We start from the raw sequence: 112687 nt of genomic DNA on the forward strand, positions 1-112687 counted from the left end.
GGCGGGACCGGGCTGGGCAGCCTGACCGCGATCGTGCTGGACAACCGCTCGGCCACGTACGGCTGGCCGGGCGGCGCGGCGAGCCGGTTCACGGTGAACGGGTGGAGCGCCGTCACCGTCGACGGGCGCGACCACGACGCCCTGCACGCCGCCCTCACCGGGCACGACGATCACCGGCCGCACGTCGTCGTCGCGGTCGTCACGGACGGGGAGTGAGCATGAGCAGCACCATGCGGGACGCGTTCGTCACCAGCACCGAGGAGGTGCTCGCCGATCCGCGTACGACAGTCGTGCTCGCCGACATCTCCGCCGACGCGTTCGAGCCGGCCGCCGCCCGGTACCCGGACCGGGTCGTCAACGTCGGCATCCGGGAGCAGTTGATGGTCGGGGTCGCCGGCGGTCTGGCGCTGACCGGGCAGCGTCCGATCGTGCACAGCTACGCCCCGTTCCTGGTCGAGCGGGCGTACGAGCAGATCAAGCTCGACCTCGACCACCAGGGCGTCGGGGCGGTGCTCGTCGGCATCGGCGGCTCGTACGACCGGGCGGCGGCGGGGCGCACCCACCTCGGTCCGGCCGACGTGGCGCTGATCGACACGCTGCACGGCTGGACCGTGCACGTGCCGGGGCACCCGGACGAGGTCCGGCCGCTGCTGCGCGACGTCGTGTGCGGGCAGGACTCGGCGTACCTGCGGTTGTCCATCCGGACCAACTCGCAGGCGTACCCGGAGGCGGGTGACCTGCGGGTGGTGCGCGACGCCGGGCCGGGCGCGCCGCTGCTGGTGGCGGTCGGGCCGGTGCTGGACGCGGCGCTGGCCGCTACTGCTGACCGGGCGGTGACCGTGGCCTACACCCACCGGCCGCGCCCGTTCGACACGGCCGGGCTGCGGGCGCTGGCCGGGACCGAGGTGATCCTGGTCGAGCCGTACCTGGCGGGCACCTCGACGCGGGTGGTGTCCGAGGCGCTGGCCGACCGGCCGCACCGGCTGCTCGCGCTCGGGGTGGGCCGCGAGGACCTGCGCCGCTACGGCAGCGCCGAGGACCACGAACGCTGGCACGGCCTGGACGTCGCCGGGCTGCGCCGCTCGGTGGACACGTTCCTCACCTGAGCGTCCCGGACACGACGGAACCCCGCGACCTCGGCTCGTGCCAGGGTCGCGGGGTTCCGGTTCGGGCTCAGTGCGCGGCGGCGGGAGTGGCCGGGCGGCGGCGGGCGCGCTCGCGGGCCAGGATCCAGATCGCCTCGACGCCGTCCTTCCAGGTGATCTTCTTGCCCTCCTCGCGGCCCCGCGCGCGGTAGCTGATCGGCACCTCGTAGGGGCGGATGCGCTGGCGGAGCAGCTTGCCGGTGACCTCGGCCTCCATGCCGAAGCCCCGGGAGCGGACCTGGAGCGAGCGGTACAGCTCCAGCGGCATCAGCTTGAAGCAGGTCTCCAGGTCGCCGATGTAGGAGTTGTAGAGCACGTTCGCGGCGAGCGTGACGCCCTTGTTGCCCATCACGTACCAGAAGCTGTACGAGCTGTGGCTGCCGAAGGTCCGATTGCCGTAGACGACTGTCGCCCGCCCGTCGAGCACCGGCTCCAGCAGACGCGGGATGTCCTGCGGGTCGTACTCGAGGTCGGCGTCGAGGATGACCATGTACTCGCCCTCGGCGCTGTCGACGGCGGTCTTGATGGCCGCGCCCTTGCCGGCGTTGCGCTGGTGGGTGATCACCCGGAGGCGTGCGTCGTCGACCCGGCCGAGAATCTCACCGGTGCCGTCCCGGCTGCCGTCGTCCACGACGACGAGCTCGATCTCGCACGGGTAGTCCACCGCCAATGCCTGCTTGAGGGCATCCGCGATACGTTCTTCCTCGTTGTAGACCGGCATGAGGATCGAGAGCTTCACGGATTCTCCACTGAGGCGATGGCGGGTCGGGGCATAGCGTAGCCTGGCACATTGCTTCCGTCACGACAGCCCAGGCACCTATTCCTGGCGAATCGGAACCACCACCAGCCGGGCCACGTTCCCGCCGCCGTCCTTCGCCCCGGCCACCGCGATCGTCGTACCGATCTTGATGTCGTTCGATCGGATCGCGGTCCGGCGCTCGACCACCCGCAGTTTCTCGCCGAACGTCCAGGTCACTGTGAAACCGTCGGTGGACTTCACGGTCATCGAACTGTCGTCGATCGCCGTCACCTCGCCGCGCTGGACCGCCACGGTCTTCGTGCCGCCGTCCCTGGTCCGCACCACCGCCTCGCCGTGCAGCGTGTTACGCCGCAGCAGCACCCGGGCCCGGTGACGCTTGTTCCCCTCCTTCGCCCGTTCGCCCTTGCCGTCCGGCCCGGCCTGCGGCGTGCCGGCGGGCCCCGGCGCGGCGACCGGGTCCACGTCCAGGTCGCCGGCGTCGAGGCCGAGCGCGGCGAGCGCCTGGCCCTCCGCGCCCAGGGCGGCGCTCACCTCGACCGCCCGGTCGGGTTCCGCGCCGGGCCGGCTCGCGCCGCACCCGGCGAGTCCGAGCGCCGCGGCGGCGAGCAGCGCGGTGGCGCCGGTGACGATTCGCTGACGTGCCATCTGTGGTCCTTCCCTCGCGGTGACGACCCGAGCGTTCCGCACCGACACGAGGGGACGGTCAAGCCGATGTTCGAGACCGGTAAGGATCCGGGGGCACCACGACGGTGAAGGCGGCCCCGCCCTCCGGGGCGTGCCCGGCGGTGATGTCGCCGCCGAGCCGGCGGATCAGCCCGGCGGCCAGCGCCAGGCCCAGCCCGCTGCCCACCTTGCGCACCCCCCGGTACCGCTGGTGCAGCGCGCCCCGCTCGAACGCCACGTGCAGGTCGTCGTCGGTGAGGCCGGGCCCGCCGTCCCGGACCTCCAGCGTCCCGCCGCCCGCCGGGCCGGCGGCCCGGACCGCGAGCACCACCGGCGCCCCCGGGGGTACGACCCGCAGCGCGTTCTCCAGCAGCCCGTCCACCACCTGCCGGATCCGGCCCGGATCGGTGTACGCCGGCACCGGCGCGTCCGGCGTCTCCAGCCGGAACGGCACCCCGAGCGCCGCGCACCGGCCGGACCAGGCGCGCTCCGCGTCGGCGGCGAGCCGGGTCAGGTCGACCGGCACCGGTTCCAGCGGGAAGTCGACCGCCTCCAGCCGGGCCAGCGCCAGCAGGTCGCGGACCAGCCGGTCCAGGTGTTCGGCCTCGGCGAGCACGGTCCGGCCGGTCGCCGGCACCGCGTCGGCCTCGATCACGCCGTCGGACAGCGCCTCGGCGTAGCCGCGGATCGCGGTCAACGGGGTCCGCAACTCGTGCGAGACGGACAGCAGGAACTCACGCTGCCTTCCCTCGCTCGTGGCCAGCGCGGCGGCCAGGCCGTTCAGCGCGTGCGCCAGGTCGGCCACCTCGTCGGGCGGCTCGACCGGCACCCGGACCGCCCGGTCCCCGGCGCGCAGCCGCGCGGCGGCGGTGGCGGCGGTCCGGATCGGCCGGGCCAGCCGGCGGGCGAGCAGCACTGCGGCGGCCGCCCCGGCGGAGAGCCCGGCGAGCAGCGGCAGCCAGAGTCCGCGCAGCACCTGCCGCCACGGCGCGGCGCTCCGGGCACGGGTCAGCACCACCCCGTCCCCGCCGGGCAGCGCCCGCGCCTCGACCAGCCGGCGTTCCCCGTCGACCAGCCGCCGGCCGGAGACGTTGCCGCCGCCGGCCACCCGTGTCACGAGCGGTCTGGGCAGGCCCGGCCGGTCGGCCTGCCCGCCCCGGATCAGGTACACCTCGATCTGCTGCTGACCCAGTTGGCGGATGAGCCGATCCCCGGCGCCGTCGCGCTGGCGTACCGCCCGCACCCGGAGCACATCGGCGGCGAGCCGGGCCTCGGCGGCGAGCGCCTCCTGGTCCCGGCGCTCCGCGCCGCGTACCGCCAGGGGCACCGCCACCAGCGCGGTCACGAACACCGACACCAGCGCCACCGCGCAGGTGGCCAGGACCGCCCGGGCGGTGAGCGTCCGCCCGGGGCGGCGCGGTATCGGTCCGGTCGGCTGCTCAGGCATCGGCGGCGTACCCGACGCCCCGGTGGGTGCGGATCACGCTGTCCGGGCCGAGCTTCGCCCGGACCTGCGCCACGTGCACGTCGACGGTCCGGGTGCCGGCGTGCGCCGCGTACCCCCACACCCCGGCCAGCAACTCCTCCCGGGTGAACACCCGGCCCGGGCGGGCCATGAGGTGGGCGAGCAGGTCGAACTCGGTGGAGGTGAGCTGCACCGGCGTACCGGCGGCGGTCACCGTGCGGCGGGCCGGGTCGAGTGTGACGGCGCCGAGCGTGCGGGGCTGTTCGGCGGGCACGCCGGACGTGCGGCGCAGCACCGCCCGCAGCCGGGCGAGCAGTTCACGGGGACTGAACGGCTTGGTGACGTAGTCGTCGGCGCCCAGCTCCAGCCCGACGACGCGGTCCACCTCGTCGTCCCGGGCGGTAAGGAAGATGACAGGTGTCCAGTCGCCGGCCGCGCGCAGCCGACGGCAGATCTCGGTGCCGGCCAGGCCGGGCAGCGCGATGTCGAGCACGCAGGCCACCGGGCGCAGGCGCCGCGCGGCGGCCAGCCCGGCATCGCCGTCACGTTCCAGGTGTACGCCGAACCCGTCGCGGGTCAGGTAGAGCCGGACCAGGTCGGCGATGGCCGGCTCGTCCTCCACCACGAGGACGAGCCCGGGCGGGGCGGCGGCGGTCACCGGCCCATGATGACCGACCGGCGACCGCCCGGCCGGTCAGGAAATGTTCGGATCCGGTAAGGAGAGCGTCAGCGGGCCGGCGCCGGCCGGAGCACAGTGGGCCGGGCGCCCGCCGGCGGCTCGCCGATCGTGGCGACCACCCGCTCGGCCGGAGTCCGCAGGCGGGTACGGAAGGCGTGGTTGAGCAGCGTGTCGAGCTGCCACACCTGCTTCGGGTGATGGGTACGGATGACGAAACGCTCCCGCGCCCCGTCGATGGCTGTCGCCGCCAGCTCCACACTGTGCGCCCGGGGATCGGGGCTCCACGTCACGTTGCTCAGCTCGCGCAGCTCCGTGTTGAGGTGCAGGCGCAGCCGGTGCAGCACCCGGGTCTGCCGGGTGACCACCAGGCGGCGGTGGGTGAGCAGCATCAGGTAGTCGCCGCCGACCGGGTCGTCCGGGCGGCTGCACCGGGTGACCAGGATGGTGGCGTCGCCGGAACCGACGCAGCGGCGGAACACCGGCATGTGCCGGGTGACGGTCTGGGTCGCCAGGCCGGTCTCGGCGGCGGCCGGAAGGAACGTTCGCGAGAACACGTCCATGCCCGGTCCAACGACGCGATGACCAGGGGTGATATGGGTCACGCCCGATTTCTGGAACTTCCACACGTGCAAGTCGCACCTGCGGTGCGACACCGGCGGCCGGTCGGCTCAGAGCAGCTCGACGATCGTGGCGTTGGCCATCCCGCCGCCCTCGCACATGGTCTGCAGGCCGTAGCGGATGCCGTTGTCCCGCATGTGCTGGAGCATCGTGGTCATGATCCGCGCGCCGGACCCGCCGAGCGGGTGACCGAGCGCAATCGCCCCACCCCGAGGGTTGAGCCGCTCCGGGTCCGCCTCGGTCTCGGCCAGCCAGGCCAGCGGCACCGGGGCGAACGCCTCGTTCACCTCGTACACGCCGATCTCCTCGATGCCCAGCCCCGCGCGGCGCAGCGCCTTCGCGGTGGCCGGGATGGGCGCGGTCAGCATGGTGACCGGGTCGTCGGCGGCGACCACGGCGGTGTGCACCCGGGCCAGCGGGCGCAGGCCGTGCCGGCTGGCCCACTCGGCGGTGGTGACCGCGAGCGCGGCGGCGCCGTCGGAGATCTGCGACGCGGACCCGGCGGTGACCACGCCGTCGGCGCGGAACGGGGTGGCCAGCTCGCCCAGCTTGGCCAGCGAGGTGTCGCGGCGGATGCCCTCGTCGGCGGAGAACTTGCCGCCGTCGGCGAGCGCCACCGGCGCCAGCTCGGCCTCGAACGCGCCGGCGTCCTGCGCGGCGGCCGCCTTCTCGTGGCTGGCCAGCGCGAACTCGTCCAGCTGGGTACGCGAGAAGCGCCACCGCTGGGCGATCAGCTCGGCCCCGACGCCCTGGTTGAACGGCAGCGGCGAGTCCGCCGCGACGCCCTCGACGCCGCGGTAGCGCTCCAGGATCGCCGCGCTGAACGGCATCCCGCCGCCGACGCTGGACCCCATCGGCACCCGGGTCATCGACTCGACGCCACCGGCCACCACCAGGTCGGCCTGGCCGGAGAGAACAGTCGCGGCGGCGAAGTGCAGCGCCTGCTGGCTCGACCCGCACTGGCGGTCGAGCGTGGTGCCCGGGACCGACTCCGGCCAGCCGGCGGCCAGCACCGCGTTGCGGGCCACGTTCCAGGACTGCTCGCCGACCTGCGAAACGCAGCCCCAGATCACGTCGTCGACCAGGCCCGGGTCGATGCCGGTGCGCTCGGCGAGCGCGCGCAGCACGTGCGCCGAAAGGTCGACCGGGTGCACTCCGGCGAGGCTGCCCTTGCGCCGCCCGACCGGGGTTCGTACCGCGCCGACGATGACCGCGTCACTCATGTCTACTCCCGGGTAACCTCGCTTGCCCCGATAGTACGTGCTGACCGACCGGCCGTCCTCCTCCGGCGAGCGGACGGTGCGGCTGGCATGCTGGGCGGATGGATCCACAGTCGCCACCGGTCCGGCAGTGGCGGGTACCGCGCGAGGTGCCGGTGCTCAAGGCGCTCGGCGCGCTCGCGCTGCTGGCCCTGGGGCTGCTCTTCGCCGGCGGTGACCCGGTCCGCCCGGGGCTGGCCGGGCTGGCCGCCGCCGGTCTGCTCGCCTGGGCGCTGCGCGACGTGGTCGCACCGGTCCGCCTCGCCGCCGACCCGGACGGGTTGACCGTGCTGCGGGGGTTCGCCGGGCGACGCCGGCTGCCGTGGGACGCGGTGGAGGCGATCCGCCTGGACCGGCGCGCCCGGCGCGGGATCACCGCCGAGACGCTGGAGATCGACGCCGGGGATTCGCTGCACCTGTTCGGCCGCCGTGACCTGGACGCGCCGCTGGACGAGGTGGCGGCGGCGCTGGACGAGGCCCGCCCCACCGCTGGCTGAGGCTCAGCCCAGCAGAGCGGCGGTACGGACCAGGGTCAGGCCGATCAGCGCGACCAGCACGATCGCGCAGCCCGCCACCTGGAACGCGGTCCGCCGTGACCGCGGGGCGTACGCCAGGATCAGCGACACCACAGCGCCGGCCACCAGACCGCCGAGGTGCCCGGCCACCGAGATGCTCGGCACGGTGAACGTGAAGATCAGGTTGATCACCAGGATCGGGACGATCGCCGACGTGTCCCGGCCCAGCCGCCGCATGATCACGAAGATGGCGGCGAACAGGCCGAAGACCGCCGTCGAGGCGCCGGCCGTGAACCGGTTCGGCTCGGTGAAGACGTACGCCGCGACGTTGCCGCCCAGCCCGGCGAGCAGGTAGAGCGCCAGGAAGCGCAGCGGCCCGAGCACCGCCTCCAGCGTCCGGCCGAGCACCCAGAGCGCCCACATGTTCAGCAGCAGGTGCAGCACGCCGTAGTGCAGGAACATGGCGGTGACCAGCCGGTACCACTCGCCGTCGGCCACCCCGCCGATGTGCCCGTCGGGGAAGCGCGCCAGGCCGAGCACCGAACCCCACTCGGTGAGCGGGGTCCCGCTGCCCATCAGGCCGCCGAGGCCACCGCCGGCCACCGCGTTGCCGCTGCGGGCCGAGGCGATGGAGAGCAGCATCATCAGCACGTTCAGCGCGATCAGCGCCTTCGTGACGTTGCCCTGACGGCCGGCGGCACCGCCACCGAAGGCGGTACGCGCCGGCCGCACGCTGCGGCGTCCCTCGGCGACACACTCCGGGCACTGGTGCCCGACGGAGGCGTCCCGCATGCACTCGGTGCAGATCGGCCGGTCGCATCGAGAGCAGCGGATGTACGTCTCCCGGCCGGGGTGCCGGTAGCAGACCGGAGTGGTCGGCACCGGGTCCCCGGTGGTGTCGCCTGGCTGGCCGGAGCGCTCAGTCATGCGAGCAAAGGTACCCGCGTGTCGCTCAGGCCTGCTGACGCTCGATCTCGACCCGCTCGATCACCACGTCCTGCAGCGGCCGGTCGCTCGGGCCGGTCGGGGTGTTGGCGATCGAGTCGACCACCTTCGCGGACTGCTCGTCGGCGACCTGGCCGAAGATGGTGTGCCGGTTGTTCAGGTGTGGCGTGGGCGACACCGTGATGAAGAACTGCGAGCCGTTGGTGCCCGGCCCGGCGTTCGCCATGGCCAGCAGGTACGGCCGGTCGAAGCGCAGCTCGGGGTGGAACTCGTCGCCGAACTTGTAGCCCGGGCCACCGCGTCCGGTGCCGGTCGGGTCGCCCATCTGAACCATGAAACCGCTGATCACGCGGTGCGAGACGGTGCCGTCGTAGTACGGCCCGCTGCCCGGCTGACCGGTACGCGGGTCGATGTACTCCCGGGTGCCCTCGGCCAGCTCCACGAAGTTGCGGACGGTCTTCGGCGCGTGGTTCGGGAAGAGCTCCAGCCGGATCGGGCCGGCGTTGGTGTGCAAGGTGGCGTAGACAGCCTCGGCCACGGGTACTCCTCACTCGTTGGTCAGTTCCTTGCGGATCCTCCCATGTGCCCGATCTGGCCATGCGGAGGCATCCGAAGGTGGAGGATGACGAAGGAACAACTCCCAGGAGGTGGGACCGTGTTTGGAATCGGGCGGCGAAAGACCCAGGGCCAGCTCGCCAAGGTGGAGCTGAACCAGGGCATCGGTCACCTGAGGCAAGCCGCGACGTACGCGGCGAAGGGTGCCGGCGCCACTGTCGGCCCGCGGGTCCAGGCAGCCCGGGGTGCCGTCGCGCCGACCGCGGTCATTGTCCGGGACCGGGCGTCCAGCGGGTTCGCGTCGACCGCCGCGGCGCTCGCGCCGGTGCTGCTGGCCGTGCGCAACGCCCGGGTCGAGGCCGCCGGTAAGGCGTCGGGCGGCCGCAAGGCGATGGCCGCGAAGCAGTCCGCGATGACGAAGAAGGCGAAGAGCATGAAGGCCGGAAAGAAGAAGCAGCGCAGGTCGCGGGGCATGACCGCGGGCCTGCTGGTGGCCGGGACCGTCGCCGGCCTGGCCGGGGCGATGGCCATGCGGCGGCGCCGCGAGCAGCAGGAGTGGGCCGAGTACGACCCGACCGGCACGCTCGGCGCGACCGGTCGCGACAAGCTGGAGCCGATGCGGGAGGACGTGGACACGATCGTGGTGGAGACCCCGGACGCGAGCGCGAAGGTGACGCAGGCCGGCCCGACCGGCGCCGGCTCCTCGGCGGTGGCGAAGGGCAGCAGCGCGTCGACCGCCACCTCCGGCAGCCAGCCGGTGATCCACCCGAACGACCAGGTCCCCTCCGTCGCCGAGGGCGCCCGGGACGTCTCGGGTCGCCCGGCCGACGACATCACCAAGGCCGTGCAGGCCGGCAAGAACGCCGCGAAGGCCGCCGGTCGTCGCTGACCCCGTACCGTCGGATCGGCGCCGGCACGCGGGACACCCCGCGTGGCCGGCGCCTCCGCGTATGAGGCGTCCGGTTCGGCGCGGCGCGAAGGCTTACAGCCAGCCGTTGCGGCGGAACAGGCGGTAGAGCGTGAAGGACGCGGCGAGCATCAGCGCCCACACGCCCGGATAGCCGTACGTCCACCTCAGCTCGGGCATGTTGTCGAAGTTCATGCCGTAGATGCCGGCGATCGCCGTCCACACCGCACCGATCGCGGCCCAGGCGGCGATCTTGCGCATGTCGTTGTTCTGGTCGACGGTGACCTGGGCCAGCCGGGCCTGGAGGATCGAGTTGAGCAGGTCGTCGTAGGAGTTCACCTGCTCGACGGTGCGGCTGAGGTGGTCCTGCACGTCGCGGAAGTAACGCCGGACCTCCTGCGGCACCCACCGGTTGACCTCGGAGGTGAGCGTCATCAGCGGCCGCTGCAGCGGCACCACCGCCCGCTTGAACTCGACCAGCTCCCGCTTCATCTGGTAGATCCGCTGGATCCGGCCGCTGCTCTGCCGGTCGAAGACGTCCGCCTCCAGCACGTCGAGGTCGTCCTCCAGCCGGTCGGCGACCTCCAGGTAGAGGTCGACCACGCGGTCGGTGATCGCGTACGCGACGGCCCACGGGCCGTGCCGCAGCAGTTCCCGCTTCGCCTCCAGGTCAGCGCGGACCGGTGCCAGCCGGCAGGCGTCACCGTGCCGCACGCTGATCACGAACTGCGGCCCGATGAAGAGCATCACCTGGCCGGTCTCCACCACCTCGGAGTTCTCGGTCAGCTCCGCGTGTTCGCAGTAGCGGGCGGTCCGCAGCACCAGGAAGACGATCTCGCCGAAGTGCTCCAGCTTCGGGCGCTGCTGGGCCTTGACCGCGTCCTCCACTGCGAGCTCGTGCAGGCCGAAGGTGGCGGCGATCTCGGTCATCTCGGCCAGGTCCGGCTCGTGCAGGCCGAGCCAGACGAAGCCGTCCTGCTCCTGCCGGGCGGCGGCCAGGGCCTCGGCGTACTGGGGACGGCCGGGGCGGCGCTCGCCGTCGACGTAGAGACCGCAGTCGACGATCCCGCTGCGCTCCGGGCCGGCCGGCTGGGCGGTACGGGGGGAGCCGTCGGCGTTGAGGATGCGGGACATGGCGCGTACCGGGGCCGCCCAGGCCCGGGGTCGTAGTGCCCGGCCGCCGTCGGGTCCGGCGGTTCGGTCGCGTGCCACCCGGTCCGTCATCTCTCGCCTCCTCTCCCTGGAGCTGCGGCTTGCAGGTTACGCCGACCGGCGGGAGGCGCAGCGCGGGAGCGGGACGGGCGGTGCGACGGAGGTCACGCGCCGGCGCCGGGCGGGCCGGGCCGCGTCAGGGGGGTGAGGGGCGACACGGCCCACCCGGCACCCCTTGGGGGGCGGGAGTGATGCTGGGCGTGCCGTCGGCCCTGGCCGGAGCGGCCGGGTCACCAAAAGGTGAACGACACTCGCAGCATTGTGGGCTGCTGGCCGGTCCAGCGGGAGTGCCGAACCGGCCAGCGGGGCCTTTTTGTCAGAAACCCGACAGATAATCAGCCGCGAACGGCGGCCATCGCCTCCGCGAGCCGCCGGACACCCTCGTCGATCCGGTCCGCGGTGACAGCCGAGTACGCCAGCCGCAGCGCGTGCCGGCCGCCGTCGACCATGAAGTCGCTGCCCTTCACCACCGCCACGCCGCGCTCCGCGGCGGCCGGCGCGAGCCGGTCCACCTCGACGTCCTCCGGCAGCTCGACCCAGAGGAAGTAGCCGCCGTCCGGCTCCACGAACCGGGCCTCCGGGATGTGCCGGCGCAGCGACTCCGCCAGCACCGCCGACCGCTCGCCGAGCGCCGTACGGACCGTCCGGATCGACTCCTCGATCGCGCCGGAGACGCAGAACTGGTGCACGATCGCCTGGGCCACCATGCCGGGCGAGATGTAGAGGTTGGTGGCGCGCTTCGCGATCGTCGCGATCAGCTCGGCCGGGCCGACCAGGTAGCCGACGCGCACGCCCGGGCAGACCGTCTTGGTGAAGCTGGACGCGTGCACCACCACGCCCCGGGTGTCCATCGACAGCATCGACGGCAGCGGCTCGCCCCGGAACCGGATGTCCGCGTACGGGTCGTCCTCGAAGATCGTGAACCCGTACTCGGCGGCCAGGTCGAGCAGCTCACGGCGCTTCTCCAGGGAGAGGGTCACGCCGGCCGGATTCTGGTAGTTGGGGATCACGTGCGCCAGGCGCGGCCGCACCCCGGACTCCAGCAGCTTGCGCAGCTCGGCGGTGTCCAGGCCGTCCGGCTGGATCGTCACGCCGTGCACCTCGCCGCCCATCTGCTGGAGGTTCAGCAGCGTGCGGTCGTACGTCGGGCGCTCGACCACCACCGCGTCACCCCGGCGGACCAGGTGGTCGAAGAGGAACGCGTCGGCCTGCAGCGAGCCGTTGGTGATCAGCACCTGATCGGCCTCGACCCCGTGCTTCTCGGCGATCCACTTCCGCAGGGGCGGGTAGCCGACGGAGGTGCCGTACGCGGTGACCCCGGCGGGGTCGGCGTCGAAGGCGCGGACAGCGGCGGCCTTGAGCCCTTCGACATCGACGATGTCCAGCGAAGGCGCGCCACGGGCGAACGAGATCAGCTGCTCGGCGGTCATGCGCAGAGCCTAGGGCCTGGCCCGGCGGGTCCGACCGCGATACACGCGAAGTTCAACATGCGGGCGGCCGGTGGCGGCGACCTGGGCCGACGGGGGATCCGACAACCGCCCGCGACTGTCTACGATCCGACGGACGCTGGCACCGGTCGCACCGGACGCCGAAGGATGACGGGTCGCGGCAGACCCGGGAGAACAAGGGATGAGGCTCGTGACCGAGGACGAGGCGGGACGGCTCGACGACCAGCGGTTCGCGCAGTGGCTGGCGACCGAGGCCGGCAAGGCGCTCACCGCGCTGCGCGACCGGCAGGGCTTCGCCGACCCGAAGGGGCTCAAGGACGCCGGCGACCGCGCGTCGCACGAGCTGATGACGGCGGCGCTGGCCCGGCTGCGGCCGGCCGACGCGGTGCTCTCCGAGGAGGAGGCCGACGCCCGCCGCGCGTGGGCGGACGGCGAGCGCGCGCCCCGGCACGAGGCGGACCGGGTCTGGATCATCGACCCGCTGGACGGCACCCGCGAGTTCTCCGAGGAGGGCCGGGACGACTGGGCGGTGCACGTGGCGCTCTGGCAGCGTTCCGCCGCGCCCGACGGCGCCCTGGTCGCCGGGGCGGTCGGCATGCCGGCGCGGACCACCGTGGACGGTACGCCGCTCGTGCTCGGCACCACCTGCCCGCCGCCGAAGGCGTCCGACGGGCCGATCCGGATCGCGGTGAGCCGCAGCCGTCCGCCCGCGTTCGTGGGCGAGCTGGTCGAGATGCTCGGCGCGACCGCCGTACCGATGGGCTCGGCCGGTGTGAAGGTCTGCGCGGTGGTGACCGGCGAGGTCGACGCGTACGTCCACGCGGGCGGCCAGTACGAATGGGACAGTGCCGCCCCGGTCGCCGTGGCGCTCGGCGCGGGCATGCACGCGTCCCGGATCGACGGTTCGCCGCTGCGCTACAACCGCGCCGACCCGCGCCTGCCCGATCTGCTGGTCTGCCGGCCGGAACTGGCCGACCAGTTGCTCGACGCGATCGCGCGGACCGGGGTCGAGATGCCCGCTTCGACCGTCACCGACAACCACGGTCAGGCGTTCGGTTGAGTGTCACGGTACATACGGCCAGGTGAATGAGGGTTATCGTCGGGCAGGTATGCGTGGCGATCTGAGCCCGGACACGGGCCGCCGACAGCCAGGGAGGGTCATGCCGGCCGATCGAGAGCCGCACAACGCCTTCGGGCAGCCGACCGGCCTGTGGCCGGGTCAGGACATTCCACGCCAGGCAGGCGGCCCGTCGCTGCCCTGGCCGGAGACCGAGGCCACCTCGTCTCCGCCACCACCGGCCCGGACCGGCGGTGACCTGCCCTGGCCGGAGCACGAGGTGCCCCACACCGGCCACCAGGACGCCGCCTGGACGCAGGACGAACCGACGGTCCACGGTGGCACCGACTGGGCGCCGCAGACCGGACCGGCGGGAGACGGTCACGCCGGCTGGGCGCCGCACGACGAGCCCGGCCGGTCCGGACCCGGCACGGCTGCGGGCGGCCCGGCGGGATGGCGCGCGGGCACGGCGGCGACCGCCACCCTGACCGGACCGCCCCCGGTGCACGCCCCGCACGGGCCGGCCTCCGGTGGGCCCGGCCGGCCACCCGCTCCGCCGCTCGCCCCGGGGACGCCTCCGTCGCCCGGCGGCGCCCGGCGACGCTGGCGCGTGGCGGTCGCGGCGGCGCTGGCGCTGGCAGTGGCCGGCGGCGGGGTGGCGGTGGCCGCGCTGCGGCCCGACTCCGCGAACCCGCAGGCCGGTGAGGCGCCCGGAGCGCTCGGCCCGGCCACGTCGACGGGACCGGGCGCGCCCGGGACACCCGGCGCGTCCCCGAGCGCCGACCAGGGCCTCGGCGGCAAGCCCTCGGCCCGCCCGTCGGCCTCCGAGAACGCGGGACCGGCCTTCGGCGGTACGCGGCTGACGCTGCCCGGCGCCTCGATCGGCGTGCAGAACGGGGAGACGTTCGGTCAGGCGCTGGCCCGCTCCGACCGGACGTTCGGCAAGCTGCGGATGGCCCGGATCTTCTTCCCCGGCCTGCCGCCGGCCTGGTCCGGCAGCCGGGCGGACGTGGTGGACCGGACCGTTGTGGTGTCGTTCAAGGCGGCGCCGCAGGAGATCAACACCGGCAAGTTCGACTCCCGCCTGACCTCCTGGTTCGCCTCGATCCCGCGCGAGCACAACGTCTACTGGTCGTACTTCCACGAGCCGGAGGACGACGTCGAGCGCGGCGCCTTCACCACCGAGGCGTACCGGACCGCGTGGAAGCGGGTGGCCGGCCTGGCCGCCCGGGCGAACAACCCCAAGCTGATCAACACGCTGATCCTGATGTGCTGGACGCTCGACCCGAAGTCCGGGCGCAGCTTCGACGCGTTCTACCCGGGCGGCGACGTGATCGAGACGCTCGGCTGGGACTGCTACAACTGGGGCAAGAAGTGGAAGCGGTACGCCCCACCGCAGGAGATCTACGGCCCGATGATCAGCAAGTCGAAGGCGCTGGGCAAGCCGTGGGGCGTCGCGGAGACCGGCAGTGACCTGGTTCCCGGTGACCCGGGCGCCGGCCGGGCGGCCTGGATCCGGTCGATGACGAGCTTCCTCAACGGCCAGCGGCCGGAGTTCGTGGCGTACTACAACCAGACCGTCAGCCAGGGCGACTTCCGGCTGCTCGACCAGCCGAGCATCCAGGCGTGGAAGTCCTTCTGCACGGCCTGATCGCAGCGGAACGACGACGGGCGGGCGACCTCGGTCGCCCGCCCGTTTCGCGTACGCGTCAGATGCCCCGGCCGCGCTTGTGCAGCGTGCGCAGCACCCGGTCGGCCTGCACCGCCCGGCTCGCCACCGCCAGCGCCAGGTAGGCGCGCGGCTCCTTCGGGTTGCGGGCCAGCGTGCGCCGCGCCCAGCGGACCGCGTCCCGCCGGTTGCCCATGGCGGCCTGCGCGAACGCGATCTGACCGGCCACCCGCGCCTCGCCGTGCGGCACGGTGGCGAACTCCGGGTAGCGGCGCAGCAGCCACTGCAACGCGGTCGAGATGGTCTCCCAGCGCTGCGCGAAGTAGGACCGCTTGTGCCAGCGGACCAGCACGTACGGGCTCTCCACGTTCACCAGCGGGGCGTACCGGGCGGCGCGGAGCAGGAACTCGTAGTCCTCCGCGTAGCTGCCCGGGATCTGCTCGTCGACCAGGCCGATCGCGTCGAGCAGCGCGGCCCGGCGGATCAGGAACGTGGACGGGTGCAGCTCGGTGAGCCGGTCGCGCAGCAGCGCCTCCAGCGAGATCCGGGCCCGGTCCAGCGAGCGGTCCACCGTACGGTCGTCGTAGCTGACCCGGATGCCGCAGCTCACCAGCGCGCCGTCCGGGTGCGCGTCGAGCGCCCCGAACTGGGCGGCGAGCTTGCCGGGCAGCCACTCGTCGTCGTCGTCGCAGAACGCCACCCAGTCGCCGGTGGCCGCCTCGATGCCGGTGTTGCGCGCGCCGGCCAGCCCGGCGGTACGGGTATTGGTGATCACCCGGATCCGGCGGTCACCCCGGTCGGTCTCCAGCGACCGGTCCGGCTCGGACTGGTCGTACACCACAATCGCCTCGATCAGGCCCGGGTGCGCCTGGCTGAGGATCGCGTCGAGCGCCGCACGCAGCAGCTCCGGACGGTCTCGCGTCGGTACGACGACCGAGATGCTCGGCCCACTCATGCTCTCTCCACGGACTCGTCGGATCCCCGCTGGCCCAGATAGCCGTAACGGACCCGCAGGGGAAGCGTGGCCAGGCTGACCACGGCACGACTGCGTCGCGGCAGGCGGTCGCGCCATGCCTCGTCGCGGCGCACTGTCAACGGCCCGCCGCTGAACCGCAACGGGTTGCCGGCGACGCTGTGCGCGCGGAACGGCGCGGCCGGCTCGCTCGCCACGTCGGGCGCGTCCGCCGAGAGGATCCGCAGCGCGGCCGGGTCGTCCGGCAGGCCGGCGAAGTCCCGCACCCGGCGTACGGTGCCGGCCGGGTCGGCGGTGAAGTCCTCGTACCGCAGCCGCAGCACCTTCGCCCGGGAGGCGAGCAGGTGGAACGCCGCGTTCTGCGCGGTCCACAGCTTGCTCACCTCGAACGGCGAGAAGGTCGGCATGAAGTCCTCGCCGTCGACCACCTCGGGACGGCGCACCTGCTTGCCCCACGAGTACGCCACCGCCCGGCTGTCCCGGACAAGGTGCAGCACCCGCAGGTCGAGCCCTTCGGCCCAGCGCAGCGCGAACGCGAGCGAGGCGTGCTTGCTGGAGTCGACCACCACCCGGGCGCCGGTCACCGCGAGCGCGGCACGGTAGATCCGGGTGTACAGGTCCGCGTAGCGGCGCACGTCGGCGAGCTGCTCCGGCGGGAGCGCCTCCTTGGCGAGCCGGGGGATGTGCCGGGTCCGGTCGACCCGGTCCTTGAGCGCCAGCACGTCGTCCCGGTCGACCGCGGACCAGCCGCCGAACGCCAGGTCGCCGACCTGCCGCCAGAACGGGCAGGCGGTGAACCGCTCACCGCAGCCGCACCGCTCGTCGGCCCCGAGCGCCCGCTCCCACAGGTGCACGACCTCACCGACGGCGCACACGTCGGCACTCTGCGCAAGAAGCAGCTCCAGCAGCGTGGAGCCGCTGCGGCCGAGGCCGCCGACGAAGAGGACCCGCGGCGGCGCCTGGTCCGGGCCGCTCATCCGCGCCGCCCGACGGCCCGCTGCCGTACCCGGCTGGCCACCAGGCCGTCGATCACCGCGCCGACCCGGGCGACCGCCTCGGCGCGCGGGTCGGGGCGGCCCGGGTCGGCGGCCAGGACGAACCGGCTCGGGTCGGCCAGGCCCTCGTCCAGCGCGGCGACCAACTCGGCCTCGGACTCGCACAGCCGCACCATGCCGGCCGCGCCCAGGCGGCGGGAGAACAACTGCTGGTGGTTGTCGACGTGCTCGTCGTGCGCCGGGTCGCGGGGCACCACGATCGGCAGGTGGCCGGTGCGCCGGGCCTCGGTGATGGTGGCCGGGCCGCCGTGGCTGACCACGAGCGTGGACTCCGCCATCGCCCGCTGGAGTTCCTCGTGGCCGAGGAACGGGGTGGCCTCGGGCAGGGCCGGGGTGCGGCTGTGGCCGTACTGGAGGACCAGCCGGACCTCGGGCCGGGCGGCGTGCCAGCGTTCCAGCCAGCCGACCAGCCGGTCGAAGCGGTGCACGTCGGTGCCGACCACGACCAGCACGAACGGCCTCGACCGCCGGTCCCGCTGCTGGGGAATGTGCGCCATCAGAGGAGGTTCCCCACGACAGTCGCCTCCGGGTACATCCGGCGCTGCTCCTCCCACTGCACGAGCATCGCGGAGAGGAAGGGCCGGCAGAGCCGGGCGGTGAGCGTCGCGCTGTCGATCCGGTCGTACACCTCGATGTAGACCGTCGGGATCTTGCGCATGCGGGCCGCCACCACGAACGGCAGGGCGACCCCGGCGCCGGTGGTGACGACCGCGTCGACCTGGCGCCGGCGGATGACCTTCAGCGCGAGGAACGCGTTGCGTACCAGGTTCTTGACGTTGCGTGTGGTGGGGTGGTGCGCCCACACCACGTCCTCGCCGGCGAGCAGCGAGCGCGCGTCCGGGGTGTCGAAGGTTACCCATGCGCGGCGCCGATCCCGGTACCACGGTTCCAGGGCCAGGAGCTGGGCCAGGTGCCCGCCACTGGACCCCACCAGCAGTACCTGCCCCGAGTCCTCGGTTGACCCGCTCACCACAAACGTCCTCCCGTACGCGGATGACGCGTCCGGATTTTGTGAATGCTCCTCGGACGCGTCCTGACAACCTACTGGCGCGCCCGTGGGCAACTGAAGGGGCCATTGGACGGATCCTGGCTCGCCGGTCGGCTCACCTCGCGATTCCCGTCAACGGGATGCGCGTCGACCGGCCATCGGGCAGGTCAGCCCGGCCGCACCCGGACGACGGGCCGGGACACCCGGACGAAGTGAGATGTGTCAGGATTCCGTCACCGCTCCGCACGAGAGCCGGCGACGACGTCGGCTTACCTGGGGCAAGTCGGGCCCGGCACCGGGAAACCCGCCGAATGGTCAGCGCCGATCGGCCATTTCTACGCGGGCTGCCCACACCCGGGCAGGCTTACCGGAACGTGAGCAGACTTTCCCTCGTCGTTCGGATCGGGGACACTCAAGGCCACGGTCAGGTCCAGCTGTGCCGTGGACTGCCCGGCTCGGTCGAAAGGGAGCGACAGACTCTGATGCCCTCACCCCATTTGGCCGAGAGCGACGCCGACGGTCTTGCCCTGATGGCCTACCTGGGCTGGCTGCGCCGCCGTTGGTGGATCCTGCTGCTCGCCGCGGTCCTCGGCCTGGGCGGAGGGCTGGCGCTGAGCCAGATCCAGGAGGCGCGCTACACCTCGACCACCTCGCTGCTGGTGCGCCCGCTCGGCTCGGGCGCGGAGAACAACCCCAACGCCAAGGTCAACCTCGACACCGAGGCGCAGGTGGTCCGCTCGCTCGTCGTGGCCGAGCGGGCCAAGGCGCTGATGAAGGTCGACACCGGGGCCGACCAGCTCGTCAAGTCGGTGACCGTCAAGGTCCCGCCGAACAGCCAGATCCTCCAGGTGGCGTACGAGGCGAACAGCCCCGAGGGCGCCCAGTCGGGCTCGCACGCGTTCGCCCAGGCATACCTGGACCTGCGCAAGGCCACCGCGCAGAAGACGCTGGAAAACGAGACCAACGCGCTCAAGCAGCAGATCGCCGACCTGCAGAAGCAGTTGAGCGCGGTCGCCGGGCGGATCTCGGCCGCGCCGTCCAACTCGCCCGAGCGGGAGCGGGCCGAGGCCGAGCGCAACGTCATCACCAACCAGATCACCGGCCTGTACAACCGGCTCAACCCGCTGGCCTCGGCCGGCTCCGACCCCGGCGAGATCATCTCCGACGCCCGGCTGCCGGAGCGGCCCAGCTCGCCGAACCGCACGCTCAACCTGGCCAGCGGCATGGGCGCGGGCCTGCTGCTCGGCATCGTGCTGGCGCTGGTGCTGGACCGGCTCGACACCCGGATCCGGCGCGGACGCGACATCTCCGACCGGGTCGGCCTGCCGCTGCTCGTGGAACTGCCGTCGCGCGCGCCGTCGCTCGCAGTCCTGCCGGCCACCCACCGGGCCTCCCGCGAGCTGGGCCGGCTGCGCAACGTGCTGCTCTCCGCCGTGCCCGAAGCGGCGCAGGGCGGGCGCGGGCGTCAACTGCTGCTCTGTGACGCCTCGGCCGGCACCGCCGCCGGGTTCATCGCCGCCAACCTCGCCGCCTCGTACGCCCGTACCGGCCAGCAGGTCGCGCTGATCACCACGAAGCCCGACTCGGCGGTGGGCGCCATCACCGGCGTCGCCGAGGGGCGGCACAGCCTCGCCTCGGTGCTGCGCCGCGACGTGCCCCCGCTCAAGGCGCTCGCGCCGGTGCCAGGGCTGGGCCAGCTCCGGGTGCTGGTGCCGGGCGACCTGGACGCCGAGGTCGAACTGCCGGTCGCCGGGCTGCTGGAGATCCTGCACGAGCTGTCCGCGCGCTTCGACCACGTGCTGATCGAGACCGCGCAGCCCACGTTCGCCGTGGAGGCCCAGGCCCTGGGCCGGTACGTCGACGCGGTGATCATGGTGGCCGAGGCGGGCAAGACCCGCAGCGGTGAGATCACCGCCGCCCTCCAGCAGTTCGAGCAGGTGAACGCGCCGGTGATCGGCGCCGTGCTGGCTCCGCGCCTGCCGGACCCGCCCGCCGGCGCCACCCGCCCGGCGACGTCCGGCGGGTCGAACGCGTCGAGCGCGCCGGCTGCCCCGGCCAACCGGCCCAAGCCCCGGCCCAGCCCGGGCCCGTCCGCCGAGTCGACCATGGTGCTGCCGCGCATGCAGTCGTCCCGCCCCGCCCCGGCGAAGCCGGCCGCTCCGGCGCCGCAGATGCCCGGCAAGGCCACCCCGCCCGGCGTCCCGGGCAAGCCGGTGCCGCTCAACGGCACGGGCGGCACCTACCGCTCCCGGGGTGACGGCGACGGCCGCAGCTACGCCCTCGACTCCGGCGAGGACCTGGGGTGAACCGTCGGCAGATGCTCCGCGCCGCCATCGCCCCCGCCGTCGTCCTCGGCGTCGGGACCGGGTGCAGCGAGCCCGAGCCCAAGCCGGGCAAGGTCCAGGTGGTGGACCCGGGCGACGTCACCGCCTCGCCGTCCGCGGCCAGCGCCTCGCCGACCCTGCCCAAGGGCCCGCTGACCGGCGCTCCGGTGAGCACCCCGGCCGCGGCGACCCGCCAGGCGGTCGCGGTGCCGCTGCGGGTGAGCCCCGCGACCACACCGGCCGGCCTGGACGCCGCCGACCTGGTCTACGCCGAGTTCGCCGAGGCGGACACGCTGCACCTGACCGCGGTGTTCCACTCCAAGGACGCCACGAAGATCGGCCCGGTCACCGAGATCCGGCCGGTCGACATCCGGTCGCTCACGGTGCTGCGCCCGTTCGTCGGCTACAACGGCGGCCCCACCGGCTTCCTCACCCAGTTCGAGAACTCCGACCTCGACGGCGTCACTCCCGACGACGACAGCAAGGTGTTCTCCGGCGGCTACACGTCGACCGCAGCGCTGCTCAAGGCCGCCCCGAAGGGGGGCCAGCCGCCCACCCCGCCGCTCGACCACGCCACCGACGGCGAGGCGCTCGCCACCCGCGACCTCGCACCCGCCACCGAACTCACCGTCACCGTCTCCGGCGGTCCGCCGATGGTCTGGCGGTACGACCAGGCGAAGTCCGTCTGGGCCGGCAAGATCGGCAAGGTCACCGTGACCGCCGCCTCCGTCATCGTGCTGACGATGGAGTACCGCACGCTCGACGTACGCAACCCGTCCCCGCGCTCGCTGCCCTCGGCGAACGTCTTCGGTGAGGGCGCGGTGGTCGCCGTGTCCGGGCCGAACAGCGCCAAGGGCCGGTGGCGCAAGCCCGGCCTGCCCCTGGTCTGCACGCTCGCCGACACCGGCGGCGACCTCCTGCACCCGCAGCCCGGCAACGCCTGGGTGATCTACGCGCCGACCACCGCCAAGGTCTCCGTGAAATGAGCACCGCCACCCCGCCCCGTACCGCGCGCGGGTCGGTTCCGCTCGCCGCGGTGTCGCCGCCCGGTGGGAACCGCCTCCGCCCGGTGCGGGTACGGCCGGAGGGCTGGTCGTGGCGGCTGCCGACGGCATGGCCGCTGATCGCGGTCTTCCTGCTGTACCCGCTGTGGTGGGTGCTCGGGGTGTCGAGCTTCGTGTTCGTCATCTTCGCGGTGCCGATGGTCGCGCAGATGCGCAAGCGCGGCCCGGTCCGGGTGCCGCCGGGCTTCGGGATCTGGATGGTCCTGCTGCTCTGGGTGTTCCTGTCCGTGCTCACCCTCGACCTCACCGCGCCGAACACGCTGCCGCCCGGCGGCAGCGGCAAGTACATCGGCTGGGGCATCCGGCTCGCCAACTACGTCGCGATGACCGTGACCATGCTCTACGTCTACAACCTGCGCGACCGGGAGCTGTCCCAGCGCCGGATGGTGCGGCTGTTCGGGTTCATGGGCGTGGTCGTGGTGCTCGGCGGCTGGATCGGCTCGCTCTTCCCGAACCTCAAGTTCGTCGCGCCGCTGCGGTTCGTCCTGCCGCAGTCGATCGCCGGCCACCCGTACGTCACCTCGCTCATGGAGATCAAGTTCGCCCAGGTGCAGCAGGTGATCGAGGGGGAGGCCAGCTCGCCCCGCCCGTCCGCGCCGTTCACCTACACGAACTCGTGGGGCCAGAACACCGCGATCCTGCTGGTCTGGCTGATCGTCGGCTGGGTGGTGCTGGGCAGGCCGCTGCGCCGTACCGCCGGCGTGGCCATCGCGCTGGCGGCGATCTTCCCGATCGTCTACTCCCTCAACCGTGGCCTCTGGATCGGCCTCGGCATCGCCGCCGCGTACGTGGCGCTGCGGCTCGCGCTGCGCGGCCGGATGGTGGTGCTCGGCGGGCTCGCCCTGGCGGTCGGACTGATCGGCGTGCTGATCGTCGCGACCCCGCTCGGCCGCACCTTCGACGAACGCCTGCAGAACGGGCACAGTGACGACATCCGCACCACCCTGTCGCAGGGCGCGGTCCGGGCGGCCAACCAGTCGCCGATCCTCGGCTACGGCGGCAACCGGGCGCTGATCGGCAGCAACCGGTCGATCGCCATCGGCAAGTCCGAGGACTGCAAGCAGTGCGGCAACCGGGAGCTGGGCAGCAACGGCCAGGTCTGGGCGCTGCTCGTCGGGCAGGGCTGGATCGGCGCGATCTGCTACAACGCCTTCTTCCTCTACTGCATCTGGCGCTACCGGCGCGACCACAGCGCCATCGGGATCGCCGGCACGCTCGTACTCATCCTCATGCTCTTCTTCCAGTTCACCTACGGTGCGATGGAAGCAACACTCGCCTACGCCCTGATCACTGTCGCCCTGCTGGCCCGCAACGACCGGATCCGCCGGTCGCTCGCGCCCGCGCCACCGCAGGGCACGATCGCCGGGCTCCGGGCCCGACTGGAAACGACCGGTGACCGCTGATGGTGTTCCGCGTACCCCCGGACGGCGACGGCCGTGCCGCGTACCTCGGTGAACTGGCCGGGCTGATCTGGCCCGCGCCGGCCGAGCCCAGCCTGCGCCGCGGCGGCGCCGGCTGGGTGGTGGTGCCCTCGGCGGCCCGCCCCCGGCTGCTCGTGCCCACCGGCTCCGGCCGGGCGGCGGCGAGCGCGGTCCGGCACTCCACCGAGGCCGTCGGTCGCAAGGCCAAGCTGGTCCGGCAGGGCCTGGCCACCGCGTTCCGGCTCGGTCTGGGGCCGCTGGTCTTCCGCGACCGGCTGGTAGTCGACGGCGGCGGGCTGGACGCGCACCTGGCCGAGGTGCTGGGCGAGCCGGCGCTGGTGAGCCTGCACATCGGGCCGGCCCGCGCGAACCGCAAGCCGGTGCTGCAACTGCTCGCCCCGGACGGCCGGGCCCTCGGGTACGCGAAACTCGGCGTCGACCCGCTGACCCGCGCGCTCGTCCACGCGGAGGCCGACGCGCTGCGCCGACTCGCCGAGGTGCCGCTCGGCCCGGTGGTCCTGGCCGGGGTACGCCACCACGGCGACTGGCACGGGCACGCGCTGCTCGTGCAGGAGGCGCTGCCGGTGCGGCTGCCCCGGGCCGCCCCGGCCGCCGCGCAGGCGGGCGAGCGCGCGGCCATGGTGGCGGTCGCCGGCTGCCTCGGCGTACGCCGGCAGCCGTGGGCGGCCAGCTCGCACGCGACCCGACTCACCGCCGCGGTGGACGCGCTCGGGCCCCGGCCGGAGGCCGGGCGGCTGCGCGCGGTGCTGAAGTCCGTCGCGGACGCCGACCCGGTGGTCGCCTTCGGCGCGTGGCACGGGGACTGGAACGGCGGCAACAGCGCGGTGCTCGCCGACGGGCGGGTGTTGGTCTGGGACTGGGAACGGTTCGAGGCGGACGTGCCGGCCGGGTACGACGCGCTGCACCTAGCGGTGCAGGGCGCGATGAGCCACGACGGGGTGGAACCGGTCGAGGCCGCACGTACGCTCGTCGCCGGCGCGGCGGACACGCTGGCGCCGTTCGACCAGGCGGCCGGGGACGCCGACCTGGTCGCCGTGCTCTACCTGGTGGAGCTGGCTGCGCGCTACCTGCGCGACCGGCAGGCGGAGGCAGGTGCGCGACTGGGGCACGTCGACACCTGGCTGCTGCCCGCCGTGGAGGAACACCTGGCCCGCCGGGCCCGGTGAGAGTGAGGAGTGGGGACGTGACGGTGGCCAGGGAGCAGGCGCTCCGCGCGGTGAAGTCGGTGAGCCGGACGGTCGGTCGCTTGACCGCAGGCTCGCGGATGGTGCCGGGATTCCTGATCGTGGGGGCGCAGCGCTGCGGCACCACCTCGCTGTTCAAGACGCTCTCGCAGCACCCCGGCGTGCTGCCGCCCGCGTACCACAAGGGCGTGCACTACTTCGACATGGACTACCACCGGGGGATGAACTGGTACCTCGGGCACTTCCCCACCACGGCCAAGGCCGACGCGGTGAAGGCCCAGATCGGGGTACGCGGGATCACCGGCGAGTCCAGCCCGTACTACATGTTCCACCCGCTGGCCGGGCAGCGGATCGCCAAGGACCTGCCCTCGGCGAAGCTGCTGGTGCTGCTGCGTGACCCGGTGGAGCGCGCCTACTCGGCGCACTCGCACGAGCTGGCCCGCGGCTACGAGACCGAGTCGGACTTCGAGCGGGCGCTGGCCCTGGAGGAGCAGCGGACCGCGGGCGAGCGGGAGCGGATGATCCGCTCGGCCGCGTACGCGAGCGAGCACCTGCAGCACAACGCGTACCTGGCCCGGGGCCGCTACATCGAGCAGCTGGAGCGGCTGGAGGCGCTCGTCGGCCGGGAGCGGATGCACGTCATCGACAGCGACGACTTCTTCGCCGACCCGCGCCCGTCCTTCGACGCGGTCTGCGACTTCCTCGGGCTGCCCCGCTGGGCGGACATCGCGTTCGGCAAGCACAACTCGCGGTCCCGTTCGCCCATGTCGACGGAGCTGCGGGCCCGGCTGGAGGACCACTTCGCCCCGTACTACGAGCGGCTGGCGGCGTGGTGGGGACGCGTGCCGTCGTGGCGGCGGTGACCCGGCCGGACGCCGGCGGCACCCCGACGCTCACCGCTCCGCCGCCCGGTCCGGGCGCGGGGCTCGGCGGCGCGGCCCGGCAGGGCTTCGCCAACCTGGTCGGGGTCGGACTGGCCGCGGTGGCCGGCTTCGGCCTGAACATCGTCATCGCCCGGGGCTGGTCGGTCCGCGAGGCCGGCATGTTCTTCGCGGCCACCAGCGCGTTCATGATCGCCGCGTCGGCGGCCCGGCTCGGCACCGACGTCGGCACCGTCTACTTCGTCAGCCGCCAGCGCACGCTCGACCGCCGCGACCAGATCCGCGGCACGATCCTGGTCGGGTTGCTGCCGGTGCTCGCGGTCGGCACGCTGCTCGGGCTGGCCGGCTGGCTGGCCGCGCCGGCGCTGGCCCGGGCCACCATGCCGGAGGCCGGCCCGGAGGCGGTGACCGCGCTGCGCATCCTGCTGGCGTTCGTGCCGCTGGCCGCGCTCAACGACTACGCGCTCGCCGCCTGCCGCGGCTTCGGCCAGATGCGCCCGCTGCTCACAGTGGAGCGGCTCGGCCGCACGCTGGTGCAGTTCCTGGCCGTGGCGGCGGCCGCCTGGCTCGGCCTGTCCGCCACGGTCGCGCTGCCGCTGGCCTGGGTGGTGCCGTACCTGCTCGCCGCCGTGGTCGCGCTGTTCTGGCTGAGCCGGCTGGTCGGCCGGGCCGGTCGTCAGGTGACCCGGCCGGTGCCGGCGCGTGAGCTGGCCGGACCGTTCTGGCGTTTCACCGGACCCCGCGCGGTCAGCAGCCTGGCCGCGATCGTGGTGCAGCGGCTGGACATCGTGCTGCTCAGCGCGTTGCGTGGGCCGGCCGAGGCGGCCATCTACACGGCGGCGACCCGGTTCCTGGCGCTGGGCCAGCTCTCCAGCGTCGCGCTGTCCAGCTCGGTGCAGCACCGGCTGGCCGCCGCCTTCGCCCGCAACGACCGGGCCGAGGCGGGCCAGCTCTACCAGGTCGCCACCGGCTGGCTCGTGATCCTCTCCTGGCCCGCGTACCTGATCTTCGCGGCCTTCGCCACGCCGATGCTGGCGCTGTTCGGAGGCGACTACGCCGACGGCCGCCGGGTCGTGGTGCTGCTGGCGCTGACCATGCTGCTGGCCACCGGCTGCGGCATGGTCGACATGGTGCTCAACATGGCCGGGCGCACCGCGTGGACGTTCTACAACGCGATGACCGGCACCGTGCTCAACGTGGTCGGCAACCTGCTGCTCATCCCGCGGTTCGGCATCCTCGGCGCGGCCCTGGCCTGGACCGTCTCGATCCTGGTCACCAACCTGGTGCCGCTGACCCAGCTCTGGTGGTCGATGCGGCTGCACCCGTTCGGCGCCGGCACCCGTACCGCGATGGCGCTCGCCGTCGTCGCGCTGGGCCTGCCGCTCGGCGCGGCGACCCTGCTCGACGCCACGACGCCGGTGCTCGCGCTGGTGACCGCCGTCGGCCTGGCCGCGTACGTGGCGGGTGTCTGGCGCTGGCGGCGCACCCTGACCCTCGACGCGCTGCGGGCCCTGCGCCGCGGCCGCAACCGCGCCGGGTCGGACCCGGCCGCCCAGTCCTGACCGATCCTGCGCACCGATGGGACCTTCGATGACCAGCGACTCCCCCCTCGCCCCGCACGCCGGCCTGTCCACGGTGAAGGCCGCGAAGCTCGCCGCGGTCGGCCTGCTGGCGGACCGCAAGGAACGCCGTGAGCTGGAACGGCCGGTGGAGGCGGGCAACCGCCGCCTCACGCTGAAGGTGGAGCGCCCGATCTTCATCCTGGGCGCCCCGCGTTCCGGCACCACGTTCCTGGGCAGTTGCGTCGGCGCGCTGCCGGACGTGTCGTACCACTTCGAGCCGCGCCTGACCAAGGCGGTCGCCCGCTGTGTCTACGAGGGAAGCTGGACGCCGCAGCGGGCCGCCCGCTACTTCCGCGGCTACTACGGCGCGCTGCTCGCCGCGTCCGGGCACGGCGGGTTGCGCTTCGCCGAAAAGGACCCGGAGAACTGCTTCATCGTGCCGTTCCTGACCGAGGTCTTCCCGGACGCGGTTTTCCTGCACGTCTACCGCGACGGCCGGGACGTGGCGGTGTCGCACGCCGAGCAGCCCTGGCTGAACGCCGCGTCCACGGGCACCGGCCGCAGCGGCCGGGGCGGTACGCCGTGGGGCGCCGCGCCGAGGTTCTGGGTGGAGCCGGAGCGGCGCGAGGAGTTCACCCGGGTCTCCGACCTGGGCCGGTCGGCCTGGATGTGGCGGCGCTTCACCGGCAGCGCGCTGTCCCAGCTCGCCGAACTGCCCGCGGACCGGGTCCGGCACCTGCGCTACGAGGACGTCGTCACCCGGCCGGCGGAGGCCGCCGAGGTGGTAGCCGACTTCCTTGAGGTACGCGACCCGGCCGGCCGGGCGGCGTTGCACGCCCGCTTCGCCAAGGCCCGGCCGGGCTCGGTGGGACGCTGGCGGCAGCGACTGACCGAAAAGGATCTGGCCGACGTGCTGGACCAGGCCGGCCCGCTGCTGACCGAGCTCGGTTACCCCGCCTGAACGCGCCTCCCCGGGTAGAGTGCCAGGGGTCGCCCGCCCGGCCCGGCGTGCCTCTCCGCTGACGCGGATCCGTCAGGGCCCACACCGTGCCGGCGACCGTCCTGGGGAGAGGTTGCGGTGGTACGACGGTTACGACTGACGATGGCTGCCGTGCTGGGCCTGGCCTTGCTGGCGCCGGCGGTGACGGCCTGCGAGATCGGCTCCGATCGGTCCGACGAGGGGACCACCGCGGCGCCGCCCCCACCGACTGTGACGCCGCGGACCGCGCCGGTCCGCACCACCGGACGGGGGCCGGAGCCGCCGGAGCAGGGGGCCTGGCTCGGCACCTGGGTCAAGCCGCAGTACCACACCGCCACCGGGCGGGCCGCCGCGTTCGACGAGTTCAACCGGGCCGCCGGCGGCACGCTCGCCATCGCGCACATGTTCCACGAGTGGAACGAGCCGTTCCCGGGCGCCAGCGAGCGGGCGTTCCAGGCCCGGGGCAAGCTCCAGATGATCTCCTGGCAGGGCACCGACACCCGCTCGACGGTCAGCGGCACCTACGACACGCTGATCCGGGAACGCGCGCGGGACGTCAAGGAGTTCGGCGTTCCGGTGCTGCTGCGCTACCGGTGGGAGATGGACCGGCCCAACCTGGCCGCGAGCATGCACTCACCGGAGGACTACGTCGCCGCCTGGAAGCACGTCCGCGGCATCTTCACGGAGATGGGCGTCACCAACGCGGCCTGGGTGTGGTGCCCGCACGCGGACGGCTTCGCCGAGCCGCAGCGACGGGCCGCCGCCTACTACCCCGGTGACGACCAGGTCGACTGGCTCTGCGCCGACGTCTATCCCAGCCCGGAGTGGAACAGCTTTTCCAACCGCATGGACCACTTCATGGCGTTCGCCAAGAAGCACCCGCGGCCGGTCATCATCGGCGAGTACGGCCTGACCCAGGACGGGCGTCCGGGCCAGCGGGCCGACTGGATGCGCGAGGTCGGGCCGTACCTGAAGAAGCACCCGCAGATCAAGGCGGCGGTCTACTTCGCGGCGCGGCAGACGCAGAAGCCGATTTACGACAGCACGTTCGGCGACGACCCGGAGAGCGAGAAGGTCTTCCGGGAGATGGCGACGGATCCGTACTTCCAGCCACCGATGCCCGACCTGAGTGTCTCCTCAGGGCAACCCTCCGTGTCCGGCGAGTGATCGTCGCTCGTCTTTTCGTGTGACCCGGGCCGTTTCCTCGGCCAAAAAGGCCGATCCCGGGTGGACGCGCGACCGGCGAATGCGAGAAGGTATTGCTCTCACGTCTGCGGTCGGTCGAGTGACGCCCCGCCTCAAGTCGGCACCGGCCACGATCGCAGCGCCTCCGACGTATTCCCCCCGGAGTAGCCTGTGGCTTCCTCGATCCTGAGACACCGCTCGGTGTCCGCCTTCGGCGCTGCCGTACTCGGCATCGCCACCCTGTTCACACCGGTGCCGGCGCTCGCCGCGCCGGCCACCGCGCCCGCGCCCGACCACAGCACGATGGTCGGCGAGGTGCCGTCGGACAAGACGCCGAACATCAACGACGGCAACGTGGTGGCCATCCACGACGCCGGCAGCAAGGTGATCGTCGGCGGCTCGTTCACCAACGCGCAGAACCGGGGTTCCTCACCTACCCCGGTCGACCGCCGCGGGCTGCTCGCCTTCGACAAGGCCACCGGCAAGATCGACAACGCGTTCGCGCCGGTGCTGGACAACGACGTCACCGCCATCATCGCCGGCCCGACCCCCGGGACGGTCTACGTCGCCGGCAAGTTCAACAAGGTCGGCGACAAGAACTTCCGCAAGCTGGCGCTGCTGAACGTCGCCGACGGCACCCCCGTCGAAGGCTTCAAGGGCCCGGCGTTCAACGGCACCGTCAACGACATCGCGCTCGTCGACGGCCACCTGCTCGTCGGCGGCATCTTCACCACCGTCACCGCGACGACCAACCGCAACGGGCTGGCCTCGCTGAACCCGACCACCGGCGCGGTCGACGACTACCTGACCGTGGCGCTGACCGAGAACCACAACTGGACCCCGACCAACAACGGGGCCTCGGCCGGTGTCGGCGTGGAGAAGTTCACCGTCTCGCCGGACGGCAAGCACCTCGTGGTCATCGGCAACTTCAAGAAGGCCGACGGCGTCGTGCACGACCAGATCGTGCGGATGAACCTGGGCGCCAACTCGGCCACCGTCGCCGACTGGAACACCGACAGCTACGCCGCGGCCTGCAAGTACACCGCGTTCGACTCGTGGGTGCGCGACGTCCAGTTCTCCCCGGACAGCAAGTACTTCGTCGTGGTCACCACCGGCGCGTCCTACCCCGGCACGCTCTGTGACTCCGCGGCCCGCTGGGAGACCGACGCCACCGGCGCCGGCCAGAAGCCGACCTGGACGAACTTCAGCGGCGGCGACACCTTCCTCTCCGTCGGCATCAGCGAGAAGGCCATCTACGTCGGCGGCCACTTCCGCTGGTCGAACAACCCGCTCGCCCGGGACAAGGCCGGACCGGGCGCGGTGCCGCGTGCCAGCATCGCCGCCCTCGACCCGGTCAGCGGCCTGCCGCTGTCCTGGAACCCGGGCCGCCACCCGCGGGGCTACGGCGTCACCGAGATGCTGGTGACCCCGGAAGGGCTCTGGCTGGGCAGCGACCAGGAGTACATCGGCGACTTCGACTACCAGCGCAAGCGGCTCGCCTTCTTCCCGCTGGCCGGCGGCAACGCCCCGCACTCGACCAGCACCAAGGGCCTGCCGGGCAACGTCTACCAGGCCGGTCGCGCGGCGCAGACCGAGGTGCTCTACCGGGTCAACGCCGGCGGTCCGGCCATCCCGGCCACCGACGGCGGGCCGGACTGGGCCGCCGACAGCGAGGCGTCGCCGAGCCCGTACCACAACACCGGCAACAGCGTGACGACGTACACGACGAACGCGGCCTTCGACGCCACAGTGCCGGCGAGCACGCCGGCCACGCTGTTCAACTCGGAGCGGTGGGACGAGGCGACCGCGCCGGACATGCAGTGGGACATCCCGGTCGCGGCCGGCACCCGGATCGACGTCCGGATCTACATGGCCAACCGCTGGTCCGGCACGAGCAAGCCGGGCAACCGCAAGTTCGACGTCAGCGTCGACGGCGTGCTCAAGCTGAACGACTTCGACCCGGTCGTCGCCGCCGGTGGCACCGACCGCGGCACCATGCAGTCGATCTCCCTGGTCAGCGACGGCGTGGTCGACATCGACTTCGCCCGGGTGGTCCAGAACCCGCTGGTCCACGGCATCGAGATCGTCAAGACCGCGCCCACGCCGGACGCCTCGGACGTGCTCTACCGGGTCAACGCCGGCGGCGACCAGATGGCCGCGCCCAGTGGCCCGGCCTGGGCGGCGGACACCGCCGCCGCGCCGAGCACCTACCACAACACCGGCAGCCAGGTGACCAGCTACACCACCAACGCCGCGCTCGACGCCACCGTGCCGTCCGGCACGCCGGTCGAGCTGTTCAACTCGGAGCGGTGGGACGAGTCGACCGCGCCGGACATGCAGTGGGACTTCCCGGTTCCGGCCGGCACGCCGGTGCAGGTGCGGCTCTACCTGGCCAACCGCTACGCCGGCACCGCCACCGCCGGCAAGCGCAAGTTCAACGTCAGCATCGACGGCGTGGTCAAGCTGAGCAACTTCGACCCGATCACGGCGATCGGCGCCACCAACCGGGGCACCATGCGGGCGTTCCCGGTCACCAGTGACGGCAACATCGACATCGACTTCGGTCGCGTCCTGGAGAACCCGCTGGTGCAGGCCATCGAGATCGTCAAGCTGCCGCCGGTGCCGCCGTCCACCACCGTGGACAGCATCACCAAGCGGACGTACGACGGCGCGTCCTCGGTCGGCAACGCGATGTCGGTGCCGAACGGCGACAACACCGGCTGGTCGAACATCAAGGGCGCGTTCTGGGTCGGCGGCGACCTGTTCTACGGCGTCGGCGGCGACCTCTACAAGCGCTCGTTCGACGGCACCGAGTTCGGTACCGCGAAGAAGCTGGACCCGTACCACGACGCCAAGTGGGACCTGGTCGTCACCGGCTCCGCGCCGGAGGGCTCCACCTACGCCGGCATGACCGGCAACTTCTCCGCCGAACTGCCGAACGTGACGGCGATGTTCTACAAGAGCGGCCGGATCTACTACTCACTGGCCGGTCAGAGCACGCTGTTCTGGCGCGGGTTCGCGCCGGACACCGGCACCGTCGGCGCCGAGCGCAACACGGTCACCGGCACCACCGGCTTCGCCGACGCGGGCGGCCTGTTCCTGGACGGCGACACGCTCTACGTCGTGTCCCGGAGCACCGGCAACCTCGCCTCGATGGCGTGGTCCGACGGCGTGCCGACCGGTACCGCCACGGTGCGTAGCGGCCCGAGCGTCGACGACGTCGACTGGCGCGGCACCTCGGTCTTCGTCGGCCCCTGACGGGCGGGCGCGACCGAAACAGAACAGATACGACGATGGCCCGGCCGGTATCGGCCGGGCCATCGCCCGTTCCGGCACCCGTCGCGCCGGCCCGGTTCAGCTCCGGGTCGGCGCCTGCCGCCCCGCCCAGACCCGCATCAGATCCCGTACCGAGATCACTCCAGCCACCTCACGCCCGTCGAGCACGACCAGGTGCCGGAATCCGCCCCGGGCCATCGCCGCGGCGGCCTCCTCGATCGTCCAGTCCGGGCCGGCGTAGACGACGTCCCAGGTCAGGTGCGCGCCGGTGCGTTCGACATCCGGGTCGAGCCCGGCACCGATCGCCTTCAGCACGTCGCGTTCGGTCATGATCCCGACCCCCTCGGAGTCCGGGTCGATCACGACCGCCGACCCGACACCGCGGGCCGACATCATCCGGGCCGCCTGCCGGAGCGTGTGCTCCGGCCCGACCACGAGTATCTCGCTGGACATCGCTTCCCGTACCTGCATCACACATCACTCCTGTGGGACGGCGACTGAGTACGGACATGGTGAGCCCTCGATGCGCACCGGGACAAGGACGGGCATCGCCGGAAACGGTGCGGATGGCTACTGTCGGAGGGTGCCCCGAGAGCCCCTGCGCTGCGCCGGCGCGCTGATCGTCGACGACGACGGCCGCATCTTCATCCAACGCCGATCCCCCGACCGACGCCTCTTCCCGAACTGCTGGGACATCGTCGGCGGCCACCTCGAACCGGGTGAGGAGATCGACGACGCGCTGCGCCGGGAGGTCACCGAGGAGACCGGCTGGTCCGTGTCGCACGTGCTCGGCCTGGTCGGCGAATACCGCTACACCGCCGACGACGGGCTGACCCGGGTGGAGACCGACTTCCTGGTCCGGGTAGACGGCGACCTGAGCCGGCCCCGGCTGGAAGCCGGCAAGCACACCGAGTTCCGCTGGCTGGCGGAGTCGGACGTCGCGCTGCTCGACGAGCACCGGGACGTCAACGACGGGCTCATCCGGCGGATCGCCGAGGACGGGTTCGCGGCGCTGCGCTCGATCGGGCTGACGGGCTGAACCACTGCCGGTCGGCGCCCGGCGATATCCTCGCCGGGTGGAATCGGGTCGAGAAGAGGAGCGTGTCGGCATGATCGGGATGGTGCTCGCCGCGGGAGCGGGGCGCCGGCTGCGGCCGTACACCGACACCCTGCCCAAGGCCCTGGTGCCGGTCGACGGGGAGACCACCATCCTCGACATCGCGCTGCGCAACCTCGCCGAGGTGGGGCTGAACGAGGTCGTGATCGTGGTCGGCTACGCGGCCGACGCGGTGCGGCAGCTCCAGGCCGCCCTGGAGGAGAAGTACGGCGTCACGCTCACCCTGGTGCACAACGACAAGGCCGAGGAATGGAACAACGCGTACTCGCTCTGGCTGGCGCGCGAGTACTTCTCCCGGGGCGTGCTGCTCGTCAACGGCGACACCGTGCACCCGGTGAGCGTGGAGAAGACGCTGCTGGCCGAGCGCGGTCCGGGCATCCTGCTCGCCGTGGACACGCTCAAGCCGCTGGCCGAGGAGGAGATGAAGACCACCTTCGACGCGGCCGGCCAGCTCACCCGCATCACCAAGCTGATGGACCCGGGCGAGGCGTACGGCGAGTACATCGGCGCGACGCTGATCGAGCCGCAGGTGGCCGAGCCGCTCGCGGACGCGCTGGAGGCGACCTGGCGGCGCGATCCGAACCTCTACTACGAGGACGGTTACCAGGAGTTCGCCGAGCGCGGCGGCGAGGTGCGGGCGGCCCCGATCGGTGACGTCTCCTGGGTCGAGGTCGACAACCACGCCGATCTGGCCCGGGCGCGGGAGATCGCGTGCCGCTACTAGCCCGCAGCGTCCTCACCCCGCTGCACATCGACGTGCGGCGGGGCGCGGTGGCCGACCTGGCGGCGATCCTCTCCGACGGGCGGATCTCCGCCGGTGGCGACGTCGCCGTGGTGGTCGGGCCGGGGCAGGGCGAACGGATCGCCGAGCTGATCCGGCCGTCGCTGCGCTCGGCTGACGTGTTCACAGTCGCCGGGGGCACGCTGGACGCCGCCGACGACCTGGGAGCGAAGCTGCGCAGCCGGTCGTACGACGCGGTGGTCGGCATCGGCGGCGGCAAGACCATCGACGTGGCCAAGTACGCCGCGACCCGCCGTGGCCTGCCGATGGTCTCGGTGGCGACGAGCCTCGCCAACGACGGCATCGCCTCCCCGGTGGCCAGCCTCATCACCGAGGGCCTGAAGGGCTCCTACGGCGTGCACATCCCGATCGCGGTGATCGTCGATCTGGACTTCGTGGAGGCCGGGCCGGAACGGCACAACCGGGCCGGCATCGGCGACGTGGTCAGCAACATCAGCGCGCTCGCCGACTGGGAACTGGCCCGGCGGGTACGCGGCGAGCCGGTCGACGGGCTGGCCGCCTCGCTGTCGCGCGCCGGCGCCGAGGCGGTGCTCAACCACCCGGGCGACATGAGCGACGACGGCTTCGTCACGGTGCTCGCCGACGCGCTGATCTCCAGTGGCCTGGCGATGGCGATCGAGGGCACCAGCCGGCCGTGCAGCGGCGGCTGCCACGAGATCATGCACGCGATCGACGCGCTGTTCCCCGGCACCGCCTCGCACGGCGAGCTGGCCGGGCTCGGCGCGCTGTTCTGCACGTACCTGCGCGGCGACGAGCGCCGGTTCGCCGAGATGGCGGCCTGCCTGGCCCGGCACGGGCTGCCCCGGCTGCCCGCCGAGGTCGAGCTGACCGACGACCAGTTCGTGGAGGCGGTGCAGTTCGCGCCCGCCACCCGGCCGGACCGCTACACCATCCTCGAACACCTCGCGATGTCCGCTACCGAGACGCGGGAGCGGCTGGCAGACTACGCCGGTGCCCTCCGCGACCACATTGGCTGAGCCCCGTCCCACAGTCGCCGACTTCCACCGGGTCAACCGGGGAGGCGGCCTGTTCAGCGAGTCCATCAGCCAGTGGATCGGGGCGGTGTTCGCGCTTGCCGCCCAGCGCCTGGGGCTGCGCCCGACCGCGCTGACGCTGGCCAACCTGGTGCTGGGGCTGGCCGCCTCGATGACCGTGGTGGCGCTCGCCGACGACGTGGCCGCGGGCACCGTACCGGCCTGGGCGGTCGGGCTGTTCGCGCTGGTCGCGTGGCAGATCGCGTACGCGCTGGACTGCGCCGACGGGCAGCTCGCCCGGGTGACCGGTCAGGGCAGCGCGGCCGGCGCCCGGATCGACGTGCTCTGCGACGTGGCCGCCCAGATCGCGCTCGTCGCGGCCATCGGCGCTACAGCCGTGGCACAGCGCCCGTCCACGCCCGTCTGGCTGGTGGCGGTGTTCGCGGGCACCTGGATGGTCAACCTGGTGACCTCGGTGATGCAGTCCGGGCCGAACGCGGCGAGCATGGTCACCTCGACCTCGCTGCCGGTACGCCTGGTCAAGCTGGTTCGCGACTACGGCGCGGTGATCTTCGTGGCCGGCCTGGTGCTGGCCTTCGCGCCCGCGCTGGCGCTCTGGGTGATGGTCGCGTTCACGGTGGTCAACGGCGGCTTCCTGCTGGCGAGCATCGCGTTCTCTGCCCGCGCCTCCCTGCGGTAAGGAAGGGCCCCTTCTTAACGCCTCGTGCATAAAAAGGGGCCCTTCCTAACACCTGGGCTCAGCACACACCTGGGCTCAGCGCGCGGGCCGACCTCCGGGGGCGACCAGGCCGGCGTACACGTCGATCAGGCGCTTGGTGATCACGTCGGGGTGGAACGTCCGCTCGTAGCGGCTGCGGGCCGCCGGGGCCAGCGCGGTCGCCTCGGCGGCGGCCAGTGGCAGCGCCGCCGCCAGCGCGTCGGCCTCCGGCGCCACCACCCAGCCGGCCTCGCCGCGCTGCACGCCGACCGGCAGCGGAACCCGCCCGTCACCCGGCGCCGCGGTGGCCACCTCGGCCGGGCCGGTGCCGGCGGGCTCGCGCGGGCTGTCCGCGCCCACCAGGTACGGGATGCCACCCAGCGCGGTGCCGAGCACCGGCCGGCCGGCCGCCAACGCCTCGATGATCACGGTGGGCAGCACGTCGTGCCAGGTGGAGGTGGCCAGTACCACGGAGCTGTCGGCCAGCGCCGCGCGTACCCCGGAGCGGTCGAGCTGGCCCAGGTAGAGCACGGCGGGCCGCTCGGCGGCGGCCGCCTCGGCGAGCGGGCGCAGCTCGCCGTCGCCGGCGATGCGCAGCGGGCCGAGCGCGCCCACCGGATGCCGCCGCCAGGCGGCGAGCAGCAGATCCAGGCCCTTCTCGGGGCTGAGCCGCCCCATGAAGAGGAAGCCGTTCCCGGCCGGCGCCGGGGAGCCCGGGTCGGGCACCGCGTTCGGCTTGACCACGATCCGCTCGTCCGGGATGCCGTAGTCGCGCAGGTGATCAGCCACAGCCGTGGTGAGCGCGATGTACCGGTCCACCGACTTCCAGGTCGGCCGGTGCACGGCGAGCGTGGTGGCCATCAGCGCGCTCTGCGCCCGCGAGTTGCGGTAGCAGCGGTGCACGATCGCCGGCACGCCCAGCGCCCGGCCCCGGCAGTCCTGGCAGATCACGCCGTCGCGGAAGTAGAGACCGGAGGAACAGACCTGCCGGTAGTTGTGCACTGTCTGCACCACCGGCACCCCGCGCTTGTGCGCGGTCCGCACCACCCAGGGCGAGAGCAGGGGGTACGGGTTGTGCAGGTGCAGCACGTCCGGCCGGTGCTCGGTGAGCAGACGGTCCAGGTCGTGCTGGGCCTTCGGTGCCCAGATCGGCGAGATCGGCAGCAGCGCCTTGGCCGGCTTGGACATCGACGGGATCTCATCCGAGCTGCGCAGGAACGGCAGCACCTCCACGCCGGCGGCGGTGAGCTGGGCGATCTCCGCGTCGACGATGGTGTTCTCGCCGGAGGGCTGGGCTTCCCGGTACCGGTTGTGCGCCACCACGATTCTCACAGAGCTCGCCTTTCGTTCGCGACTGTGCCGATCTCTGCTCGCGACTGCGGGGCTCGCAAGCTCACTCCTCGCGCTCGCGCATGGGACTCGCAAGCTCATTCCTCGCGCTCACGGGAAAGAAGGCTACCGTTGTACCGTGCCCGAACTTCCGGAGGTGGAAGCGCTCGCCGGTTACCTGCGCGAGCGTGCGGTGGGCCGCCGCGTCGAGCGGTTCGAGGTCGCCGCGATCAGCGCGCTGAAGACGTACGATCCGCCGCCGAGCACTGTCGCCGGCCGCACGGTCACCGGCGCCGGCCGGTACGGCAAGTTCCTCGATGTCCGGTTCGACGAGGGACTGCACCTGGTGGTCCACCTGGCCCGGGCGGGCTGGCTGCACTACCGGGAGGCGTTCCCCTCGGCGACGCCGCTGCGGCCCGGCAAGGGCCCGATCGCGGTGCGGGTACGCCTCGACGACGGGTCCGGCTTCGACCTGACCGAGGCGGGCACCCAGAAGAAGCTGGCCGCCTATCTGGTCACCGACCCGGCGCTGGTGCCGGGCGTGGCGAAGCTGGGGCCGGACGCGCTGGAGGCGGACCTGCCGACCTTCGCCGAGCGGCTGCGCAGCCGCCGGGGCCAGGTCAAGGGCGTGCTGACCGACCAGTCGGTGCTCGCCGGGGTGGGTAACGCGTACTCCGACGAGATCCTGCACGCGGCGCGGCTGTCGCCGTTCGCGATCACCGACCGGCTCACCGACGACCAGCTCGCCGGTCTGCACGCGGCCACCCGGACCGTCCTCGGCGACGCGGTACGCCGGTCGATGGGGCAGCGGGCGGCGGAGCTGAAGGGCGAGAAGCGCTCCGGGCTCAAGGTGCACGCCCGTAAGGGCCTTCCGTGTCCGGTGTGTGGCGACACGGTGCGCGAGGTCTCGTTCGCCGATTCGAGCCTGCAGTACTGCCCCACCTGCCAGACCGGCGGGAAGCCGCTGGCTGACCGAAGGTTGTCCCGTCTCGTACGGTGAGTGACGACACCCGGTGATTACTGAGCGGAATCGGCCCGGGATCGCCGAAGGTCCCGGTCCGCCCCTCTACCCGAGTGGTCATCCATCGGTATAGTGGCTCGGTCCCCGGCTTCACAACTGATTCGGAGCCGGCCAGATCTCACCGAGCACCAGCGGCACGGCTTCTTCGCGGGGGCCGGTCCGGGTCGGGCCCGCGTGGGAGACTGGGACGGTGAGCGACCCGGGTCCTTACGGCGAGTGAGGGTGCGGGTCATGCGGGAGGACATGGGTTGAGGTGACGACAAGCCTCCAGCGCCCGGTAACCGACAGAGGCCGGAGCAAGAGCGTGCGGCACGTCGACAGCTTTGAGATCCAGCCGCCGACTCCGCCGTCGCACAACGGCGTACCCCGGTCGGCGTGGGCCCGCGCTCGGCGGCGGGTCTCCCGGTGGCACCGGCCCTACATCCTGTTCCTGCTGCTGCTCGACTTCGGCGCGGCGGCTCTGGCCAGCTTCCTGGCCGTGCAGATCTTCGAGCAGGCCGACTCGGGCTTCCGCAACTCGCCGCAAGCCTGGTTCTACACCGTGGCGTTTGTGCTCCTGCCGCTCGGCTGGCTGCTCTTCCTCTGGGGCAACCGGGCCTACGACCGGCGCTACCTGGGGCTCGGCCCGGACGAGTTCAAGCGGGTGATCCGGGCCGGCGTGGCGGTGGCGGCGGCGGTCTCGTTCATCGCCTTCGCCACGAAGACCTACTCCCTGTCCCGGTGGACTGTCGGCTTCGCGCTGCTCGGCGCAATGCTGCTGATCCTGCTCGGCCGCATGATCGCCCGGGCCGCCCTGCACGGACTGCGCCGCCGGTTCGGGCACGCCGGGCACCGGATGGTGCTCGTCGGCACGCTGCCGGAGTGCCTGGAGGTCTACACCACGGTCACCCGGCACCCGTCCGTCGGCCTGGTGCCGGTGGCCATCCACCTCACCGACGGGTACGCCGCCGCCCGCGGCCTGGAGACCCCGGTGCCGGTGTACGCGGGCCGCGACGTGCTGGCCCTGGTGCGTGAGGTCGGCGGCGACACCATCGCGGTCTGCGGATCGGCCAGCTCCGAGCCGGGCGAGCTGCGCCGGCTGGCCTGGCAGCTGGAGGGCTCCGGCGTCGACCTGGTGGTCGCGCCCCAGCTCACCGACATCGCCGGCCCCCGGGTGCACATCCGCCCGATCGAGGGCCTGCCGCTGCTGCACGTCGAGGAGCCGACCCTGTCCGGGCCGGCGCTGCTGGTCAAGAACCTGATGGACCGGGTCGCCGCCGGGCTGGGCCTGCTGATGCTGGTCCCGCTCTTCGCCGCCGTCGCCCTGGCCATCCGGATCTCCGACCCCGGGCCGGTCTTCTTCCGCCAGCCCCGCGTCGGGCACGAGGGGCGGACGTTCCAGGTCTGGAAGTTCCGGACCATGTACGTGGACGCCGAGGAGCGGCTGGCCGGTCTGGTCGACCGGAACGAGACCGACGGCATGCTGTTCAAGATGAAGCAGGACCCCCGGGTCTTCCCCGTGGGCCGCTTCCTGCGGGCCACGTCGCTGGACGAGCTGCCCCAGTTGATCAACGTGCTGTGGGGCGAGATGTCGCTCGTCGGCCCGCGCCCGCTGCCCGCCGACGACGGCGACTTCCTGGGCGACGTCCGCCGCCGGCTGCTGGTGCGGCCGGGCATGACCGGGCTGTGGCAGGTGTCCGGCCGTTCCGACCTGTCCTGGGACGAGGCGGTCCGGCTCGACCTCTACTACGTCGACAACTGGTCGCTGGCGTACGACCTGAGCATCCTGTGGCGCACAGTGGGCGTGGTGCTGGCCCGCAAGGGCGCGTACTAGCGCCGAGGGCACGGCACCCGGCAGGATCGCTGCGTGGGTGGCAACCTCTCCGCCGTCTTCGCCGTGGTCTCGCTCGTCACCGCGTTGGCCGCGGCGCTCTGGGCGGTACTGCGGCTGCGTGGGCGGCGGGGCATCGCCACGGCGACGCAGCGGGCCACGTACGAGGTGCTGCACACCGCCGGGCTCGCCGCCGGGCCGCTGCGCGCCGGGCTGACCGCCGCGGACGCGGCGAAGGCCGTACGCCATCTGCGGGCCCTGGTCGGCGCGGCCGGGCTGGCGCTGACGGACCGGGACGCGCTGCTCGCCGTCGACGGGCAGGGCGCGCACCACGGCGATCAGCTGGTGGCGGCGGCCCGGCGCGCGGTCGGGAGCGGGCGTTCCACAGTGCTGGGCGAGTCGGAGCTGCGCTGCGACCTGGTCGACTGCCCGGTACGCGGCGCGGTGGTGGCGCCGCTGCGCGCGGACGGGCGGGTGGTCGGCGCGCTGGTGGCGGTGGCCGGCGAGCGCCCGGCCCCGGGTCTGGTGCAGGCCACGCTGGAGACCGCGCACTGGGCGGGTGACCAGCTCGCCCTGGCCGAGCTGGAGTCGTCGCGGGAGCGGCTCGCCCGGGCCGAGGTGCGCGCGTTGCGCGCCCAGATCAGCCCGCACTTCATCTACAACGCGCTCACCGCGATCGGTTCGTTCGTGCGTACCGACCCGGAGCGGGCCCGGGAGTTGATCCTGGAGTTCGCCGAGTTCACGCGCTACTCGTTCCGGGCGCACGGCGAGTTCACCACGCTCGCCGAGGAGCTGCGCTCGATCGACCGCTACCTGACCATCGAGCGGGCGCGGTTCGGTGAGCGGCTCCAGGTGCGTCTTCAGATCGCCCCCGAGGTGCTGCCGGTGACGCTGCCGTTCCTCTGCCTGCAGCCGCTCGTGGAGAACGCGGTCCGCCACGGGTTGTCGCGCAAGCCGGGCACCGGCATGGTGAGCATCGAGGCCCGGGACGCGGGCGCGGAGTGTCACATCACGGTGGAGGACGACGGGGTGGGGATGGATCCGACGACGCTGACCGCCGGGATCGCCGAGGTGTCCGGGGCGGGCAGCGACCCGGCCGACGACCCGGGGCAGCACGTCGGCCTCTCGAACGTCGACGAACGGCTCCGGTCGGCCTTCGGGGACGGGTTCGGCCTGGTCGTCGAGACCGGCCTCGGCTCGGGTACGAAGGTGAGCATGCGGGTGCCGAAGTTCCACCCCGGCGTACGGGTTTCCTCGTGACCACGCCCGGCACCGGGTTCCTGCGGGTGCTGGCGGTGGACGACGAGCCGCCCGCGCTGGACGAGCTGGCGTACCACCTGCGCGCCGATCCCCGGGTGGCCCGGCTGCACACGGCGGGGGACGCGACCGAGGCGCTGCGGGTGCTCCGGGACGACGACGTGGACGTGGTGTTCCTCGACATCCGGATGCCGGGGCTGGACGGCATGGAGCTGGCCCGGGTGCTGCGCCGGTTCGCCCGGCCGCCGGCGATCGTTTTCGTCACCGCGTACGACGACGGCGCGGTGGACGCGTTCGACCTGGGCGCCACCGACTACGTCCGCAAACCGGTACGCGCCGAGCGGCTGGCCGAGTCGCTGCGCCGGGTGATCGGCGCCCGGGTGGTGCCGTCGCACCCGGCCGCGCTGGCGCGTGCGGAGGAGGACCCGACCATCCCGATCGAGCTGGCCGGCACCACCCGGATGCTGCCCCGTTCGGCGGTGCGGTGGGTGGAGGCGCAGGGGGACTACGCGCGCCTGCACACGGCCGAGGGGTCGCATCTGGTCCGGGTCTCGCTGGCGACGCTCGCCGAGCGCTGGGCCGACGCCGGGTTCGTCCGCATCCACCGCTCCTACCTGGTGCAGTTGCGGCTCATCGCGGAGCTGCGTCTGGTGAACTCCGGCTACGTGGTGGTGATCGACGGCTCCGAGCTGCCGGTCAGCCGGCGGCACACCCGGGAGCTGAAGGACAAGCTGGTACGCGCCGCGAAGCAGGACTGGAGTCGCTGAGGGGCGGGCCGCCCGGCGGGCTGACGTACAATGTACGGCAGACCGTACGACAGGGTGGAGGACCACATGTCCGACGACCGCTTCGACGCCGCCGCAGAATTCGACAGCCAGCTCGACCGCCTCGTCCTGCTCGGCTATCCGGCGCTCGCCGGGCAGACCGAGGAGGCGTTCCGTGCCCAGCTCATCCCGCTGCGCGACGCCGCGGTCACCGGGGCGGCCGGGTTGAGCGGCCCCACCGAGGGACGGGTGCCGTTCCTGCTGGTGACCACGCGGGAACTGGTGCCGGTGCCGGAACGGATCGCGCTCACCACGCTCGCCGGCAAGCGCAAGCCCGGCGTCCTCGACCGGAACTTCCCCGCCGACGACCTGCCGGCGTTCCACCCGATCAAGGAACTGGAGGTGCCGCCCGGCCCCGCCTACCTGCTCTTCGACGTGGACCGGGGTGAGGAGTACCGCAACGTGGCGCCGTCGGCCGCGCTGGAGGACATGACCGCGAAGGACCGGCTGCCGATCACCATCGACGAGGGCCTGGCGTTCGTCACGCTGTACCCGGAGGCGCTCGCGAGCAACAGGTGCTTCTCCCTGGTGGGCTCGCGCTGCGGCGACCGGCGGGTGCCGGCGCTGTGGATCAGTCAGGGTGCGCCGAAGCTCGGCTGGTGCTGGTTCGGCAACCCGCACACCTGGCTGGGTTCGGCGACAGCGAACCCGGTACGGGTGGGACTCGGCTGACGCCGAGGCGGGAGCAGGGCGCTCAGAAGATCTCGGCGACCGGCAGGACGAGCGCGAACGGCTGGTCGGCGCGGTACACGTCGGCCGTCGACAGCACTGCCGCCTCGCGGTAGCGGCCGTCGACGTTCTCCAGCACCGTCAGTGTCTCCTTGCGCGGCTCGACGAGCCAGTAACGCGCGATGCCGGCCACGCCGTACTCGTGGCGTTTGAGGACCAGGTCACGACCGGCGTTGCCGGGCGAGACGACCTCGGCCACGAGCAGCACGTCGGCCGGGGCGAGGGCCGGGCCGCCACGCTCCAGGGCCTCCTCGCGAGCGACGAAGACGTCCGGCACGAAGTAGGAGGAGCGCTTCGCGCTGACGCCGACGTCCTGCCCGACGAGCAGACCGGGCGGAGCCTGCCGGTCGAGGAGCCGGCGGAGACGGTTGGCGATCGCGCCGTGCCGGACGTCGGCGTGTGGGGACACGAGCAGGCTCCCGTCGAAGATCTCGTAGTCCTGGCCGTCCTCGGGGAGGTCCTGGAGGTCGTCCACCGTCCAGACGTCGCCGGTGCCGGGCCGTGCCGGGCTGGTCACTGTCACACCTCCTCTCTACCGGCTCACCCTGACACCCCGTTCGGTTGTCCACAACGACTCCGCGCCGTCCACCGGGTTTTCCACAGGCGTGAAGCGTTATCCACAGGTTGTGCACAGGGCGCATCGGCGCGCTCTTGACAATTCGGCTCAGCGGGCGAGACTGCCGGGGGTGACCGGAGCCGAGGAACAGCATCCACCGGGGCGGCCCGTCGAGGCCGTCCCGGTTCCCGGTCCGCGCGCGTCGCCGCCGCCCGTCCCCCGGCAGCCGGACAGCCCGCAGCCGGCCCTCACGCCGAAGCGGACCCGGATCGTGCTGGCCGAGGTCTCCCGGGCCGGCAGCCCGGCCGATCGCACCCGCTCCGAACTCACCCAGCAGACCCCGGTCGGCGAGACGCTGGTGCAGGGACTGATGCGGGCCCAGCTCTCGCTCGCGCTGCGGCTCAGCCTGCTGGTGATGATCGGGCTCGGCGGCCTGCCGTGGCTGTTCGCCATCGCGCCCTCGGTCGGCCGAGTCACGGTGCTCGGGGTCAACCTGCCGTGGCTGCTGCTCGGCGTGGTCTCCTTCCCGTTCCTGATCGTGGTCGGCTGGGCGTACGTGCGGCTGGCCGAACGTAACGAGCAGGACTTCGTCGACCTGATCCGACGGCCGGAACGCTGATGTCCAACGGGTACGTGGTCCCGGCGATCGTCGCCGTCACCCTGGTCACCGTCGGCATCGGCTTCTACGGGCTGCGGCTGGCCCGGACCACCTCGGACTTCCTGGTCGCGTCCCGGGCGGTCAGCCCGACCTGGAACGCCGCCGCGATCGGCGGCGAGTACCTGTCGGCCGCGAGCTTCCTGGGCGTCGCCGGGCTGATCCTCAAGTACGGCGTGGACGTGCTCTGGTACCCGGTCGGTTTCGCCGCCGGATATCTCGCGCTGCTGCTGTTCGTGGCCGCGCCGCTGCGCCGCTCCGGCGCGTTCACGCTGCCCGACTTCTGCGAGGTGCGGCTCGGCTCGCGGCGGCTGCGGACGCTCGCCACCGTCTTCGTGATCTTCATCGGCTGGCTCTACCTGGTGCCGCAGTTGCAGGGCGCCGGGCTGACCCTGGCCACGCTGACCGGCTCGCCGTACCCGCTCGGCGCGCTGCTGGTCGCCGTGGTGGTCACCGCGAACGTGGCGCTGGGCGGCATGCGGGCGATCACCTTCGTGCAGGCGTTCCAGTACTGGCTGAAGCTCACCGCGCTCGCCGTACCCGCGATCTTCCTGGCGTTGCAGTGGCAGGCCGACGCCCGCCCGGCGGTGACCCCGCCCGACGGGCCGACGTTCCGGACCGCGACCACAGTCGTGGTCGAGCACCGCGCGACGCTCACCCTGCCCGACGGCGACATCCGGGAGGTACGCCCCGGCGACCGCCTGGAGTTCGCCGCCGGTGACCCGGTGCCGGAGGTGTCCGGCGCGGCGACCGGCCCCACCGAGTGGCTGCTGCCGGACACCGCGGGCGAGAACGACAGAGGGCTGTTCGCCACGTACTCGCTGATCCTGGCCACGTTCCTCGGCACGATGGGCCTGCCGCACGTGCTGGTCCGCTTCTACACCAACCCCGACGGGGCCGCCGCCCGGCGCACCACGCTGGTGGTGCTGGCGCTCGTCGGCGTCTTCTACCTGCTGCCCACCGTGTACGGCGTGCTGGGCCGCATCTACACGCCACAACTGCTGGTCAGCGGTCAGACCGACGCGGTGGTGGTGCTGCTGCCCGGGGCGGCGCTCGGCGACGGCACCACCGGCCGGCTGCTCGCCGCGCTGGTCGCCGCAGGCGCGTTCGCGGCGTTCCTGTCCACCTCGTCCGGCCTGCTCACCAGCGTGGCCGGGGTGATCTCCACGGACGTGCTGGGCCGCGGCTCGGTACGCGGCTTCCGGATCGCCACGGTGATCGCCGGAGGGGTGCCCGCGGTGCTCTCCCTGAACGTCTCCGGGCTCGACGTGTCGCAGGTGGTGGGGCTGGCGTTCGCGGTGGCCGCGTCGAGCTTCTGCCCGCTGCTGGTGCTCGGCATCTGGTGGCGCGGCCTGACCGACCTGGGGGCCGCCGCCGGGGTGCTGGTCGGCGGCGGCGCGGCGGTCGGCGCGGTCCTGCTCACCGTGCTGGGCCCGCCGCTGACCGGCTGGCCGGCGACGCTGACCACGCAGCCGGCCGCGTGGACGGTGCCGCTGGCGTTCACCGTGATGGTGGTGGTCTCCATGGCCAGCCGACGGCGGCTCCCGCGTGACGTCCGCGCCACCATGCTCCGCCTGCACACCCCGGAGTCGCTGCGCCTGTGAGGCGGGGCCCCGCTCGCTCGGCCCCGCCTCACACCCGAGCACCCGTCAGCAGGTGTCCGTGCCGGCACACAGCCGGTTCGCCACCGACCGGGCGGTACGGCGGGCCTCGGTGGGCGTGGTCTGGGAGTCGAGGCGGAGCTGCGCCACCAGATCGCCCTGCCGGACGACGAGCCAGCGACCGGGCCGCCCTCCGACGTCGCTGCCCACCAGCACCCCGTCGTCGCCGCCGAGCGACTCCGCCATGATCGACAGCGAGTCGCCCGGCTGCTCCATCTCGCAGCCCGTGACCAACTTGCGGAGATTCTTCATCACGGTGGCGGCGGAGGTGCCCGAGTGCCGGGTCACCCGCTGGACGATCCAGTCGCTGGGCGAGTCGAACGCCACCGACCGGGTGGCCACCTCCCCGTCGGACAGCGTCGGCGACTCGTTCACGCAGTAGGAGGACATGAACTCCAGGGACCAGTCCCCGTCCACCTTTCCTGTCCGCATCGTGAAGCCCGTCGGCAGGTCGGCGAGCTGGAGCATCGCCGCCGCCGGAATCGTCCGGCTCGGCGCACGGCTGGTCGGCCCGCCGCCGATGCTGGCGGCCGGCTCTCCTGCGGTGCGACTCGGCGTCGACGTCCCGCTCGCGGACGGCTCGGCCGACGGCGTGGAACTCGGCGTGGGCGCCGGCATCGGCGTGATCGGTTCGACTGTTGCCGGGGGCACCGGTGGCGGTGCGGCGTCCGGACGGGCCAGCACCACCCCGGTCGCCACGACCGCGACGGCGACCGCGGCGGCCAGGCCGGCGGCGAGCTGGGTACGCCGGGCGCGTTGCCGCCCTCGGCGGCGCACCTGCTCGATGGGCGCCCAGATCAGGTCTTCGGTGTCCTGGTAGAGGTCGGAGAAGATCGGGTCAGGCATTGCGGACCTCCTCCGGGAAGTTCACGTCGAGCAGGGCTGCGAGGGCCTTACGGCCCCGGGCGAGACGGGCCTTGACGGTGCCGCTCGGCACGCCGATCTGCGCCGCGATCTCCGCGACCGAAAGGTCGGCCAGGTGGTAGAGGACGATCGCCTGCCGCTGGTCAGCCGACAACTGCCGCAACGCGCTGACCAGCGCGACCGTGTTTTCGGAGGGTGGCTTGACGGGAGGTGGCGGCCCGTGCCGCCGGTAGGCGACGACGCTGTTACGGACCTTCCGCCACCGGTTGACCAGTAGACGGTGCCCGACGGTGCGCACCCACGCCTCCGGGTCGTCGTACGTGCCGACCTGGGACCAGCGCTGCCAAGCCCGCGCGTACGCCTCCTGGGCGGCGTCCTGGGCCTCGCTCCGGTCACCGCCGAGCGCGTACAGCACCGTCACCACGCGTTGTCTGCTGTTCCGGTAGAACTCCTCGAACCCACTGTCCGGATCCATCTCTCTCCCCGCTGCCGTTCGTACGCCTGACACCCCCCGTCGTGGTCGCCGGTTGCACGCCGTCGGCGATCCGACTCGTACCTCTCAGGGATGAGGCGAGATCATCCTGCCGTCCGAGCAGCCGTTGGGCGGGGACCGATACGGTCGGACCATGACCGACCAGCACCCGGCGCTCTCCCTTCGTGGCCTGGCTAAGCGCTTCGACACCAAGGTCGCGGTGGCGGGCGTCGACCTCGTCGTGCCGACCGGCTCGTTCTACGGCCTGCTCGGGCCGAACGGGGCCGGCAAGACCACCACGCTCTCCATGGCCGTCGGCCTGTTGCGGCCCGACGCCGGTGAGGCGCGGGTGCTCGGGTACGACGTCTGGGCCGACCCGGTACGCGCCAAGAGCCTGCTCGGCGTGATGCCGGACGGCGTACGCCTCTTCGACCGGCTGAGCGGGGCGGAGCTGCTGGCGTACCACGGCCTGCTGCGGGGCATGGACCCGGCGGTGGTCGACCAGCGGGCGGCGGAGCTGCTCGACGTGCTGGCGCTCTCCGACGCCGGGCGCACGCTCGTCGTCGACTACTCGGCCGGCATGAAGAAGAAGATCGGCCTGGCCTGCGCGCTGCTGCACGGCCCGCGCCTGCTGGTGCTGGACGAGCCGTTCGAGACGGTCGACCCGGTCTCGGCCGCGCTGATCCGGGACATCCTGCACCGGTACGTGAGCGGCGGCGGCACGGTGATCTTCTCCAGCCACGTGATGGAGGTGGTCGAGCGGCTCTGCTCGCACGTGGCGATCCTGGCCGAGGGCCGGATCACGCGGGTCGGCACGCTCGCCGAGGTGCGCGGCGACCGGTCGCTGGAGGACGTGTTCGTGGAGGTCGTGGGCGGCCGGACCGCCACCGGCGAGGAGCTGTCGTGGCTGTCCCGGTGACCGTCCCCGAGCGGCCAGCCCGGCGCGTTTCGTCCCGGCACTTCGTCCGGCTCAAGCTGCGGGTGCTCGGCAACAACTTCCGGGGCCAGAAGTGGCGGATCGCGCTGTTCGTGCTGGGCCTGCTGCTCGGGCTCTGGTTCGCCGCCGTCGGGTTCTTCCTGCTCGCCACGCCGGGCCTGGCCGACGAGCCCCGGTACGCCCTCATGGTGGCCGCCTTCGGCGGCGGCCTGCTCACGCTCGGCTGGCTGCTCCTGCCGCTCGTCTTCTTCGGCGTGGACGAGACGCTCGACCCGGCCCGGTTCGCGCTGCTGCCGCTGCCCCGCCGCACCCTGGTCACCGGCCTGCTCGCCGCCGCCCTGGTCAGCGTGCCCGCGCTGGCGACGGCGCTCACCGCGGCCGGTCTGGTGGTCACCGCCGGTCTGCTGGGCGGCTGGTCCGCCGCCCTGGTCGGCGCGCTCGGCGTGGTCGCCGGGCTGCTGGTCTGCCTGGCCGGGGCCCGCGCGCTGACCAGCGCGTTCGCCACGATGCTGCGGTCCCGCCGGGTACGCGACCTGGCGGCCGTGCTGCTCGCCGTACTGGCCGCCCTGCTCGGGCCGTTGCAGCTGCTCGTGTTCGCCGCGGTGCGGCAGACCGACTGGGACCGGCTGGACGGCGTGGCCCGGGTGGTCGGCTGGACGCCGTTCGGCGCGCCGTGGACGGCCGGCGTGGACGTGGCCGAGGGGCGGGCCGGCGCGGCGGTGGCGAAGCTGCTGATCGCGGTCGCGACGCTCGGCGTACTCCTGTTCTGGTGGTCGCGGTCGCTGGAGTCGGCGATGGTGGGCACCGCGAGCAGCGGCCCGGCGCGGACGCCGCGCGGTGTGGTCGGCGGCGCCGTCGCGCAGTTGTTCCCCCGCGCGGTGGGCTGGGCGCGGCGGGACCGGTTCGGCGCGCTCGTCGCCCGCGAGTGCCGCTACTGGTGGCGGGACGCCCGCCGCCGGGCCAACCTGATCACCGTGGCCGTGGTCGGTGTGTTCGTGCCGGTGATGGTCAACCTCGGCGGCGTGTCGTTCACCACCGAGGGCGGGGCGGAGCTCGGTGGCGGCGATTCCTCACCGGCGCTGGTCAGCCTTTCCATGATCTTTGTCGGGGCGCTCGCGTCGTTGACGCTCGCCAACCAGTTCGGCTTCGACGGCAGCTCGTACGCCGCGAACCTGGTCGCCGGGGTGCCCGGGCGGGTGGAGCTGCGGGCCCGGATGGCCGCGTTCTCGATCTACGTGGTGCCGATGCTCGTCGTGATCGCGGTCGCGCTGGCGCTCGTGCTGGGGCGTCCCGCATGGCTCGGCGTGATGGGTGGCGCGTTGGCCGCCGCGTACGGCTGCGGGCTGGCGATCAACGGGTTCGTGTCGGTGCTCGGCGCGTACTCGCTGCCCGAGTCGAGCAACCCGTTCGCCATGAACAGCGGCGCGGGGTTCACCAAGGGCCTGCTCACGCTGGTCTCCATGGTCGCCTCCGCGATGACGGCGGTGCCGTTCGTGGTGGCCGCCGCGCTGCTCGGCGACGTGTGGCTGTGGCTGGCCCTGCCGGTCGGCCTCGCGTACGGGGTGGGCGCGGCGCTGCTCGGCGCGTACCTTGCCGGGGACACACTGGATCGCCGGCAGCCGGAGCTGCTGGCCACTGTCACCCCGAGGCGCTGATGCCGGTCGTCGAGGCGGTCACCACTGTCGCGATCCCCCCGGAGCTGGCGTTCGCGGTCTCCCAGACCGTCGCGCCGGTCCGCTACCGCTGGGACCCGTTCGTCCGCGAGCAGCACTTCGTCGACGGCGCGACGGCGCCCGGGCGGGGCGTGCGCACGTACACCCGCTCCCGGCACGGCCTGGTCATGGTCAGCGAGTACGTCTCCTGGTCACCGCCGACGAACGTCGGCATGAAGATGGTGCGCGGGCCGTGGTTCTTCGAGCGGTTCGGCGGCGGCTGGCGCTTCGCGCCCGGCCCCGAGCCCGGCACCACGATCGCGACCTGGCGGTACAACTTCCGCTGTCGGCCGGCGTTCCTGCGCCCGGTGGCCGAGCGGATCGGGGTGTGGCTGCTCGGGCGCGACATCCGCCGCCGGATCGCCGGGTACGCGGCCGGATGCGCCGACCCGGAGGTGCTGGCCGCCGCCCGCCGGTCGCTCGCCGGCGACTGATCCGCGTCAGGCGGTACGGCGCATCGCCGCGTAGACGGTGTGCCCGTCGCCGACGCTCGTCATGGTGACCAGCTCCCAGCCGTAGTTGGACAGGTGCTCGATCGCCTCCGTCAGCGGCTGGAACGCCCGGCGACCCCAGGTGTTGTTCGCCCGGACCAGCAGGTGCCGGTGTGGATAGGCGCGCAGGTCGACCTGCCCGCTGAGGACGGCATCGGCGGCGACGACCCGTTCCTGGGCGAGCTGCTGCGGAGGGATGAGATTCATGCCCGGCAGGGTATGGCGTTCCGTCGAACCCCGCCCGGCAGCGGACGGCACAATGTTTCACGTGAATCCAGAACCGGGCGCGCAGATCCATTCCACCGACCCGTTCGCGGCGCCGGCCGGGCAACGCTCGCCGGTACGACGGCTGCGCGGCCGGCTGGCCGCCCCGGTGACGCTCTGGACCGCGGCCGGGCCGGCCGGGCTGACCGTGTCGTCCACGCTCGTGGCCGAGGGGGAGCCGGACCGGCTGCTCGGGCTGATCGATCCCGAGTCGGACCTGTGGGCCGCGGTCGAGGAGGCCGGGCGGTTCGCGGTCGCCCCGCTGGGCCCGCGCCACCGGCAGCTCGCCGACCGCTTCGCCGGCCTGTTCCCGTCGCCCGGCGGTCTGTTCGCCCTCGACGCCTGGACCGAGACGCCGTACGGGCCGGTGCCGGCGGACGCCGGCGGGTGGGCGGGGTGCCGGCTCGACACCGCCCGCGAGTACGGCTGGGGCCTGTTGGTCGAGGCCACCATCGAGTCGGTGGACCTCCCTGCGGACACCCTCCCCCTGCTGCACTACCGCGGCCGCTACCGCGAGCTGACCGACTGACCCACCGCCGTCGCTTGCCGAGCCGGGGGCGGTGGGAGGAGGTCGGGGTGACCGGTTAGCGGAGTGATGTGGGTCACTCGGCGCAGCCGGGGCGCCGTTCGGCGCAGCCGTTCGCCGCCGGGCGGCGGAGCCTTCCCGGGCGGGGAGGGCGCTCTCTACCGTGCGCGAAACTCCCCCACGCCTGCGAAGGTGGTGATCCACAGATGTCCACGGACACACCCGCGTCCGCGCCCGCCGAGTCGGCGGCGGAACGGTACCTCGCCGTCCAGCGGTCCGACGAGTTCGCCGGGTTGCGGCGCGCGCTGCGCGGCTTCATCTTCCCGATGACCGTCGCGTTCTTCCTGTGGTACGCGCTCTACGTCATCCTCTCCGCGTACGCGCGGGGATTCATGGGCACGAAGCTGATCGGCAACATCAACGTCGCCCTCGTCTTCGGCCTGCTCCAGTTCGTCTCCACGTTCGTCATCGCCTGGCTCTACTCCCGGTTCGCCAACCGCCGGATCGACCCGGTCGCCGACCGGATCCGCGACGAGATGGGGGAGGTGACCCATGAACACGGTCCTCGCGGCTGAGGCGGGCAGCACCACCGCCCGGAACCTCACCATCACGCTGTTCCTGGTCTTCGTCGCGATCACGCTGGCGATCACCGTCTGGGCCAGCCGGCAGACCAAGACCGCCACCGACTTCTACGCCGGCGGCCGGTCCTTCTCCGGTTTCCAGAACGGCATGGCGATCGGCGGCGACTACATGTCGGCGGCGTCCTTCCTGGGCATCGCCGGCATCATCGCGCTCTACGGCTACGACGGCTTCCTCTACTCGATCGGCTTCCTGGTCGCCTGGCTCGTGGCGCTGCTGCTCGTGGCCGAACTGCTGCGCAACTCCGGCCGGTACACGATGGCTGACGTCCTGGCGTTCCGGATGCGGCAGCGGCCGGTCCGGACCGCGGCGGCGGTCTCCACCATCACCGTTTCGATCTTCTACCTGCTGGCCCAGATGGTCGGCGCCGGCGCGCTCGTCGCGCTGCTGCTCGGCATCAAGCCGGGCACCACCTTCCTCGGCATGGACGCCGACACCGCCAAGGTCGCCACGATCATCCTGGTCGGCGCCCTGATGATCATCTACGTGACGGTCGGCGGCATGAAGGGCACCACGTACGTGCAGATCGTCAAGGCGTTCCTGCTCATGGGCGGCGCGCTGGTGATGACGCTGCTGGTGCTCGCCAAGTACAAGTTCAACCTGTCGTCGCTGCTCGGCGACGCGGCCAGCGCCTCGGGCAAGGGGGCGGCGTTCCTCGAACCCGGGCTGCGCTACGGCGTGGAGACGCCCGGCGACGCGCTGAAGACGTTCTACAGCAAGATGGACCTGCTCTCGCTGGGCATCGCGCTGGTCCTCGGCACGGCCGGCCTGCCGCACATCCTGATCCGCTTCTACACCGTGCCGACCGCGCGGGCGGCACGTAAGAGCGTGCTCTGGGCGATCGGCATCATCGGCTCGTTCTACCTGCTCACCCTGGCCCTCGGCTTCGGCGCGGCGGCGATCGTCGGCGGGCAGGCGATCACCGAGCAGGACAAGGCCGGCAACACGGCCGCGCCACAGCTGGCCGAGGCGCTGGGCGTGGACTTCCTCGGCGGGAACCTGGGCGGCGCGACACTGCTGGCGATCATCGCGGCGGTCGCGTTCGCCACGATCCTCGCCGTGGTCGCCGGGTTGACGTTGGCGTCGTCGTCCAGCCTGGCGCACGACTTCTACGCCAACGTGATGAAGAAGGGTGAGGCGTCGGAGCGGCAGGAGGTGAACGTCGCCCGGATCTCCGCGCTGGGGATCGGCGCGGTCTCGATCATCCTGTCGATCTTCGCGCAGAACCTGAACGTGGCGTTCCTGGTCGCGCTGGCGTTCGCGGTCGCCGCCTCGGGCAACCTGCCGGCGATCCTCTACAGCCTGTTCTGGAAGCGGTTCAACACCTCGGGCGCGGTCTGGGCCATCTACGGCGGCCTGCTCTCCGCCGTGCTGCTGGTCTTCTTCTCGCCGGTCGTGTCCGGCGCGCCGACGGCGATGTTCCCCGACCACGACTGGCACTGGTTCCCGCTGTCGAACCCGGGCATCATCTCGATCCCGTTCGGCTTCCTGTGCGGCTGGCTCGGCACGATCCTGTCCAAGGAGAGCGACGAGGAGAAGTACGCGGAGCTGGAGGTGCGCTCGCTCACCGGAGCCGGCGCGCACTGATCAGCACGTCGAGCGGGGCCCCTGCCGTACGCGGGGGCCCCGCCTCGCGTGTATAGGCTGACCGCCATGAAGGTCGCTCCCCGCTTCGGTAGCGGACACCGCATCCTCGTCACCGGCGGCGCCGGTTTCGTCCCGTCCCACCTGGTCGACCGGCTCGTCGAGCGCGGCTGCACGGTAGTGGTGCTGGACAACTTCGTCACCGGGTCCAAGGAGAACGTGGCCCACCTGCTGGACAAGCCGAACTTCACGCTCGTCGAGGCGGACATCTCCGACGGCCTGCCGCACCACCCGGCGATGACGGAGCGGTTCGACGCGATCCTGCACATGGCGTCCCCGGCCAGCCCCACCGACTTCGAGAAGCTGCCGGTGGAGATCCTCCGGGTGGGCTCGGTGGCCACGCTGGCGCTGCTGGAGCGGGCCACCGACGACGGCGCGCGGTTCCTGATGGCCTCCACCTCCGAGGCGTACGGCGACCCGAAGGAGCACCCGCAGCGGGAGACGTACTGGGGCAACGTCAACCCGATCGGCATCCGGAGCGTCTACGACGAGGCGAAGCGCTTCTCCGAGGCGGCCACCATGGCCTACCACCGCAGCCGGGGCACCGACACCGCGATCGTGCGGATCTTCAACACGTACGGCCCGCGGATGCGCCCGGACGACGGCCGGGCCATCCCGACCTTCATCTCCCAGGCGCTGCGCGGCGAGCCGATCACCGTGCACGGCACCGGCAACCAGACCCGCTCGATCTGTTACGTCGACGATCTGGTGCGCGGAATCCTGCTGCTGCTCGACTCGACACAGACCGGGCCGATCAACTGCGGCACAGAGCACGAGATGTCGATGCGGCAACTGGCCGAGACGATCGTGTCACTCACCGGAAGCACGTCCGAGGTGAGCTACATCACTCGCGCCTCGGACGACCCGGAGATGCGCCGCCCGGACCTGACCCTCGCCCGCGAACTGCTGGGATATGAGCCGAGCGTCACGCCGGAAGACGGACTCGGGCGCACGATCGAGTACTTCCGCGGGCGGCTCGGGTACTGAACCCGCCCGGACGCGGCTGACATCGGCGCGCGTACGAGGGCGTCGGTGGCCCGGCCGACCTACCCTCGGTTACATGTCAGCGACCTCGTCTGCCGGCGCCCCCTTCCCGCACCACCTCAACCGGGATGCGGGCCGCGCTTCGGTTCCCGGCTCCGGCCGGGGCGCCACCGGGCGCGCCCGCACCTCGGATGCCCGCTGGTATCCCCCGCACGACGAGGCGCCCCGCTCGGGCCGTACCGGCGGTCCCGTGGGGCCGACCGGACCCGGCGGTCCGGGCGACGGCGGCCCGGGTGGCCCGGGCCGGCGCGGCCCCCGGCCCCGCTGGGGACGCATCGGCCTGGTGGCCGGTGTCGTGGTGCTGGTGCTGGCGCTGCTCGGCGGCCTCGGGGCCTGGTTCTACGCCCGCAACCTCGACGACGACCTGGCCCGTACGGACCCGTTCGCCGGGATCACCGGGGGCCGGCCGGCCAAGCAGGTCGACGGCGCGTTCAACATCCTGCTCGTGGGCAGCGACTCGCGGGACCCGGACGCCCCGGTCGACGGCTCCGGCAAGTGGCGCGCGGACACCGTGATCGTCATGCACATCCCGGCCGACCACAAGCGCGCCTACCTGGTCTCGGTGCCGCGTGACCTGTACGTGCCGATCCCGGAGAACGCCGGCGCGTCCTGCGACTCGGGTTCCCGCAACAAGATCAACGCGGCGTTCGCGTTCGGCGGCCTGCCGCTCGCGGTGAAGACCGTGGAGTGCTTCACCGACGTACGGATCGACCACGTCATGGCCATCGACTTCGGTGGCTTCAAGGAGGTCACCGACGCCCTGGGCGGGGTCGACCTCAAGGTGGAGCGGACCATCACCTCGATCCACAAGCCGTACCGGACGTTCACCAAGGGCGTGAACCACATGAACGGCGCCGAGGCGCTGGACTGGGTCCGGCAGCGCAAGCAGTTCCCGGACGGCGACTTCGCCCGCATGCGGCATCAGCAGGAGTTCCTGAAGGCGCTGATGGACAAGGCGGCGAGCACCGGGACGCTCACCAACCCGAAGAAGCTGAACGACTTCCTCAAGGCGGTGACCGCCGCCGTCACGGTCGACCAGGGATTCTCGTTGACCGACATGGCAGTGCAGTTCCGCAGTCTGCGAGGCGAGAACCTCACGTTCGTCACCAGCCCGCACCTGGGCGGCCAGACCATCGATGGCCAGTCTGTGGTGGTCTCCGACCGGGAGAAGGCGCTGGCGATGTACAAGGCGATCGCCGCGGACCGGATGGCCGAGTGGATGCAGGCCAACCAGAAGGGTTCGGGCGACAGCGCCGGCGGCTGACGGCAGCGCACGAACGACAGAGCCGGTGTCGCGCGTGAGAACCACGCCACCGCGGCGGCAAAACCGCCGACCGGCCCCTTACCCCTGCCCGTTCGGCCACAACCGAGAACGTGGGCCGGTATTGATGGGAATTGCCGCCCTACGAGGTCGCGAGAACGGGAACATATACGTAAAGTGGTCCCGCCCCCGATCACCGAGCTGGAGCACGCATGTCGGTCCAGACCAGCCGTCGCCCGCAGTCACCGGCACCCGGATCATCCGGGCGGGTCCCTCCGGTCATCCCCACACAGCCCGGTCCTGGCGGTCGCGGTTCCGGCGGTGGCAAGAAGAAGCGCACCAAGCGCAAGGACCCACTCTGGGCGAAGCTCACGCTGGTGCTCGGCGCCGTGCTGATGGTGACCAGTGGCGTCGCGATCGTCGGCAGCAAGGCGGTAATCGGCCAGGCCACCGACAACATCGCCCAGCGCAACCTGCTCGGCGGGGCCGGCAAGAGCGAGGCCGAGGGCGGCAACAGCCTCGAAGGCCCGATCGACATGCTGCTGCTCGGTGTGGACGCCCGCGAGCGCTGGGCCGCCGATGACGTCCGGTCGGACACGATCATCATCCTGCACATCCCCGCCAGCCACGACCAGGCGTACCTGATCTCGATCCCCCGGGACACCGAGGCGCGTATCCCCGCGTTCGAGAAGAGCGGCTACAAGGGCGGCACCGACAAGATCAACGCGGCCTTCTTCCACGGCGCCCAGAACGGCGGCGGCTGGGAGGGCGGCGCCCAGTTGATGGCCAAGACGATCAAGTCGATGACCGGGATCGGCTTCGACGGCGCCGCGATCATCAACTTCGGCGGCTTCAAGAGCGTGATCGACGCGCTCGGCTCGGTACGCATCTGCGTGAGCCACGAGGTCAAGTCGCACCACATGTCGTACGTCGACGGCAAGGCGATGTGGAACGCGGACGCGAAGAAGACCGGCAAGCCGTACAAGGCAGTGGTGCACAAGAAGGGCTGCCGGGAGATGGAAGGCTGGGAGGCGCTCGACTACTCCCGCCAGCGCTACGGCCTGCCGAACAGCGACTACGACCGGCAGCAGAACCAGCAGCAGCTCATCAAGGCGATGGCCAAGAAGGCCACCGAGGGCGGCATGCTGACCAACCCGATCAAGCTCAACGGGCTGATGAAGGCGGCCGGCAAGGCGTTCGTCCTGGACACCGGCGGCGTACCGATCGCTGACTTCATCTTCACGCTCAAGAACCTCAACGGGAACGACCTGGTCACCCTGCGGACCAACGGAGGAACGTTCGCCGGCAACGACAACGGCCGGGAGACGTTCAACGAGACGACCATGGACATGTTCCAGGCGGTCAAGAACGACAAGCTGGCCGACTTCGTGATCTCCAACCCGGACGTCCTCTCCACCCGTAAATGACCTGCTGACCTGCGCGAAAGCGCCACCGGTCGGCCGCTCCCCCCGTAGCCTGACGTGAGCGGGTCTCATGTCGCGGCTACGGGGGGATCGTCACGTCCAGGCCAGCACGGAACCGACGAGGGCGGGGCGCACCCGCCCGCTGGGCCCGGTTCCTGCTCGGCGCCGGACTCGTCCTGGTCCTGCTCGCCGCGCTCGGCGTGGCCGGGCTGAACTGGCTCACCCACCGCTACGACCGCACCGTCGCCAAGGAGCAGCTGCTCGACCCGGCCGCCCGGAAGAAGCGGACAGACCTGGACGGCGCGCTCAACTACCTCCTGATCGGCTCCGACCACCGGCCCGGCGCGAACCCCGAGGACCAGCGCTCCGACAGCATCCTGATCGTGCACGTGCCGGCCGGCATGCGGCAGGCGTACCTGATCTCCGTACCCCGCGACCTGCTGGTGGCACTCCCGGCGACACCCGGCTTCCCCGGCGGCCAGGACAAGGTCAACGCCGCGTACGAGCACGGCGGCGGGGGCGAGGGCGGCGCCCGGCTGCTCAGCGCCACCCTGAGCCGGCTCGCCGGAATCCGCTTCGACGGGGCGGCGCTCGTCGACTTCTCCGGCTTCAAGCAGGTGATCGACCAGCTCGGCGGCATCCGGATGTGCGTGGACACGCCGGTGCGCTCGATCCACACCCGGCACCAGTTCGACGCGGGCTGCCAGCAGATGGACGGGGCCCGGACGCTCGACTACGTGCGGCAGCGCTACGACCTGCCGGGCGGCGACTTCGACAGGCAGCGGCACCAGCAGCAGATGCTCCGGGCGGTGCTCGACCGGGCCGGCGAGACGCGCCTGCGCACCGACCCGGTCAAGCTGGACCGGGTGCTGCGCGCGGCCGGCGGGGCGCTGACCGTGGACACCAACGGCGTACCGCTGGACGAGCTGCTCTTCGCGCTGCGCGGGCTGCCCGCGGACGCCCTGCGCGGGGTCCAGATCCCCTCCTACCCGCAGACCATCGACGGAATCTCGTACGTGGTGCTGGACAACGGGAGCGGTGGGCTCTTCGCCGCGCTGCGCGACACACACGTGCCGGAATGGGCCGGCGCCAACCCGCGCTGGGTCAACCGCCTGTGAGCGGTTCGGGCGACTAGGCTTGGTGACCGTGTTCGGAGCCCCGCTACCCAGCGTCCCCGCGTCGGCCGTGCCCGACGACGTCTACCTGCTCGACGTCCGCGAGGACGACGAGTGGGCCGCCGGCCACGCGCCGGCCGCCCATCACCTGCCGATGACCGAGTTGCCCGCCCGGATCGCCGAGATCCCGCAGGACCGCGACGTGGCGGTGATCTGCCGCTCGGGCGGCCGCTCCGCCCAGGTCGTCGGCTACCTGATGCGTAACGGCTGGGACCAGGTGCGCAACGTCGAGGGCGGGATGGGTGACTGGGCCGCCGCCGGCCGCCCGGTGGTCACCGACGACGGGCAGCCGGGCCGGGTCGCCTGAGGCGGTCATGACCGTCCCCCTGGTCTTCGCTCACCGCGGCGCCTCGTACGACCTGCCGGAACACACGCTCGCCGCCTACCTCCGCGCCATCGAGGAGGGCGCGGACGGGCTGGAGTGCGACGTCCGGCTGACCCGCGACGGGCACCTGGTCTGCGTGCACGACCGCCGGCTGGACCGGACCAGCAACGGCAGCGGGCTGGTCAGCGCGCGTACGCTCGCCGAACTCGACGCGCTCGACTTCGGCTCCTGGCACCGGGGCGCGACGCTCGCCGAGGACGACGCGCCGCTGGACGAGTCGCACACCCGGCTGCTCACGCTGGAGCGGCTGCTCGACGCGGTGCTCGACGCCGGGCGGCCGGTCCGGCTGCTGATCGAGACCAAGCACCCCTCGCGCTACCGGGGCGAGGTCGAGCGCCGCCTGGTCGCGCTGCTGCGCCGGTACGGGCTGGACGAGCCCCGCCGGGGGCATCCCGTCCAGGTGACGGTGATGTCGTTCTCGCCACTGGCCGTACGCCGGGTCCGGGAACTCGCCCCGGCGCTGCCCACGGTGCTGCTGCTGGAGGTGCTGCCGCGCCTGCTGCCGCTGGGCCGGCTGCCGTTCGGCAGCCGGATCGCCGGTCCCGGGGTGGGTCTGGTCCGGGCCCGGCCGCGGCTGGTCCCGGCGCTGCGCGCGGCCGGCAACGCGGTGTACGTCTGGACGGTCAACGAGCCGGAGGATCTGGAACTCGTGCTGGAAGCCGGCGTGGACGGGGTGATCACGGACCGGCCGGCCCACGCGCTGGCCCGGTTGGGCCGGTGAGTCCGGTCGATCGGTATCGGGGACGGTCGACCGGCCGGGGGTGTCCGGGAGGGCTGCCGCGCGGCACACTCGGGACATGCCGGAGCGAACCGACTACCCCGCCCTCATCGCCGGCCACACTACTGTGATCAACATGATCAACTCGGGCGAGTCCGGCCCCGCCGTGCTCAACCGCCTGCTCCACGAGGTCGAACCGGCGGTGCGCGCGGCCGGCCTGGTCTTCGTGGAGTTCACTCCGGCCGGCGGACGGGTCATCGCGGCGACCGGCCGCGCCGAGTTCGTGCTCGGCCGACCGCTGCCCGCCACCGACCCGGCCACCGTCTGCCTGCTCGCCGGGCCGCCGGTGCGGGAGGTCCGGGTCGACGCGATCCCGGGCGCGCTCGCCGACGAGGTGGCCGGCCGGGGACTCTGCCGGATGATCGTGGCGCGTGCCGAGATCGGCGGGCTCACCGTCGGCAGCCTGCACGCGCTCTACCCACTGGGCGAGCCGCCGGAACCCGCGCAGCGCGCCGTGATCGGCTACGTGGCCGCGTGCGTCGCGCACATGTACGGCGACCAGACCGGTCTGCCGGTGCACGGGGACGGCCCGGTCGTGGCGGCGCTCGCCGACGGGCTGGCCGTGGTGGACCGCGACGGGCGGATCCGGCTCTGGAACCCGGCGGCGGCCGAGGTGACCGGCCGGCCGACGGAGGAGGCGCTGAACCGCCCGCTGCCGTTCCCGCTGCCGCCGCCGGGTCAGGTGCTCGACCACCGGATGCCCGACGGCCGCTGGCTGCGGATCACCTCCGGCGAGCTGCCCGGCCCGAACGCGCTGCGCGTGGTCACCTTCCGCGACATCACCGACCAGCAGCGGCGCGACCACGACCGCGACCTCTTCGTGGCGGTGACCAGCCACGAGCTGCGCACCCCGGTGACCGTGATCAAGGGGTACGCGGACACCCTCACCGACCACTGGGACTCGCTCAGCGACGACGACCGGCGGCAGGCCGCGCGGATCATCGGCCAGCGCGCGAACGAGCTGGCCCGCCTGGTCGACAGGTTGCTGACCGCCGCCACCGAGAATCGCCCCGGCGGCGAACCGGCCGCACCGTTCGACCTGGTCGACGCGCTGCGCGCCGCGGTGACCCACCTGCCGGCCGACATCCGGCACCGGGTCGTGCTCGACCTGCCGGCCGACCTGCCCAAGGCACTCGGCGACCGGCACAGCCTCGCCACGGTGCTCACCGAGCTGGGCACCAACGCCGGGAAGTACTCGCTGCCGGACACCCCGATCGAGATCACCGCCGAGGCGAACGAACGGACCGTCTCGTTCCGGGTCGCCGACCGGGGCATCGGCATCCACCCGGAACACGTGGAGCGGGCCTTCGACCGGTTCTGGCAGGGCGAGTCCGGCGACCGCCGGCGATACCCGGGCGCGGGGCTCGGTCTCTATCTCGTCCGCCAGATCGTTGAACAGCAGAATGGATGGGTATCCCTCCGGCCCAGAGCCGGTGGCGGTACGGTCGCAGAGGTGCGGCTGCCGCGGGGTTGACCCGGCGCTCGCAGACGGGGAAGGAACGACGTGTCGACTGGTCCGGCCGAGCGGTCGTGGTGTGTGGTGGTGCCTCACGACCCGACCGGCGCGCGCCTGGCCCGGCACCGGCTCGCCGACGAGCTGACCGGCGTCGTACCCCCGGTTCTGCTGGCCGACCTGGTCGCGGTCCTCGCCGAGCTGGTCGGCAACGCGGTCCGGCACGCCGAGGCGCTGCCCGGCGGCGTGGTCCGGGTCGCCTGGCGGCTGCGGGTCACCGAGCAGGGGCCGATCGTCGCGCTCCGGGTCACCGACGGCGGTTCCGGCGCCGGCCCGTGCATGCGGGCCGCCTCGCCGGACGCGGCCGACGGGCGCGGGCTGCACATCGTCGCCGGGCTCGCCAGCGGCTGGGGCGTGGAGCGGGACGGCCTGGGCCAGAGCGTCTGGGCGCGGTTCGACCCGGTGCCGGCGCACCGGCCGGATCTGGTCGCGGCCGGCTGAACGCACGGGCAGGCGGGTCCTGCCCCCGCCCGCGCGGCCCGGCATCTAGGCTGTCTCGCCATGAGCAAGCGTCGGAAGAACCAGCGGGTCGGCGAGAGCACGCCCAAGCGGGAGAAGGTGCGCGACGTCTTCGTGCCCCGGCCGTTCGAGGGCCTGGTCGACGAGCCGGAGTGGATCGCCCTGCGCGAGCTGGTCCCGGCCGCCTCCGCGCCGCTGCGGCTCACCCCGGAGCTGATCGAGGAGTACGGCGACCGGCCGGTCACGCTGGCCACCGTTCTGCCGATGGCCGCCCCGGCGATGACCAAGCCGGACGGGCGCGTCTTCATCGGCCTGCAACGGCACCAGCAGTCCGGCGACGTCTCCCGGGACCTGGCCGACGCGCTGATCTCCGCGCTGCGGACCGAGCCGGGCGGTCAGGTGAGCGTGCCGCCGCTGCCCGGGCCCGGCCCGCGCCTCCAGGACATCCTGGTGGACGGCCCGCTGGAGATCAGCATGCACGACGGGTTCGACTTCTGGCTCGACCCGGGCGCCGCCGACGACCCGAACGTGCAGGCGTCCCTGGAGCGGGCCAACTCGGCGATCTACCCGACCGTGAAGCTGGCCGCCGCGCGGGCCGCGTACTGGTGCCAGGTGCCGGAGAAGGCCCACGTGCGGATGGTCCTGCCCGAGGACGAGGACGCGGCGCTGGACGCGCTGTCCCGGCTCAGCGCGGCCGGCGCGCTGACGCTCGGCGACGACACGAAGTTCGCGGGCATGTTCCGGGCGCACGGGCGCCTCGCACCGGTCTGGGACCTGCCGGAGGACACCCCGGCCGCCGAGTGGGAGGCGCCGCTGGCGGAGTTCGCCAAGCGCTACGCCGAGGCGGTCGCGGAGCAGGCGCCGCTGGACGCGGCGGGCCGCCGGTCCCGGCAGGGTCTGCTCGGCCGCCAGCTGACGCTGCGCTGACGGTCCCGGGAGTCAGGCGGGGTCCGGAACCCCGCCTTTCTCCCGCACCAGCGGGCAGGACATGCACCGCGGGCCGCCCCGGCCGGAGCCCAGCTCCGAGCCGGCGATGGCGATCACCTCGATGCCGGCGCGTTCCAGCTGCGCGTTGGTCTCCACGTTGCGCTCGTACCCGACGCAGAGCCGGGGCGCGAGCGCGAGCGTGTTGTTGCCGTCGTCCCACTGCTCGCGTTCGGCGGTGACCGGGTCGAGGCCGGTGTCGATGACCCGGAGCTGGTCGAGGTCCATCGCGTCGGCGGCGGCCCGCAGGAACGGCGCCGGGCCGTCGACCCGCAGGTCGTCGCCGTCCGCGCCGGCGATCACCGTGTACGCGGACAGTTCGTTGGCGATGTTCGGGTACATCAGCACGGCGTCGGTGTCGACCATCGTGCAGACCGTGTCCAGGTGCATGGTGGCGCGTTCCTGCGCGATCGGGACCACCAGGATGGTGTGCGCCAGGCCGGCGGCGAACACCTGCCGGGCCAGCCGCTCCGCGCCGGCCGGGGTGGTGCGTTCGCCGACACCGACGGCGAGCACCCCCGGGGCGAGCAGCAGCACGTCGCCGCCCTCCAGATGCTCCAGCCGGGGGTGGTAGACGAACTCGGTGCCGACGAACCGGGGGTGGAAGCGGTAGATCGCGTCGGTGAGCGTGGTCTCCCGCCGCCGCGCCGGCATGGCCAGGCTGGTCACCCCGACCCGGTCCCCGATCCACACCGACGAGTCGCGGGTGAACAGCAGGTTGGGCAGCGGGTCGATGACGAAGTCGTGCCGGTCCATGAGGGTCCACACCAGACCGCCGGGACGGTCGCCGCCGATGCGCAGCTCCTCGTGGGCGAGCCCGGCGATCAGCACGTCGGCCAGCCCGGCCGGGTCCAGGTACGTGAGGTGGTCGGCGACCCGGCGTCGCAGGGTTTGGCCGAGCCGGCGGGACCGCAGCACCTGCTCGGTCAGTTCGGCCCGGGCGTCCGGCACGGCGAGCGTCTCGGCCAGCAGGTCGGCCAGGTAGAGCACCTCGACCCCGCGGGACCGCAGCGCCGCCGCGAACGCGTCGTGCTCCTCCTGCGCCCGTCCCACCCATGGGATAGCGTCGAACAGCAACGAGTCGTTGTTGCGTGGGGTGAGGCGGGCGAGTTCGGGTCCCGGGCGGTGCAGCAACACCGTCCCGAGCCGGGCGACTTCGCTGTCCACATAGTGGGTCACCCCCGCAGCCTAGGGCAGGCTTGCGCACCATTCGGAAAAGAAGGGTGGATGAATATGGCATTCATCCGCACTCACTCCGGCGCCCCTGCTTGCCGAGCCCCCGGGTGTGCAACGTAGGGTAGTGGAGACATAACTTCGAGAGACCTTTTGCCGGAGGTCGCGATGACTGTCTTTCCCGCTCGTCGAGCCGTACCGAGCAGGGCACTGCCGCCCCGCACGGTGCCGCACACCCGGGTCGAGCCCACCTCGGTGCTCGAACCGGCCCGACCGACTCCACTGGAGTGGGCCCGGCGTCGCCGGGCGGAGCGGGGGGCCCGCCGGTTGGAAGCCGCCGGGGCCCGCGCCCTCGGCCAGCTCGACCATCTCGGGCCCGCCTGGCACGTCATCGAGTGGCCCCGGACAGACCCGGCCGACATGCTGTTCGACCGCGTCCGCGACGACCGGGCCGGGTTCCTGGCGATCGGCCCGAGCGGCCTGTTCGCGGTCACCATCGCCGACCACGGCCGCGCGCGGGTGCTCGTCGCCGGCGACGTCGTCCAGATCAACGGCAAGCGCCCGCCGTACGTGGCGGAGGCGCGCCGGGACGCCAAGCGGGCCAGCAAGGCCCTCTCCGACGCGGTCGGCCTGCCGATCCCGGTCAGCCCGGTGCTGACGTTCGTCGGTTCCGGGGTGATCAGCGTCTACGGGCTGCCGAAGGACTGCCTCATGGCCACCCACCGGGAGCTGGACCGCCTGCTCGTGGCCGGCGGAAACCGGATCAGCCCGGCCACCGCCGAGAAGCTGTCCCGCGTCGCCCAGGCGCCGTCGACGTGGTTCAACGGCACGTACCGTCCAACCGCCGACTACCGGTGGTACGACGAGGGCCGAACGGCCGCTGACAAGCGGGCCGCCCACCGGTAACGTCTCCGGCGACGCCACGCGGCCCCCGGCTCCGCCCCCCGACTGGTTCCGTCGGTCCGCGTCGTCGCCGGCCGCCCGGCAGCCGATGCTCCCGCCGCACCGACCGGCTAGCGTGGACAGACCGTCGGTGTACATAGGAGGCGCGGTGGCCCACGTCGAACTCTCACTCTCGGACGTGTTCGCGCCCCCGGCGGCCTCTACCGAGCAGGAGTCCGACAACTTCGGGCAGTGGTCCGGCATGGTCTCCCGGGCCGCCGAGCCGTGCCTGCTGATCGACGCCGGCACCACAGTCGTGGCGATCTCCTCGTCCGGCTGCGCGCTGCTCTGCCTGGGCGCGCCGGAGGACGTGATCGGCCTGCCGCTGCTGGAGGGCGGCCTGCGCCTGGTGGACTTCACGGCCAGCCCGAGCGAGCTGACCGAACAGGAGACCGACAAGATCCCGCCGCTGCTCGCGCTGCACTCCGGGCGGCTCGCCCGGGGCCTGCTCCGCGTGCAGGGGCCCGGCTCCGACGCCGGCCGCACCGTCGACGCGATCTCCACCCCGGTACTCACCGACGGCGTGGTGGCCGGCTCGCTCACCTTCCTCTCCGCGGTCTGAGCTGCGACGAGGCCCGGCACGCTTCACCCGGGCCCGCACTCCTCCTACGATGGGCTCGACCCCGCCATACGACGACATCCCTCGATGCCCCGAGGACACCCATCGTGCTCCGCACCCCACACCCCCGTCGCCGGTGCCGCCTGCTGGCGCTGCTGACAGTGCTCACCCTCGCCGCCTGCGGCACGCCGCCCGAGCTGCGCACGCCGCCCGCCGTCGCCACCGGTGCTCCGGTCCCGCCGGCGTCCGCCACGCCCACCGCGAGCGCCACACCGGCCGCGCCGGTCACGCCGTCCGCGCCCGCGCTCTCCCCGTCCACGCCGGTGGCGGCGACGCCGTGCCGGGGCCGGCCGTCCGGCGACCGGATCGTCACGCTGCTGCGCGGGTCCGCCGGAGTGCTGCCCCGCGACGTCCGGGTCACAGTGACCACCGGCCCGCTCTGCGCCGAGGGCTGGCAGTACACCGTGCTGGCGGTCACCGGACACGAGGAGCTGCAGGTGGTCACCCGGGGCGACAGCGGCACGCCGACCCTGGTGACGGCCGGGACGGACGTGTGCGGCGTCGAGGTGCGGACCCTCGGGCCGCCCGGCATCCGTACCCTGGCCTGCGACGGCACGCCGGGTGCGTAGGCTGGTCGGCATGCCGGGAACACCGCCGACCCGCTTCGTCTACCTGGGCCCCGAGGGCACCTTCGCCGAGCAGGCCCTGCGAACAGTGCCAGCCGCCGAGCGCGGGGAGCGCACGCCGGCCCGCAGCGTCGGCGAGGCGCTCGACGCGGTACGCGCCGGCGAGGCGGACGCGGCTCTGGTGCCGCTGGAGAACTCCATCGGCGGCGCGGTCGGGGTGACGCTCGACGAGCTTGCCGAGGGCGACCCGTTGGTGATCACCCGGGAGGTCGTCCTGCCTGTGGAGTTCGTGCTCGCCGCCCGGCCGGGCACCACGCTCGCCGACGTGCGCGGCGTCGCCGCCCACCCGCAGGCGTCCACCCAGTGCCGGGGCTGGCTGCGCGAGCACCTGCCCGACGCCACAGTTGTCGACGTGCTCTCCAACGGCGCCGCCGCGGCCGGCGCGGCGAGCGGCGAGTACGACGCCGCCATCTGCGCCCCGATCGGCGCGACCCGGCACCGGCTCGCCGTCCTCGCCGACAAGATCGCCGACCATCCGGACGCGGTGACCCGCTTCGCGCTGGTGTCCCGCCCGGGACCGCCTCCGCCGCCGACCGGTGACGACCTCACCTCGCTGGCCGTCTACATCGCGCACGACCGGGTCGGCGCGCTGCTGGCGGTGCTCATGGAGCTGGCGGTGCGGGGCGTGAACATGACCCGTATCGAGTCCCGCCCCACCGGTGAGGCGCTCGGCCGGTACGTGTTCTTCCTGGACTGTGCCGGGCACGTCGCCGACGTACGCCTGGGCGAGGCGTTGCAGGGGCTGCGCCGGGTCTGCGCCGACGTGCGGTTCCTGGGGTCGTACCCCCGGCACCGCTGGAACGCGGCGGCGGGTGACCGGCCCGCGCCGGCGCCGAGCGGGCTCTCCGACCTCGACTACGCCGATGCGGCGGCCTGGGTGGCCCGGCTGCGGTCCGGCGAGCTGAGCTGACCGGCCCGGGGCGACCACGGCGGGCGCCCCGGGCACCGGGCCGTCACTGCAGCAGGCCGCCGAGCATGCCGCCCTGCTGCTGGGAGCCGCTGCCGGCCACCGGAGGCTCCTCCGAGGGCTGGACCACGACGAAACCCTGCCCGGCGAAGCTCATCGTGAACGCCTCGCCGGTGCTGCGGCCGAGCAGCGTGCCGAGGCCGAGCTGCTCGGCGCGGTGGTAGCCGGTCTGGAGGTTCGCCGACCAGCAGACCGCCGCCTGCGGGTCCACGTACGTCGGCGCGTCCACGTTGAGCACCACCGGGGTGCCCTTGGTGGTGATGGCGATCCGGCCGTACCCGGTGAAGACGCAGTTGAACAGGCCGGAGGAGGAGGCGATACCGGCGCCGCCGACCATCTTGATGTCGTACTGCAGGGTCGAGTCGAAGGCCAGCACGCTGGAGCCGTTGATGGACAGCGCGTCGCCCGGCTCCAGGTCGATGATGTGCACGTCCTTGGCGAAGTCGGCGAGGAACACGTCGCCGCGCCCGGAGACCTTCATCAGCGGCACGCCCTCACCGGTGAGGCGCTGCTTGATGAACTTGCCGATGCCGCCGGAGCCGAGGGCCTGGAACTGCACCTGGCCCTGGTACGCGACCATCGAGCCGACGCGGGCCATCGCCTCGCCGTTCAGCTCGATCTTCAGCATCTTGGAGTTCTGCAACCGCATGCCCGGCTGCTGGGACTCCTTCTCGAGGTTCTCCGCGGAGAACAGCGCGCTGCGCATGGGTTTTCCTCCTGGGTCAGGATGTGCCTGACCACGGAGATTAGGGGACCGGCGCAACCGCCGGGATCAGCCGGGCGGAGGCACGCCGCGGCCGGTCAGCCCCAGCCGAGGGCGTGCAGACGCTCGTCGTCGATGCCGAAGTGGTGGGCGATCTCGTGCACCACTGTCACCGCGACCTCCTCGACGACGTCGTCGTCGGTGTCGCAGATCGCCAGGATCGGATTGCGGTAGATCAGGATGCGATCGGGCAGGACGCCGGAGTAATCCCAGCCGCGAGAGGTGAGCGCGTGCCCCTCGTACAGGCCGAGCAGGTCCTCGCCCGGCGGCGGGTCGTCCTCGACCAGGATGACCACATTGCTCATGAGCCCGAGCAGTTCCTCGGGCACCTCGTCGAGCGCCTCACCGACCAGTTCCTCGAACCGGTCCCGGCTCATCTCCACGGCCACGCGGCCCGGTCACTCCCCCACAATCGGCACGTCGCACGGCGAGGGCGGCCCGCAGGACGCCCTCGCCGTGCCGTACGTGATGGTCAGGCCAGGCGGGCGTTCAGCGTGATCTGCGCACCCGGCGACAGCAGCCGGGAGATCGGGCAGTTCTCCTTGGCCGCCTCGGCCAGCTTGGTGAACTCGGCCTGGTCGATGCCCGGAACCTGGCCGACGGTCTCCAGGTCGATGCGGGTCACGGTCATGCCGGCGTCGGTCTTGTCGAAGTGCACCTTGGCGGTGGTCTCCACCGCCGTCTCCTGGGCGCCGGCGTCGGCGAGCTGCTTGGAGAGCGCCATCGAGAAGCAGCCGGCGTGTGCGGCGCCGATCAGCTCCTCGGGGTTGGTCCCCTCGCCCTCCTCGAAGCGCGACTTGAAGGAGTAGTTGCCGGACAGGCCGCCCTTGCCGGTGCGGACGGTGCCGGACCCCTCGGTGAGGTTGCCCTGCCAGCGAGCGGATGCGGTACGGATAGGCATGGCACGACGCTAACCGAAAGCGGGCCGCGTCGCACCGCACCTCCGCACGACGATCCGGGCCGGCGGGTGTGTGCTGTGCCATGATTCGACGCAGGCCCGCGTACGGGAAGGGTGGCCATGTCACAGGATCTCCCCGTCCCCCGGCAGGAGAAGCGAAACCCCGTGCGGGACGACCGGTCCGACGACACCACTGTCGTCGAGTGGGGTGACGCCGAGCCGGAGTCCTCCGGCCGGGCCGGACGCACACTCGCCGCGCTGGGCCGGGACCGCCGTCTGCCGACGGTGCTCGCCGGACTCGCCACGGTGGCCGCGGTCGCCTCGCTGATCGGCGAGTGGCTGATCATCACGGTGCCGGCCGAGGCCCGGGACGACGACGCGCCCACCCGGCTGACCAGCGGCATCTCCGAGATCGGCGGGTTCGGGGTCGCGTACCTGGTGGGCCTGCTCGGGTTGTCCGTGGCGCTGGCTCTGGCGCTGCGCGGCGCCCCGGCGGTCCGTCGGCACGCCGCGCTCGCCGGGCTCGCCCTCTCGGCGGGCGTGCTCGGCGTGCTGGTCGCGACCGCCGCGTCCCTCCAGCAGCTGGCCCGGCGCATCCTGTTCTTCGTCGGGGACCAGCGCCTCGACGTGGAGCAGGGGCGCGGCCTGGCCACCGCGTTCCTCGCCGTCGCGCTGCTGGCCGCCGCGCTGCGCCTGGCCGGCCGTCCGGCGGGGGACGCGCCCGTGGACGAGGAGCCGGACGACGACCGGCCCGATGACCGGCCCGCCCGGCGGGGCCGGACCGCCGAGGACGACCTGCCTCCGGCGCCCGCGGACCTGACGGTGCAGCCCACGGTGCCGTTCGCGGACCCCGACCGGTCCCGCTGACGCAGCGCCGGCACCGCGCCCGCCGGCCACCGCGGGGCCGTCGTCGCTTCGTCTCCGATTCGCCGGAAAGCCGTGGTTGCCGCCCGTTCCGCGAGATACGGTTGCTGCCCGCCGTCCCATGGTCGCGGCACCGAGGACCTGGTCGGCCGGCGTGACGGCGGCGGGCGAAGGAGGAACCATGACCCGCCCGGGACTGCCCAAGCTGATCGCCACCGACCTGGACGGCACGCTCGTGCGCAGCGACGAGACCGTCTCCGCGTACACCCATCGGGTGCTGGACCGGGTGCGGTCCGCCGGGATTCCGGTGGTCGGCGCGACCGGCCGCGGACCGCGCCTGACCGAACTCACCCGCAACGACATCCGGGCCGCCGACTTCCTGGTGATGGCCGGCGGTGGCCGGGTGGTGGACCAGAGCGACCCGGAGGGGCCGCTGGTGCTGCGCGACGAGCGGCTGCCCGGCGAGGTGCTGGCCCGGATCCTCACCGACCTGGAGGCGGTGGTCGGCCCGCTCACCGTGATGGTGGAGGCGTCGGACGAACACGACGCGCCGCTGTGGGGCGACTACCACCCGAGCTGGCCCTACCCGGACCGGTTCGAGGCGCGCAGCCGGGTCGAATGCCTGTCCTGCGACGTGATCAAGGCGTTCGCCCGGACCGCCGACCACCACGTGGACGAGCTGCTGGCGGCGGCGCGGGCGATCGTGCCGCCGGAAGTGGCCACGCTCACCCAGGCCGGGCTCGGCTTCGTCGAGATCTGCCCGCCCCGCACCGACAAGGCCAGCGGCCTGAGCGTGATCGCTGAGCGGCTCGGCGTGGACCCGGCCGACGTGCTGGTCTTCGGCGACCAGCCCAACGACCTGCCGATGTTCGACTGGGCGGGATGGGCCCGGGTGGCGGTGGCGAACGCCCACCCGGAGGTGCGCGCCGCGGCGGACGAGATCACCTTGCGCAACGACGACGACGGGGTCGCGGTCTACCTGGACCGACTACTGTCCCGGTGATGGAAGATCCACCTCGTCTCGTCGCCTCCGACATCGACGGCACGCTGCTGCGCGACGACCGGACGCTCAGCCCGCGTACCGCCGCGGTGCTGGCCCGCATCAACGCCGCCGGCACGCCGGTGGTCCTGGTCACCGGCCGTCCGATCCGCTGGCTCCAGATGGTGTACGAGCAGCTCACCGAGCCGCTGCCGGCGATCTGCGCCAACGGCGCGGTGGTGTACGACCCGGTCACCGACCAGGTGCTGCGGGCCGACCCGCTCGCCCCGGAACTGCTGGCGGAGGTGGCCCGGCGGCTGCGCGCCGAGGTGCCCGGGGTGAGCCTCGCGGTGGAGATCGTGGACAGCCGGCAGATGCGCCACGAGGCGCACTACCCGCTGCGCTGGGACGCCGACCTCGACGCGATCCGGGCAGTCGAGTCGCCCGAGGAGCTGCTCGCCGCGCCCGCTGTGAAGCTGCTGGCGCGGGCCGGTGAGCAGGACCCGGACGTGTTCGTACAGGTGGTGGCGGGCGCGCTGGAAGGGCTGGCCGAGGCGACCCACTCGTCGTACAGCGGGCTGATCGAGATCTCGGCGGCCGGCGTGACGAAGGCGGCCGGGCTGGCCTGGTACGCGGAGCGGCTGGGCGTCGGCGAGCGGGACGTGCTGGCCTTCGGCGACATGCCCAACGACGTGCCGATGCTGGCCTGGGCCGGACGCGCGGTGGCGGTCGCCAACGCCCACCCGGCGGTGCGGGAGATCGCACACGAGGTCACCGGGCCGAACACCGAGGACGGTGTGGCGGCGTACCTGGAGAAGGTCTTCGGGGTGGACTGACCGGCCGGCCGGGGCGCTCGACGCGCCCCGGCCGGTGGGTCACAGGTACTGGCCGGGCGCGTGGCCCTCGCCACCGGGGCCGGGCATCCCGGGGATGCCCGGGATCACGCCGCCGGGGCCGCTGGGCAGCGCCTGACGGCCCGAGCGCATCTGCTCCAGCTGGACGCGGGCGGCCATCTGCTGGGCCACCAGCGCGGCCTGGATGCCGTGGAACAGGCCCTCCAGCCAGCCCACCAGCTGGGCGTGCGCGATCCGCAGCTCGCCCTCGCTCGGCGTCTGCTGCTCGGTGAACGGCAGCGAGATCCGCTCCAGCTCCTCGCGCAGCTCGGGCGCGAGGCCCTCCTTCAGCTCCACGATCGAGCGCTCGTGGATCTCCCGCATCCGGTTCCGGCTGGCGTCGTCCAGCGGCGCCGCCTTCACCTCCTCCAGCAGCTGCTTGATCATGCTGCCGATCCGCATCACCTTGGCCGGCTGCTCGACCAGGCGGGTCGGGTCCTCGCCCTTGCCCTCCTCGGTCTGCACCGTGCCGACCGGGCGGCCGTCCGGCCCGACCACCACCACGGTGCCGGGGATGCCATCGTTGCCCTGCTCGTCGTCCCGTCCGGAATGCGCTTCGGTCATGGCACCCATCTTTACCCACGCCGACCGTGCGCACGCGGCCGGACCGGAGGGCGCTACGGTCGCCACATGCTCTCCGACCCGCGCGAGGTGCTGACCCGCCCGTCCCCACCGCCGGACGCGACGGTCGCCTACGGCGATCACCCGGACCAGCTCGCCGACCTGCGCCGGCCAGCCGGCGACGGGCCGCCGCGGCCGCTCGTCGTCGTGGTGCACGGCGGTTTCTGGCGAGCCGAGTACGACAGGGCCCACACCGGCCCGATGGCGGCGGCGCTGGCCGCGCTGGGCCACCCGGTCGCGCAGATCGAGTACCGCCGGACCGGCCAGCCGGGCGGCGGCTGGCCGCACACGCTGACCGACGTCCGCGCCGGGGTCGCCGCCCTGCCCGGCCTGGCCGCCGCGGCGCTGCCCGGCCGGGTGGCGCCCGTACCGCCGATCCTGATCGGCCATTCCGCGGGCGGGCACCTGGCCCTGTACGTGGCCGCGCACGCCCCGCAGACGGTCGCCGGGGTGCTCGCGCTGGCCCCGGTGGCCGACCTCGCCGAGGCGTACCGGCTGGACCTGGACGGCGGGGCGGTGGCCGCGCTGCTCGGCGGCTCGCCGGAGGAAGTGCCGGACCGGTACGCGGACGCGGATCCGGCGAAATCCGTACCCGCACCGACACGCACCGTAGTCATGCACGGCGAGTTGGATGTGCAGGTTCCCGCCTCGATCAGCCGGTCCTGGGTGGCCGCCGACCGCGCCGCCGGCGGCACTTCCACGCTGATTGAGCTGCCCGAATGCGAGCATTTCGGGCTGATCGACCCGGCCTCCACCGCCTGGCCCCGGGTGACACAGGCGTTGCGGTCGCTTCACGATGATCTTCAAGGCATTGACGCAGCGTCGCCGACCAGGTAGAACGCCGAAGGGGTGTGCACCATGGCCACCCCGTCGGGAAGGAAGTCGGTGGCACAGATGAACCGCAGGCGAGCCCTGCAAATGCTGGCCGCACTGGGTACCACCGGACTGGCGGCGGGTTGCGGCTCCGGGGAGGCAGACACCGGGGAGCAGTCCGGGTCCGGCAGCCCGATCAAAGTCGGGCTGATCGTGCCCGGCAGCGGGGCGAACAAGGCCATCGGCGACGAGATCACCAACGGCTTCCAGCTCTACCTCCGCCTGCGCGGCCAGCAGATCGCCGGCCACCCGGTCACGCTGGTGCCCGCCGAGGAGGGCACCACCGCCGCGTCCGGCAAGGCCGCTGTGGAGCGGCTACTCAAGGAGGGCGTGCTCGCGCTCACCGGCGTGGTCAGCCCAGCCGTCATGACCGGCATCAAGGACTCGGTCGAGGAGGCCCGGGTGCCGTTGATCGGCTCCAACGCGTCGCCCTCGACGCTGCAGGGCGTCGTCTACATCTGGCGTACGTCGTACGTGCTGACCGAGCCCGGCGAGGCGCTCGGGGAGTACCTGCGCCAGAAGCTGGACGCGTCGAGCCGCATCGCCATCTTCGGCACCCGCGGCCAGGGCAGCGAGGACGTCGTCGAAGGGCTGCGGCGGGCGTACGAGCGGGGTCGCCGGCTCACCGAGGACCCGATCTTCACCGACGACTCCGACAACCCCACGCGAGAGCTGTACGCCGGGCCGATCCGCAAGGCGCTGGGGCGGAAGCCGGACGCGGTCTTCTGCCACTACTCGGGCACCCAGGCCGTCCAGTTCGTCAAGCAGCTCTACGCCCAGGGCTACCGGGGGCCGATCTACGCCCCCGGGTTCCTCACCGAGGGCACCGCGCTGGACCAGCTCGACGACGGCGAGAAGGGCCGCGACCGCAAGCTGATCGAGGCGAACGGCCTGGAGACCGCGCTCAACTACTCGGCCGACCTGAACAACACCGCCAACCGGATCTTCGCCTCGGCGTACCGGAAGACGTTCAACTCCGCGCCGACCACGTACGCGATGGCCTCCTACGACGCCGCGCTGGTGCTGGACAAGGCGATCCGGCTGGCCGGGGGGAACCCGTCCCCGCAGCAGGTAAACCTGGCGCTGGGCAAGATCGGCCAGGTGGACAGCCCGCGCGGCACCTGGCAGTTCAACCAGACCCGTACCCCGCAGCAGAAGTGGTACCTGCGCCGGGTGCAGACCGACGGCCGGCTGCTGTCCAACATCGTGATCAACGAGCTGGCCACGCTGGGCTGACCGGCTCCCGTACACGTCGAAGGGCGGTCTCCCCGCGGGGAGGCCGCCCTTCGCGTGCCGGGGCTCAGTGCCGAAGCTCGGCGATGCAGCACTTCACGCTGCCACCGCCCTTCTTCAGCTCGGCCAGCTCCACCGGGACCGGGTGGTAGCCGGCCGCCTTCAGCTTGCCGGCCAGCCGGGTCGCCTCGTTGTTCAGCACCACGTTGAGCCCGTCGCTGACCAGGTTGAGCCCGAACGCCAGCGCGTCCTCGTCGTCCGCGACGATCGCGTCCGGGAACAACTGGGCCAGCACCCTCTGGCTGGCCGCGGAGAAGGCGCCCGGGTAGTAGACGATGTTCTCGTCGTCGATCGAGGCGAGCGCCACGTCCAGGTGGTAGAAGCGCGGGTCGATCAGGCGCAGCGAGACCACCGGGCGGCCGAGCGCCTCCTGCGCCTCGGCGTGCGCGGCCGGCTCGGTCCGGAAGCCGTGCCCGGCGAGGATCAGGCCGCCGTGCGCCTCCGGCAGGTACGCGAAGTCACCCTCGCCCTCATTCGTCTCGTTCGGGGCGATGAACCGCCAGCCCTGCTCCTCGTAGAACGCCCGGTGCGCGGCGGCCTCGGCGGTCCGCTGCTCGTGCTTGAACCGGGCGCCGTAGACCGTCCCGTCGACCACGAACCCGCCGTTCGCGGCGTAGACCATGTCCGGCAGCCCCGCCTCGGGGGTGAGCAGATACACGTCGTGACCGAGCCCGACGAGCGTCTCCCGCAGCCGGTCCCACTGCTTCACCGCCAGGTCGGCGTCGACCGCCGTGGTCACGTCCATCCACGGGTTGATCGCGTACTCGACCGCGAAGTGCTCGGGCGAGCACATGAGATATGTCCGCTTTCGCGAGACTCGCTGCTGGTTCACGGTCACCAAGAGTAGGTACGGTACAACTTTGGTAACAGCCACAAGCATTGCTTCCCGGGAGCAGAACGTTGCAGATAGACGCGGTAGACCAGCGAATCATTGCGTTGCTCGTGGCAGATGCCCGCGCCTCGTACGCGGACATCGGCACCCGGGTGTCACTCTCCGCCCCCGCCGTCAAGCGACGGGTCGACCGGCTCCGATCCGCCGGTGTGATCCGGGGATTCACCGCCGTCGTCGACCCCGCCGCCGTCGGCTGGACCACCGAGGCGTTCGTCGAGCTGTTCTGCGCCGGCCGCACCACCCCGGCCCAGATCGGCGCCGCCGCACGACGGCACCCCGAGGTGGTCGGCGCGTACACCGTCTCCGGCGAGGCCGACGCGCTCGTGCACCTGCGCGCCGCGGACATCTCACACCTGGAGGAGGCGCTCGAACGGCTGCGCGCCGAATCGTTCGTCACCTCGTCCCGCAGCACCATCGTGCTCTCCCGGCTGGTCGAGTCGCCCGGCGTCGGACCGTCAACGGTTTGACCTCAACCCGGCTTCATGTCGTGCACTGGTGACCGGCTCGAAGCGAGGGGGCGGTATGCGTGCGGTGTGGCTGCGGGAGTTCGGCGGACCGGAGGTGCTCGTGCCCGGGACGGCACCCGACCCGGCACCCGGGCCGGGCCAGGTGCTCGTCGACGTGGCACACGCGAACATCACGTTCGTCGAGACGATGTTCCGGGCCACCGGCTTCGGCCCGTTCGGCGCCGAACTGCCGCTGATCCCCGGCAACGGCGTCGGCGGGACGATCACCGAACTGGGACCGGGTGTCGATCCGGCGCTCGCCGGACGCGTCGTGGTCACCGCCACCGGCGGCACCGGCGGGTACGCCGAGCGCGTCGTGGTCGACCAGGGCGCGCCTGTCCGCGTACCCCCGGGGTTGGCGCTGGACGCGGCGGTGGCGCTGATGGCCGACGGCCGGACCGCCCTGATGCTGGCCCGTGCGGCCGGGCTGCGGCAGGGTGACCGCGTCCTGGTCGAGGCGGCCGCCGGGGGCGTCGGATCGCTGCTGGTCCAACTCGCCGCGCGGGCCGGCGCCACCGTGGTGGCCGCAGCCGGTGGCCCGGCGAAGGTCACCACGCTCCGCGCGGGCCGGCTCGACGTCGTGGTCGACTACCGGCAGCCCGGCTGGACCGACCGGGTCCGGGACGCCGTCGGCGCGGTCGACGTGGTGTTCGACGGCGTGGGCGGACCGCTCGCCCGGGAGGCGTTCGGCCTGCTCGACCCGGGCGGGCGGATGCTCAGCTTCGGCCTGGCGAGCGGCGCCTGGGCGGACATCCCGGCCGAGTCGGCCGCCGCACGCGGCGTGACGCTGCTACGGCCCCGGCCCGGCCCGGACGAACTGCGCGCCCTCACCGAGGCGGCGCTCGCCGAGGGCGCGGCCGGACGGCTGCGCCCACTCATCGGCCGGCGCTTCCCGCTGGAACGGGCCGCCGAGGCGCACGCCGCGATCGAGGCCCGGGAAACGATGGGCAAGACCCTGCTCGACGTACGCTGACCCGACGGCTCAGAGGTACATGCCGGTGCGGTGCTCCTCGCTGCGGGCCGGCTTGTCGCCCTCACCGAAGAAGCGCTTGCCGCCGAACTCGCCGTGCAGACGGTCGTCCAACTCGTCCGCCAGGCCGGTCATCACCTGCACCGCGAGCATCAGGTGAGTGGCCTGGAAGTTGCGACCGAAGACCGGAATCGACGCCCACACCGTGTCGTCGGCGCAGTAGAGCCGGCCGATCGGCATCCGGTTGGTCAACTCGGAGAGCTTCACGTAGAGACGCTCCGTCGGCTCCACCTCGGTCAGCACCGGCGAGAAGACGTCCACGAGCGGCGGATTGTCGCGGACCCGGACGAACACCATCGCCGAGCCGGCCCGGATGTTGATGTCACCGTCCGAGTCGATCTGGAGCTGGTCGGAGGTGGACTTCAGCATCGTCGACACGACGGTATGCACCCGCTCCGCGAGCGCCTGCACGTCGTTCTCGTCCGCCTGGGCGGTCGCCGCCGCGGCCAGCGCCTCGTCCAGATCGGCCTCGACGTCCCGGTCCGGCCCGAACTCGCTGCGGGCCGTGCCGAGCGGTTCCACCGGCAGCGGCTCACCCTCGACGTCGTGCACCAGATAGACGAGGAAGGCGGGGTGCGGGGCGCCGTAGACGTCACGCAGCGTCCGGGAGAGCACGGCGGCCAGCCGGGTGGACTCGTCGGCGCCGCAGTCCAGGCCGAACTGCTCGCCGGAACCCGCCACCACGCCCGGCGGCGACCAGCCGAGCGCGACCATGTCCGCCACCGCCGCCCGGTCCAGCCGGTAGCCCTGCGGCAGTGTGGCGTTGCCGACCGCCCGCGCCGAGAGGCGACTCTCCTCGCCCGCGTCCACGCTGACCGAGTAGACGGCGTCCCCGGTGCCGGAGGCGGTCGGATCGAGCGTCACCTCAAGGTGACCACCGGCGGGCAGCGCGCGTAGCCGCTCGGCGAGCGCCCGGGCGAACTCACGCCAGGCCTCGGTGACCTTGGCCCGCAGATCGGCAGTGGTCGGCTCGTCCAGCAGGATCGACTCGTGATGATGCTCAGGCGTACCGCCGGCAGAGTGATGAGCCGGCGTGCCACCGGAGCTGTGCTCAACCGGCGTGTCGCCGGCCGGCTGCTCGACCGGCGCCGAGGGGTGGTCTGCCGTCATGATCGCCTCCGTCCGTTCCCGCCACCCTACCCACGCGCGGCGGCGACCGAATCACGCCCGAGGCGCTATTCCGCAGGCGTGGAACCGCCCAGATCCACCGGCCAGGAGCCAGCCAGCGCGCTGAGCCGCTCGGCCGCCACCGCCGGGTCCGCCCCACGCCCCACCGCCAACCCCAGCAGGTACGCGGTGACCGGCGCCCCCGGCCGGACCACCTGATGTGCCACGTCCCGGGCCACGTCCAGCACCGTCGGCACCGGCACCCCGGCCGGGTCCAGGGCCAGCTCGGCACAGACCGCCGTGACCCAGTCGTCCAGCACCGTCATCTCGACCACTCCTCCGCCCGGCGTACGTCCTCGTCAGTGTCGCAGTCGAACCAGGGCGGCGGACCGGAGCCGGACCAGGACACCTCGCGTACCGCGACACCGGCCAGCAGCCCGCGCACCGGCGCCCCGTCGAGCGTGCCGCCCCGCGTCGCGGCGAGCCGGTCGAGGGCGGCCCGCAGAGCCGGCAACCGCCACACCGCGCAGAGCTGCTGGCGGCGGCCGTCGGCGTCCACGTAACAGGCGAGCGCGACTGTCGATCCGTCCGGCGTGAGCGCTGATTCCCGCTCGGCGGCCGGGTCATGGTCCCGCTCGGCGGCGGGGTCGTGTTCCCGCTCGGCGGCTGGGGCGTGCCGCTGCCCGGCGGGCGAGGCGTGCGACTGCGCGGCGCCTGGGGCGTGCGGCTGCTCGGTGGCCAGGTCGTGCGGCTGCTCGGTGGCCAGGTCGTGCGGCTGCTCGGTGGCCGGGGCGTCGAGCGCGCGCCGCAGCTCTGTCACCGCGGCGGCGGTGAGCAGCGGGAGATCGGCGGCGAGCAGGGCGACTGTCGTCGTGGTCGGGTCGAGCAGCGCCAGCCCAGCCGCTGTGGCGGCCACCGGCCCGCCCCCGGGTGGCTCCTCACGTGTCGTCCGGACCCCGTCGGGCAGCGGACCGGACGCGCCGACCACGATCCGCTGGTCCGCATCGGCCACCGCGGCCAGTACCCGGTGCAGCATCGGCCGGCCGCCAACCGGGCGGCCCGGCTTGTCCACGCCGCCCATCCGCCGGGCCGCGCCACCGGCGAGGACCACCGCCGCGTACCCCGTCACCGCCTCACCCTATCCACGGCCACGACCGCCGCATCCCGGCTCGGACCGAGGGCTCGGTTCACACACTCGGGCCTGTGCCCGGCTCTTGTTGGCGGTTTTCCGACGTTGATCAACTCCCTTTCGCCGAAGTGGTGGCATCCGAGGCCCTCCGATACCGCAACTTCGGCGATCTGGTGTCGATCATCATCGGCCCGTGCAAGGCCGGACCGTTCGGGTGAGGCGGGTGCAAGGAGCGGGGGTGAGGTGCGGGCGGCAGAGGGCCCGGGGAGGATGGCGGCATGGGACGGGCAACAGACCGGCGTAGCGTGCTGCGGATCGACCTCGACGCGACAGGCGAGGGCCGGGGCCGGGTCCGCCGCCAGGACACCCTGGCTGCGGAGGAGCCACTGGAGATCCGCGTGGGCGCGGCCGGGCCGGGCCGGCGTCGACCGCTCGCGGTGACTATGCGCACCCCGGGCGACGACCTGGACCTGGCGATCGGCTTCCTGCTCACCGAAGGGCTGATCCGGTCGGCCGCAGACGTGCACACCGCACAGCTCTGCGCCGGGGCGGAGACCCCGAACACCTACAACGTGGTCGACGTGGTGCTCACGCCCGGTGTTCCGGAGCCGGTCACCGATTCCTCGCGCAACTTCTACACCACCAGTTCGTGCGGCGTGTGCGGCAAGGCCAGCATCGAGTCGGTGCGTACCCGTTCGCGGTTCGCCGTGCGGGACGACCCGCTGACGGTCACCGCCGAACTGCTGGCCGCGCTGCCGGACCGGCTGCGGGCCGCGCAGCGCGCCTTCGACCGCACGGGCGGCCTGCACGCGGCCGGCCTCTTCACCGCCGACGGGGAGATGGTGGTGCTGCGGGAGGACGTCGGGCGGCACAACGCGGTGGACAAGGTGATCGGCTGGGCCACCCGGGAGGGGCGGTTGCCGCTGGCCGGGCACGTGCTGCTGGTCTCCGGGCGGGCCAGTTTCGAACTCACCCAGAAGGCGTGGATGGCGGGCGTGCCGCTGCTCGCCGCGGTGTCCGCGCCCAGCACGCTCGCCGTCGAACTGGCCGAGGAGGCCGGGATGACGCTTGTCGGCTTCCTGCGCGGGCCGACCATGAACGTCTACACCGGGGCGGCGCGGATCGGCGGCTGACGGCTCAACGCCGTGGACGGCGACGGCGACGGCTCAGCCGCGTGGGCGGCGACGGCGACGGCGCAGCACCGAGCCGCCGTCGGGACCGGGCCATCCGTCCAGCTGGGACGGGGCCACCCCGCGCCGAAGCGCCTCGTCGAGCAGCACCGCGAGCGAATAGCCGGGGTGGGCGGACAGCACCCGTTCCAGGGCTACCGCCGCCAGCGCCCCGTGCCCGGAGCGCCAGGCGGAGAAGGCGAGCAGGCAGCCCGGCGCGGCGATCAGGTCCGGCTCGGCGCGCCGCGTCACGTCGGTCCAGAGGCTGATGTCCGCGTCCCGGCCGTCGGTCCGGGACCAGGCGTGATCGCGTACCGGGATGTGGGTGAGCAGCACGGTCAGCCAGGCCACCTCGTCGTCGTCGAGCCGCTCGCCACGCCGCTGCCGGCGGAACGCGGCCCGCACCGCCGCCGTGCCCGCGCTCCGCACCGCACGTGGTGAATCCCCCGGCCCGGCACCGTCGGCCCGCACCTCACCGTCCCTCGGCACGGAACTGCCGCCCGCCGGCCCGCCACCCGGCCCGAACCCGCCCGCTTGCCCGCCACCCGGCCCGAAGCCGTCCGCCGGACTGAAGCCGTCCACCGGATCGAAGCCGTGCGCCGGATCGAAGCCGTCCACCGGTCCGCCACCCGGCCCGGAGCGATCCGCCGAACCGTTGCCGACCGGTGCGGTGCCGTCGACCGGCTCCGGGCCGTGCGGCCTGCCGGCCGCGGGGCCGCGGCCGGACTGCGAGGACGTCCCGCCGGTGAGCGCGGCCAGGCGCAGACGGGCCCGGCTGGTGGCCCGGCGCATGGCGAGGCGTACCGGCCCGTCGACCGGGGACACCTGCGCGGCCAGCGCGGCCCGGTCGGGCAGGGCGACCTGACCGGCGAACACGGCCGCGGCGCTGACCTGGCTGGCGGCCGGGTCGTACGGGGTGCCCTCCGGCGGGCAGCAGGACGGCTCGGCGCACAGGTACGACCACCAGCGGCCGTCGGTGACCCGCAGGGCGTCGAGCACGACCAGCCCGGCAGCGGTCAGCGCGTCGCCGATCGCGTCCACGACGCCGGTCACCCGGGCGGCCGGACCGTAGCCGACGACCGTGGCGGCGTCGGCGTCCTGCCGGGCCACCACCTTTGCCAGGTGCCGGGCCGCCGGGCCGGGGTCGGCGCCGGGTGCGGGCAGGTCTCCCCGGGCGGCGAAGACGACCCGCCGGCCGCGTACCGCGACCACCACGACGCTGTCGGCCGGGTGGAAGCCGATCAGGTAGGGCACGGCCGCGACCATGTCGGCGGGCGAGCGGACGGAGAGGCGGGGTTGCTCGGTGGAGTTCATGCCGGGAGCGTGGGCGTTCGCATGCCGCGCTGTCCGCCCCTGTGGACGACACGCGGTCCATCCACAGATACGGAGCGTATCGGTCCAGGTCAGCGGCGATCCGTGGCGTCGCTTGCCCCACGGTTGTCCGGGGTACCCGCTACCTTGCGCTCATGGACCTGGCGTACCTGCGGGCACACCCGGAGCACCTGCCGACCTTCCTGACCCACCAGCGGATCCGCGAGACCCCGGTCTCCGGCGGCGACATCTGCGCCGCCTCCCGGCTCACGCTGGACGACGGGCACTCCGTGTTCGCCAAGACGTGGCCGGAACGTGCGGCGCGTCCGCTGCCGGAGGGCTTCTTCGCCGCCGAGGCGGCCGGGCTGCGCTGGCTGCGCGAGGCGGGTTCGGTGCCGGTGCCGGATGTGCTCGTGGCGCTGCCCGATCTGCTCGCGCTCGACTGGGTGGAGCCGGGCGAGCCGACGCCGGAGGCAGCGGAGGCGTTCGGGCGTGATCTGGCCGGGCTGCACCGGGCCGGGGCGCCGGCGTTCGGCGCGGACTGGACCGGGTTCATCGGCGCGCTGCCGCAGGACAACACACCCGACCCCGGTCCCTGGCCGGACTGGTTCGCCCGGCGTCGCCTCCTGCCGTACCTGCGCATGTCGGTCGACGGCGGCGCGCTCGACGGGTCCGGGGCGGCGCTGGTCGAGCAGGTAGTGGCCCGGATCGGTGAGTTCGGCGGCGACGAGCCGCCGGCCCGGCTGCACGGCGACCTCTGGCCCGGCAACCTGCTCTGGGGCGCCGACGGCCGGGTCTGGCTGGTCGACCCGGCCGCGCACGGCGGACACCGCGAGACCGACCTGGCGCAACTCGCCCTTTTCGGCGGCCCGCCCCATCTGGACCGCGTCATGGCCGCCTACCGGGAGGCGTGGCCGCTGGCCGACGGCTGGCGGGAACGGGTGCCCCTGCATCAGCTGCACCTGCTGCTGGTGCACACCGCGATCTTCGGCGCGGCGTATGCGAACGCGGTGGCCGCCACGGCCCGGGACGCCCTCCGGGGCGTCGAGCGCGCTACGGTCGACGGATGAGCGCCCCGCGGACGACGGCCGACGGCGTCCTCGCCGACCGGTACGGCCGCGTCGCCCGGGACCTGCGGGTCTCGCTGACCGACAAGTGCAACCTGCGCTGCACCTACTGCATGCCAGCCGAGGGCCTGCCCTGGCTGTCCGGTCCGCAACTGCTCAGCGATGACGAGATCGTCCGGCTGGTGGGTGTCGCGGTGACCCGGCTCGGCATCACCGAGGTGCGCTTCACCGGTGGTGAGCCGCTCATCCGACCCGGTCTGCCCGGCATCGTGGCGGCGGTGGCCGCGCTCACGCCCCGGCCGCGCATCTCACTGACCACGAACGGCATCGGCCTGGCCCGCATGGCGCCGGCGCTGCGCGACGCCGGGCTGGACCGTGTCAACGTCTCGCTCGACACGCTGGACCGGGACCGGTTCACCGCGCTGACCCGGCGCGACCGGCTCGCCGACGTGCTCGCCGGGCTGGCCGGGGCGGCGGACGCCGGGCTGACCCCGGTGAAGATCAACTCGGTGCTCATGCGTGGCACGAACGACGACGAGGCGCCGGAGCTGCTGCGGTTCGCGCTCGCGCACGGTTACGAGCTGCGGTTCATCGAGCAGATGCCGCTCGACGCGCAGCACGGCTGGGACCGCTCGACCATGGTCACCGCCGACGAGATCCTGGCCTCCCTGCAGGCCGCGTTCGCGCTGACGCCGGACCCGTCCGAGCGGGGTGCGGCACCGGCCGAGACGTGGCTGGTGGACGGCGGGCCGGCCCGGGTCGGGGTGATCGCCAGCGTGACCCGGCCGTTCTGCGGCGACTGCGACCGCACCCGGCTCACCGCCGACGGCCAGGTCCGCAACTGCCTGTTCGCCACCGAGGAGTCGGATCTGCGCGGCGCGTTGCGCGACGGCGCCGACGACGAGGAGCTGGCCCGGCGCTGGCGCGCCGCGATGTGGGCCAAGCGGGCCGGGCACGGCATCGACGACCCGACGTTCCTCCAGCCCGCGCGCTCGATGTCGGCGATCGGAGGCTGAGGATGGAGCTGACGGTCCGCTACTTCGCCGGCGCCCGCGCGGCGGCCGGACGATCCGAGGAGACCGCATCCGCGGGCCGATCTCTGGACGAACTCCTCGATGACCTGGCCGCCCGCCACGGCGAACGCCTCGCCGTGGTGCTGAAGGCGGCGAGTTTCCTGGTCGACGGCGTCGCCTGTCATGATCGGCGGGCGCTGTTGCCGGCCGGGGTGACGGTGGACGTGCTGCCGCCCTTCGCGGGCGGCTGAGGGGGGCACACGTGCTGGCCATGGCGACATTCCTGGGCTTCGTCGTGCTCGTGATCGGCCTGATCCACTTCTACCTATGGAAGCGGCTGGTCCGGGACACCACGCGCCCGGGGCGGTGGCGCCGGGCCGGCGGGGTGGCGATCGCGGCGCTGGCGGTGCTCGTACCGGTGACCCTCGCGGGCACCCGCAACGGCTGGTACTGGCTGGCCTGGCCCGGCTACCTCTGGGTCGCGCTCATGTTCTACCTGCTGGTGATCCTGCTGGTGCTCGAAGTGCCCACGGCAGTGGTCCGGCTGGTGCTGCGCCGCCGGGCCCGCTCGGTGGTCGCCACCGGCCCGGAGCCCGAGCCCGCACTCGTGGGCGCGGCGACCGCAAAGGGTGGGACGCCGCCGCCGGTCGACAGCGCCGACACGCCGCCGGCCGGAACCGACGCGCCGGACCACGATCCCTCCCGGCGGCTGCTGCTCGCGCGCGGGGCGGCGATCTTCGCCGGGCTGACCGCCGCCGGCGTCACCGGGTACGGCGTCCGCACCGCCATCGGTCCGCCGCAGCTCGACCGGGTGCAGATCCCGCTGGCCAAGCTGCCCCGCAGCATGGACGGGCTGCGCATCGCCACCGTCTCCGACATCCACCTCGGGCCGCTGCGCGGCCGGGCGCACACCGAGCGGATCGTCGCGATGATCAACCGGATGGACGCCGACCTCGTCGCCGTGGTCGGTGACCTGGTCGACGGCACGGTTGCCGAGCTGGGCGAGGCCGCCGAGCCGCTGCGCGACCTGCAGTCCCGGTACGGCAGCTTCTTCGTCACCGGTAACCACGAGTACTACTCCGGCGTGGAGGAGTGGGTTCGCGAGGTGGACCGGCTCGGCCTGCGGGTGCTGCAGAACGAACGGCAGGAGATCCAGGCCCGGGGCGGCGTGCTGGACCTGGCCGGGGTGAACGACGTCAGCGCCGCCGGCACCGGGGTGGCCGCCCCCGCCGACTACGCCGCCGCGCTCGGCGACCGCGACCCGAGCCGGCCGGTGGTGCTGCTCGCCCACCAGCCGGTGGCCGCGCAGGAGGCCGCGAAGTTCGGCGTCGACCTCCAACTGTCCGGGCACACCCACGGCGGTCAGATGGTGCCGTTCAACCTGGCGGTCAAGCTCGAACAACCGGTGGTCTCCGGTCTCGGCGAGGTGGACGGCACGAAGGTCTACGTCACGAACGGCGCCGGTTTCTGGGGCCCGCCGGTCCGGGTGGGCGCGCCACCTCAGGTGACGCTGGTGGAACTGCGCGCTCCATAGCGTGCACGGACCGCCGAGTCCAGCACCGCATTGCTCAGGTCACCCGTACGCGTGGCGACGGGCGGGCGGGGGACCGGACGTGACAGGATGCGGCGTGCCTCCGTTCAGCGCCGCACCCCCCGGTGGCCTCCCGCCGTACGTGGCGGACCTGCACATCCACTCGAAGTACTCCCGCGCGTGCAGCCGCGACCTGACCCTGCCGAACCTGGCCTGGTGGGCCCGGCGCAAGGGCATCGGAGTGCTCGGCACCGGGGACTTCACCCATCCCGCCTGGTACGACCACCTGCGCGAGACGCTGCACCCGGCCGAGCCCGGCCTGTACCGGCTCGCGCCCGAGGCGGAGCGGGACGTCGCCCGGCGGCTGCCGCCCCGGCTGGCGAGCGAGGCGGAGGCGGACCCGGTCCGGTTCATGCTCAGCGTGGAGATCTCCACGATCTACAAGCGGGACGACCGCACACGCAAGGTGCACCACCTGATCTACCTGCCGGACCTGGACGCGGTGGGGCGGTTCAACACCGCGCTGGGCCGGATCGGCAACCTCGGCTCGGACGGGCGGCCGATCCTCGGGCTGGACTCCCGCGACCTGCTGGAGATCACGCTGGAGGCGAGTCCGGACGGCTACCTGGTGCCCGCGCACATCTGGACGCCCTGGTTCTCCGCGCTGGGCTCGAAGTCGGGCTTCGACGCGATCGCCGACTGCTACGCGGACCTGGCCGAGCACATCTTCGCGGTGGAGACCGGCCTGTCGTCCGACCCGGAGATGAACTGGCGGGTCGGCAGCCTGGACCGCTACCAGCTGGTGTCCAACTCGGACGCGCACTCGCCGCCGGCCCTGGCCCGGGAGGCCACCGTCCTCACCGCCGCCCGTGACTACTTCGCCATCCGCGAGGCGCTGCGCACCGGCGACGGGCTGGCGGGCACCGTGGAGTTCTTCCCGGAGGAGGGCAAGTACCACGCCGACGGGCACCGGCTGTGCGGGATCAACTGGTCGCCGCAGCGGACCCGTGAGGCGGGCGGGCGCTGCCCGGAGTGCGGCAAGCCGCTGACGGTGGGCGTGCTCAGCCGGATCGAGGAGCTGGCCGACCGGCCGGCGGGGCATCGTCCGGCGCACGCGCGCGAGGTGACACACCTGGTGCCGCTGGCGGAGATCCTGGGCGAGCTGAACAGGGTGGGCGCGCGGTCGAAGAAGGTCGAGGGCAAGCTGAACGAGCTGATCGCCGCGCTCGGCCCGGAGCTGGAGATCCTCACCCGTACCCCGGTCGAGGAGATCGGCCGCGTCGGCGGCGAACTGCTCGCGGAGGGCATCGGCCGGCTGCGGCGCGGCGACGTGCGCCGGGTGCCGGGCTACGACGGCGAGTACGGGGTGATCACGCTGTTCGATCCGGCGGAGCTGGGCGGTCCGGGTGCCGGGGCGGGGCAGGAGACGCTGTTCGACGTACCCGTGCCCGCGCAGCGGCGGCCCGCGGAGCCGGCGCCGAAGCCGAAGGCCAAGCGCCCGGCGGCGGCCCGGCCGGAGCCGAAGCGGACGCCGCCGCCCGCGCCTCCGATCGCGCCGCCGCCGTCGCCGCACGAGCCGTTCGAGCCGATGCTCGCCGGGATGGAGGAGGTCGGCACCGGCCTGCTGGACCGGCTGGACGCGATGCAGCGGGTGGCCGCGTCCGCGCCGGGTGGTCCGCTGCTCATCGTGGCCGGTCCGGGCACCGGCAAGACCCGCACGCTCACCCACCGGATCGCGTACCTGTGCGCGGAGCTGAACGTCTTCCCTGATCAGTGCCTGGCGATCACGTTCACCCGGCGTGCGGCCGAGGAGCTGCGGCACCGGCTGGACGGGCTGCTCGGCCCGGTCGCCGAGGACGTCACAGTGGGTACGTTCCACTCGCTGGGCCTGACCGTGCTGCGGGAGAACGCGGCGGCGGCCGGGCTGCCGGCGGACTTCCGCATCGCCGACGACGCGGACCGGGCGGCGGCGCGCGCGGAGGCCGGTGACGACGACGAGCGGTACGTGGCGTTGCTGCGCAAGCGGGACCTGGTCGACCTGGACGAGCTGCTGACGCTGCCGGTGGCGCTGCTCAAGGGGGACCGGAAGCTGGTCCGGGAGTACCGCGAGCGGTGGAAGTGGATCTTCGTCGACGAGTACCAGGACGTCGACGCGGTGCAGTACGACCTGCTGCGGCTGCTCAGCCCGCCGGACGGCAACCTGTGCGCGATCGGCGACCCGGACCAGGCGATCTACTCGTTCCGGGGCGCGGACGTGGGCTACTTCCTGCGCTTCTCGCAGGATTTCACCGACGCCCGGCTGGTGCGGCTGAACCGCAACTACCGCTCCTCGGCGCCGATCCTGGCCGCCGCGGTGCAGGCCATCGCGCCGTCGTCGCTGGTGCGAGGGCGACGCCTCGCGCCGGCCCGGCTCGACCCGGAGGCGCCGCTGGTCGGCCGGTACGCGGCGGCCTCGGCGTACGACGAGGCCGACTTCGTGGTCCGTACCGTGGACGAGCTGGTCGGTGGCCTGTCCCACCGCTCGCTGGACTCGGGGCGGATCGACGGGCGGACGACGTCGCTGTCCTTCTCCGACATCGCTGTCCTCTACCGCACGGACGCGCAGGCCGCGCCGATCGTGGACGCGCTGGCCCGGGCGAACATTCCGGTGCAGAAGCGCTCGCACGACCGGCTGCGTGACCGTCCGGGTGTGCCGGCCATCGCCCGCGAGCTGCGCCACGCCGGTCTGGACGGTTCGCTCGCCGCCCGGGTACGCCAGGCCGGGCAGATCCTGGCCGAGCGCTTCGCCGTGCCGACGCTCGACGGTTCCGGCGCGGTACGCCCCGAGGACGTTCGCACGGCGGTGGACCTGCTCACCCCGCTGGCCCGCCGCTGCGACGACGACCTGGAGCTGTTCCTCAACCAGCTCGCCACCGGCGCGGAGGTGGACGCGCTGGACCCGCGTGCCGAGGCGGTCACGCTGCTCACGCTGCACGCCGCGAAGGGCCTGGAGTTCCCGGTGGTGTTCCTGGTCGGGGCCGAGGACGGGCTGCTGCCGCTGCGCTGGCCCGGCTCCGAGCCGGACGACGACGCGGTGGCCGAGGAGCGCCGGTTGTTCTTCGTCGGGCTTACCCGGGCGCAGGACCGGCTGTACGTCAGCCATGCGGGCCGGCGCGCCCGGCACGGCGCGGAACGCGACACCCGCCCGTCGCCGTTCCTCGACGTGATCGACCCGGCGTTGTTCGAGCGGCTGGACGCGGCCGAGCCCCGCCGCCCGAAGGACCACCAGCTCCGGCTGATCTGACCGGCGCGCGTCAGGTGAGGACGGCGGCGAGCCACGCGCCGCCGAGGATCGCCGGGCCGAACGGCACCGGCGTGTCCCGGCGTACCCGGCCGGCGGCGAGCAGGACGAGGACCGCCACGCCGGCGAGCACGTGCGGCAGGAGCAGCCCGAGGCGCAGCGCCGGCCAGCCAAGCCAGCCCAGCGGCAGCCCGAGCGCGGCGGCGAGCTTCACGTCGCCGAACCCGAGCCGGGCCCGGGGCAGCAGCGCCAGCAGCGCGTACCCGATGAAGGAGATCGTGGCCCCGGCGACCGCGACGGTCAGGCGGCGCGGTTCGCCGGTCGCCGCCGTGGCAGCGGCCAGGCTGAGCCCGCCGCCGAGCGCGACCACGGCGACGAGCGGGTCGGGCAGCCGCAGCGCTGTCAGGTCGGTGACCGCGAGGACCAGCCCGGTCGCGGCGATCAGCAGCAACGCGGGCAGCGCCGGATCGCCGCCCCGGGCGGCTGCGAGCCCGCCGAACACCACGACGCCGGCCAGGGCGAACGCGCCGGGGCGCGGAGGGCCGCCAGCGGGAACGGTGACGAACAACCGGCCGACCGGTACGGCCACCCACCCGGCCGCCGCGCCGAGGAGCGCGACCCCCGTCACCAGCAGCGCCGACACGGGCCGGGACGCTACCGCCCGGCGGGTTCCCCGGCTGTCCCGTCGACGGCTGGTGGCGGAGACCGGCGGGGACGCTCGGTGCTCACCACCACCGCCACACCGACCACGATGACCGCGCCGCCCAGCAGCACCTGCGAGGTGATCGGCTCGGCGACGAACAGCGCGCCGAGCGCCACCGCGACCACCGGATTCACGTACGCGTACGTGGAGACCAGGGAGATCGGCGCGTGGGCGAGCAGCCAGACGTACGCGGTGAAGGCGACGAGCGAACCGGCCACCATCAGGTAGGCCAGCGCCGCCCAGGACCGCCCGGTCACCTCGGCGAAGCTGAAGCCGCGCAGCTCGCCACGGGCGACGCCGACCAGCGCGAGCACCGCCGCGCCAGCCGTCATCTCGTAGACGGTGGCCACGAACGGGTCGGCGGGCATCCGGATCCGCCCGGACAGGTACGAGCCGACCGACCAGCTCGTGGCGGCGGCGACCACCGTGAGCGCGCCGGCCACCGGCACGCCGTCCACCCCGTCGCGGGGCAGCACCAGCACGACGAGCCCGGCGAACCCGAGCGCCACCCCGGCGAACGTCCACGGCCGGGGCCGGTCCCCGCCCACGGTCCGCAGCAGCACCACCAGGAGCGGCACGGTGGCCACCAGCAGCGCGGCCACGCCCGAGGGCACAGCGGTTCCGGCCGGACCCGACTCGGCGAGCACCACCAGCCCGTTTCCGCCGGCGAGCAGCAGCACGCCGATCAGCGCGGCGGACCCGACACGGCGCGCGGGTACCCGCAACGCGCCGGGCCCGCGCCGCAGGCGCAGCACCACGGCGAGGACGAGAGCGGCGGCGGCGAACCGCATCGCGGCGGAGATCAGCGGCGGCAGCGACTCGACGGTGACCCGGATGCCCAGGTACGTCGAGCCCCAGAGCAGGTAGACCAGCACGAGTGCGGTCCAGATCAGGGCGGTGCGGGTCGGCGGCGTCGCGGAATCGACAGCGTTCGTCGCACTCGTGGGGCGTGAGCTCATCGAGGGACCACGCTACGGTGACCACGGCGTCGGCGTCCCCAGTTGGTGGCCGGCCTCTCAGCACTGGCGTACGCAGGAGGCGTTCATGTCGAACTTCGGTCCACCGGGCGGCGGCTCCCCCGACCCCTGGGGACGGCCCGACGACGGCTACGCCCCGCAGTCCGATCCCCGCTACGCCCCGCAGGGCGACCCTCGTTACGCCGGGCAACCCGACCCGCAGTACGGCCCGCCGCCGGGCGCGCGGCCGTACGGCCCACCCGAAGATCAGTACGGGCCGCCGACCCACCAGTACGGGCCCGCAGACCGGTACGGCCCGCCGGCGGATCAGTACGGGCCGCCGACGCAGCGCTACGAGCCGGGGCCGGCCTGGTCCCCCGGACCGGCGTACGGCGGGGAGCCACCGTACGCCGAGCCGACGCCGCCGAAGCGGGGCAAGGGCCCGCTGCTGGTGGTAGTGGTCGTGCTGGCGGTTCTGCTGCTCGGGGGCGCCGGGGCGTACTGGATGCTCGGCCGGGACGAGGAGAGTCCGACGGCCGGGACGACGGCGGCCACCGCGCCGGCCGCTGATCCGACCGAGGCGGCGCCGAGCGATCCGGCGGAGGCGACGCCCACGGCGCCGGCGCCGGCCTCCTCGACCGATCCGCGTTTCGTGAAGGCGGGCCAGTGCGTCGCCAACGAGGGCGGCGGCGGGCAGCCGAAGCTGGTGATCGCCGACTGCGCCCCGAAGACGTACGAGGTGCTGCGGCGCGTCGACGGCGCGACGAGCGGCAAGAAGGACGCGGAGGCGAAGTGCGGGAAGGTCGACGGTTACACCGACTGGTACTTCTTCGACAGTGAGCTGGACACGCTCGATTTCGTGCTCTGCCTGAAGCGCCGCTGAGGCTCCCCGGCCCGTCGGTAACCAAAACTAGGGCTGTCTAGCATCCACGCTAGACAGCCCTAGTTTTATGTCGAGGCCGACACGCGGTAGCCGCCTCTACGCACGTCTAGCCTGGTCGCTAGAGAACCCGATACTGTGCGATTCGTGGATCCGGTCCGCAATCCGTACGCGCCGGGCGCCGGCCAGCGCCCGCCCGAACTCGCCGGGCGGGGGCGGGAACTCGACGTGTTCGACGTGGTGCTGGAACGCATCGCGCGCGGCCGGCCCGAACGCAGCCTGATGCTCACCGGGCTGCGCGGCGTGGGCAAGACGGTCCTGCTCAACACGCTGCGGTCCGAGGCGATCAACCACCTCTGGGGCACCGGCAAGATCGAGGCGCGGCCGGACCAGTCGCTGCGCCGTCCGATCGCCGCCGCGCTGCACATGGCGGTCCGTGAACTGGCGCCCCGGCACCGCGCGCCGGATCGGATCGACGCCTTCCTCGGCGTACTCAAGGCGTTCGCGCAACGCTCCGCGCCCACCGGACGCGGTGGCGCGGCGCCCAAGCTGCGCGACCGCTGGCAGCCCGGCATCGACGTACCCGCGAGCAGCGGACGCGCCGACTCCGGCGACATCGAGATCGACCTGGTCGAGCTGCTCAGCGACGCGGCGGCGGTCGCCACCGACGTCGGCACCGGCATCGCGATCTTCATCGACGAGATGCAGGACGTCGGCGCCGAGGACGTCTCCGCGCTCTGCGCCGCCTGCCACGAGCTGTCCCAGCTCGGCGCGCCGCTCATCGTGGTGGGCGCGGGGCTGCCGCACCTGCCGGCCGTGCTCAGCGCCGCCAAGTCCTACTCGGAGCGGCTCTACCGCTACCAGCGCATCGACCGGCTCGACCGGATCGCCGCCGACCAGGCGCTCTGTGCGCCGGCCGAGCGGGAGGAGGTCGAGTACGAGCAGAAGGCCCTCGACCTGCTCTACGAGAAGTCCGGCGGCTACCCCTACTTCGTCCAGGCGTACGGCAAGGCCACCTGGGACCACGCGCCCCGCTCGCCGATCACCGCGGCGGACGTCCGCGTCGCCGCGCCCGAGGCGGAGGCGGAGCTGGCAGTGGGGTTCTTCGGTTCCCGGTTCGAGCGGGCCACCCCGGCCGAACGCGAATACATGCGGGCCATGGCGACGCTGGCGCTGGTGGACGGCGAGGACGCCGGCCGCGACGACATGGACGCCGCGGTGCCCACCGCCGAGATCGCCCGCGCGCTCGGCCGCAAGCCGGCCAGCCTCTCCCCGGCCCGCGACGCGCTCATCAAGAAGGGGCTGATCTACTCCGGGGAGCGGGGGACGGTGGCGTTCACCGTGCCGCACTTCGGCCGCTACCTGCGCACCCAGCCCACCTGACGGCTCAGGCCGCGCCGGCCCAGATGGCGTCGGCTCAGACCCGCGACCACGGTGGCGGGAAGACCACCTCGCCGGACGGGGGCGGCGGCTCCTCGCTCGCCGACGGCGGCAGCACCAGCGCCTGCCACGGCTCGCCCAGCCCGGACCAGGGGCTGGTCAGGCCCAGCCGGTCCGCCCGGCCGAACCCGAACCTCCGGTAGTACGCCGGGTCGCCCAGCACCACCACCAGCCGCTCGCCCAGCTCGGTGGCCGCGTCGAGCGCCGCCTGCACCGCCGCCGTGCCGTGACCGAGCCGCTGCCGGTGCCGCGCCACGGCCACCGGGCCCAGGGCCAGCGCCGGCCACACGCGGCCGTCGTCGGTGCGTACACCCACGCGCGTGAGCAGCGCGTACGCCACCACCTCGCCGCCGTACTCGGCGACCATGGCCAGCTCGGGAATCCATGCCGGGCTGTGCCGCAGCTCCTCGACCAAGCCGACCTCCGGCGGGGTGGCCACGTCGGGCCGGGCGAAGGCGGCGGCCAGCACCCGGGCCACCGCCGGCTCGTCGGCCGTGCCCTCCGGGCGTAGTCGCAGCGTCGTCACCCGCGCGACCTTACCGAACGCGACCGGTCCATCCGCGACTGTCGCTGAAATCGATACCGTCCGGACGTCCACGTCGGCCGATACCTTTCGTGTGTTGCGGGGATGGCGACGCCCGCGACGGGGTAAGACTGAGCCATGAAGCCTGTGCGCTCCCTCGCCCGAGTCATGTTGAGCGGCATCTTCGTGGTCAGCGGCGCCCGCAACCTGCAGAACCCGGAACGGCTGGTGCAGGCCGCGGAACCGGTCACCGGGAAGGTCGCCCCGCTGATCCGCAACGTCCACCCGCGCATCCCCACCGACACCGTGTCGCTCATCCGGGCCAACGCCGCCACCCAGCTCGTCGGCGGCCTGATGCTGGCCACCGGCCGGTTCACCCGCCCGGTGGCGCTGGTGCTCGCCGGCTCCCTGATCCCGACCACGGCCGCCGGTCACGCCTTCTGGAAGAACGACGACCCGGCGGCGCGCAACAACAACCAGGTCCACTTCCTGAAGAACCTCGGCCTGCTCGGTGGCCTCCTCCTCGCCGCCGCCGACACCGAGGGCAAGCCGGGGCTGCGCTGGCGCGCGGGCCACCGGATCGACCACTCGCGCCGGTCGGTCAAGCGTGCGGTCCGCACCGCGCGGCGCGACGCGAAGATCGCCGTACGCTCCGCGGCGACCGCCCGCAGAATGCCTGGCTGACAGCCCTTTCGTACGGCCACCACCCCCCGCAAGGCCACCAATCACCTGAACCGTCCGAGACCCGTTAACGCGGTGGAAATGTCGCAAACACGTGTGGGATCGGACACGGTCGCGTAACGCGGGAGGCAGCAACGTGAGGCGCCGTTCTAGGCTCCGTTCTGGACCTGGACGGGTACGACGACCTTGGTACGGGGGTGGCCACGCCATGCCGACGTCAGTCGGTAGACGGACCAACCGCCTCGCCCCGACCTCCCGCGTCGACCGCCGGACCGTCGTGCGCCTCGGCGTCGTCGCCACCGTGTCGTACGTCGCGTGGCTGGCCATCGGCGCCTTCGGACGGCCGTACAACTTCTTCGACATGAAGATCTACCACGGCGCGGTGGTGTGGTGGGCCAGCGGCAACGAGCTGTACGACTTCGTCGCGCCGTCGACCACACTGGGCTTCACCTACCCGCCGTTCGCCGGCCTGGTCATGCTGCCGATGTCCTGGCTGCCGGTCGACGGCGCCGGTTTCGTCAACGCGCTGGCGAGCATCGGCGCGCTCGCGGTCGTCCTGGCGGCGCTGCTGCGCCCCATCGTGGACCGGCTCGGCTGGCCGCTCTGGTTCACCGTCGGCATCGCCACCCCGCTCGCGGTGGCCATCGAGCCGTCCCGGGAGACGCTCGGCTACGGCCAGGTCAACCTGCTGCTGTTCGCGCTGATCATGGCCGACATGGTGGGCCTGCGTTGGCGCGCCAAGCGGGGCACTCACCACGAGACCGCCGACTCGCCGCTGGCCCGGTTCGTCTACAGCGGCGCCTGGGCGGGCGTCGGCATCGGGCTCGCGACCGCCGTCAAGCTCACCCCGGCGCTGTTCGTCGCCTACCTGATGCTCACCCGGCAGTGGCGGGCCGCGCTCACCGCTGTCGGCACCACGATCGGCGTGACCATCGCGTCGTTCGGTGTGGTCGGCGAGGAGTCCCGCGCCTACTTCACGAGCGTGCTGTGGCAGACCGAGCGGGTCGGTGCGGCGGACATGACCGCCAACCAGTCCCTCGCCGGGCTGCTGGCGCGGCTCTACGACTCGATCGAGACGCCCGGTCTGCTCTGGCTCGCCTTCTCGGTGCTGCTCCTGGCGCTGGGCCTGTCCCGGGCGATCAGCGCCCGCGCCGACGGCGACGAGCTGACCGCGTTCACACTCGTCGGGCTCACCGCCAACGTGATCAGCCCGATCTCCTGGTCGCACCACCTGATCTGGGTCATCCCGGCGATCATCGTGCTGGCCGACGCCGCGGTACGCCGCCGCGACGCCAGCCGTGGCCTGCCCCTGCGCGGCAGCGGGCCCTCCGCCAACGGGGTGCCCGCGCTGCGCCCGCCCATCTGGTACCCGACGCTCACCGGGCTCCGCCACGGCGCGGGCGCGCTCGGGCTCTACCTGCTGTTCCTGATCTCACCGATCTGGCCGTACGAGCACCAGCTCCCCGAGGTGTCCCACTACCAGGACGGCCTGTTCGGCGCGCTCATGGAGAACTCCCTGGCCATCGCGCTGATCGTGCTGGTCGCGGCGCTGCCGTGGCGTCCGGGCGCCGAGCCCGCGTTCTACCACGACCGGTTGAGCCGCGGCGGCGCGCTCGCCGCCCGGCGCTGAGCCTCGCGCCGCCGCCCGGCGCTGAGCCCTCAGGGGCAGTTCACCCATTCCTCGGTGCCGTCGTCGAAGACCTGCCGCTTCCAGATCGGCAGCCGCGCCTTGACCTCGTCGACCAGCCGTGCGCACGCGGCGAACGCCGCCGCCCGGTGCGCCGTGCTGACCGACGCCACCAGCGCCACGTCGCCGATCTCCAGCGGGCCGATCCGGTGCGACACCGCGACCGCGTACACCGCCGGGTCGGCGGCGACCTCGGCCGCCACCTCGCGCAGCACCGCCTCGGCGGTGGGGTGGCCCTCGTACTCCAGACGGGTGACCCCCCGCCCGTGGTCGTGGTCGCGAACCACGCCCTGGAAGGACACCACCGCGCCGGCCCGGCGGTCGGCGACCGCCGCCTCGTGCGCGGCCAGGTCGAGCGGCCGGTCGGTCACCGCGCCGAGCACCACGCCTGCCTCCACAGTCACGACGTCTCCCGTCGGCTCGTTCGTCGCGCTCATCCGGCACGCTCCCCGGGGGTCAGCGGCAGCGGCACGAGCGGCACCCGGTCGCCGGCCGCACCGCTGGTGCCGGGCCGGATCACCGCGAAACCGTCCGCGCCCGCCAGACCCCGCAGCATGGCCGAGCCGACGTGCCGCACCGGGTACGCGGTGCCGGCGATCCGGTCCCAGCGGGCCAGCGCCAGATGGGTGTAGTCGCCGCGCCCGGGAATCGGCTCGGCCAGCGTCACGTGCGGCAGCACCGGCATCGGCCGGCCGGTGAGGCCGGCGAGCAGCGGCGCGACGAGCGACACGAGCGCCACCACCGCGGACTGCGGGTTGCCGGGCAGACCGGCCACGAACCGCACCCGCCCGTCGTCGTCCACCAGCCGGGCGAGCAGCATCGGGAAGCCCGGGCGCACCGCCACCGTGTTGACCACGTAGTCGGCGCCGAGCGCCTCCAGCGTCGGGTGCAGGTGATCGACCGGCCCGTGCATGGTGCCGCCGGTGGTACAGACCAGGTCGGCGTTGGCGAGCGCGCCACGCAACGCCGCCACGTGCGCGGGAAGCGTGTCGGCGACCGGGCCGACCACGTCGGCCGTACGCACCTGGCAGCCGTAGCGGCGCAGCCAGGCGGGCACCGACGGGCCGAGCGCGTCGCGGACCCGGCCCGCGCCCGGCGGACCCGAGGTGAGCAGCTCGTCGCCGAAGACCAGCAGCGCGGCCCGGGGCGGGCGGCGGACCCGCAGCGTGTCGTGCCCGCAGGAGGCGGCCAGGCCGATCACCGCCGGATCCACAGGCGTGCCGGCGGGCAGCAGCTCCTCCCCGACGTTCGCCTCCTCGCCCGGTTCCCGCCACTCCGGCTGGGTACGGGGCGTGCCGGTCACCCGGCCGTCCGCCGTGCGGGCCGAATCCTCGATCCGCAGGATCGCGGTCGTGCCCTCGGGAACCATCGCGCCGGTGGCGATCTCGACAGTGGTGCCGTCGGCCTCCAGCGGCGGCGTGGTGTGCCCGGCGAGCACCCGCCCGACCACCCGCCACGGCCCCGGCCCACGCACCGCCCAGCCGTCCACGCTGGACGTGGGGAACGCCGGCAGGTCGGTACGCGTCGTCAGCGGCTCGGCCAGGGTGTGCCCGTCGGCCTCGGCCAGCGGGCGGGCGACTGCGGGGAGCGCGGCGGACAGGCCCACCGCGTACACCCGGGAGCGGGCCTCCTCCCACCCGGCCGGGGGTGGCGTGGCCGCCTCGGCCGCGGCGGCTTCGGTTTCCGTGCTCATCCGGCGAGCCTAACGCCGGGGCACGCGGCCCGCGGGTTCAGTGGTCGCCGCCGCGAAGCTGGTCGACGGCGTGCCGCAGGATCGGCCCGAGCACCGCCAGGCCGTCGCGGGCGCCGCCCCGCGAACCGGGCAGGTTGACCACGAGCGTCCGGCCGGTCACCCCGGCCAGCCCTCGGGACAGCGCCGCGGCCGGCACGGTGTCGCGGCTGTACGCGCGGATCGCCTCGGCGATGCCGGGGATCTCGTAGTCGAGCAGCGCGCGGGTCACCTCGGGCGTGCGATCGGTCGGGGTGATGCCGGTGCCGCCGCTGGTCAGCACCACGTCGACGCGCTCCTCGCGGGCGGCGAGCAGCGCCTGACCGACCGGGTCGCCGTCCGGCACCACCACCGGCGGGTCGACCTCGCAGCCCAGCTCGCGCAGGCCGGTCACGAGCAGCGGGCCGCTGGTGTCCTCGTACACCCCGGCGGCGGCCCGGTTGGAGGCCACGATCACCCGGGCCCGGATCACGGCCGGTCCTCCGGCCGGACCCACTCGCCGGTCTTGCCGCCCTCCTTGCGGAGCACCCGGACGGCCTCCACCGAGGCGGCCGGGTCGACCGCCTTGACCATGTCGACCAGGGCGAGGCCGGCGACCGCCACCGCGGTCAGCGCCTCCATCTCGACGCCCGTGCGGTCGGCGGTCTTCGCGGTGGCGGTGATCTCCACCGTGTCGGCGGTGAGGTCGAGGTCGACGGTGACGCCGTGCAGCGCGATCGGGTGGCAGAGCGGGATCAGGTCGGGCGTGCGCTTGGCGCCCATGATGCCGGCGAGCCGGCCGACGGCGAGCGCGTCGCCCTTGGGCAGGCCGTCACGGTGCAGCAGCTCGACCACCTCGGCGGTGGTGCGGAGCCGGCCGGCGGCGACCGCGAGCCGGCCCGAGACCGGCTTGGCGGAGACGTCGACCATCCCGGCCGCGCCGGCCGGGTCGACGTGGGTGAGCTGCGCGGGTTCGGTCACGGCCCGACCCTATCCGCCGGGTACGACGAGCGCGGCCGTCGGCGGGGAGGAGCGCCGCTGCTATCGGGTGTCCGCAGCGTTGTCGAGCACCACAATCGCCGATCTCATGGCCACTTCCCGTCGCCACATCTCCAATCGATCGGGCAGTTCCATCGGTATCCGGCCGGTCGGCACACCCATTTGGCGAAGCAGGATGTCAAGCGCTGCGGCAGGCTCGTCCACGTGTCCTCGGTGTGTCCGAGCAGGCCGGCCGCGAGGTACGTGCAGGGCACGTGTCGTCTTGCCGCAGCCCGCCGTGCCGTCGATCAGGCGGATCGTCGGGCCGCTCCCGGATCGCTCGCCCACGTCGTGCAATAAGCGATCGACAATTTCCTTCCGACCGACGAAGTCCGGCACTGTGCGCGGCAGCCAGTCGCGCTTGTGAGTGCCTTTCTGAATTTGTTTCCGCGTCGTGTCCGGAGTCGGGGAGCCGTCGACGGGCGAGCGCGGCGGCGCCCCGTAGCTGCTCCATCTCCTCGCTGGGGTGGCACACCCAGTTCGTCGGTGCGGGCCTCGCGCGGTAGACGGCCGCCACGTCCTCCGGCAACGGGACCGCCTACGCCGGCTCTCCCGCTCGCATCAACCCCCGGGCGTGGCGCCACCGCGCGGTCAGCCGGTACAGGTTGCCGACGTACCTCCGGACATCGGCGATCGCGGAGCGGGGCGGATCGTCGGCCCACAACTCGTCCAGCAGGTCGTGCATCGGGAGCCAAGTGCTGTTCGGGGGTGCCGAGCGAGAGATCCGCGGCGCCGAGCCGCACCGCCAGACCGCCGACAACGTGGATTTCCATGCTGCGGTTCCGGCCTCAGTCGGCTCTTGCCCGCGCCAGGCCGCGGCGTAATCGATTGCCACAAAGCCGATGCCCTCGCCAAGGCCCCTCCGGTCCTCATCCGACCCGACCGCAGAAGCCGCCCAAAGCACGGTTGTAATGTTTCGCCGCCGCGACGACGCTACAGGCGACGTAAGCCACCTCGGCCAATCTGATGGCGCTGAGCGACTGCGCGGGTACGTGAAGGAGACGATCGGCTCCGCTCCGCACACCGCCCGTGGACAGAACGTCATTTAATCGGCGATACTTACTTATATTGCGCATACCGACATTAATTCTTTCGAACCAGTCGGATATCCCCTAATCTGCCTTCAGGCAGTACGGCGCCCATAGGCGCCAAGAAGGCACAGGACGACCGGCGGGCAATTCGCGAAATCAGACCGAAGTAACGGCTTCGGTCCACCGCGATTCCGCCCCGTAGCGAATCCGAAGGGGGCAGCACAATGCGCAGCACCGAATGGGGATGAGTTTCCTGAGTTTCCCGGCCACGGGCGAAGCGGTAGGCTGCCGCTCATCGCATATCGACGGTGAGCGGCGGGTGACTCCGGTTGAGCCGAGCGACGGAAAGCCGAACGGCTGTCGACTCGCGCCTGCGCGGGATCGTCTACACGTTGGTCGCGGGGGCGACGATCGTCGCCCTCACCGCGATCTTCTCCGCCCGCACGCAACACCCTGACTCCGCACGTGACTTCGTCACCGTCACAGCCCTCGTGCTGACGGTGACGCTGGCCACCGTCATCAAGACACGCCTACGGATCCGCTCGACCACCTTCTACTTCGCCTGGGTCGAGACCGCGATCGTCATCGGCCTCGCCGTCGCTCCGCCCTCGTGGGTCATCCTGGCCACCGGGATCGGGGTGGCATGCGGATCGGTGACCCGCCTCGCCCCCATCAAGGTGGCATTCGCCATCGCGAAGCACACACTGGTGGCCGGCGGAGCCACAGTCGCCGCACTGGCCCTGGGCAGCGCCTGGCCACCCCGCGAGCCGCTCGGCATCGTCGTGCTGCTGGGATTCGTCTACCTGGTGGCCGCGATCCTCGACGACGTCCTCGCGATCCCGGTCATCGCGCTCGCCTCCCGCACGCCCGTCCTCCGGCAGTTCCGCGACGACCTCGACCTCCGCATCGCCGGCTTCGGCCTGCGGTTCCTGGTGGCCGCCTGCACCGTACTCATCCTGCGGGTCGACCCCCGGCTGCTGCCCGCCGTACCGGCACTGGTGCTCAGCCTCCACCTGGCCTACTCCAGTCGGATCCGGACCCGCACCGAACAGCAGGCGTGGCAACGCCTCGCCCGCGCCACCGACGCGCTCAACGTGGTCGACCTCGACCAGGTGCTGACCACCGCCGTCACCGAAGCCAGCGAACTCTTCTCCGCCGACGAGATCGAGATCGAACTGCGCGAGGGCGGACGCACCGTCCGCGGCAACGCCGCAGGCATCGCGTACGACGGAACGTCGCCCCGGCCCAGCGACATCGACGGCCGGGTCATGCCGGTCGCGCTGGAAGGCCACAACCGCACCGACGACCTCGGCGTGCTGCGGCTGCGGTTCGCCGGGCCGGTCGAGCTCTCCGAGCGGGAGCAGTACACCCTGCGTACCTTCGCCTCCGCCCTGTGCACCGCGGTCCGCAACGCCCAGGCGTACGCCGAACTCGCCCGCATCGCAGAGGACCACGCCTACGCCGCCACCCACGACGCCCTCACCGGCCTGTCCAACCGGCGTCATTTGCTGGACGAGGGCAGCGCCCAGCTCACCACCCGGCACGCCGACGGCGTCACCGCGCTGGTGCTGATCGACCTCAACCACTTCAAGGAAGTGAACGACACCCTCGGCCACGGCGCCGGCGACCGGGTGCTGATCCAGGTCGCCGAGCGGCTGCGCGACGCCGCCCGCCCCGACGACCTGGTCGCCCGGCTCGGCGGGGACGAGTTCGCCGTGCTGCTGCGCGGCCTGCCCGCCCCGGCCGTCGCCTCCCACCGCGCCGAGGCCCTGCTCAACGCCCTGCACGACCCGCTCGACGTGGACGGCATGCGGATCAGCGTGGAGGCCAGCGGCGGCATCGCCGTCGCCCCCGCCACCGGCGGGATGCCCGAGTTGCTGCGCCGCGCCGACGTGGCCATGTACCAGGCCAAACGCGCCGGCCAACGCCTCGCCACCTACGCGCCCGCCCGCGACACCGCCGACCTGAGCCGGCTCACCCTCGGCGGTGAACTGCCCCGCGCCGTCGCCGACCATGAATTCACAGTCAACTTCCAGCCCATCGTCGACCTCGGCAGCGGCGAGGTGATCGGCGCGGAGGCCCTGGCCCGCTGGCACCACCCCACCCACGGGCTCATCGACCCGCTGCGCTTCCTCGAAGCGGTGGAACGCTCCGGACTGCTGCCCGCGTTCGCCGAGGCGATCCTCGACCAGGCGCTCATCGCCGCCGGCTCCTGGCGCGACGCCGGCTTCGACCTGCCCGTCTCGGTCAACGTGTCCCCCCGCAGCCTGCTCGACGCCCGTTTCCCCGGCGCGGTGCTGGCCCGGCTGCGCGCCCACGACCTCCCACCGGACCGGCTCGTGCTGGAACTGACCGAGACGCTCACGCTCAGCCAGCTCGACGTGGTCGACCGCGTCCTCAGCCGGCTGCGCGACTCCGGCGTCCGCCTGGCGCTCGACGACTTCGGCACCGGATACTCGTCGCTCTCCCTGCTCTCCCGCATCCCCGTGCACGAACTGAAGATCGACCGCAGCTTCGTCACCGCCATGGAGACCGCGCCCGAGGCCGCCGCCGTCATCCGCTCCACCCTCGACCTCGGCCGCAGCCTCAACCTCACAGTCGTCGCCGAGGGCGTCGAGAGCGAACCCCAGCGCCGCGCCCTCTGGGAACTCGGCTGCGCCGCCGGCCAGGGCCACCTGTTCGCCCGGCCACTGCCCGCCGGCGCGCTGCTCGCCAGCCTCCAACGCGGCCACGGCGGGCGGACCGGCGCGCTCGCACCCGCACTGCACGACGCGGGCGCCGTGATCCGCCTCCCCGGACGCCGCGCCGGCGGTGCCCGCACCCGCCCCAACCCGGCCGCCGCCGGCGACTCCCGGCAACCCTGACCCCGCCGGGCCACCGCGCCGGTCTGCCAGACTGGCCCGCGTGACCGCCCACGCCGACCCCGCGACCCCCGTCTCCCGCCGCTGGTCGGCACTCGACACCGCAGCCGGTGGCCTCGCCCTCGACCTGGGCCTCTACACCGCCGCCACCATCTTCGCCGCGATCACCGCCGCCACCTCCACGCTGCCGCCGCACCGCGCTTGGGGCGCCGTCGCCACCTTCGGGTACGCGCTCGCCACCCTCGCGGCGACCGCTCAACTGCTCGCCCGCCGCCGCGCCGCCGGCACACCCCTGGCCGCGCTGCCCGCACGCTGGACGGTCACCGGAATCACCTGGGCCACCACCGCGCTGCTCCCGATCGTCACGCAGAGCCTCGAACGGGCCGGCGGACGCACCGACCGCGCCCAGGAGGAGGTGATCGTCGTGGAGAACGCCGGCACACGCCTCGCCGAGCACGGCACCCCCTACCTCGGCCCCGACGCCATCGCCGCGCTGCCCCCCGGCGAACAACTCCTCGGCTACACCCCCTACCAGCCCGGCATGGCGCTGTTCGGGCTGCCCCGGGCCGCGGTGGACGCCTGGTGGACCGACGCCCGCATCTGGTTCGCCGTGGTCACCGCGCTCACCCTGATCGCCCTCGTCGCCACGCTGCGCGCCGCCGGTGGCCCCGCCGCGCCCCGCCGCGACGCCGCCGTGCTGCGCGCCGTCCAGGCCGCCACCGTCCTGCCCATCTGCGCGCTCACCCTGGCCACCGGCGGCGACGACCTGCCCGTACTCGCGCTCTGCCTGCTCGCCCTCGCGCTCGCCGCCGCCAGACACCCCGGCCGCGCCGGTCTCGCGATCGGCGCCGCCGGCGCGCTGAAACTCTTCGCCTGGCCGATCGCCCTCGTCCTGCTCTTCTGGGCCGCCACCCGCCGCGCCACCCTGCGCACCGCCCTCGGCGCCCTCGGCCTACCCGTCCTCGCGCTGGTCCCGGTACTGCTCGTCGACCGCGACGCCCTCGTCGAGAACGTCCTGCGCTTCCCCCTCGGCCACGGCATGGTGACCAGTCCCGCCCAGTCGCCCTTCCCCGGGCACCTGATCGCCGAGACGCTCCCGGCCGGCCGGGCGATCGCCGCCGCGCTGCTCGTCGCCGCCGGACTCGCGATCGCCGTCCGGCTGCTGCGCCGCCCGCCCCGCACCGCCGCCACCACCACGATCATCTGCGGGTACGGGCTGCTCGCCGCGATCCTCCTCATGCCCTCCACCCGCTTCGGCTACCTGCTCTACCCGGCCGCGCTGCTCGTGCTCGCCCCGGCACTGGCGCTCACCCGACCAGCGGACCCGACGGCATTCCCGGCAACCGCCCCGCGCGACGCGGCCGGAAGGCGTACACCTGAGGGATGACCACCTACCGCGACCGGGCCGAGGCGGGACGGGCTCTCGCCGAGCGCCTGACCGACCTCGCCGGCCGACCCGACGTCATCGTGCTCGGCCTGGTCCGCGGCGGCGTACCCGTCGCCCAGGTGATCGCCGAACGGCTCGGCGCACCCCTCGACGTGCTCGTCGTCCGCAAGCTCGGCGTGCCCTGGGCGCCCGAGGTCGCGTACGGCGCGCTCGGCCCCGGCGGCGTGCAGGTCCTCAACGAGATGGTCGCCGGCCGGATCAGCGAGAACGACCGCGCCCAGGTCCGCCGCCGCGAACAGGCCGAACTGGAACGTCGTGAGCAGCGCTACCGCGGCGGCCGCCCGCCGCTGGACCTCACCGGACGCACCGCCGTCGTCGTGGACGACGGACTCGCCACCGGCGCCACCGCACGCGCCGCCGTCCAGGTCGCCCGCCACCTCGGCGCCGCCCGCGTCCTGGTCGCCGGCCCGGTCGGCTCCGAGCAGGCGTACGAGATGCTCGCGTCCGAAGCCGACACGGTCGTGAGCTGCCAACTCCCGCCCGACTTCGCCGCCGTCGGCGCGTACTACGAGGACTTCCACGAGGTCTCCGACGACGAGGTGACGCAGGCGCTGACCGCCACTGCGTGAAAACACCCGGTACCGTCGTTGTCATGCAGATGACCTGTCCCAAGTGCCGCGGAGAAATGCGCCAGTACGAGCGCAGCGGAGTAGTCATCGACCAGTGCGGCGAATGCCGGGGCATCTTCCTCGACCGCGGCGAGCTGGAAAAACTGTTCGATGCCGAGGCCAACTGGAACCAGCAGCACGGCGGCGCCCGGCAGGCCGCGCCCTCCGGCGCCGGTTACCCGCCGCCCCCGCCGCCCCCGCCCGCCGCCGCGCCGCACCAGCCCGGCTACGGCGCCGTCCCCCCGCCCCCTCCGCCGCCGCCCGGCCACGGCTACGCGCAGCCCGCGTACGGCCACAGCCAGCAGCAGCACTACGGCTACCACGGCCACTACCGCCGGAAGAAGAAGCACGGCTTCCTCGGCGAACTCTTCGACTGACCGCCGCCGACGCCCCACGCCGGGCCGGTGCATCGCATCGACCCGGCGTGCCCGTCGCGCTTCTTCACCCTGCCGGGCGCGGCGGGCCGTGGCAGGCTGCACGACATGAGCCCGATCCGGCAGCACGAGGCGCTGGCCCAGGCGTACGACGGCATCACCGCCGTGGTCACCCCGCTCGACGACGCCGGCCTGCAACGGCCCACCCGGTGCCGCGGCTGGCTCGTCGCCGACCTGCTCTTCCACGTGCTCTGCGACGCCCAGCGCGCGCTCGTCGCCCTGGCCAGCCCCGCACCCGGACCGGCCGACGTGGACGACGTCAGCTACTGGCGCGCGTTCACCCCCGCCGACGACAACGCGAGCGCCCGGCACGCCTGGTGGGCGCGCCGCTCAGCCGTCGCCTTCGACCGGCCCTCGGGTGTGGTCCAACTCTGGTCCGACACCGCGCCCGCCGCCGTCCGCGCGGCCACCGCAGCCGACCCCGACGGATACGTGACCACCCAGGGCCACGTGCTGCGCGTACCCCATCTGCTCGCCACCCTGACCACCGAGGCGGTCATCCACCACCTCGACCTGGTGGTGGACCTGCCGGACGCGCCGCTGCCGGCGGCGGACCCGACGCGGGTCGCGGTGACCACGATGGACGGCCTGCTCAGCGACGAGGCGGTACGGCCGACCGGCTGGGACGACCACGAGTACCTGCTGAAGGCCGCCGGCCGCGTGCCGCTGACCGACCGGGACCGGCTGGAACTGGGCGAGGCCGCCGGCTGGTTCCCGCTGCTCGGCTGACGCCGCTCACACGATGGCCATGTCCACGAAGCGCGACAGGTGCAGCTGGGCCGCGACCGTCACCGTGTCGGTCGGCCCATTTCTGTGCTTGGCAACAATAAAGTCCGCCTCGCCCGCGCGCGGCGACTCCTTGTCGTAGTAGTCGTCTCGGTGCAGAAGGATGACAACGTCCGCATCCTGCTCAATCGAGTTGTGCGCGGCGATGCCGTTGGCGATGAAGTTGTGTGTGCCGAGCACCGTGGCGTCGTAAACGTCCTTCTCGCCGACCGACTCGATCGAGACGATCTCGTCCCAGAAGACATCGTTCGTCGCGTGCAAATCAAGATCCGCAGAGTCCAGCACCGCGGCCACCTTGGCGAGACGAGACCGGCTGGGTGCATGCTTCCACATCGCGCTGCCGGAGAACTGGGTGCCGACCGCGGCCGCAAACTTTCGGTGGCTCATCTTGCGCTCCGCCAGGACCTCTCGAACCCGTGACCACACCTCCGTGGGCACGGTGTCCACGTTGGGGTTGCTGACGACGGATTCGAGAATCACCAGCAGCGCTGCGCAGCCGTTGGCGCGCTCGCCGTGCACACCGATCTCCCGAAGGAAACGGAGCTGGTCATCGCGACCAGAGATGTCCAGGGTGTACTGCGGCCGGTGTCGAGCGACCGGAACCTGTCGCAATCGAGCCGAGATTCCGTAGCGAAGCAGCAGGCGTGAAATGTCCTCCAGCATGCGCCGCGATGTCGAGGAGAAGTAGACCCGTCCGCCTCGACCAGACTTGTTGACGGTTACGGACCCGTCCGTCGCCCAGATATGCCGCAGGAAGAGCGTGATCTGCTCCTTGGGCAGGCCGAACACCGCTTTTGGCACGAACTTTTCGTGGGACCGCAGCCCGAACAGCCCCAACCCGTCCAACCACTCGGCGATCGGATTCCGCCGCCCGCGGGCGAGCCGGAATGGTGCCGGCAGTCGGAGCGTGGTCACTCGGGCGGCCGGATAGTCGTCTCGCACAGCCGTGATCCCGAAATGCGTCGCGGCCTCCGTCACGGCCGCCAGGTTGGCCTCGTCACAACTGGCGTAGCGGATCGGCTGCCGGCGGACGAACGAGCCGTCTCCGAGGAGGTGAGCCAGCATTACCACCTCCGGCTCGGCCCACGGCTGAATGTTCAGTGGCGGCGGAATGTGCCGAGGTGCGGCAAGCCGGGTCCCCACCGTGAGTTCTCCCAGTGGCAGCCAACCACCGAACGTGAGGAATGGGTGGTTGGCGGTCGCTTCCACTTGCTTCCCGGATGAAAGTGTCATCCGGAACACCTCGCGTGTCCCACTGGAAAAGGCGTGCGTGAGCGTCCGGGGGGTATAGCGGAGACCTTCGTCGAGGGCCCAGACTGGGATGTCCCTGACATTCCCGGCCAGGAGTGCTCCGAGGGTGATCTCCGAGTTGTCATCGGCTCTGACGAGTCTCGTATCCGCCGTCAGACAGCCCGACTCACGCAGGTCGGAAAGCTGGGGACGCTTGTCAGTGCGCTGCTCCGGGCCACGGTTCAGCTGACTCACCGCGATCACCGGGCACTCAACTTCCTTGGCCAGCAGCTTCAGGCCACGGGACAGGTCCGCGACCTCCTGCTGCCGACTCTCGGTGCGTTTCGGTGAGGTCATCAGCTGGAGATAGTCGACCACGATCAACTTCAGATCGTGCTTCTGCTTGAGCCGCCGCGCCTTCGCCCGGATCTCCATCAGGTTCATGCTCGGCGTGTCGTCGACGAAGAGCGGCGCCTCGCTGATCTCGCCCATGCAGCGGGCCAGCTTGGTCCAGTCGTCGTCGGAGAGCTGCCCGCTGCGCAGCACGTGCAGCGGTACGCGCGCCTCGGCCGAGAGCAGTCGCATGACGATCTCGACCTTGCTCATTTCCAGCGAGAAGATCGCCGCCGCCTGGTTGGCACGAATTGCCGCGTTACGGGCGAAATCCATGCTCGCCGTGCTGTTGTGCGTCGGAATCATCGAGTGGCCCGCCAGGTAGAGATGGTCGGGATTGTCGACGGTCACGCATCGCACCGGAACGCTCGCCACCGGACGGACGTCCACGATGAACCGCGAGTGGGAGCGGACGTCCGAGGACGTCCGGCGCCGGGCCGCGTGGACGGTCCGCTTCCGATCCAGCCGGAAGACCGTGTCCGGGGTGGAGAAGTTCAGCGTGTACGCGACAGACGATTCCTCGGTACGGCCGCGCACCTTGCGCTCGGTCATGGCGCACCGATAGCCCAGGCTGACGACGAGTTCCCGCACGTCGGCGATCAAGCGCCGCGAGGTGGACGTGTACTGCAGGTTCCCCGTCGGCGCCACCGTGCCGTCGGTGTCCATCAGCCCGGCGAGCAACGCCCGGCGCTGAGGTTCGGAGGCGCGCAGGTAGTCCTGCGGAATGTGCTTGTCGTAGGCCACCCCGACTCGGCGGAGCAGGGCCAGGAAGGAGCCGTTCCGCTTGTGGCACTCGGCGCAGCGGCGGGTGCCGGGGTTCTCCCGCAGGGCACGGGTGGAGCCGCCGCAGTCGACGCAGGTGCGGTCCACCGTCCTGGCCGGCGTGGGCAGGTGCACGCTGTAGACCATGGGCCCGCTCGGGCGCACCACGAAGCCGTCCTGGGCCACGAAGTCGACCATCTCCGCGTCCGCTGTGGTGAAGCGGCTGGCCCCGGTGTGCCCGTCGCCGAGCCACACCCCGAGGGTGTACGGCGGAACGGCCAGATCCCGTTCCGGGAGTCGGAGCGGTGCGCAGTTCCGCACGGCATGGTTGAGACGGCGGTCGGCCGTATCGGTACGTAGCGTGGCCGCGATCTGCGCCGTCGTGACGATCCCGTCATGCTCGGCGCGGGCGCCGGCGTTGACCGGTCGTTCCGCTCGTGCACGGAGGCCGGAGATCAACGCGCCCACCGGGTAGCCCGGCGCCGTCCAGTTGCGCGTCTTGCCCGCCCGGGTCACCGGGCGGGCGATCCGGCCGTTGGAACCCACCGTCTGCGCCACCGTGTGAAGCACGTTGCGGAACTCCGGACCGACCTGTTCGAGGGTTTCCGCGAGGGTGACCAGGCGGTGGGGCTCGGCGGATGCGGTCGCCTCGGCCGCTCGTACCTTCGCCAGCGCCGGCTCGGCCCAGTGGCGCCGTTCGCGTGCCTCGGGCTGGCGCCGGCTGGCCCGGGTCGTGGTCTTCCACAGGTGTTCGGCGTCCGCCACGATGACGGAGCCGTCGGAGAACTCGACCTCGTAGCAGGGGCGGTCGTGCATCACGTCGAAGACGTTGGTGATTGTCGTCGGGGTGCCGTCGGCCGCGAGCAGCTCGTCGCCGACGCGTACCGCACCCATGGTGGTCCACCCCTGCGGAGTGGGCAGTGGGGTGTCGAGCGCGAGCGCCTTTCCCAGACCGGGCCGGCCGGCCACGATGATCAACTGGCCGGCGTGCAGGCCGTTGAGCAGCCGGTCCAGGTCGGTGAAGCCGGTCGGCACACCGGTCATCATGCCGCCCTGGGCGCCGACCGCCTCGATCTCGTCGAGCGTCGGCTGCAGCATGTCGGCCAGGACCGCGAAGTCCTCGCTGACGCGCTTCTCGGTGATCTCGTAGACGGCCTGCTGGGCGAGGTCGACGATGTCGTCCACGTCGCGGCTGCCGCCCTGGCCGGTGCCGTAGCCGAGCTGCACGATCCGGGTGCCGGCCTCGACCAGGCGGCGGAGCACCGCTCGTTCGCCGACGATGCGGGCGTAGTAGGCGGCGTTCGCGGCGGTGGGCACGCTGGCGATGAGCGTGTGCAGGTAGGGCGCGCCGCCGATGCGGGCGAGGTCGCCGGAGTCGGCGAGCGCGGCAGCCACCGTGATCGGGTCGGCGGGTTCGCCGCGTCCGTAGATGTCGAGGATCGCGTCGAAGATGGTGGCGTGGACGGGGCGGTAGAAGTCGTTGGTCTTCAGGATCTCCACGACGTCCGCGATGGCGTCCTTGGAGAGCAGCATGCCGCCGAGCACGCACTGCTCGGCGGCCACGTCCTGCGGCGGTGTCTTCTCGAACGCCGTATCGCGCGGCGGCGGCTCGGACGGTTGTCCCCCGGTCCGTTCCGCACGCGTCTCGTCGGTGACCGACACGGGTGCCCCCCTTGCTGCGTCGGATCGAGTCCAGCTCTATCGCTGGGGTGTGACAACTTCCGCCGACCCCTCCGGTCGATCGGGGGTCATCGTCCGGGCGGTCGGGGGACCACGATACGGAACCCGAGGTCAGCGACTCAACAAGGCCGGTGGATGAGCCTCGGGACAACCTGTGGACGCCTGGGGACCGGCATGTGCGCAGGGTGTGCACAGGGTGTGGAAAAGTGATGGGGAATTCTGGGCGTATCGCCTCTGACCTGGCCTTTTCCTGTCCCCACCCTGTGGACGGAAGATTTCCGGCCGAGCTTTGTCGTCGTTCGTCCCGTACTATCGCTGCGAACGGCGACACCTGGGACAGCGGGTTTACTTTCGGGTTGAGAGAGGTCACGCTCCGGCCGTGAGACACCGGGACTGGGGAAGCGGGGAGGACAGCCCGCGCGAGCGACGGCCGAGCGGTTCCTGGGATGAGCCCGCCGGGCCGCGCCGGGTCGACTCGTACGCGCCGGAGAGCTACCGCACGCCGAGTCGGCGGCGGGCGATCGAGCGCGGCCAGGACGAGCCCGTGGACACCTACCTTCCCCGCTGGGCTCTGGAGTCCGGGGTGAGTCGCGCGGACGGTGGCGGGCGGCACGCGGCGCCCGACGACGACGAGATCGAGGTCGAGACGCCGTCCTCCGAGGGTGTCTGGCGCACGGAGGCGGACCGCCGCCGGCGTGAGCAGCGGGCGATCGGCGCGGGTCCGTTGTCGGACCACACTGCCGAGTGGACGATGGACGCCCCCCAGGAGCGGGGGTACGTGGGAAACAGGCGTGCCGACTCGGACGACGAGCCGGTGTCGGGAATGTCGCCCCGTAGTCGTCCCCGCCGCGCGGCGACCCGACGTCCGCAGGTGACCTGGTCCGGGCTGCCGGAGTCGGCGGGTCCGGGCGACGAGGAAGCGGCGCGGGACAGCGGGCGGGCGGGCCGGCGGCGTCGATCGGCGTCGGGTTCTTCCTCGCCGCCGCCGGTGGCGTCGGACTCCGCCTGGTCGCGGTCGGCGGTGTCGGGCTCGGACCGGTCCCGGCCGGCGACGTCGGATGCCGACTGGCCGGCGTCGGAATCGCGGCGACCGGCGTCGGCGGCGCCGGAGCCGGGTTGGTCGTCGTCGGGCCGGTCACCGTCGCCGGCTTCGGAGTCGACCTGGTCGCGGTCGGGGGCCCCGTCGGGTTCGGACCGGCCCCGGCCGGTGGCGGATCCCTGGCAGCGGCGCCGGGCGGCCGATCGCGAGCCGCCGGAGCCGCCGCCCGCGGTCGACCCGTGGGACGCGTCGGGCGTGCACGCCTGGGACAGGTCGGCGCTCGGTGGCGGCTGGCGGCAGGCGGAGAGCGGGTGGGACCGTACGGAGCACACGGGCGAGTGGGACCGGTTCACCGACACCGGCTATCTGGAGCCGGTGCGCGACGGGGTCGACCCGTGGGACCGTACTGCCCCTCCGGTGCGGGAGGGCTGGGCGTCACCGGAGCGGGCCGAGGCGTTCTGGTCGGGTACCCGGCTGGCCGGGGACGATCCGCGGTGGATGGAGACGCCGACGTCGGCGCCGAGGTCGCCGGCGATGGCGTTCTCGGCTCCGCGTCCGCGTGCCGTGCCTCGCGGCCGGCCGGTGGCGCCGGCCGGGCCGACGCTGCGGCAGCGGGTGGAGACGATCGGTGGCGGCTCGTGGGGCCGGCGACTGGAAGACGACCTGCTGGACCCGGATCCGGGTGGACCGCTGCGGCCGCTCGTCTACACGGTGGCGTGCTACCTGGTTCCGGCCGTGCTGGTCGTCGTCGGCCTGCTGTTCCTGAGCGGTCAGCCTCCGGCGGGTTGCGTCACCGACATCACCGGTGGCGGTTGCGACTCGCCGCGTACGCATGCCCTGGATTCGCTGGTGTCGGCGGCCCCGCGGTTCGGCTTGGCGCTGGTGAGCAGCCTGGTGGTGGCCGTGCTGCTACGGCAGGTCGGGACGACCTGGCGGTCGGCGACGGTGGCGCTCGCGGCGGCCGTGGTGGGCGGTGGCCTGTCCACGGTGGTGATCAGCGCGGTGACGGGTAACCCGCTCGGCTGAGATCCGGCGAGACCGGGGCTACGGTCGGGGTCGTGGTGGCGCAGATGCGGAAGGGCCCGCACCGGCGTCCGGTGCGGGCCCTTCGCGTCGTGCTACGGGTGTCAGCCCTTGACCACGTTCAGGTCGAACTTGGCGGTCACCTCGGGGTGCAGCCGGATGCTGACCGGGTAGGAGCCGAGCGCCTTGATGTGGCCGGGCAGCTCCAGCCGGCGGCGGTCCAGCGTCGGACCGCCGGCGGCCTTGACGGCGTCGACGATCTCGGCCGGGGTGACCGAGCCGAAGAGCCGGCCGCCGTCGCCGGCGCGGGCCTTCAGGTTGACCTTCAGGCTCTCGACCTGGGTCTTGACCTCGGTGGCGTGGCCCAGGTCGCGGATCTCGCGGGCCGAGCGGGCCCGCTTGATGACCGTGACCTGCTTCTCCGCGCCCTTGGTCCAGGCGATCGCGAAGCCCTGCGGCAGCAGGTAGTTACGGCCGAAGCCGTCCTTCACCTCGACGATGTCGCCCGGAGAGCCGAGGCCGGACACCTCCTGAGTAAGGATGATCTTCATGTCCGTGCCTCCCCTCAGCGGGCCGTGGCCGTGTACGGCAGGAGCGCCATCTCGCGGGCGTTCTTGACCGCACGGGCGATCTGCCGCTGCTGCTGCGAGGTCACGCCGGTCACCCGTCGAGCGCGGATCTTGCCGCGGTCGGAGATGAACTTGCGCAGCAGCGCGGTGTCCTTGTAATCGATATAGGTGATCCCGTCCTTGTCGAGCGGGTTCACCTTCTTCTTCGGCTTGCGCAGTGCCGCAGCCTTCGCCATTGCTCTTGCTCCTGGTTTGCGATCGCGGGCGCTCGGCGCCATCAGAACGGGGGCTCCTCGTCGAAGTTTCCGCCGCCCGAACCACCGCGGGAGGGGGCGGGGGCAGCAGAGGCCCAGGGGTCGTCGAAGTTGCCTCCGCCGCCACCCTGGCCGCCACCACCACCGAAGCCGCCGCCACCGCCACCGGAGCGGGACATCTTCTGCACCTTCGCCGTGGCGTAGCGCAGGGACGGGCCGATCTCGTCGACCTCCAGCTCGATGACGGTGCGCTTCTCGCCCTCACGGGTCTCGTACGACCGCTGACGCAGCCGGCCGGACACGATCACCCGAGCGCCACGCTGCAGCGACTCGGCGACGTTCTCGGCGGCCTGGCGCCAGACCGTGCACGAGAGGAACAGCGGCTCGCCGTCCTTCCACTCGCCGGAAGCCTTGTCCATGAAGCGGGGCGTCGAAGCGACCCGGAACTTGGCGACCGCCGCGCCGGAGGGGGTGAAACGCAACTCGGGGTCATCGGTCAGGTTGCCGATGACCGTGATGGTGGTGTCTCCTGCCATGACCATCTCCTCGCGCACTCATCTTTGTGCCGTACAGGCTCTCAGAGCCGTACGACAGCGTGGATGAGGCTTGATCCGGACGTGCCGGGACTAGATGCTCAGCGCATCTCCGGACGGATGACCTTGGTGCGCAGCACCGACTCGTTGAGTCGGAGCTGACGGTCCAGCTCGCCAACGGCCTCCGGCGTCGCCTGGAGGTCGATGACGGCGTAGATGCCCTCGGCCTTCTTGTTGATCTCGTACGCGAGGCGCCGGCGGCCCCACACGTCGGTCTTCTCCACCGAGCCACCCGCGGTCCGGATCACGTTCAGGTACGTGTCGAGCGACGGGGCGACGGTGCGCTCCTCGAGGCTGGGGTCGAGGATCACCATAACTTCGTAATGACGCAAGACGTGCTCACCTCCTGTGGGCTAAGCGGCCACGGTCCTTCCGTGGCAGGAGGTCGTGCGTCGTTGCCGTGACCGGTTCCGGGGGAACCCGGCTGGACACGGGCAACCGGACCAGAATAGCCGGTGCGGACGATCATGGGCGGACCGGCCGACCCGCGCGCCCCGGACGCGGTGACAGGGGCCCACCTGCGGCCTCGCGAGCCGGCAGGCGGACCCCTGTCCACGGGGCCGCGGGGCGTCCCGTCCGCATTCCTTGGGTGGGACCTGGGGAGGAACGACCACACCGATGAGGTTGGATCGAAGACGCCCCGCGGAGCTTTATGGTGTTGTCACCTGCGCTGACCATACAATGGCTCTCGTCACCACTTGAGGCAAATAGAGGATTTAGTCCGGACTCTCGATCGGCGGTGCCGGATGACGAGTGGATCCCGCCCCGTCGTGCCGGGCCGCACGCCGGGGCGTCCCGTTACCGGGTGTCGACCCCTTCACCAGTACGTGCTGTGGACCACGTGCGGGCGGAGCGTCGACCATCGATCCCACCTCGGACAACGACCGCCGGGCCGGGTGGTGACGCCTCCGACCCGCCGGGCGCCTCCGGCGAGCGCGGCGACCGTCGCAGGCGCGACGTAGGCTGCCCTGCATGCGAAT

111 protein-coding genes (2 of these 111 cut by a window edge) are annotated in these 112687 nt (G+C 72.8%); 69 read left to right on the forward strand and 42 right to left on the reverse strand.

Annotated elements, in window-relative coordinates:
* A protein-coding gene (locus tag MicB006_RS30880; protein WP_116510844.1) for a transketolase crosses the window boundary here: on the forward strand, nt 1-216 show its end. It extends 468 nt beyond the left edge of the window; the window shows 216 of its 684 coding nt (coding positions 469-684); the start codon falls outside the window, past its left edge; it ends in the stop codon at nt 214-216.
* Between the two features lie 14 nt (nt 217-230).
* Complete coding sequence (locus MicB006_RS30885) at nt 231-1106, forward strand: transketolase family protein (RefSeq protein WP_192900359.1); 876 nt, start codon at nt 231-233, stop codon at nt 1104-1106.
* Between the two features lie 67 nt (nt 1107-1173).
* Here MicB006_RS30885 and MicB006_RS30890 read toward each other — a convergent pair whose 3' ends face one another.
* The 6 genes from MicB006_RS30890 to MicB006_RS30915 all read right to left on the reverse strand — a co-directional run bounded on the left by MicB006_RS30890 (nt 1174) and on the right by MicB006_RS30915 (nt 6553).
* A complete protein-coding gene (locus MicB006_RS30890; RefSeq protein WP_043327778.1) occupies nt 1174-1884 on the reverse strand; it encodes a glycosyltransferase family 2 protein in 711 nt (236 codons plus the stop codon).
* Nucleotides 1885-1962: 78 nt separating this feature from the next.
* Nucleotides 1963-2550 carry a hypothetical protein gene (locus MicB006_RS30895; protein ID WP_116510847.1) on the reverse strand — a complete coding sequence of 196 codons (588 nt, stop codon included), beginning with the start codon at nt 2548-2550 and terminating at the stop codon, nt 1963-1965.
* Between the two features lie 58 nt (nt 2551-2608).
* Nucleotides 2609-4015, reverse strand: a complete 1407-nt coding sequence (locus MicB006_RS30900) for a sensor histidine kinase KdpD (RefSeq protein WP_116510849.1) — start codon at nt 4013-4015, stop codon at nt 2609-2611.
* Nucleotides 4008-4691 carry a response regulator transcription factor gene (locus MicB006_RS30905; RefSeq protein ID WP_116510851.1) on the reverse strand — a complete coding sequence of 228 codons (684 nt, stop codon included), beginning with the start codon at nt 4689-4691 and terminating at the stop codon, nt 4008-4010. The genes MicB006_RS30900 and MicB006_RS30905 overlap by 8 nt, the downstream gene beginning before the upstream one ends.
* 68 nt (nt 4692-4759) lie before the next feature.
* Nucleotides 4760-5272 carry a hypothetical protein gene (locus MicB006_RS30910; RefSeq protein WP_030499377.1) on the reverse strand — a complete coding sequence of 171 codons (513 nt, stop codon included), beginning with the start codon at nt 5270-5272 and terminating at the stop codon, nt 4760-4762.
* 108 nt (nt 5273-5380) lie between these two features.
* On the reverse strand, nt 5381-6553 hold the full coding sequence (locus MicB006_RS30915; protein ID WP_073831057.1) for an acetyl-CoA C-acyltransferase: 1173 nt from the start codon (nt 6551-6553) through the stop codon (nt 5381-5383).
* 98 nt (nt 6554-6651) lie between these two features.
* Between MicB006_RS30915 and MicB006_RS30920 the strand changes: the two genes are divergently transcribed.
* Nucleotides 6652-7086, forward strand: a complete 435-nt coding sequence (locus MicB006_RS30920; protein ID WP_116510852.1) for a PH domain-containing protein — start codon at nt 6652-6654, stop codon at nt 7084-7086.
* Nucleotides 7087-7089: 3 nt separating this feature from the next.
* On the opposite strand, the gene MicB006_RS30925 is transcribed toward MicB006_RS30920, so the two are convergent.
* Together MicB006_RS30925 and MicB006_RS30930 are read right to left on the reverse strand one after the other, a co-directional pair.
* Entirely contained in the window at nt 7090-8031 is a 942-nt protein-coding gene (locus MicB006_RS30925; RefSeq protein ID WP_192900164.1) for a rhomboid family intramembrane serine protease, read from the reverse strand.
* 25 nt (nt 8032-8056) lie between these two features.
* Nucleotides 8057-8587, reverse strand: a complete 531-nt coding sequence (locus MicB006_RS30930) for a peptidylprolyl isomerase (protein WP_073831060.1) — start codon at nt 8585-8587, stop codon at nt 8057-8059.
* An 84-nt stretch (nt 8588-8671) separates the two neighbouring features.
* On the opposite strand from MicB006_RS30930, the gene MicB006_RS30935 reads away from it, so the two are divergent.
* Nucleotides 8672-9493, forward strand: coding sequence for a hypothetical protein (locus MicB006_RS30935; RefSeq protein WP_116510854.1), 822 nt, complete (start codon nt 8672-8674; stop codon nt 9491-9493).
* 93 nt (nt 9494-9586) lie between these two features.
* On the opposite strand, the gene corA is transcribed toward MicB006_RS30935, so the two are convergent.
* Nucleotides 9587-10735 (reverse strand): magnesium/cobalt transporter CorA, encoded by a 1149-nt coding sequence (gene corA / locus MicB006_RS30940; protein WP_116510856.1) that lies wholly within the window; start codon nt 10733-10735, stop codon nt 9587-9589.
* A 323-nt stretch (nt 10736-11058) separates the two neighbouring features.
* Nucleotides 11059-12153: a PLP-dependent aminotransferase family protein gene (locus tag MicB006_RS30945; protein WP_030499384.1), complete on the reverse strand. Its 1095-nt coding sequence runs from the start codon at nt 12151-12153 to the stop codon at nt 11059-11061.
* A 199-nt stretch (nt 12154-12352) separates the two neighbouring features.
* Between MicB006_RS30945 and MicB006_RS30950 the strand changes: the two genes are divergently transcribed.
* Nucleotides 12353-13231 carry a 3'(2'),5'-bisphosphate nucleotidase CysQ gene (locus MicB006_RS30950; protein ID WP_116510858.1) on the forward strand — a complete coding sequence of 293 codons (879 nt, stop codon included), beginning with the start codon at nt 12353-12355 and terminating at the stop codon, nt 13229-13231.
* Between the two features lie 100 nt (nt 13232-13331).
* Nucleotides 13332-14879: a hypothetical protein gene (locus MicB006_RS30955; protein WP_116510860.1), complete on the forward strand. Its 1548-nt coding sequence runs from the start codon at nt 13332-13334 to the stop codon at nt 14877-14879.
* Between the two features lie 58 nt (nt 14880-14937).
* Here MicB006_RS30955 and MicB006_RS30960 read toward each other — a convergent pair whose 3' ends face one another.
* The 4 genes from MicB006_RS30960 to MicB006_RS30975 are packed head-to-tail and all read right to left on the reverse strand — an operon-like array spanning nt 14938 to nt 17898.
* Complete coding sequence (locus MicB006_RS30960; RefSeq protein WP_013289266.1) at nt 14938-15852, reverse strand: glycosyltransferase family 2 protein; 915 nt, start codon at nt 15850-15852, stop codon at nt 14938-14940.
* Nucleotides 15849-16847 (reverse strand): sulfotransferase, encoded by a 999-nt coding sequence (locus tag MicB006_RS30965; RefSeq protein ID WP_116510862.1) that lies wholly within the window; start codon nt 16845-16847, stop codon nt 15849-15851. The genes MicB006_RS30960 and MicB006_RS30965 overlap by 4 nt, the downstream gene beginning before the upstream one ends.
* A complete protein-coding gene (locus MicB006_RS30970; protein ID WP_116510864.1) occupies nt 16844-17422 on the reverse strand; it encodes a glycosyltransferase in 579 nt (192 codons plus the stop codon). Before MicB006_RS30970 ends, MicB006_RS30965 begins: the two co-directional genes overlap by 4 nt.
* Nucleotides 17422-17898 carry a polysaccharide biosynthesis protein gene (locus MicB006_RS30975; RefSeq protein WP_030499390.1) on the reverse strand — a complete coding sequence of 159 codons (477 nt, stop codon included), beginning with the start codon at nt 17896-17898 and terminating at the stop codon, nt 17422-17424. Before MicB006_RS30975 ends, MicB006_RS30970 begins: the two co-directional genes overlap by 1 nt.
* 497 nt (nt 17899-18395) lie before the next feature.
* On the opposite strand from MicB006_RS30975, the gene MicB006_RS30980 reads away from it, so the two are divergent.
* The 9 genes from MicB006_RS30980 (at nt 18396) to MicB006_RS31020 (ending at nt 31792) form a co-directional block, all read left to right on the forward strand.
* Nucleotides 18396-20219 (forward strand): Wzz/FepE/Etk N-terminal domain-containing protein, encoded by a 1824-nt coding sequence (locus tag MicB006_RS30980; protein WP_116510872.1) that lies wholly within the window; start codon nt 18396-18398, stop codon nt 20217-20219.
* Complete coding sequence (locus tag MicB006_RS30985) at nt 20216-21223, forward strand: DUF3048 domain-containing protein (RefSeq protein ID WP_116510874.1); 1008 nt, start codon at nt 20216-20218, stop codon at nt 21221-21223. The genes MicB006_RS30980 and MicB006_RS30985 overlap by 4 nt, the downstream gene beginning before the upstream one ends.
* On the forward strand, nt 21220-22704 hold the full coding sequence (locus MicB006_RS30990) for an O-antigen ligase (protein ID WP_116510876.1): 1485 nt from the start codon (nt 21220-21222) through the stop codon (nt 22702-22704). The genes MicB006_RS30985 and MicB006_RS30990 overlap by 4 nt, the downstream gene beginning before the upstream one ends.
* Complete coding sequence (locus tag MicB006_RS30995; RefSeq protein ID WP_116510878.1) at nt 22704-23909, forward strand: hypothetical protein; 1206 nt, start codon at nt 22704-22706, stop codon at nt 23907-23909. Before MicB006_RS30990 ends, MicB006_RS30995 begins: the two co-directional genes overlap by 1 nt.
* Nucleotides 23910-23926: 17 nt before the next feature.
* The gene (locus tag MicB006_RS31000) at nt 23927-24790 is read left to right on the forward strand and encodes a sulfotransferase (RefSeq protein ID WP_116510880.1); all 864 of its coding nucleotides are present in this window, start codon (nt 23927-23929) and stop codon (nt 24788-24790) included.
* Complete coding sequence (locus tag MicB006_RS31005; protein WP_116510882.1) at nt 24757-26370, forward strand: oligosaccharide flippase family protein; 1614 nt, start codon at nt 24757-24759, stop codon at nt 26368-26370. Before MicB006_RS31000 ends, MicB006_RS31005 begins: the two co-directional genes overlap by 34 nt.
* Before the next feature lie 28 nt (nt 26371-26398).
* Nucleotides 26399-27331, forward strand: coding sequence for a sulfotransferase (locus MicB006_RS31010; RefSeq protein WP_116510884.1), 933 nt, complete (start codon nt 26399-26401; stop codon nt 27329-27331).
* 141 nt (nt 27332-27472) lie between these two features.
* Nucleotides 27473-28516, forward strand: coding sequence for a glycoside hydrolase family 26 protein (locus MicB006_RS31015; protein ID WP_073831074.1), 1044 nt, complete (start codon nt 27473-27475; stop codon nt 28514-28516).
* A gap of 189 nt (nt 28517-28705) precedes the next feature.
* Nucleotides 28706-31792 carry a malectin domain-containing carbohydrate-binding protein gene (locus MicB006_RS31020; protein ID WP_116510886.1) on the forward strand — a complete coding sequence of 1029 codons (3087 nt, stop codon included), beginning with the start codon at nt 28706-28708 and terminating at the stop codon, nt 31790-31792.
* 96 nt (nt 31793-31888) lie between these two features.
* Here the strand turns inward: MicB006_RS31020 and MicB006_RS31025 are convergent, their stop codons facing one another.
* The gene (locus MicB006_RS31025) at nt 31889-32281 is read right to left on the reverse strand and encodes a cyclic nucleotide-binding/CBS domain-containing protein (RefSeq protein WP_116512005.1); all 393 of its coding nucleotides are present in this window, start codon (nt 32279-32281) and stop codon (nt 31889-31891) included.
* 112 nt (nt 32282-32393) lie between these two features.
* Between MicB006_RS31025 and MicB006_RS31030 the strand changes: the two genes are divergently transcribed.
* From MicB006_RS31030 to MicB006_RS31045, 4 genes are all read left to right on the forward strand, one after another.
* Entirely contained in the window at nt 32394-32849 is a 456-nt protein-coding gene (locus tag MicB006_RS31030) for an NUDIX domain-containing protein (protein ID WP_225980582.1), read from the forward strand.
* Nucleotides 32850-32919: 70 nt separating this feature from the next.
* Complete coding sequence (locus MicB006_RS31035; RefSeq protein WP_116510898.1) at nt 32920-33651, forward strand: sugar phosphate nucleotidyltransferase; 732 nt, start codon at nt 32920-32922, stop codon at nt 33649-33651.
* Nucleotides 33639-34706: an iron-containing alcohol dehydrogenase family protein gene (locus tag MicB006_RS31040; RefSeq protein ID WP_116510900.1), complete on the forward strand. Its 1068-nt coding sequence runs from the start codon at nt 33639-33641 to the stop codon at nt 34704-34706. Before MicB006_RS31035 ends, MicB006_RS31040 begins: the two co-directional genes overlap by 13 nt.
* Nucleotides 34681-35403 (forward strand): CDP-alcohol phosphatidyltransferase family protein, encoded by a 723-nt coding sequence (locus MicB006_RS31045; protein ID WP_116510902.1) that lies wholly within the window; start codon nt 34681-34683, stop codon nt 35401-35403. The genes MicB006_RS31040 and MicB006_RS31045 overlap by 26 nt, the downstream gene beginning before the upstream one ends.
* A gap of 75 nt (nt 35404-35478) precedes the next feature.
* Here MicB006_RS31045 and MicB006_RS31050 read toward each other — a convergent pair whose 3' ends face one another.
* Nucleotides 35479-36753: a glycosyltransferase gene (locus MicB006_RS31050; protein WP_116510904.1), complete on the reverse strand. Its 1275-nt coding sequence runs from the start codon at nt 36751-36753 to the stop codon at nt 35479-35481.
* A 136-nt stretch (nt 36754-36889) separates the two neighbouring features.
* Here MicB006_RS31050 and MicB006_RS31055 point away from each other — a divergent pair, with 136 nt between their 5' ends.
* The 5 genes from MicB006_RS31055 (at nt 36890) to MicB006_RS31075 (ending at nt 42334) form a co-directional block, all read left to right on the forward strand.
* Nucleotides 36890-37750, forward strand: a complete 861-nt coding sequence (locus tag MicB006_RS31055) for an Fpg/Nei family DNA glycosylase (RefSeq protein ID WP_116510906.1) — start codon at nt 36890-36892, stop codon at nt 37748-37750.
* 325 nt (nt 37751-38075) lie between these two features.
* Nucleotides 38076-39584 carry a sugar transferase gene (locus MicB006_RS31060; protein WP_116510907.1) on the forward strand — a complete coding sequence of 503 codons (1509 nt, stop codon included), beginning with the start codon at nt 38076-38078 and terminating at the stop codon, nt 39582-39584.
* 33 nt (nt 39585-39617) lie between these two features.
* Complete coding sequence (locus MicB006_RS31065) at nt 39618-40841, forward strand: histidine kinase (protein WP_116510908.1); 1224 nt, start codon at nt 39618-39620, stop codon at nt 40839-40841.
* Nucleotides 40838-41605 carry a LytTR family DNA-binding domain-containing protein gene (locus MicB006_RS31070; RefSeq protein ID WP_073831082.1) on the forward strand — a complete coding sequence of 256 codons (768 nt, stop codon included), beginning with the start codon at nt 40838-40840 and terminating at the stop codon, nt 41603-41605. Before MicB006_RS31065 ends, MicB006_RS31070 begins: the two co-directional genes overlap by 4 nt.
* Before the next feature lie 66 nt (nt 41606-41671).
* Nucleotides 41672-42334: a DUF5701 family protein gene (locus MicB006_RS31075; RefSeq protein WP_225980583.1), complete on the forward strand. Its 663-nt coding sequence runs from the start codon at nt 41672-41674 to the stop codon at nt 42332-42334.
* Nucleotides 42335-42356: 22 nt separating this feature from the next.
* Here MicB006_RS31075 and MicB006_RS31080 read toward each other — a convergent pair whose 3' ends face one another.
* Complete coding sequence (locus tag MicB006_RS31080; protein ID WP_158070679.1) at nt 42357-42908, reverse strand: Uma2 family endonuclease; 552 nt, start codon at nt 42906-42908, stop codon at nt 42357-42359.
* 307 nt (nt 42909-43215) lie between these two features.
* On the opposite strand from MicB006_RS31080, the gene MicB006_RS31085 reads away from it, so the two are divergent.
* Nucleotides 43216-43566, forward strand: coding sequence for a hypothetical protein (locus tag MicB006_RS31085; RefSeq protein WP_174534015.1), 351 nt, complete (start codon nt 43216-43218; stop codon nt 43564-43566).
* On the forward strand, nt 43566-45206 hold the full coding sequence (locus tag MicB006_RS31090; protein ID WP_073831085.1) for a cation acetate symporter: 1641 nt from the start codon (nt 43566-43568) through the stop codon (nt 45204-45206). Before MicB006_RS31085 ends, MicB006_RS31090 begins: the two co-directional genes overlap by 1 nt.
* 45 nt (nt 45207-45251) lie before the next feature.
* Here the strand turns inward: MicB006_RS31090 and MicB006_RS32580 are convergent, their stop codons facing one another.
* Together MicB006_RS32580 and MicB006_RS31100 are read right to left on the reverse strand one after the other, a co-directional pair.
* Nucleotides 45252-46109, reverse strand: coding sequence for a hypothetical protein (locus tag MicB006_RS32580; RefSeq protein WP_225980584.1), 858 nt, complete (start codon nt 46107-46109; stop codon nt 45252-45254).
* Nucleotides 46102-46602: a SigE family RNA polymerase sigma factor gene (locus tag MicB006_RS31100; protein ID WP_116510912.1), complete on the reverse strand. Its 501-nt coding sequence runs from the start codon at nt 46600-46602 to the stop codon at nt 46102-46104. Before MicB006_RS31100 ends, MicB006_RS32580 begins: the two co-directional genes overlap by 8 nt.
* Before the next feature lie 151 nt (nt 46603-46753).
* On the opposite strand from MicB006_RS31100, the gene MicB006_RS31105 reads away from it, so the two are divergent.
* The 3 genes from MicB006_RS31105 to MicB006_RS31115 are packed head-to-tail and all read left to right on the forward strand — an operon-like array spanning nt 46754 to nt 49682.
* Nucleotides 46754-47518 (forward strand): ABC transporter ATP-binding protein, encoded by a 765-nt coding sequence (locus MicB006_RS31105; RefSeq protein ID WP_116510914.1) that lies wholly within the window; start codon nt 46754-46756, stop codon nt 47516-47518.
* On the forward strand, nt 47503-49191 hold the full coding sequence (locus MicB006_RS31110; RefSeq protein WP_116510915.1) for an ABC transporter permease: 1689 nt from the start codon (nt 47503-47505) through the stop codon (nt 49189-49191). The genes MicB006_RS31105 and MicB006_RS31110 overlap by 16 nt, the downstream gene beginning before the upstream one ends.
* Nucleotides 49191-49682 carry an SRPBCC family protein gene (locus tag MicB006_RS31115; RefSeq protein ID WP_073831090.1) on the forward strand — a complete coding sequence of 164 codons (492 nt, stop codon included), beginning with the start codon at nt 49191-49193 and terminating at the stop codon, nt 49680-49682. The genes MicB006_RS31110 and MicB006_RS31115 overlap by 1 nt, the downstream gene beginning before the upstream one ends.
* Nucleotides 49683-49688: 6 nt before the next feature.
* Here MicB006_RS31115 and MicB006_RS31120 read toward each other — a convergent pair whose 3' ends face one another.
* Nucleotides 49689-49946, reverse strand: coding sequence for a hypothetical protein (locus MicB006_RS31120; RefSeq protein ID WP_116510917.1), 258 nt, complete (start codon nt 49944-49946; stop codon nt 49689-49691).
* On the opposite strand from MicB006_RS31120, the gene MicB006_RS31125 reads away from it, so the two are divergent.
* The 12 genes from MicB006_RS31125 to MicB006_RS31180 all read left to right on the forward strand — a co-directional run bounded on the left by MicB006_RS31125 (nt 49936) and on the right by MicB006_RS31180 (nt 61778).
* On the forward strand, nt 49936-50532 hold the full coding sequence (locus MicB006_RS31125; protein WP_370013393.1) for a flavin reductase family protein: 597 nt from the start codon (nt 49936-49938) through the stop codon (nt 50530-50532). The genes MicB006_RS31120 and MicB006_RS31125 overlap by 11 nt on opposite strands.
* 203 nt (nt 50533-50735) lie before the next feature.
* Nucleotides 50736-51104 carry a DUF485 domain-containing protein gene (locus MicB006_RS31130; protein WP_073831093.1) on the forward strand — a complete coding sequence of 123 codons (369 nt, stop codon included), beginning with the start codon at nt 50736-50738 and terminating at the stop codon, nt 51102-51104.
* Nucleotides 51082-52755, forward strand: coding sequence for a cation acetate symporter (locus tag MicB006_RS31135; RefSeq protein ID WP_116510921.1), 1674 nt, complete (start codon nt 51082-51084; stop codon nt 52753-52755). The genes MicB006_RS31130 and MicB006_RS31135 overlap by 23 nt, the downstream gene beginning before the upstream one ends.
* A gap of 66 nt (nt 52756-52821) precedes the next feature.
* Nucleotides 52822-53799 (forward strand): NAD-dependent epimerase/dehydratase family protein, encoded by a 978-nt coding sequence (locus MicB006_RS31140; RefSeq protein ID WP_073831095.1) that lies wholly within the window; start codon nt 52822-52824, stop codon nt 53797-53799.
* Between the two features lie 73 nt (nt 53800-53872).
* Nucleotides 53873-55120, forward strand: coding sequence for an LCP family protein (locus MicB006_RS31145; RefSeq protein ID WP_073831096.1), 1248 nt, complete (start codon nt 53873-53875; stop codon nt 55118-55120).
* Between the two features lie 209 nt (nt 55121-55329).
* On the forward strand, nt 55330-56544 hold the full coding sequence (locus tag MicB006_RS31150) for an LCP family protein (RefSeq protein WP_116510923.1): 1215 nt from the start codon (nt 55330-55332) through the stop codon (nt 56542-56544).
* A gap of 197 nt (nt 56545-56741) precedes the next feature.
* A complete protein-coding gene (locus MicB006_RS31155) occupies nt 56742-57659 on the forward strand; it encodes an LCP family protein (protein ID WP_225980585.1) in 918 nt (305 codons plus the stop codon).
* Nucleotides 57660-57687: 28 nt separating this feature from the next.
* Nucleotides 57688-58023 carry a rhodanese-like domain-containing protein gene (locus MicB006_RS31160; protein ID WP_073831178.1) on the forward strand — a complete coding sequence of 112 codons (336 nt, stop codon included), beginning with the start codon at nt 57688-57690 and terminating at the stop codon, nt 58021-58023.
* A gap of 7 nt (nt 58024-58030) precedes the next feature.
* Nucleotides 58031-58822, forward strand: coding sequence for a glycerophosphodiester phosphodiesterase family protein (locus MicB006_RS31165; RefSeq protein WP_116510925.1), 792 nt, complete (start codon nt 58031-58033; stop codon nt 58820-58822).
* A 76-nt stretch (nt 58823-58898) separates the two neighbouring features.
* Entirely contained in the window at nt 58899-60353 is a 1455-nt protein-coding gene (locus MicB006_RS31170) for an ATP-binding protein (protein ID WP_116510927.1), read from the forward strand.
* Between the two features lie 30 nt (nt 60354-60383).
* Complete coding sequence (locus MicB006_RS31175) at nt 60384-60833, forward strand: ATP-binding protein (protein ID WP_116510928.1); 450 nt, start codon at nt 60384-60386, stop codon at nt 60831-60833.
* A 60-nt stretch (nt 60834-60893) separates the two neighbouring features.
* On the forward strand, nt 60894-61778 hold the full coding sequence (locus MicB006_RS31180) for a DUF5926 family protein (protein ID WP_116510930.1): 885 nt from the start codon (nt 60894-60896) through the stop codon (nt 61776-61778).
* Nucleotides 61779-61790: 12 nt separating this feature from the next.
* On the opposite strand, the gene MicB006_RS31185 is transcribed toward MicB006_RS31180, so the two are convergent.
* Nucleotides 61791-63014, reverse strand: a complete 1224-nt coding sequence (locus tag MicB006_RS31185) for an arginine deiminase (protein WP_116510932.1) — start codon at nt 63012-63014, stop codon at nt 61791-61793.
* A 162-nt stretch (nt 63015-63176) separates the two neighbouring features.
* Between MicB006_RS31185 and MicB006_RS31190 the strand changes: the two genes are divergently transcribed.
* The 4 genes from MicB006_RS31190 (at nt 63177) to pheA (ending at nt 66105) form a co-directional block, all read left to right on the forward strand.
* Nucleotides 63177-63914, forward strand: a complete 738-nt coding sequence (locus MicB006_RS31190; RefSeq protein WP_073831104.1) for a hypothetical protein — start codon at nt 63177-63179, stop codon at nt 63912-63914.
* A gap of 145 nt (nt 63915-64059) precedes the next feature.
* Nucleotides 64060-64512 carry a hypothetical protein gene (locus tag MicB006_RS31195; protein WP_073831105.1) on the forward strand — a complete coding sequence of 151 codons (453 nt, stop codon included), beginning with the start codon at nt 64060-64062 and terminating at the stop codon, nt 64510-64512.
* Between the two features lie 104 nt (nt 64513-64616).
* On the forward strand, nt 64617-65138 hold the full coding sequence (locus tag MicB006_RS31200) for a hypothetical protein (RefSeq protein ID WP_225980586.1): 522 nt from the start codon (nt 64617-64619) through the stop codon (nt 65136-65138).
* Between the two features lie 10 nt (nt 65139-65148).
* Nucleotides 65149-66105: a prephenate dehydratase gene (gene pheA / locus MicB006_RS31205; RefSeq protein WP_116510934.1), complete on the forward strand. Its 957-nt coding sequence runs from the start codon at nt 65149-65151 to the stop codon at nt 66103-66105.
* A gap of 43 nt (nt 66106-66148) precedes the next feature.
* Here the strand turns inward: pheA and MicB006_RS31210 are convergent, their stop codons facing one another.
* From MicB006_RS31210 to MicB006_RS31220, 3 genes are all read right to left on the reverse strand, one after another.
* Nucleotides 66149-66868, reverse strand: a complete 720-nt coding sequence (locus MicB006_RS31210) for an AIM24 family protein (protein WP_073831107.1) — start codon at nt 66866-66868, stop codon at nt 66149-66151.
* Between the two features lie 95 nt (nt 66869-66963).
* Nucleotides 66964-67308 (reverse strand): metallopeptidase family protein, encoded by a 345-nt coding sequence (locus MicB006_RS31215; protein ID WP_174534013.1) that lies wholly within the window; start codon nt 67306-67308, stop codon nt 66964-66966.
* A gap of 89 nt (nt 67309-67397) precedes the next feature.
* Nucleotides 67398-67826 (reverse strand): OsmC family protein, encoded by a 429-nt coding sequence (locus tag MicB006_RS31220; RefSeq protein WP_013289315.1) that lies wholly within the window; start codon nt 67824-67826, stop codon nt 67398-67400.
* Nucleotides 67827-67988: 162 nt separating this feature from the next.
* Here MicB006_RS31220 and MicB006_RS31225 point away from each other — a divergent pair, with 162 nt between their 5' ends.
* The 3 genes from MicB006_RS31225 (at nt 67989) to MicB006_RS31235 (ending at nt 70502) form a co-directional block, all read left to right on the forward strand.
* Nucleotides 67989-68690, forward strand: a complete 702-nt coding sequence (locus tag MicB006_RS31225; protein ID WP_225980587.1) for a hypothetical protein — start codon at nt 67989-67991, stop codon at nt 68688-68690.
* 178 nt (nt 68691-68868) lie between these two features.
* Nucleotides 68869-69690, forward strand: a complete 822-nt coding sequence (locus MicB006_RS31230; RefSeq protein WP_073831109.1) for an HAD family hydrolase — start codon at nt 68869-68871, stop codon at nt 69688-69690.
* Nucleotides 69690-70502, forward strand: coding sequence for an HAD family hydrolase (locus tag MicB006_RS31235; protein ID WP_116510938.1), 813 nt, complete (start codon nt 69690-69692; stop codon nt 70500-70502). Before MicB006_RS31230 ends, MicB006_RS31235 begins: the two co-directional genes overlap by 1 nt.
* Before the next feature lie 39 nt (nt 70503-70541).
* Here the strand turns inward: MicB006_RS31235 and MicB006_RS31240 are convergent, their stop codons facing one another.
* Nucleotides 70542-71132, reverse strand: coding sequence for a bacterial proteasome activator family protein (locus MicB006_RS31240; RefSeq protein WP_116510939.1), 591 nt, complete (start codon nt 71130-71132; stop codon nt 70542-70544).
* A 57-nt stretch (nt 71133-71189) separates the two neighbouring features.
* Between MicB006_RS31240 and MicB006_RS31245 the strand changes: the two genes are divergently transcribed.
* Together MicB006_RS31245 and MicB006_RS31250 are read left to right on the forward strand one after the other, a co-directional pair.
* Nucleotides 71190-72017: a S9 family peptidase gene (locus MicB006_RS31245; protein WP_116510941.1), complete on the forward strand. Its 828-nt coding sequence runs from the start codon at nt 71190-71192 to the stop codon at nt 72015-72017.
* A 48-nt stretch (nt 72018-72065) separates the two neighbouring features.
* A complete protein-coding gene (locus MicB006_RS31250; protein WP_116510942.1) occupies nt 72066-73289 on the forward strand; it encodes an ABC transporter substrate-binding protein in 1224 nt (407 codons plus the stop codon).
* 64 nt (nt 73290-73353) lie between these two features.
* Here the strand turns inward: MicB006_RS31250 and ddaH are convergent, their stop codons facing one another.
* Complete coding sequence (gene ddaH, locus MicB006_RS31255; RefSeq protein WP_370013395.1) at nt 73354-74187, reverse strand: dimethylargininase; 834 nt, start codon at nt 74185-74187, stop codon at nt 73354-73356.
* A gap of 59 nt (nt 74188-74246) precedes the next feature.
* On the opposite strand from ddaH, the gene MicB006_RS31260 reads away from it, so the two are divergent.
* Together MicB006_RS31260 and MicB006_RS31265 are read left to right on the forward strand one after the other, a co-directional pair.
* Nucleotides 74247-74705, forward strand: a complete 459-nt coding sequence (locus MicB006_RS31260) for an Lrp/AsnC family transcriptional regulator (RefSeq protein ID WP_073831115.1) — start codon at nt 74247-74249, stop codon at nt 74703-74705.
* 55 nt (nt 74706-74760) lie between these two features.
* The gene (locus MicB006_RS31265) at nt 74761-75717 is read left to right on the forward strand and encodes a zinc-binding dehydrogenase (protein ID WP_116510945.1); all 957 of its coding nucleotides are present in this window, start codon (nt 74761-74763) and stop codon (nt 75715-75717) included.
* Between the two features lie 9 nt (nt 75718-75726).
* Here the strand turns inward: MicB006_RS31265 and MicB006_RS31270 are convergent, their stop codons facing one another.
* The 3 genes from MicB006_RS31270 to MicB006_RS31280 form a co-directional block, all read right to left on the reverse strand.
* Nucleotides 75727-76884 (reverse strand): hypothetical protein, encoded by a 1158-nt coding sequence (locus tag MicB006_RS31270; protein ID WP_116510946.1) that lies wholly within the window; start codon nt 76882-76884, stop codon nt 75727-75729.
* Between the two features lie 65 nt (nt 76885-76949).
* Nucleotides 76950-77207: a DUF6457 domain-containing protein gene (locus MicB006_RS31275; protein ID WP_116512013.1), complete on the reverse strand. Its 258-nt coding sequence runs from the start codon at nt 77205-77207 to the stop codon at nt 76950-76952.
* A complete protein-coding gene (locus MicB006_RS31280; protein ID WP_116510948.1) occupies nt 77204-78010 on the reverse strand; it encodes a molybdenum cofactor guanylyltransferase in 807 nt (268 codons plus the stop codon). Before MicB006_RS31280 ends, MicB006_RS31275 begins: the two co-directional genes overlap by 4 nt.
* Nucleotides 78011-78288: 278 nt before the next feature.
* On the opposite strand from MicB006_RS31280, the gene fdhD reads away from it, so the two are divergent.
* Nucleotides 78289-79143, forward strand: a complete 855-nt coding sequence (fdhD, locus tag MicB006_RS31285; protein ID WP_116510950.1) for a formate dehydrogenase accessory sulfurtransferase FdhD — start codon at nt 78289-78291, stop codon at nt 79141-79143.
* Nucleotides 79144-79176: 33 nt separating this feature from the next.
* On the opposite strand, the gene MicB006_RS31290 is transcribed toward fdhD, so the two are convergent.
* The gene (locus tag MicB006_RS31290) at nt 79177-80493 is read right to left on the reverse strand and encodes a DUF4192 domain-containing protein (protein ID WP_116510952.1); all 1317 of its coding nucleotides are present in this window, start codon (nt 80491-80493) and stop codon (nt 79177-79179) included.
* 152 nt (nt 80494-80645) lie between these two features.
* Between MicB006_RS31290 and MicB006_RS31295 the strand changes: the two genes are divergently transcribed.
* The 5 genes from MicB006_RS31295 to MicB006_RS31315 all read left to right on the forward strand — a co-directional run bounded on the left by MicB006_RS31295 (nt 80646) and on the right by MicB006_RS31315 (nt 87384).
* A complete protein-coding gene (locus MicB006_RS31295) occupies nt 80646-81560 on the forward strand; it encodes a fructosamine kinase family protein (protein ID WP_116510954.1) in 915 nt (304 codons plus the stop codon).
* The gene (gene moaA, locus MicB006_RS31300; protein WP_116510955.1) at nt 81557-82573 is read left to right on the forward strand and encodes a GTP 3',8-cyclase MoaA; all 1017 of its coding nucleotides are present in this window, start codon (nt 81557-81559) and stop codon (nt 82571-82573) included. The genes MicB006_RS31295 and moaA overlap by 4 nt, the downstream gene beginning before the upstream one ends.
* 2 nt (nt 82574-82575) lie before the next feature.
* Entirely contained in the window at nt 82576-82821 is a 246-nt protein-coding gene (locus tag MicB006_RS31305; RefSeq protein ID WP_013289332.1) for a MoaD/ThiS family protein, read from the forward strand.
* 20 nt (nt 82822-82841) lie between these two features.
* Nucleotides 82842-84104, forward strand: a complete 1263-nt coding sequence (locus MicB006_RS31310) for a metallophosphoesterase (RefSeq protein WP_370013396.1) — start codon at nt 82842-82844, stop codon at nt 84102-84104.
* Nucleotides 84105-84198: 94 nt separating this feature from the next.
* On the forward strand, nt 84199-87384 hold the full coding sequence (locus tag MicB006_RS31315) for a UvrD-helicase domain-containing protein (RefSeq protein ID WP_116510958.1): 3186 nt from the start codon (nt 84199-84201) through the stop codon (nt 87382-87384).
* Between the two features lie 10 nt (nt 87385-87394).
* Here MicB006_RS31315 and MicB006_RS31320 read toward each other — a convergent pair whose 3' ends face one another.
* A complete protein-coding gene (locus tag MicB006_RS31320; RefSeq protein ID WP_116510959.1) occupies nt 87395-88024 on the reverse strand; it encodes an A24 family peptidase in 630 nt (209 codons plus the stop codon).
* An 11-nt stretch (nt 88025-88035) separates the two neighbouring features.
* Nucleotides 88036-89043: an EamA family transporter gene (locus MicB006_RS31325; RefSeq protein WP_225980588.1), complete on the reverse strand. Its 1008-nt coding sequence runs from the start codon at nt 89041-89043 to the stop codon at nt 88036-88038.
* Nucleotides 89044-89128: 85 nt separating this feature from the next.
* Here MicB006_RS31325 and MicB006_RS31330 point away from each other — a divergent pair, with 85 nt between their 5' ends.
* Both MicB006_RS31330 and MicB006_RS31335 read left to right on the forward strand, forming a co-directional pair.
* Nucleotides 89129-89923 (forward strand): flagellar basal body protein FliL, encoded by a 795-nt coding sequence (locus MicB006_RS31330; RefSeq protein ID WP_116512015.1) that lies wholly within the window; start codon nt 89129-89131, stop codon nt 89921-89923.
* A gap of 144 nt (nt 89924-90067) precedes the next feature.
* A complete protein-coding gene (locus MicB006_RS31335) occupies nt 90068-91303 on the forward strand; it encodes an ATP-binding protein (protein WP_073831126.1) in 1236 nt (411 codons plus the stop codon).
* Nucleotides 91304-91337: 34 nt separating this feature from the next.
* On the opposite strand, the gene MicB006_RS31340 is transcribed toward MicB006_RS31335, so the two are convergent.
* Nucleotides 91338-91886 (reverse strand): GNAT family N-acetyltransferase, encoded by a 549-nt coding sequence (locus MicB006_RS31340; protein ID WP_073831127.1) that lies wholly within the window; start codon nt 91884-91886, stop codon nt 91338-91340.
* Between the two features lie 135 nt (nt 91887-92021).
* On the opposite strand from MicB006_RS31340, the gene MicB006_RS31345 reads away from it, so the two are divergent.
* On the forward strand, nt 92022-92567 hold the full coding sequence (locus MicB006_RS31345; protein ID WP_116510963.1) for a DoxX family protein: 546 nt from the start codon (nt 92022-92024) through the stop codon (nt 92565-92567).
* Nucleotides 92568-92772: 205 nt separating this feature from the next.
* Nucleotides 92773-94194: a glycosyltransferase 87 family protein gene (locus MicB006_RS31350; RefSeq protein ID WP_116510965.1), complete on the forward strand. Its 1422-nt coding sequence runs from the start codon at nt 92773-92775 to the stop codon at nt 94192-94194.
* Between the two features lie 29 nt (nt 94195-94223).
* Here MicB006_RS31350 and MicB006_RS31355 read toward each other — a convergent pair whose 3' ends face one another.
* The 4 genes from MicB006_RS31355 to moaC are packed head-to-tail and all read right to left on the reverse strand — an operon-like array spanning nt 94224 to nt 96940.
* The gene (locus MicB006_RS31355; protein ID WP_073831130.1) at nt 94224-94688 is read right to left on the reverse strand and encodes a molybdenum cofactor biosynthesis protein MoaE; all 465 of its coding nucleotides are present in this window, start codon (nt 94686-94688) and stop codon (nt 94224-94226) included.
* On the reverse strand, nt 94685-95944 hold the full coding sequence (locus MicB006_RS31360; RefSeq protein WP_116510967.1) for a molybdopterin molybdotransferase MoeA: 1260 nt from the start codon (nt 95942-95944) through the stop codon (nt 94685-94687). Before MicB006_RS31360 ends, MicB006_RS31355 begins: the two co-directional genes overlap by 4 nt.
* A gap of 37 nt (nt 95945-95981) precedes the next feature.
* Nucleotides 95982-96452: a molybdenum cofactor biosynthesis protein B gene (locus MicB006_RS31365; RefSeq protein ID WP_116512017.1), complete on the reverse strand. Its 471-nt coding sequence runs from the start codon at nt 96450-96452 to the stop codon at nt 95982-95984.
* A complete protein-coding gene (moaC, locus tag MicB006_RS31370; protein ID WP_116510968.1) occupies nt 96449-96940 on the reverse strand; it encodes a cyclic pyranopterin monophosphate synthase MoaC in 492 nt (163 codons plus the stop codon). Before moaC ends, MicB006_RS31365 begins: the two co-directional genes overlap by 4 nt.
* A 1417-nt stretch (nt 96941-98357) precedes the next feature.
* Between moaC and MicB006_RS31375 the strand changes: the two genes are divergently transcribed.
* The 5 genes from MicB006_RS31375 to MicB006_RS31395 all read left to right on the forward strand — a co-directional run bounded on the left by MicB006_RS31375 (nt 98358) and on the right by MicB006_RS31395 (nt 104107).
* Nucleotides 98358-100892 (forward strand): putative bifunctional diguanylate cyclase/phosphodiesterase, encoded by a 2535-nt coding sequence (locus MicB006_RS31375; protein WP_370013398.1) that lies wholly within the window; start codon nt 98358-98360, stop codon nt 100890-100892.
* A 40-nt stretch (nt 100893-100932) separates the two neighbouring features.
* Nucleotides 100933-102276: a glycosyltransferase 87 family protein gene (locus tag MicB006_RS31380; protein WP_116510972.1), complete on the forward strand. Its 1344-nt coding sequence runs from the start codon at nt 100933-100935 to the stop codon at nt 102274-102276.
* Entirely contained in the window at nt 102273-102905 is a 633-nt protein-coding gene (locus MicB006_RS31385; protein WP_116510974.1) for a phosphoribosyltransferase, read from the forward strand. The genes MicB006_RS31380 and MicB006_RS31385 overlap by 4 nt, the downstream gene beginning before the upstream one ends.
* 23 nt (nt 102906-102928) lie before the next feature.
* Nucleotides 102929-103321 carry a zf-TFIIB domain-containing protein gene (locus MicB006_RS31390; RefSeq protein WP_116510976.1) on the forward strand — a complete coding sequence of 131 codons (393 nt, stop codon included), beginning with the start codon at nt 102929-102931 and terminating at the stop codon, nt 103319-103321.
* A gap of 105 nt (nt 103322-103426) precedes the next feature.
* The gene (locus tag MicB006_RS31395; RefSeq protein WP_116512019.1) at nt 103427-104107 is read left to right on the forward strand and encodes a maleylpyruvate isomerase N-terminal domain-containing protein; all 681 of its coding nucleotides are present in this window, start codon (nt 103427-103429) and stop codon (nt 104105-104107) included.
* Nucleotides 104108-104113: 6 nt separating this feature from the next.
* On the opposite strand, the gene MicB006_RS31400 is transcribed toward MicB006_RS31395, so the two are convergent.
* Nucleotides 104114-108211 (reverse strand): replicative DNA helicase, encoded by a 4098-nt coding sequence (locus MicB006_RS31400; protein WP_116510978.1) that lies wholly within the window; start codon nt 108209-108211, stop codon nt 104114-104116.
* 1225 nt (nt 108212-109436) lie between these two features.
* Here MicB006_RS31400 and MicB006_RS32585 point away from each other — a divergent pair.
* The gene (locus MicB006_RS32585) at nt 109437-110294 is read left to right on the forward strand and encodes a hypothetical protein (RefSeq protein ID WP_225980589.1); all 858 of its coding nucleotides are present in this window, start codon (nt 109437-109439) and stop codon (nt 110292-110294) included.
* Nucleotides 110295-110395: 101 nt separating this feature from the next.
* Here the strand turns inward: MicB006_RS32585 and rplI are convergent, their stop codons facing one another.
* The 4 genes from rplI to rpsF form a co-directional block, all read right to left on the reverse strand.
* Entirely contained in the window at nt 110396-110842 is a 447-nt protein-coding gene (rplI, locus tag MicB006_RS31410; RefSeq protein WP_073831140.1) for a 50S ribosomal protein L9, read from the reverse strand.
* Nucleotides 110843-110856: 14 nt separating this feature from the next.
* Nucleotides 110857-111096 carry a 30S ribosomal protein S18 gene (gene rpsR / locus MicB006_RS31415; RefSeq protein ID WP_007073789.1) on the reverse strand — a complete coding sequence of 80 codons (240 nt, stop codon included), beginning with the start codon at nt 111094-111096 and terminating at the stop codon, nt 110857-110859.
* 41 nt (nt 111097-111137) lie between these two features.
* Nucleotides 111138-111668, reverse strand: a complete 531-nt coding sequence (locus tag MicB006_RS31420; protein WP_172967885.1) for a single-stranded DNA-binding protein — start codon at nt 111666-111668, stop codon at nt 111138-111140.
* 80 nt (nt 111669-111748) lie between these two features.
* A complete protein-coding gene (gene rpsF / locus MicB006_RS31425) occupies nt 111749-112039 on the reverse strand; it encodes a 30S ribosomal protein S6 (protein WP_013289357.1) in 291 nt (96 codons plus the stop codon).
* Between the two features lie 640 nt (nt 112040-112679).
* Here rpsF and MicB006_RS31430 point away from each other — a divergent pair.
* Nucleotides 112680-112687, forward strand: partial view of a deoxyribonuclease IV gene (locus MicB006_RS31430; RefSeq protein WP_043327701.1) — the beginning only. It continues 775 nt past the right edge of the window; only the first 8 of its 783 coding nucleotides appear in the window; its start codon is at nt 112680-112682; its stop codon lies beyond the right edge, outside the window.

This window comes from Micromonospora sp. B006 (assembly GCF_003408515.1).
Lineage (GTDB): Bacteria > Actinomycetota > Actinomycetes > Mycobacteriales > Micromonosporaceae > Micromonospora > Micromonospora echinospora_A.

What these genes read in the sequence shown, in the direction of transcription:
- MicB006_RS30885 (WP_192900359.1), top strand. Translation starts at nt 231, where the DNA reads ATGCGGGACGCGTTCGTCACCAGCACCGAGGAGGTGCTCGCCGATCCG.
- MicB006_RS30895 (WP_116510847.1), bottom strand. Translation starts at nt 2,550, where the DNA reads ATGGCACGTCAGCGAATCGTCACCGGCGCCACCGCGCTGCTCGCCGCC.
- MicB006_RS30900 (WP_116510849.1), bottom strand. Translation starts at nt 4,015, where the DNA reads ATGCCTGAGCAGCCGACCGGACCGATACCGCGCCGCCCCGGGCGGACG.
- MicB006_RS30910 (WP_030499377.1), bottom strand. Translation starts at nt 5,272, where the DNA reads ATGGACGTGTTCTCGCGAACGTTCCTTCCGGCCGCCGCCGAGACCGGC.
- MicB006_RS30915 (WP_073831057.1), bottom strand. Translation starts at nt 6,553, where the DNA reads ATGAGTGACGCGGTCATCGTCGGCGCGGTACGAACCCCGGTCGGGCGG.
- MicB006_RS30920 (WP_116510852.1), top strand. Translation starts at nt 6,652, where the DNA reads ATGGATCCACAGTCGCCACCGGTCCGGCAGTGGCGGGTACCGCGCGAG.
- MicB006_RS30925 (WP_192900164.1), bottom strand. Translation starts at nt 8,031, where the DNA reads ATGACTGAGCGCTCCGGCCAGCCAGGCGACACCACCGGGGACCCGGTG.
- MicB006_RS30935 (WP_116510854.1), top strand. Translation starts at nt 8,672, where the DNA reads ATGACGAAGGAACAACTCCCAGGAGGTGGGACCGTGTTTGGAATCGGG.
- corA (WP_116510856.1), bottom strand. Translation starts at nt 10,735, where the DNA reads ATGACGGACCGGGTGGCACGCGACCGAACCGCCGGACCCGACGGCGGC.
- MicB006_RS30945 (WP_030499384.1), bottom strand. Translation starts at nt 12,153, where the DNA reads ATGACCGCCGAGCAGCTGATCTCGTTCGCCCGTGGCGCGCCTTCGCTG.
- MicB006_RS30950 (WP_116510858.1), top strand. Translation starts at nt 12,353, where the DNA reads ATGAGGCTCGTGACCGAGGACGAGGCGGGACGGCTCGACGACCAGCGG.
- MicB006_RS30955 (WP_116510860.1), top strand. Translation starts at nt 13,332, where the DNA reads ATGCCGGCCGATCGAGAGCCGCACAACGCCTTCGGGCAGCCGACCGGC.
- MicB006_RS30960 (WP_013289266.1), bottom strand. Translation starts at nt 15,852, where the DNA reads ATGAGTGGGCCGAGCATCTCGGTCGTCGTACCGACGCGAGACCGTCCG.
- MicB006_RS30965 (WP_116510862.1), bottom strand. Translation starts at nt 16,847, where the DNA reads ATGAGCGGCCCGGACCAGGCGCCGCCGCGGGTCCTCTTCGTCGGCGGC.
- MicB006_RS30970 (WP_116510864.1), bottom strand. Translation starts at nt 17,422, where the DNA reads ATGGCGCACATTCCCCAGCAGCGGGACCGGCGGTCGAGGCCGTTCGTG.
- MicB006_RS30980 (WP_116510872.1), top strand. Translation starts at nt 18,396, where the DNA reads ATGCCCTCACCCCATTTGGCCGAGAGCGACGCCGACGGTCTTGCCCTG.
- MicB006_RS30990 (WP_116510876.1), top strand. Translation starts at nt 21,220, where the DNA reads ATGAGCACCGCCACCCCGCCCCGTACCGCGCGCGGGTCGGTTCCGCTC.
- MicB006_RS30995 (WP_116510878.1), top strand. Translation starts at nt 22,704, where the DNA reads ATGGTGTTCCGCGTACCCCCGGACGGCGACGGCCGTGCCGCGTACCTC.
- MicB006_RS31010 (WP_116510884.1), top strand. Translation starts at nt 26,399, where the DNA reads ATGACCAGCGACTCCCCCCTCGCCCCGCACGCCGGCCTGTCCACGGTG.
- MicB006_RS31015 (WP_073831074.1), top strand. Translation starts at nt 27,473, where the DNA reads ATGGCTGCCGTGCTGGGCCTGGCCTTGCTGGCGCCGGCGGTGACGGCC.
- MicB006_RS31025 (WP_116512005.1), bottom strand. Translation starts at nt 32,281, where the DNA reads ATGCAGGTACGGGAAGCGATGTCCAGCGAGATACTCGTGGTCGGGCCG.
- MicB006_RS31035 (WP_116510898.1), top strand. Translation starts at nt 32,920, where the DNA reads ATGATCGGGATGGTGCTCGCCGCGGGAGCGGGGCGCCGGCTGCGGCCG.
- MicB006_RS31075 (WP_225980583.1), top strand. Translation starts at nt 41,672, where the DNA reads ATGTCCGACGACCGCTTCGACGCCGCCGCAGAATTCGACAGCCAGCTC.
- MicB006_RS31090 (WP_073831085.1), top strand. Translation starts at nt 43,566, where the DNA reads ATGTCCAACGGGTACGTGGTCCCGGCGATCGTCGCCGTCACCCTGGTC.
- MicB006_RS32580 (WP_225980584.1), bottom strand. Translation starts at nt 46,109, where the DNA reads ATGCCTGACCCGATCTTCTCCGACCTCTACCAGGACACCGAAGACCTG.
- MicB006_RS31100 (WP_116510912.1), bottom strand. Translation starts at nt 46,602, where the DNA reads ATGGATCCGGACAGTGGGTTCGAGGAGTTCTACCGGAACAGCAGACAA.
- MicB006_RS31105 (WP_116510914.1), top strand. Translation starts at nt 46,754, where the DNA reads ATGACCGACCAGCACCCGGCGCTCTCCCTTCGTGGCCTGGCTAAGCGC.
- MicB006_RS31115 (WP_073831090.1), top strand. Translation starts at nt 49,191, where the DNA reads ATGCCGGTCGTCGAGGCGGTCACCACTGTCGCGATCCCCCCGGAGCTG.
- MicB006_RS31125 (WP_370013393.1), top strand. Translation starts at nt 49,936, where the DNA reads ATGAGATTCATGCCCGGCAGGGTATGGCGTTCCGTCGAACCCCGCCCG.
- MicB006_RS31120 (WP_116510917.1), bottom strand. Translation starts at nt 49,946, where the DNA reads ATGAATCTCATCCCTCCGCAGCAGCTCGCCCAGGAACGGGTCGTCGCC.
- MicB006_RS31130 (WP_073831093.1), top strand. Translation starts at nt 50,736, where the DNA reads ATGTCCACGGACACACCCGCGTCCGCGCCCGCCGAGTCGGCGGCGGAA.
- MicB006_RS31135 (WP_116510921.1), top strand. Translation starts at nt 51,082, where the DNA reads ATGAACACGGTCCTCGCGGCTGAGGCGGGCAGCACCACCGCCCGGAAC.
- MicB006_RS31140 (WP_073831095.1), top strand. Translation starts at nt 52,822, where the DNA reads ATGAAGGTCGCTCCCCGCTTCGGTAGCGGACACCGCATCCTCGTCACC.
- MicB006_RS31145 (WP_073831096.1), top strand. Translation starts at nt 53,873, where the DNA reads ATGTCAGCGACCTCGTCTGCCGGCGCCCCCTTCCCGCACCACCTCAAC.
- MicB006_RS31150 (WP_116510923.1), top strand. Translation starts at nt 55,330, where the DNA reads ATGTCGGTCCAGACCAGCCGTCGCCCGCAGTCACCGGCACCCGGATCA.
- MicB006_RS31165 (WP_116510925.1), top strand. Translation starts at nt 58,031, where the DNA reads ATGACCGTCCCCCTGGTCTTCGCTCACCGCGGCGCCTCGTACGACCTG.
- MicB006_RS31170 (WP_116510927.1), top strand. Translation starts at nt 58,899, where the DNA reads ATGCCGGAGCGAACCGACTACCCCGCCCTCATCGCCGGCCACACTACT.
- MicB006_RS31180 (WP_116510930.1), top strand. Translation starts at nt 60,894, where the DNA reads ATGAGCAAGCGTCGGAAGAACCAGCGGGTCGGCGAGAGCACGCCCAAG.
- MicB006_RS31190 (WP_073831104.1), top strand. Translation starts at nt 63,177, where the DNA reads ATGACTGTCTTTCCCGCTCGTCGAGCCGTACCGAGCAGGGCACTGCCG.
- pheA (WP_116510934.1), top strand. Translation starts at nt 65,149, where the DNA reads ATGCCGGGAACACCGCCGACCCGCTTCGTCTACCTGGGCCCCGAGGGC.
- MicB006_RS31210 (WP_073831107.1), bottom strand. Translation starts at nt 66,868, where the DNA reads ATGCGCAGCGCGCTGTTCTCCGCGGAGAACCTCGAGAAGGAGTCCCAG.
- MicB006_RS31220 (WP_013289315.1), bottom strand. Translation starts at nt 67,826, where the DNA reads ATGCCTATCCGTACCGCATCCGCTCGCTGGCAGGGCAACCTCACCGAG.
- MicB006_RS31230 (WP_073831109.1), top strand. Translation starts at nt 68,869, where the DNA reads ATGACCCGCCCGGGACTGCCCAAGCTGATCGCCACCGACCTGGACGGC.
- MicB006_RS31235 (WP_116510938.1), top strand. Translation starts at nt 69,690, where the DNA reads ATGGAAGATCCACCTCGTCTCGTCGCCTCCGACATCGACGGCACGCTG.
- MicB006_RS31240 (WP_116510939.1), bottom strand. Translation starts at nt 71,132, where the DNA reads ATGGGTGCCATGACCGAAGCGCATTCCGGACGGGACGACGAGCAGGGC.
- MicB006_RS31245 (WP_116510941.1), top strand. Translation starts at nt 71,190, where the DNA reads ATGCTCTCCGACCCGCGCGAGGTGCTGACCCGCCCGTCCCCACCGCCG.
- MicB006_RS31265 (WP_116510945.1), top strand. Translation starts at nt 74,761, where the DNA reads ATGCGTGCGGTGTGGCTGCGGGAGTTCGGCGGACCGGAGGTGCTCGTG.
- MicB006_RS31270 (WP_116510946.1), bottom strand. Translation starts at nt 76,884, where the DNA reads ATGACGGCAGACCACCCCTCGGCGCCGGTCGAGCAGCCGGCCGGCGAC.
- MicB006_RS31275 (WP_116512013.1), bottom strand. Translation starts at nt 77,207, where the DNA reads ATGACGGTGCTGGACGACTGGGTCACGGCGGTCTGTGCCGAGCTGGCC.
- fdhD (WP_116510950.1), top strand. Translation starts at nt 78,289, where the DNA reads ATGGGACGGGCAACAGACCGGCGTAGCGTGCTGCGGATCGACCTCGAC.
- MicB006_RS31290 (WP_116510952.1), bottom strand. Translation starts at nt 80,493, where the DNA reads ATGAACTCCACCGAGCAACCCCGCCTCTCCGTCCGCTCGCCCGCCGAC.
- MicB006_RS31295 (WP_116510954.1), top strand. Translation starts at nt 80,646, where the DNA reads ATGGACCTGGCGTACCTGCGGGCACACCCGGAGCACCTGCCGACCTTC.
- moaA (WP_116510955.1), top strand. Translation starts at nt 81,557, where the DNA reads ATGAGCGCCCCGCGGACGACGGCCGACGGCGTCCTCGCCGACCGGTAC.
- MicB006_RS31305 (WP_013289332.1), top strand. Translation starts at nt 82,576, where the DNA reads ATGGAGCTGACGGTCCGCTACTTCGCCGGCGCCCGCGCGGCGGCCGGA.
- MicB006_RS31310 (WP_370013396.1), top strand. Translation starts at nt 82,842, where the DNA reads ATGGCGACATTCCTGGGCTTCGTCGTGCTCGTGATCGGCCTGATCCAC.
- MicB006_RS31325 (WP_225980588.1), bottom strand. Translation starts at nt 89,043, where the DNA reads ATGAGCTCACGCCCCACGAGTGCGACGAACGCTGTCGATTCCGCGACG.
- MicB006_RS31330 (WP_116512015.1), top strand. Translation starts at nt 89,129, where the DNA reads ATGTCGAACTTCGGTCCACCGGGCGGCGGCTCCCCCGACCCCTGGGGA.
- MicB006_RS31345 (WP_116510963.1), top strand. Translation starts at nt 92,022, where the DNA reads ATGAAGCCTGTGCGCTCCCTCGCCCGAGTCATGTTGAGCGGCATCTTC.
- MicB006_RS31350 (WP_116510965.1), top strand. Translation starts at nt 92,773, where the DNA reads ATGCCGACGTCAGTCGGTAGACGGACCAACCGCCTCGCCCCGACCTCC.
- MicB006_RS31355 (WP_073831130.1), bottom strand. Translation starts at nt 94,688, where the DNA reads ATGAGCGCGACGAACGAGCCGACGGGAGACGTCGTGACTGTGGAGGCA.
- MicB006_RS31360 (WP_116510967.1), bottom strand. Translation starts at nt 95,944, where the DNA reads ATGAGCACGGAAACCGAAGCCGCCGCGGCCGAGGCGGCCACGCCACCC.
- MicB006_RS31385 (WP_116510974.1), top strand. Translation starts at nt 102,273, where the DNA reads ATGACCACCTACCGCGACCGGGCCGAGGCGGGACGGGCTCTCGCCGAG.
- MicB006_RS31390 (WP_116510976.1), top strand. Translation starts at nt 102,929, where the DNA reads ATGCAGATGACCTGTCCCAAGTGCCGCGGAGAAATGCGCCAGTACGAG.
- MicB006_RS31395 (WP_116512019.1), top strand. Translation starts at nt 103,427, where the DNA reads ATGAGCCCGATCCGGCAGCACGAGGCGCTGGCCCAGGCGTACGACGGC.
- rplI (WP_073831140.1), bottom strand. Translation starts at nt 110,842, where the DNA reads ATGAAGATCATCCTTACTCAGGAGGTGTCCGGCCTCGGCTCTCCGGGC.
- rpsR (WP_007073789.1), bottom strand. Translation starts at nt 111,096, where the DNA reads ATGGCGAAGGCTGCGGCACTGCGCAAGCCGAAGAAGAAGGTGAACCCG.